The following is a 113,260-nucleotide window of genomic DNA, read 5'->3' on the forward strand; positions in this document are numbered from 1 at the left end:
GCACACACCATCACTCGAAACACACAGTTTCTCGTTCCGGGGCAACCGTTCCAGCCTAACCCGCACCCGACACCGACGCAAATCGGCGACCGGAAGGAGTATCGGCAACCGCCAGGCGCTCCCCGTACAACCTCGTTTTCCCTCGCTGACCAGTGAAGGTCGCGGCCGGGTCGGTGTCCGTGTCGCTCTGACCTGGAATAAGTTACGCGAGGGTGAACGGAGCGTCAAACGGCCTGGTGGGAAGGATTCGGGACGTCGTTTTCCCAGGTCATCAAGCGCGAACGACCGCGGCCACGGCCGGATGCTCGACTGTGATGCCGGGCACAGCGCTCATTGCCCGTCTCCTTCGTCCGAGACTCGACGGATGTCCCCGCCCAATCCGACCAGGTCCTCGACGAATCGGGGGTAGCCGCGATCGATGTGGTAGACGTCGTGCACTTCTGTCACCCCGTCCGCGACGAGCCCCGCAAGCACCAGGCCAGCGCCGGCACGGATGTCCGAGGACCACACCGGGGCGCTCGACAGCTCCTCCACTCCCCGGATGACGGCATGGTGCCCGTCGGTGCGTGCATCCGCACCCAGGCGGATCATCTCTTCCACGAACCGGAATCGCGCCTCGAAGACGTTCTCGGTGATCATCGACGTGCCGTCCGCGATCGCCGCGAGCCCGATCGCCATCGGCTGCAGGTCTGTCGGGAATCCTGGGTACGGGAGGGTCGCGAAGTTCACGGCCTGCGGACGACCGGTCTGCACCACGCGGAAACCATCGGCCTCGGTGGTGATCTGCGAACCGGCGGCGCGCAACTTGTCGAGCACGAGACTGAGGTGCTTCGGGTTCACGCCGCGGACGAGCACGTCCCCCCGCGTCATCGCTGCAGCGATACCCCAGGTGGCCGCGACGATCCGGTCGCCGATGACCCGGTGCGACGTGGGCTGCAAGCGGTCGACGCCGCGAATGGTCAGCGTCGTCGAGCCGGCGCCGGAGACCTTCGCGCCCATCCGGTTCAGCATGTTGCACAGGTCCACGATCTCCGGCTCGCGCGCCGCGTTATCGATGATCGTCTCTCCCCTGGCCAGTACGGCAGCCATGAGAATGTTCTCGGTCGCCCCCACCGAGGGGAACGCCAGGCGGATGTTGGCCCCGTACAGGTCGTCGGCCTCCGCGACGACGCAGCCGTGCTCGATCTCGCTGTGCGCACCCAGCAGGCGAAGTCCTGACTGGTGCATGTCGAGGGGGCGCGAACCGATCGCGTCTCCACCGGGAAGCGCCACGACTGCCTTGTGGCATCGCGCGACCAGCGGACCGAGGACACACACCGACGCTCGGAACTGCCGGACGGCCGCGAAGTCCGCGTGGTACTTCGGCTGCGCCGGTGTCGTAATCCTCGCGACATCCCCCTCGAGCGACACGTCGCAGCCCAGTCCGCGCAGTACATCGGCCATCAGCGGCACGTCGAGGATGTCGGGGCAGTTCTCGATGACGGTCGTGCCCTCGGCGAGCAGAGCCGCGGCCATCAGTTTCAGGACGCTGTTCTTCGCGCCGCCCACCGACACCTCACCGACGAGTCGGTTCCCACCAGCGACAAGAAAGCGTTCACTCACAGTCGAACAGCCTAGCCAGGACAACGCCGGACCTGCCGAGCGGTACCGTTGCCCCATGGCTGTTCACTTGACGCGGATTTACACCCGGACCGGCGACGACGGCACTACCGGTCTGAGCGATTTCTCCCGCGTGTCCAAGAACGATCCACGGCTCATCGCGTACGCCGACTGCGACGAAACGAACGCGAGCATCGGCGTCGCTCTCGCACTCGGCACCCCGCCCGAGGAGATCGTCGACGTGCTCCGCCAGGTCCAGAACGACCTGTTCGACGCCGGCGCGGATCTCTCGACGCCGGTCGTTCCGGACCCCAAGTACCCGCCGCTGCGCGTGACCGAGGCCTACATCGAACGCCTCGAAGGATGGTGCGACGAGTTCAACGAGCGCCTCGAACCGCTGCACTCGTTCATCCTGCCGGGCGGCACCCCGCTCGGGGCCCTGCTCCATTCGTCGCGCACGATCGCCCGACGCGCGGAACGCTCGGCCTGGGCGGCCGTCGAGGCCAGCCCCGACGACACCAACACCCTGCCGGCGAAGTACCTCAATCGCCTGTCGGACCTGCTGTTCATCGTCAGCCGCCTCGCCAATCCGGGCGGAGACGTCCTGTGGAAGCCCGGTGCGGGCCGGTCCTGACCCCCCGCGCAACGCAAAAGGGAGGCCGACAGGCCTCCCTTTTCTGTTCTCGCTCCGCGGTTCGTCAGGCGGGACGTCCCCGCAACGACCGTCCGTCCGGCCTCGACTCCACCCATGAAAGGAAGGCGGTCAAGGCGCCCCGGTCGAGGGCTATCTCGTACGTGTCGTCACCGTCGGAGATCTCGAGAATCACGATCTCGTCGGTCATGATGTCGTACTCGTTGCCGACGGGGCCGCGACGGGAACCGACCTCGATCCCCTGACGACTCAACCGGGAGTCCGGTCCGGGCCGCAGGCTCGACAGCTTGAAGAAGACCAGCGAACCTTCGCCGTACCGGACGACCCCGTGTCGCCAACCACTTCCACCGGGAGCCGGGGTCACTCGCAGAATCGCCGCCGTGCCACCCCGTCGCAGAACGGCGAGGCGATACACGAAAGCCGCGACGAAGGCCGCGAGCAGCACAACCAGAATGATGAGAACAACCATTCCGATCGTCACTACTCGTCGGCTCCGTCGCGGCTCGTCGTGGACTGACTACGCGCGCTCGACGGCGCGCAGCTGACCCTTGGCGATCGCGATCGCCTCGAGATCCTCGGTGGTCTCGGCCAGGACGGCCTTGGCCGCCTCGACGTCGACATCATGCGCCATGTCAGCGGACTCGGCCAGGATCGTCACCGTGGTGGCGGTCACCGAGAGGAAGCCACCGTGCACCGCGGCGACCACGCGCTCGCCGTCGACGGTCGTGATCGCAACCACGCCGCCTTCGACGAGCTGGCCGAGGACCGGCTCGTGCCCGGGCATGACACCGATCTCACCCTCGGTCGTCTGGGCGCTGACCAGCTTCGCCGATCCCGACCAGAGTCGCTGCTCGACGGCAACGAGTTCAACGGTCATCTCAGCCATGTCGGTCTACTTCCCGGCGATCTTCTTGGCAGCGGCCTCGACGTCGTCGAGTCCACCGCAGCTGTTGAACGCCTGCTCGGGCAGGTGATCGAACTCGCCCTTGCAGACGCGGTCGAACGCCTCGATGGTGTCGCGCAGCGGCACGACCGAACCGGGCTCACCGGTGAACTTCTCGGCGACGATGAAGTTCTGGCCGAGGAACTTCTGCAGACGGCGGGCGCGGCCGACGAGGACCTTGTCCTCTTCCTGCAGCTCGTCCATACCGAGGATGGCGATGATGTCCTGCAGCTCCTTGTACTTCTGCAGGATCCGCTTGACCTCGTTCGCGACGCGGAAGTGCTCGGCACCGACGATGCCGGGCTCCAGGATGCGCGAGGTCGACGTCAGCGGGTCCACGGCGGGGTAGATACCCATCTGCGAAATCGGACGCGAGAGCTCGGTGGTGGCATCGAGGTGCGCGAAGGTCGTGGCCGGCGCCGGGTCGGTGTAGTCGTCGGCGGGGACGTAGATCGCCTGCAGCGAGGTGATCGAACGGCCACGGGTCGAGGTGATGCGCTCCTGGAGCTCACCCATCTCGTCCGCCAGCGTGGGCTGGTAACCGACGGCCGAAGGCATACGACCCAGCAGGGTCGAAACCTCGGAACCGGCCTGCGTGAAGCGGAAGATGTTGTCGATGAACAGCAGCACGTCCTGGCCCTGGACATCGCGGAAGTACTCCGCCATGGTCAGCGCGGACAGGGCGACGCGCATACGCGTTCCCGGCGGCTCGTCCATCTGGCCGAAGACAAGGGCGGTGTCCTGGAGGACGCCCATCTCTTCCATCTCGAGGTGAAGGTCGGTGCCCTCACGGGTGCGCTCACCGACGCCGGCGAACACCGAGGTGCCGGAGAACTCACGCGCGATACGGGTGATCATCTCCTGGATCAGAACGGTCTTGCCGACACCGGCACCACCGAACAGACCGATCTTGCCGCCCTTGACGTACGGGGTCAGCAGGTCGATGACCTTGATGCCGGTCTCGAGGATCTCGGTCTTGCCCTCGAGCTGATCGAAGGCCGGGGGCTTGCGGTGGATGCCCCACTGCTCGCCGTCGCGACCCGTGCCCGGGGCGTCGAGGCAGTCACCGAGGGCGTTGAACACGTGGCCCTTGACGACGTCGCCGACGGGAACCGAGATCGGCTTGCCGGTGTCGTTGACAGCAGCGCCGCGGACCAGGCCGTCGGTGGGCTGCATCGAGATGGTGCGGACCAGGTTGTCGCCCAGGTGCTGCGCAACCTCGAGGGTCAGCGTCTTCGCCACCGACGGGAGGGTGACCTCCGAGTGCAGGGCGTTGAACAGGTCGGGAACATGGCCGCGCGGGAACTCAACGTCCACAACGGGACCGATGACCCGCACGACCCGGCCGGACGTGGTGTCCGCGCCGTTCGCGTTGGTTTGGGTTACTGCTGCGGTCATGTGCTAGTCACTTCCTGCGCTCGAGGCCAGCGCATTCGCGCCACCGACGATCTCGCTGATTTCCTGGGTGATCTGGGCCTGGCGAGCCTGGTTTGCCTGACGGCTCAGGGTGTTCACCAGTTCGTTCGCATTATCCGTCGCGGCCTTCATGGCGGTACGACGGGCGGCAGACTCCGAGGCGGCGGAGTCCAGCAGCGCCGAGTAGATACGCGTGCTCACGTACTTCGGCAGCAGGGCCGACAGCAACGTGCCGGCCTCGGGCTCGAAATTGTAGACCGCGCTCGGACCCGACTTGCCGTCGTGCTGGCCGTTGGACAGCATGTCCTCGCCCAGCTCGATGTGATCGTCCGTGTAATCGACCTCGAGCGGAGCCATCCGCCGGACTTCCGGCTTCTGGGTGAGCATCGAGACGAAGCGCGTGTAGACGATATGGAGTTCGTCGACGCCCTCGATCGTGCCCTCGCCGTTCGGCGCCTCGACCTCGGCACCGGAACCGGCCATGAACAGCTCGACCAGGTGACGGCTCGCCTTGGCGGCATCCGCGTAGCCGGGCTCCTGGGAGAAGCCCGTCCACGCACCACCGATCTTGCGGCCGCGGAACGTGTAGTAACCGAGGCCCTTGGAACCGAGCACGTAGATCACGGGCTCCTTGCCCTCGGAGCGCAGCAGCTGGAACAGCTCCTCCGCTTCCTTGAGGGCGTTGGAGTTGTAACCGCCGCACATACCGCGGTCACTGGTCACGACCAGGACGGCAGCACGCTTCGGGTTCGCCCGCTCGTTGAGCAGCGGGTGGTCGAGCGACGCCGAGGCGCTGGCCAGCTCGGAGAGCACCTTGGTGATCTCCTCCGCGTACGGCTTGGAAGCCGCGACACGGGCCTGCGCCTTGGTGATGCGCGAGGTGGCGATCAGTTCCTGCGCCTTGGTGATCTTCTTGGTCGAGTTGACCGACTTGATGCGAGAACGCAGTTCGCGGATGCTTGCCATCGATCGATCACTCTCCCTTCGGGTGACGCTGAGTCATGGGGACCACGCTCACTTGCTGACAGTGGTGCGCTTGACGGTGACCTTCTCCTGGCCGACCTCGGAGGCGTCGAGAGCCTCGGCCTCGGCCTCGTTGACGACACGGCTGCCGTCGGAGGCGAGGAAGCCTGCCTTGAACTTCTCGGTCGCAGCCGTCAGGGTCGCGATCGAGGCGTCGTCGAGAGCCTTGCCGCCCTTGATGGCCTCGTAGACGCTGCCCGCGTTGCGGTGCAGGTCGTCGAGAAGCTCGGCCTCGAAGCGGCGCACGTCGGCGACGGGCACCGAGTCGAACACACCCTCACCGGCGAGGTAGATCGAGATGATCTGGTCCTCGACCGCGATCGGCGAGTACTGGTCCTGCTTGAGCAGCTCGACCAGACGCTGGCCGCGCTCGAGCTGAGCCTTCGAAGCGGCATCGAGGTCCGAAGCGAAGGCCGAGAAGGCCTCGAGCTCACGGAACTGCGCGAGCTCCAGACGCAGCGAACCGGAGACCTTCTTCATGCCCTTGGTCTGCGCGGCGCCACCGACGCGGGAAACCGAGATACCGACGTTGATCGCGGGGCGGATGCCCTTGTTGAACAGGTCGGACTCGAGGAAGACCTGACCGTCGGTGATCGAGATGACGTTGGTCGGGATGTACGCCGAGACGTCGTTGGCCTTGGTCTCGATGATCGGCAGAGCCGTCAGCGAACCGCCACCGAGCTCGTCGGACAGCTTGGCCGAACGCTCCAGCAGACGCGAGTGCAGGTAGAAGACGTCACCCGGGTAGGCCTCACGTCCCGGCGGACGACGCAGCAGCAGCGAGATGGCGCGGTACGCCTCGGCCTGCTTGGTCAGGTCGTCGAACACGATGAGGACGTGCTTGCCCTGGTACATCCAGTGCTGGCCGATGGCCGAACCGGTGTACGGGGCGAGCCACTTGAAGCCGGCGGAGTCCGAAGCCGGGGCAGCGACGATGGTGGTGTACTCCATCGCGCCCTGCTCCTCGAGCGCCTGCTTGACGCCGGCGATGGTGGAGCCCTTCTGGCCGATGGCGACGTAGATGCAGCGGACCTGCTGCTTCGGGTCGCCGGTCGCCCAGTTCGCCTTCTGGTTCAGGATGGCGTCGACACAGACCGCGGTCTTACCGGTCTTGCGGTCGCCGATGACGAGCTGACGCTGTCCGCGGCCGATCGGGGTCATGGCGTCGATGGCCTTGATACCGGTCTGCAGCGGCTCCTCGACGGGCTGACGCTCGAGCACCGTGGCGGCCTGCAACTCGAGGGCGCGGGTCTCGGTGGTCTCGATGTCGCCGAGGCCGTCGATCGGCCGACCCAGCGGGTCGACGACGCGGCCCAGGTAGCCGTCGCCGACCGGCACCGACAGAACGTCGCCGGTCCGCTTGACTTCCTGGCCCTCTTCGATGTGCTCGTAGTCACCCAGGACGACGGCACCGATCTCGGTGGCGTCCAGGTTCAGTGCAACACCGAGCACGCCGCCCGGGAACTCCAGCAGCTCGTTGGCCATCGCCGACGGCAGGCCGGTGATGTGAGCGATGCCGTCGCTGGTGTCGGACACCACGCCGACCTCCTCGCGGGAGGCCTCCGGTGAGTAGCTCGCGGTGTAGTTCTCGATCGCGCTACGGATCTCGTCGGAGGAGATCGTCAGCTCCGCCATGTTTTTCCTGCTCTCGGTATCTGGTCTTCGAAAAGATCGGGAGTATGTGTTCGGTCGTCGGCTACTTGAAGGTCTTGCGCAGGGCAGCGAGGCGACCGGCCGCGCTCCCGTCGATGACCTCGTGGCCCACCCGGACGACCATGCCGCTGAGGAGTGCCGGATCGACCTCCACATGCACGGTGACGGGCTTGCCGTAGGTGCGGGTCAGCGTCGCCGCGAGCCGCTCGACCTGCTCGCTCGACAACGTCGAGGCGCTGCGAACATGCGCAACGGCCTTGTCTCGGAGCGCCGCGGCCAGGGCCGACAGCTCGTCGAACGCATCCGCCGGAGCGGTGCGCAGGCGACCCACAGCCTGGATGGCAAGAGCCTCCGTGATTGCGGTGACCTTGCCGTACAGCAGCTTCGACAGCAGCTCTCGCTTGGCGGCGACGGGCGTCGAACGATCCGAAAGGACCTGCTCCAGCTGCGGATTGCCGGCAACGATGCGGCCGAGACGGAAGAGCTCGTCCTCGACCGTGTCGCTCTGGCTCTGATCCGCTGCGGCACGGAGCAGGGACTCACGCCCGACCGTGACCAGCGAGTTCAGCAGATCCGCCGTGCTCGACCAGTCCTGGCCCGCGGCGGCCTCGAGGGCTGCCAGCGCCTCGGCGCCGACCTTCCCCGAGAACACCTGGCGGGCCAGGCCCTGTCGACCAGCGGCAGGCGTGGACGCGTCGGCCAGAGCACTCCGGAGAGTGCGCTGACCGTCGAGAACCTCGACCACCGAGAACAGCTCGGATCCGGCCTGCGCCGCGGCCGCAGTGGCCGCGCCGGGGGAAACGGAATCCAACGCCGCGGTGAGCGCAGCACGAGTCTGCGTCAGGGCTTCACGGCTCGCTGCGTACATGGTGCTCACTTTCCTGCTGCGGAATCGGCGCTGACTGCGTCCAGCTCGTTGAGGAAGCGATCGACCGTTCCGGCGCGCTTGACGTCGTCGGCGAGCGACTCTCCGATGACCTTCTCGGCCAGGTCGACCGCGGTCTTACCGAGGTCGGCCCGCAGCTCGGTCACGATCTGCTGCCGCTGAGCGACGAGCTGGCTGTGACCGGCGGCGACGATGCGGTCGCTCTCCTCCTGGGCCTGTGCCTTCATCTCGGAGATGATCTGCTGGCCCTGAGTACGTGCTTCCTCGCGGATCTGTGCGGCCTCGGTGCGAGCCTCGGCGAGCTGGGCGTGGTACTGCTCCAGCGCGGCCTTGGCCTCTGCCTGAGCCTCTTCGGCCCGCTTGATGCCGCCGTCGATCTGCTCGGTGCGCTCGGCGAGAACCTTCTGGAACATCGGAAGAACGAACTTCCAGAAGACGAACCCGACGACCACCAGGGCAACGATCGACCAAGTGATGTCATACGTCGCGGGCAGGAGGGGGTTGTGATCCTCCCCCTCGGCCGCGAGCAATGCGATGGTGGTTGACATGGTGTGTTCTTAGAAGATGAAGCCGGCGACGAGACCGATCAGCGCCAGGGCCTCGGTGAACGCGATACCGAGGAACATCGTGGTGCGAACCTGGCCGGCCATCTCGGGCTGACGGACCATGCCCTCGATCGCCTTACCGACGACGATACCCACGCCGATGCCGGGGCCGATGGCTGCGAGACCGTAGCCGACAGCGCCGAGACCCTTGAAGGTGGTCTCTTCCTGCGCGAGGACCTCGACTGCCTGAAGCGCAACGCTCATGTGGTGTTCCGTTCCCTTTCTGTTGCCCACCGCCGGTCGGCGAATGGGGCAGGTCTAACGATGTGAGTGGTCAGTGCGAGTCGGCGTGGAGCGCCAAATCGATGTACACGGCGGTGAGCAGCGCGAAGACGTACGCCTGCAGACCGATCACCAGGAGTTCGAAGAACGTCATGGCGACGCCGGCGATGATCGACGGCACGCCGAAGATCGCCTGGAACCCTCCGGAGGTGAAGAAGAAGTACTGCGTGGCGCTGAAGAACAGCACGAGCAGGATGTGTCCGGCCAGCATGTTGGCCATGAGTCGGACCATCAGCGTGAACGGCCGGAGCACGAAGGTCGAGAGGAACTCGATCGGAATCAGCAGGAAGTGCAGCGGAAGCGGCACACCCGGGACGACGACGCTCGACTTGACGTACTTGAAGAAGCCGTACTTCTTGATGCCCACGTAGTTGAAGGTGATGTAGGCCAGTGCCGCCAGCACGAGCGGCATGCCGATTCGTGCGTTCGGCGAGATGTTCAGGAAGGGCGTGACACTCGCGATGTTGCTTGCCAGCACGATGAAGAAGATGGTCGTGATGACCGGCAGGAAGCGCTTGCCCTGCTCCTTGCCCAAGATCTCTTCCGCGATGTTGATCCGCACGAAATCGAGCGCGTACTCGCCGACGTTCTGGACACCGCGCGGAACGATCTTCGGGCTCCGCATCGCGATGATGAAGAACACTGCCACCAGCGCCGACATCAACAGACGGATCAGCATCAGACGGTCGAGTTCGAAGATCGTGCCCTCGAACAGCACTGCGGGCGGGTAGAAATCATCGAGTGACGGCGGATGGTATTCACCCGCGGCCATGAAGGTGACGCTCAGCGGTCTCTCCCGTAGTCGGCCGCAGGCATCGCTGTCTGCGGTTCGATCGGACATTGACGATCTAACAAGTCGACCAGGTCGGCTCGCGTATTCGTCAGCAGCTGGAGACTCGGGCGAACCCGTCCTGGCGTCTGTCGGTGTCGGCGACTGTCGTCGACTCGGCAACTGGAGGGTGGTTCCGCCCAAATCTGAAATTCGGACAACTCCGACAGCCTCTGTCGCCTGCAAGCGTTACCGAGACGCCAGGTCATCTGGACTTTCCCGGCATCTGCGCACTTGCTTGGACCAGAGACTATCAAGACATCTACGACGTTGTGTAGACGGGGTACCCGAAAACTCTGGAACACGTTGCAGAAAACGCCTCGTCCATGCGTCAGGCAGCGCCCGATTCGTTGTCGGGTTCGTGCGGTGTCACGTACGGGACCTTGGTCTGGAGTACGCCGTAGGTCTCGGCGCCGAGAACGACGACGAGCGAGAGAACGATGACGATCACCATCGCCTGGCGGTTGTAGAAGTCCAGGGGATCGAGGATCGCGAGCACGGTGATGGCCAGGATCATCTTGAGAAGCCAGCTACCCAGCAGGACCGCGCCAGCAGTGACGGCCGGCAGTTTGGCGGTGAGGAGCACGACCAGGACGGTGCACAGGATGAAGCCACCGCCGACGGCAGCGCCGAGCAGAGCGCCCCACAGTCCGGCGACGCCGGCGAACAGGCTGGCGATGATCACGCCGCCGACGGCGAGCACGAGCAGTCCGAGCACGCCGTAGCGAAGGCCACGGCGGAGCGCCGCCGTGGGATCGGTCGAATAGGGCTCTGGGGTGGAAGTCACGGCTCCCAGGTTAGAGGAACGCTCGGGGTGGGCCGCTCCCCCTGCCCCGGCTACCGGCGACTGTCCTGCCGGAGCCCACGCCAGGACGGCACCGCGGTGACCACCAGGGCGAAGACCAGGCCGCCGGCGACGAGCAGCACCACGATCCGCCTGTCGATCAGCGACGATCCGACCGCCCCGAACGCCAGTACCGCCACCCACAAGTAGATGAGCAGGACCACGCGACGGTGCGAATGGCCGATCTGCAGGAGGCGATGATGCAGGTGCATCTTGTCGGGGCTGAACGGGCTGACCCCGGCCCGCGTGCGCCGGATGACCGCGAGGAGCAGGTCGAGGATCGGGATGAACATCACCGCGCCGACCAGCAACAGCGGCGAGAGCAGACCGAGGAGATCCCGAGAACCGTAGGCGGTGAAGCTGATCCGCCCGGATGCGCTGGTCGACACCGCGGCCAGGGTGAGCCCGATGAGCATCGACCCGGAGTCGCCCATGAAGATCCGGGCCGGCTGGAAATTGTGGGGAAGGAAACCGAGACATGCGCCGGCCAACGCCGCCGCGATCATCGCGGGTGGGTAGACCCCGACGTCGCCGCCCTGGTCGTGCAGGATTCCCACCGAGAACGCACAGATCGCCAGCGAGGCGATGAGCCCGAGACCGGCCGCGAGCCCGTCGAGCCCGTCGACGAAGTTCATCGCATTGATCATCACGACGGCGACCGCGACGGTGACCAGGCCCGCCTGGAGCTGATCGAGAATCACGGTGCTGCTCTCGCCGAACGGCAACGGGATCAGGTACCAGCTCACCCCCATGACCACGAGGATGCCCGCGGCGGTCACCTGCCCGACGAACTTGGTGAGCGCGTCGAGCCCCCACCGGTCGTCGATCACACCGACCAGCACGATCACGAACCCCGCCACCAGGACCGCGGCGATGTCCCGCGAGAACTCGAATCCTCGCGTCAGCGCGGGCAGTTGACCGGCGAAGAGCAACGCGACGAGCATGCCGGCGTACATGCCGATCCCGCCGAGTCGGGGCGTCGGTTCGACGTGGACGTCGCGGTCGCGCGGGATGGCGACGGCACCGAAGCGGATCGCGAGCCTCCGGACGAGGCCGGTTCCGAGGAATGTGACGACGGCGGCCGTCAGCATCACGAGCAGCAACTCGCGCAGCGGCACGCCCGCGCCGTTGCCGGCCTGGGCGAGCGCCAGCACCGCCGTATCTGCAGAACTCACCTCGACGACGCTACCGGCCGACGAGCCGGGAACCGGGATTGACCAGGACGAGTCCGCTCACCGTCAGGCTCCTCCCAGCAGGCTTTCCGGTGTCACCCCGAGTACCTCGGCGACGTCCGCGGTCGGCACCGCACCCTCGCGCAGGATCCGGATCTCGTCGCCGGTGAGGTCGACGATCGTGGACGCCACCGCGTGAGTCGCCGGGCCGCCGTCGAGGTAGACGCTCGCCGCTCCGCCCAACTGGTCACGCGCCTCGTCGACCGTGGTGGCCGGCGGGCGCCCCGAGATGTTGGCGCTCGACACCGCCATCGGTCCGACGTCGCGCAGCAACTCGAGCGCCACCGGGTGCAGCGGCATCCGGAGCATCACCGTGCCACGGCTGTCGCCGAGGTCCCATGCGAGCGAAGGCGCCTGCTGGACAACGATGCTCAGCCCGCCGGGCCAGAACGCCTTGATCAGCTCACGCGCCTGCGGACGAACGGAGTAGACCAGACCGTCGATGGTGTTCCAGGAACCGACCAGCACGGGCACCGGCATGTCCCGACCGCGTCCCTTGGCCCGGAGCAGGCTCGCGACGGCATCGCCGTCGAAGGCGTCGGCGCCGAGACCGTACACGGTGTCCGTCGGGAGGACGACCAGCCGGCCGGCCTTGAGGGAGTTCTTCGCGGCGGTCAGTCCGGCTTCACGATTGTCGGGTTGCTTGCAGTCGTAGACAGTGCTCACGCACCCATCCTTTCACTCACGCCGCGGGCGCCCTCACCGTGCCGCCTCGACGTCGGTCGCGACACGGTGCGCGACGACGAAACGAGGCCGGCCCGCGAGGTCGGGGTGCTCGACGACTCGGTCGAAGACGCGGCGGGCGCGGAACAACTCGGCCACCTGGTCACCGTTGGTGTCGTCGTGCTCGATACCCACGGCTCCCCCGATGCGCAGCCAGCGTGCGATGTTGTTGATCATCGGCTTGATCACCGAGAGCCCGTCGGCGCCGCCGAAGAGTGCGGTGTGCGGGTCGTGATCGGCCACCTCGGGATCGAGCACCGCACCTTCGGGAATGTAGGGCGGGTTCGACACGACGAGGTCCACCCCGCCCTCGAGGTCGGTGAGCAGCGCCCGATCGGTGACGTCGCCCTGCACGAGGTTGATCGGTGTGTCACCGGCGTCGCGCCTGCGGTCCGCGTTGCGGCGCGCCCAGGCGAGGGCCTGCGGCTGCAGTTCGACGGCGTGCACGACAGCGTCGGGGCGAGCGTGAGCGATCGCGAGGGCGAGGGCACCGGTGCCGGTGCACAGGTCCAGGACGACGGGCGCCCGCAGTCCGCTTGCCTCGAGGTGCGCGAGGGCCCACGCGAGGAGCAGTTCGGTCTCCGGTCTCGGAACGAACACGCCGGGGCCGACTTCGAGCGAAACGTTACCCATCGCGGTCGATCCGGTGATGTGCTGCAACGGAATTCGTTGCACTCGCCGAGCGACGAGCTCCCGATATTCCTCGATGACGGACAGGTCGACCAGCGGCACCAGCCCCAGCCGGGTCCGTTCGACACCGAGCACGTGCGCAGCGAGAAGTTCGGCGTCCACCCGCGCCGACGGCACGCCGGCGCGCTCCAACTCGGCGGCTGCCTCGATGATGGCCAGACGGATGGGTTGTCGACTCACGTGCTACAGCCTGCCACGTCGGTCACGGCCACAGCACGGATAGGTGCCGGACAGCTTGCGACCGGCCTCGTCCGGCCGTGGTGGCGATAGAATACGACCGGTCTGGTCATCGTCAGGCCGAGGTCGGACGAAGGAACGTCCCATGTTCTCCGCCACAGCGGCGCGCATCCTCGCCGCCGCAGCCTTCACAGTCACAGCGTCGATCGGACCGGGACTCGCCCACGCCGCTCCGTTCGACGTCCAGCCGGCGCCCGCGATCTGTCCCGGCGGGATGGGCGTTGCCGACGCCACTCCCCTTCCCGGCGGACGGCTCGCGATCAGCGTCGACGAACCTCCACCGGCGGGCGGAGGTCGGGTCGTGTGGGTCAACAACTCCACGGGCGCCAACGGCATCGCGACGCTCACCAACACCGGCAGCCGCGCCGAGTTCGTCGCGGCCACCGGTCCCGGTGTCGTCACGACCGTGTTGGACGGGGTCTACACCAACGGCGCGGGCCAGCCGTGTGTGCTCGCGCAGGGCGGCGTCGCCACCACTGTCGTGACCTGAAGCGGCAGCTGACTACTCGGCGGCGAGTCGCGCTTCGCGGTCCGCCTTGCCGAGGGCGTCGAGCAGTGCCTCCATGTCGCCGTCGAGCACGGCGTCGAGGTTGTGCGCCTTGAACCCGATGCGGTGGTCGGTGATGCGGTTCTCGGGAAAGTTGTAGGTGCGGATGCGCTCGGAGCGGTCGACGGTGCGGACCTGGCTCTGACGACCGGCCGACGCCTCCGCGTCCGCGGCCTCCTCCGCCGCCGCCTGCAGACGGGCGGCCAGCACCTGCATCGCGCGCGCCTTGTTCTGCAGCTGCGAGCGCTCGTTCTGGCAGGTCACGACGATGCCGGTGGGCAGATGCGTGATCCGGACCGCGGAGTCGGTGGTGTTGACGCCCTGACCGCCCTTGCCGGACGACCGGTAGACGTCGATGCGCAGATCGGTCTCGTCGATCTGCACCTCCTCGACCTCCTCGGGCTCGGGGTAGATGAGGACACCGGCAGCCGACGTGTGCACGCGTCCCTGCGATTCGGTGACGGGCACACGCTGCACGCGGTGGACACCGCCCTCGAACTTCAGCCGGGACCAGACGCCGTCGCGGACATCGCCCTTCGACTTGATCGAGATCGTGGCGTCCTTGTATCCACCGAGGTCCGAGACGGTGGCGTCGAGGATCTCCACACGCCATCCGGCCCGCTCGGCGTAACGGACGTACATGCGCGCGAGATCGGACGCGAACAGGGCCGACTCCTCCCCGCCCTCGCCGGACTTGAGCTCGAGGACGACGTCGTCGCCGTCGTGCGGGTCTCGCGGGGCCAGCAGGTCGGTGAGGGTCTTGTCGAGCTCGGTGACGGTCTCCTCGAGCGCCGGGATCTCCGCGGCGAACGCAGCATCGTCCGCGGCGAGTTCGCGGGCGGCGTCGAGGTCGTCCTGCGCCGACTTGAGCTTCGCGTACGTAGCCATGACCGGGGCGAGCTCGGCGAAGCGCTTGCCCGCCTTGCGCGCGGCCGACGGATCGTTGTGCAGCGCCGGGTCGGCGAGCTGCTGCTCGAGGCCCGCGTGCTCGGCCAGGATGTCGTCGATCGCCGACGGCTGAGTCGTCCCTGCCATTCTTGGCTCCCTGTTTCACGTTTTGCGCACTTGTCGTTGGTGTGGAGACCTCCGGACCGCGGCAAGTGCGCAAAACGCGGTTCGGGTCGGCACAAAAAAGCCGACGCCCGGCCTGCAGAAACGCAGGACGGGCGTCGGCGGGACAGCTACTGGTCGGCAGCGGCCTTCTTGCCGGCACGCTTTCCGTAGCGAGCCTCGAAGCGGGCAACGCGTCCGCCGGTGTCGAGGATCTTCTGCTTGCCGGTGTAGAACGGGTGGCACTGCGAGCAAACCTCGACGTTGATACGTCCGCTGGTCGCCGTGCTGTGGGTCTCGAACGTGTTGCCACAACCGCACACGACGGTGGTTGCAACGTATTCGGGGTGGATTCCTGCCTTCATGGTGTCCCTTTCGATGGCCGCCGGGTCGTCCTCGCCGTTCGAGGCCGTGAACCGGAACCGGACATGGTTGTCACGCGATCGCCCATTCTGCCAGAGGCGGACGCTTCCTCATAAACGCGCCCCCGCGCCGAATGATTCCCGCCGATACGACTCGTCCCCGTGACGCGTGGCGCACGGGGACGAGTCGATCAGGTCGCAGCTGCAGACGTCAGTCCGCGAGCGAGCCCGGGGCCGTCTTCGAGACCGTCATGAGGAACTCGACGTTGCTCTGGCTCTTCTTGAGCCGGTCGACGAGCAGGTCGATCGCCTGATGCGTGTCCAGACCGGACAGCACGCGCCGCAGCTTGTGCACGATGGCGAACTCGTCCGGGCTCATCAGGAGCTCGTCCTTACGAGTGCTCGACAGGTTGACGTCTACCGCCGGGAACACGCGCCGCTCGGCGATCTTGCGATCGAGCTTGAGCTCGGCGTTGCCGGTGCCCTTGAACTCCTCGAAGATCACGGTGTCGCCGGTGGACCCGGTCTCCACCAGGGCGGAGGCGATGATCGTCAGCGAGCCGCCGTTCTCGATGTTGCGCGCGGCACCCAGGAAGCGCTTGGGCGGGTACAGCGCGGTCGAGTCGACACCACCGGACAGGATGCGTCCGGACGCGGGCGACGAGTTGTTGTACGCACGGCCCAGTCGGGTGATCGAGTCGAGCAGCACCACGACGTCGCGGCCGGCCTCCACGAGACGCTTCGCACGCTCGATGGCCAACTCGGCAACCGACGTGTGATCGGCCGGCGGACGATCGAACGTCGAGGCGATGACCTCACCGTTCACCGACCGCTGCATGTCGGTGACCTCTTCCGGACGCTCGTCGACCAGGACGACCATCAGGTAGCACTCGGGGTTGTTCACCGAGATCGCGTTCGCGATGTCCTGCAGGACGGTGGTCTTACCGGCCTTCGGAGGCGACACGATCAGCGCACGCTGACCCTTGCCGATCGGCATGACCAGGTCGATCACGCGCGTCGTCAAGATGTTCGGCGTGGTCTCGAGGCGCAGGCGCTGGTTCGGGTACAGCGGGGTGAGCTTGTTGAACTCGGGACGCTTGCGCGCGGCCTCGACCTCGCCACCGTTGACCGTGTCCAGCCGCACCAGCGGATTGAACTTCTGACGCTGGTTGCTCTGCTCGCCCTCACGGGGAACCCGGACCGCACCGGTGATCGCGTCGCCGCGGCGCAGGCCGTTCTTGCGCACGAGGTTCATCGACACGTACACGTCGTTCGGGCCGGCCAGGTAGCCGGACGTGCGCACGAAGGCGTAGTTGTCCAGGACGTCGAGGATGCCGGCGACGGGCTGCAGGACGTCGTCCTCGCGGATCTCGGGCTCGCGGCCCTCCCGACCCTCGCCGCCCTCACCGCGGTCGCGCCCACGACGACGCTCGCGGAAACGACGGCCGCGACGTCCGCGACCGCCCTCTTCGTCGTCGGCGTCGCGGCGTTCGCCACGACCCTCGCCGCGCGGGCCGTTACCGCCCTGCGAACGCTCGCCGCGCTCGCCACCCTGCGAACGCTCGCCGCGCTCGCCGCCCTGCGAGCGGTCACCCCGCTCGCCGCGCTCACGCCGGCCACCGCGTTCTCCGCGGTCCTCGGCCGACTGCTCCTTCCCCTGCTCACGGCCCTGTTCGCGGCCCTGCTCGCGAGTCTCTTCCTTGCCCTCGGCCTGCTTGGCGGGCTTGGACTCGGCGGGCGCGGTCTCGGTGGGCGTTCCGGCGTCGTCGGCGCCCGATTCGGGAGCGCCGGCACGTCGGGAGGATCCCCGACGCTGGCGGCTACGCCGGCCGCCCTGCTCGGAGTCACCGGACTCCGACGTCTCACCCGCGGCGGGAGATGCCGGTGCCTCGGCTTCGGTGCGGGTCTCGGCGCGCTCCTTGCGCGGCGCCGGGGCCTCCGCGGGGGCGGCCGCAGCGGCAGCCGACGGGGCTGCGCCGCCGCCCTGACGCTCCTTGATCGCGGCGATCAGGTCGCCCTTGCGCATACCCGAGGTGCCCTTGATGCCGAGTTCGCCGGCGAGCGTACGCAGCTCGGCGAGCACCATTCCGGACAGGCCGGCACCGCGCCGGGCATCGGCGCGCTTGGTGGACGCAGCGACCGCGCCTTCGCGCGACCCCGCGTCGGAAGTCTGTGCAGAATTGCCCGCCCGGGCACCCGCGGACGCTGCCGGGGATTCTTGAACAGGCGTGGCAATCAGGTCCGTATCGGTCACGGAGGTCCTTTCCTTCCCTCGCTCGCGGTGCGCGAAGTCGAGGGTTCGTCCCGCAATTCAGTTGACTGACTGAACTCGGATGTGCCGTATCCGCTGGATGGAATTGCGGCCTTGTCCTCCATCACATCACCGGAGAAGGCGGGTGCTGTCGATCGATCAGCGCAGAGGTAATCGCGTGAGGATCATGCCAGGAATACCCCGTAGAAATGGAGTGATTGCCCTGGTGAAGCACCGGCGTCTGAAGCGCACGATGTACGGACACGCCCAGGATAGCGGCGAATGCCTTACTCGGCAAGAACCGAGCAGTAACCATCCTGGGCGCGTTCCGTCAGTTCACCTGGACGCCGTCCGCGACCTCCAGTTCGAGCACGCGCAGACCACTTTCCTCGGCCTCGCGACGGAGCGCATCGGGGAACGGCCGGACCGACAGCGCCAGCACCGTCGGTCCCGCACCCGACACCGTCGCCGCGATGCCCGCGTCGCGCAGTTTCGCGATCCACGTCGTCGTGAGCGGCAGCGCCGGGGCACGCTGCGCCTGGTGCAGCTTGTCCTCGGTCGCCGTCATCAGCAGATCCGGTCGCTGGGTGAGCGCGACCACCGCGAGTGCGCCGCGGCTGACGTTGAACGCAGCGTCCCGGTGCGGCACGGTCTCCGGCAGCAGGCCCCGGGTGAGCGCAGTCGACGATCGCTCCGACGGCACCAGCACCACGACGCGGACGTCCGGGTGCACCGGCAGCCGGACGGCGCTGTAGCTACGCTGCGCGGCGTCGTCGGCGCCCGCCTCGCTCCACGACACGACCGCGCCGCCGAGGACGCTTGCGGCCGCATTGTCGGGGTGCCCCTCGAACTCCGACGACAGCTGGACCAGCTGCGCGTCGGTCAGCGCCAGCTCCGGCGCCGACTTCAGTGCGAGACCGTTGGCCGCGGCCAGGCCACCGACGGCAGCGGACGCGGACGAGCCGAGTCCCCGCGAATGCGGAATGGCGTTACGGCACACCACATCCAGCCCGTCTGCCCACAGACCCGCGGCCTCGAGGCCCCGTTCGATCGCGCGGACCACGAGATGTGAGGGTCCCCACGGGACGTCGTCGGCGCCTTCTCCCTCGACCCGGATCGTCAGACCCGAATCCGTGGTGGTGACGGTGATCTCGTCGTACAGACCGAGAGCCAGACCCAGCGTGTCGAAACCCGGACCGAGGTTGGCGCTCGACGCGGGGACGCGAGCGGTGACGGTGAGTCCGGCGGGAAGGGTCTGTGTCATCGTCTGGTCCACTGCCGTGTCCGGAGCCGCGGTCACTATGCCAGCTCGAGCGCCGCGGCGACGGCGACCGGGTCGACCGGGATCGGCTGGACCGCCGGCATGCCCGCGAGGGCGGTGTCGGGATCCTTGAGGCCGTTGCCGGTCACGGTGCAGACGACCGTCTGACCGGCGTCCAGCCAACCTTCCTTGTGCGCGGCGAGGAGTCCGGCGACGCTCGCGGCCGACGCGGGCTCGACGAAGACGCCCTCGGTCGCGGCGATCAACCGGTACGCCTCGAGGATTGCCTCGTCGGTCGCGGCACGGAAGGCACCGTTCGACTCTTCCTTGGCGGCGACGGCACCGTTCCACGAGGCCGGTGCGCCGATGCGGATAGCGGTGGCGATGGTCTCCGGATCCTTGACCGGGGCGCCGTGCACGAGCGGCGCGGCACCGGCCGCCTGGACACCGAGCATGCGCGGGCGCACCGAGGTGATGCCGTCGGCGAAGTACTCGGAGTAGCCGCGCCAGTAGGCGGTGATGTTGCCGGCGTTACCGACGGGCAGCGCGTGGATGTCGGGCGCCTTGCCCAGGGCGTCGCAGATCTCGAACGCGGCGGTCTTCTGACCCTCGATGCGCACCGGGTTGACGGAGTTGACCAGACCGATGGTCGGGAACTCGGCGGTGGTCTTGCGGGCCAGCTCGAGGCAGTCGTCGAAGTTGCCCTGCACCTGGATGATGCGTGCGCCGTGCATGACGGCCTGGGCGAGCTTGCCCATCGCGATCTTGCCCTGCGGCACCAGCACCGCGCAGCCCATCTTCGCCTTGGCGGCGTATGCGGCGGCCGAGGCGGAGGTGTTGCCGGTGGAGGCACACAGCACGGCCTGCTGGCCGCGGGCGAGCGCGTCGGTAACGGCCATCGTCATACCGCGGTCCTTGAAGGACCCGGTGGGGTTGAGGCCCTCGACCTTGAGGTAGACATCGCAACCGGTCAGCTCCGACAGGTGCCCGGCGGGCAGCAGCGGCGTACCACCCTCGCGCAGCGTGACCGTCTTCCAGTTCGGTCCGATCGCGAGCCGGTCGCGGTAGGCCTCGATCAGTCCCGGCCACGGGGTGTGGACGGGGGTCGACTTGGTTTCGGCCTTGGAGTTGGCGCCGGTCATTCGGAGGTACCTTCCAGTCGGAGCACGCTGGTCACAGCGGTTACAGATTCGAGTTCGGCAAGGGCGGCAACCGTTTCCGACAGTGCCGCGTCGTTTGCGAGGTGGGTGACGACCACGAGGCGCGCACCGTCGCCGGCGCCCTCCTGCCGGACGGTGGAGATGCTGACGCCGCGATTGGCGAACTCGGCGGAGACCGCCGACAGCACGCCGGCACGATCGGCGACCTGCATGTTCACGTAGTAGCGGGTGGGGATGTCGCCCATCGGCGCGATCGGCAGCTGCGCGTACTTGGACTCGCGCGGGCCGCGGCCGCCGTGCACCTTGTTGCGCGCGGCCATCACCAGGTCGCCCATGACGGCGGACGCGGTGGGGGCCCCGCCGGCACCCTGGCCGTAGAACATCAGGCGGCCGGCGTTCGCCGATTCGACCACGACGGCGTTGTAGGCCCCGTTGACACCCGCGAGCGGGTGCTCGCGCGGGACGAGCGCCGGATAGACGCGCGCGGAGACGCGCTCGCCGCCGTTCGCGTCGACGATCCGCTCGCAGATCGACAGCAGCTTGATCGTGCAGTCGAGCGACCTGGCGGCGTCGAGATCGTCCGAGGTGATCTTCGAGATGCCCTCGCGGTACACGTCGCCCGCGGTGACGCGAGTGTGGAACGCGATCGACGCGAGGATCGCGGCCTTCGACGCCGCGTCGAAGCCCTCGACGTCGGCCGTCGGATCGGCCTCGGCGTAGCCCAGGCGACCGGCCTCGGCGAGGGTGTCGGCGTAGTCGGCGCCGGTCTCGTCCATCGCGGAGAGGATGAAGTTGGTGGTGCCGTTGACGATGCCGAGGACACGGTCGACGCGGTCCCCCGCGAGCGACTGCGTGAGCGGACGGATCACCGGGATCGCACCGGCAACTGCAGCCTCGAAGTACAGGTCCACGCTCTGCCGCTCGGCGGCCTCGGCGAGCTCACCGGTGTACTCGGCGAGCAGAGCCTTGTTCGCGGTCACGACGGACTTGCCCGCGTTGAGCGCGGCGAGCACCAGCTTGCGCGGCAACTCGATACCGCCGATCACCTCGACGACCACGTCGACGTCGTCGCGGGTGACCAGCGACTCGGCGTCGGTGGTGAGCAGTTCCTCCGGCAGGCCGCGATCGCCGTCGATGCGCCGGACCGCGACGCCGCGCAGCTCCAGACGAGCGCCGACTCGGGCTTCGAGGTCGGTCGAGTGCTCGCGGATGATCCGAGCCACCTCGCTGCCCACGGTCCCGAGGCCGAGAACAGCCACCCCGATGGCGCGCTGCGCCGATTCGCTGGTCACTCCGAAACCTCCAAGCTGAGCAGATCTTCCACAGTTTCCCTACGCAAGATTAGGCGTGAGGCGCCGTCCCGCACTGCCACCACCGCGGGGCGGGTGAGCAGGTTGTACCGGCTGGACATCGAATAGCAGTATGCGCCCGTGGCCGCGACGGCGAGCAAATCTCCCGGACCCAGATCGTCGGGCATCCAGGCGTCGCGGATCACGATGTCGCCACTCTCACAGTGTTTGCCCACGACACGCGCCACGACGGGGGCGCCGTCGCTGTCCCGTGAGACGAGGCGCGCGTCGTACTCGGCCTGGTACAGCGACGTGCGGATGTTGTCGCTCATGCCGCCGTCGACACTGACGTACCGCCGCGTCGCACCGGCGTCGAGGGTGACGTCCTTGATGGTGCCGACCTCGTACAGCGTGACGGTGCCGGGGCCGGCGATCGCGCGGCCCGGCTCGACCATGAGGGTCGGCACCGGCAGTCCCGCGGCCGCAGACTCGGTCGCGACGATGTGCGCGAGCTTGGCCGCGAGTTCGGCGACCGGCGGCGGATTGTCACTCGGCAGGTACGAGATGCCGAGACCGCCACCGAGGTCGACCATCGACAGCTGCGACGTCTTCTCGGCACCGAAGCGGTCGACGATCTCGCGCATCAGCCCGATGACGCGGTGCGCGGCCAGTTCGAACCCGTCGACCTCGAAGATCTGCGAGCCGATGTGGCTGTGCAGCCCGACCAGACGCAGGTTGCCGGTCTCGAAGACGCGGGCGACGGCCGCCATCGCCTTGCCGCCGGACAGCGAGAACCCGAACTTCTGGTCCTCGTGTGCGGTCGCGATGAACTCGTGCGTGTGCGCCTCGACACCGACGGTGATGCGGATCAGGACGTCCTGCACGACGCCGCGGCGGGCCGCGACCTCGTCGAGGCGCTCGATCTCGACCATCGAGTCGAGCACGATGTGCCCGACCCCGGCCGCTACGGCGGCGTCGAGTTCGGCGACGGACTTGTTGTTGCCGTGCATCGTGATCCGCTCGGCGGGGAAGCCGGCGTGCAGCGCGACGGCCAGTTCGCCGCCGGACGCAACGTCCATCGACAGGCCCTCGTCGCGCACCCAACGGGCGATCTCGGCGGACAGGAACGCCTTCGACGCATAGTGCACGCGCTCGGCACCGCCGAAGGCGCGCGCCATCTCGCGGCAGCGGGAGCGGAAGTCGTCCTCGTCGACGACGAACAGTGGCGTGCCGTACTTCTCGGCCAGGTCCGTCACCGGGACCCCGGCGATGCGGACGACGCCGTCGGCGCCACGCTCGGCGCTGCGGGGCCACACCTGCTCGGGAAGCGCGGTCATCTCGGACGCCGTCGCGGGGCGGGGCGGCAGCCCGGGGGCGTGCTGGATCTCGGCGTGCCGGGGGCCGGCGGGATGCGCGTTCACATGCGCTCCGGTGCGCTGACGCCGAGCAGCTCGAGACCGTTCGCCAGGACCTGACGCGATGCGGCGCACAACGCCAGTCGCGCTGTGGTCAGGTCGGTGGCCTCCTCGTCGCCCTGCGGGAGGATGCGGCAGGCGTCGTAGAAGCGGTGGTAGGTACCGGCCAGCTCCTCGAGGTAGCGCGCGATGCGGTGCGGTTCCCGCAGTTCGGCGGCCTTCGCCACCACCCGCGGGTACTCGGCGATGGTGCGGATGAGGTCTCCCTCGCGGTCGTGGGTGAGCAGTCCGAGGTTCGGGTTCTCCGTGCCCAGGCCCAGATCGGCGGCGTTGCGGGCGATCGAGCACAGCCGCGCGTGTGCGTACTGCACGTAGTACACCGGGTTCTCGTTGGTGGTGCTGGCCCACAACTCGAGATCGATGTCGATGCTCTGGTCCACCGAAGAGCGGACGAGCGAGTAGCGGGCGGCGTCCACGCCGATCGCCTCGACCAGATCGTCGAGCGTGATGACCGTGCCGGCACGCTTGCTCATCTTCACCGCGACGCCGCCGCGGACGAGATTGACCATCTGCCCGATCATGACCTCGACGGTGTCGGGGTCGTCGCCGAATGCGGCCGCCGCGGCCTTGAGCCGGCCGATGTAGCCGTGATGGTCGGCGCCGAGCATGTAGATGCACAGGTCGAAGCCGCGGGCACGCTTGTCCTGGAAGTAGGCGATGTCGCCGGCGATGTACGCGGCGTTGCCATCGGACTTGATGACAACACGGTCCTTGTCGTCACCGAAGTCGGTGCTCTTGAGCCACCAGGCGCCGTCCTCGTGGTACAGGTTGCCGGAGCCCTTGAGGGTCTCGACGGCCCGCTCCACCGCGCCGGACTCGAACAGCGAGTTCTCGTGGAAGTAGACGTCGAAGTCGACTCCGAACTCGTGCAGCGTGCGCTTGATGTGCTCGAACATCAGCTCGACGCCGATGGACCGGAAGGTCTCGTGCCGCTCGGCCTCGGGCAGGTCGAGCGCGCCGGGCACCTGCTTCTGCACGTCGGCCGCGATGTCGACGATGTAGGCGCCGGCATAGCCGTCCTCGGGCGCCGGTTCGCCCTGCGCGGCGGCGATGAGCGAGCGGGTGAAGCGGTCGATCTGGGCGCCGTGGTCGTTGAAGTAGTACTCGCGCGTCACGTCGCCGCCCTGCGTCGCCAGGATGCGCCCCAGCGCGTCGCCGACCGCGGCCCAACGGGTGCCACCGAGGTGAATGGGGCCGGTGGGGTTCGCGGAGACGAATTCGAGGTTGATCCGCTTGCCGGCGAGCGCGTCGCCCGCTCCGTAGGCGGCGCCGGACTCGAGTGCCTTGGCGACGATCGCGCCCTGCGCGTCGGCGGCCAGGCGGATGTTCAGGAAGCCGGGGCCTGCGACCTCCGCGGAATCGATGCCGTCGGACGCCGCCAGTGCCGCGGCGAGCCAGGTGGCGAGATCGCGCGGGTTCGCACCGGCCTTCTTGGCCACCTGCATCGCCACATTCGAGGCGTAATCACCGTGCTCGGGATTACGAGGACGCTCGACCGTCAGTGTCGCGGGCAGTACGGAAACGTCGAGTCCGTGCTCGGCGAGCACCTTCGCGGCGGTCCCTCGGAGCAGTTCGGCAAGGTCGGCTGGAGTCACAGGAGTCCATCTTATTGCCTGGACCAGCGGGCGGTTTACCCAGTATCACCCTGTCTCCAAGGTTCCCCTCAGGGTCGGAACGTACAGTGGTGAGGCCTGATGGGGACCGGGGAGGCTCCCTGCCCCTCGAGGACGCCCTGTATCCCATCACCGAAAGAGCACTCATCGATGCCCAGCGGTTCGGAAAATCGCGGTCCCGGCAGTAGCAAAACGGGGGCCAAGTCAGCCAAGGCGATCAAGGCAGCCAAGAAGAAGCAGGGCGGTGTGCCCGCAGCCAAGCGCGGTGGCGGCGCATCGCGTCAGGTTCCGTGGCTGACCATCGGCGCCGTCGTCGCCGTCGTCGCGCTGATCGGCGTTCTCGCCGTCAACATCTTCCCGAAGTACCAGGATCAGCAGGCCGTGGCGAAGTTCACGCCGTCGGAGTCCAACCAGGATCCGTCGTCGTCGATCGACGGCGTCGTCAAGGTCGACTACCCGGCCGGTGTGCACGTCGAATCGACCCAGCGGGTCGCCTACGACCAGACCCCGCCGTTCGGTGGACCGCACGATTCGGTATGGGCGACGTGCACCGGCACCGTCTACGCCGATCCGATCCGCACCGAGAACGCCGTGCACTCGCTCGAGCACGGCGCCGTCTGGATCACATACAACCCCGACACGATCGACGACGCGCAGCGCAAGCAGCTCGAGGAGCGCGCTAGCTCGCGTGACGGATACATGCTGATGTCGCCGTACCCGGGCCTGGACTCCCCCATCTCACTGCAGTCGTGGGGTCACCAGCTCAAGGTCGACAGTGCCGACGACGAGCGCATCGACCAGTTCATCAAGGCGCTGCGTCTGAACCGCTACGCCTACCCCGAGGTCGGCGCGAGCTGCTCGACGATTCCCGGCTCGTTCGACCCGGCCAACCCGCCGCCGTTCGACGCGAGCGCTCCCGGGCCGGACGCGGTGCCGATGGACGGTGGCGGCATCACGCCCGACGCCAGTGAGACCGGCGGCGCCGCCGGACTGCCTTCCGGCCTCCCCATGCCCACCGGGGCGGAGCAGGCGCCCGCTCCCGCGGCCGGCGGGAACGGCTGATCGACGCGATGACCGACATCGACAGCCCGGACCGGACCGCCACCGCGCCGAGCAACCGGAATCAGCGAACCGCGCTCGCCGTGGTGGGTTTGATCGGCGTCCTCGCGATCGGCTTCGCGCTGGGGTTCTTCGTGCGACTGCCCCTCGACGAGAAGGGCGCGCCCATCCCGTCGGAGACGTCCGTGGACGTCGGGTTCTCCCAGGACATGACGGTGCACCACAACCAGGCGATCGACATGTCGTCGATCGCGCTGACGAAGTCGACCGACCCCAAGGTCAAGAGCCTCGCGTTCGACATCCTGACCAGCCAGCAGAACCAGGTCGGTCAGATGCAGGGGTGGCTGGCGCTGTGGGACCGGGCTCCGCTGCCCACCGACGGCTACATGACGTGGATGACCGAAAACGGCGGGCACGGAGGACATTCGGGCCACGGGACCGCCGCGACCGGCGCTGCCGAGGAGCACGACAGCAGCAAGATGCCCGGCATGGCGAGCCCGGAGGAGATGGCCGCGCTCGGTCAGGCCACGGGTCCCGAACTCGACGTGATGTTCCTGCAGTTGATGCTGCGGCACCACCAGGGTGGGCTGCCGATGATGGAGTACGCGGAGCAGTACGCGGACGTTCCGGCCGTCCGGAATCTGGCGAAGAAGATGGTCTCGACGCAGCAGGGTGAGGCGACGCTCATCACCGGCATGCTGGCGGACCGGAACGCCTCTCCGCTTCCGATGAACTGACGAACCGTCTCGCCGAAACGCCACCGGGCGGCGCTCCCCCAGCGGGTGCGCCGCCCGGTCTGCTTTCACCGCCGACCGTCACCGGAAGAACGAGAAAAACACCGATCTACCAGCCGATGTGGACGATCGGCGACAATGCGCTACGCTAACTTCGCCCACTGGCACACCGGGTTTCCGGTGCGCCCCCGTAGCTCAGGGGATAGAGCGTTCGCCTCCGGAGCGAAAGGCCGCAGGTTCGAATCCTGCCGGGGGCACACGGAAGGCCCCACTCTTTCGAGAGTGGGGCCTTCGGCCGTTTCCAGGGGCGTCGGCTCGGCCGGTCCGGTGTCAGTGGACTCCCGAGCGGAGTCCGAGTCCCCACGCGCCCACGCCGCACACGACGACCACCGAGACCGCGGCCAGGACGACCGGTGTCGAGGTCGACAGCTGCGCTCCGGAACCCGGCAGGTAGTCCGCGTACCGTTCGGAGATCGTGCCGGCCGCTGCCACGACACCCGGGATCGCGATGCAGAACGGCAGCGAGAGACCGACCGTCGACGCGGGCGCCGACGTCGGCAGGCAGGACCCGACGACGTACCCCACCCCGGCAGGTAGCGCGATCGCGTAGACGAAGGCCGAGACGTCCGAGTGGTCGGGACCGAGCAGGCAAATCGCGGCCACCACCGCCAGGAGGCCGAAACCGACCGCCGGTACAGGCCACCGCAGTCCCACTGCGGCGCCGGCGACGATCAGCGCGGCGGGGACGACGATCGCCCACCAGTTGCCGCTCGTCCACGGTGTCCCCACCGCCGCTGCAGCGAGGATCGCCGCCCCGGCGAACACCAACTGCCCGTCACGCCCGGGCAGCTGCCACGCGAGCCACGCCACGAGCACCGTCACCAGTCCGACGTAGGGGTACCACCACTGCGGCAGTGCCGCCGACTCCGTCAGGATCCGCGCAGCGGCGAAGGCAGCGACGGGCAGCGCGGCGGCGATCGCCGCCCACCGGGTGTCGACCCGCGCGCCCCACGACGTTCTGCGGTCGAGCACGACCGTCAGGACGACGAGCGCCGCCGCGACGACGGGCCACAAGCCCACCACGCTCGAGCGCTCGACCGGTTGGGAGGTGAGCGGGGTGTAGGCGGTCCAGCCGAAGTCCGCCGTACCGCCCCCACTGACCTCGGCCACCGCCCCCGACAGCAGGAAGGCGCCGACGGCACCCACCGCGAGCGCGGCCTGCGCGCTCAGCTCGCGCGCGGCCAGGGGCGAGACCGCACCGAGAACCACCCCTGCGGCAACGGCATTCGAGTACAGGAGCACCGCAGGCTCGTCCGGGTAGCGGAACACGTCCGGCAACGCGAGGAGCAGCAGCCCGGCCACGACAGCCGCCGTCACCAAGGTCACCGATCGCCGCCGGACGAGCGCCACGGTGACCAGCACCGCCACGACGGCGGCGGCCGCGACGCCGGCACCGTTGGTGACGAGGGCTGCGGGCAGCGCACTCTCGGCCCAGAGGTAGTACTCGGGCACCGGGGACGACAGCACGCGACCGGCGAGCGCGCCGCACACCAGCGAGGCGAGCAAGGGCACGATCCGGGCGAGACGACTCATTCCTGTTCCTGCACCTTTCGCGAAGCTATCCGGCGTGTAGTTCGGCGACCACGTCGGCCATGCGGCGATCGTGGTCCGGGTTCTCGGGCAGCGCCAGCGTGACACTCTGCGCGACGCCGTGCAGGCGCTCGCGGACCGCGTCGGCGAGCGTGTCGTAGCGGGCTGTCGGCACGACGGTCGCGAGGACGTCGTCGGTCACGATGCCTCGCAGCCGATCCCAGTCGTCGCGGCGGACGAGGTCGGCCAGTTCGGCCTGCAGGTCGGGAAACCCGTGCCGCTCGAGCGCACCGCGGTAGGCGGGCGTCGAGTACAGGAACGCGAACAGTCGGCGGCGCCGCTCGCGTTCCGCGGCGACGTCGGCGTCGGTGGCACCGGTGATCACCTGCAGGCCCGCGACGATGTCGAAGCCGTCCAGCGTCCGGCCCGCCGTCGCCGCACCCTCGGTCAGTGCGGGCACACACTCGTCGGCGAGGTACCGCGGATCGGAGTTGGTCGGGTGCGTGACCAGACCGTCGGCGCACTCCCCCGCAACCCGCAGCATGCGCTGTCCCACACCGCCGAGATAGACCGGCGGTGTGGGCGTGTGCGTGTCGGGGCCCGGGTTGAAGTAGGGCTGCATCCGGAGGAACCGGTACCGCTCACCCTCGTATGCGACGAGTTCGCCCGTGCGAAACGTCTCGAACGCGGCGCGCACGACGCCGACGTACTCGCGCATCGCTGCGGCGGGAGCGGTCCACGGCATCGCATACCGCTCCTCGATATTCTGCCGGATCTGGCTACCGAGGCCGAGATGGAATCGCCCTCCCGACATCTTCGACAGGTCCCATGCGGTGTAGGCGGTGAGCAGCGGACTACGAACGAACGCGAGCGCCACCGACGTCCGCACGACGAGTCGTTCGGTGGCCTGCAGCGCCAACAGGGCGAGCAGAAAGGGGTCGTGCACCGTCTCCGACACGTGCAATCCGTCGTAGCCGGCCGCCTCGGCGCGGCGCGCGAAGTCGGCCACCCGCATCGGATCGAGAGCGGGATCGGTTCCGGTGTAGACCTTCATTCGTCCGTTCTACCCGGCGAATTGCCGGAATTCGCGACGGCGCGGTGAGGGCGCTCGGTGACAGGTGTGATTGCCGTTACCATCGCTTCTCGTGGTCGACAGCATGGTGGGGGCGGAACATGCATCCGCGAAGAGAGCAGTGCGTGAACCCGGACCTGCCCGTCAGGGATGGTGGGACGTCCGGCGTGCGCGCCTGATCGCGATCGTCGCCGGCGTCCTCGGCGTCCTGTCCGCGGTGGCGGTTCCGTTGCTGCCGGTGAACCAGGAGCAGTCGACGCTCTCGTGGCCGCAGGGCGGGTCGACGGGCAGCGTCGAGGCGCCTCTGGTGTCCTACGCGCCGTTCACCTTCGACGCCCGGATCCCCTGTGCGACCGCCGCGGGCCTCGACTCCGGCGGCGCGCTCGTGGCGACCATGCCCTCGGGCGCACCGGGTGCCGAACGCTACGGTCTCGTCGCGAAGACGACGGCGGCCACCGAGTCCGCGCCCGCCCGTCTCGAGGTGATCCTGCGCGACCGCTCGCTGATCTCGACGCCGCTCACGGAACTGCGGGGCAGCGAGTGCACGATCACCGTGTCGTCGACGTCCCAGCGGACGACGGCCGCGATCACCGGATCGGGGGCGGCAGACGCGACGAAGAACGTCGACGGTGACGTCCGCCCCCAGATGGTCGGCGTCTTCAGCGATCTCGACGGCAGCGCGCCGGCGGGACTGCAGGTGAGCGCCGAGCTCGACACCCGCTTCTCGACCACGCCGACGGCGACCAAGATGGTCGCGATGATCGTGGCGGTGCTCGCCACGCTGCTGGCGCTGGTGGCGCTGCATCGACTGGACCTCACCGACGGCCGCCGGGCCCGCCGGTTCCTGCCGGCACGGTGGTGGCGCGTCGGCTCGTTGGACGTGGTCGTCATCGGAACCCTCGTGCTGTGGCACTTCATCGGCGCCACCACCGCCGACGACGGCTATCAGTACACGATGGCGCGGTCGGCGCAGTCGTCCGGCTACATGTCGAACTACTTCCGCTACTTCGGTGTTCCGGAGACCCCGTTCGGAACCCCCTACTACTACATCTTCGGTCTGCTCGACGACATCTGGAGTGCCAGCCCGTGGGTGCGTCTGCCCGCGTTGCTCGCCGGCATCGTCACGTGGCTGGTGCTCAGCCGGGAGGTCGTACCCCGGTTGGGCGTGGCCGCTCGCACGGGCCGGATCGCCCTGTGGACGGGAGCGTTGGGCTTCCTCGCGGTGTGGCTGCCGTACAACAACGGCTTGCGTCCGGAACCGATCGTCGCGGCCGGTGTACTGCTGACGTGGTGCTCGGTGGAGCGGGCGATCGCGACACGGCGGCTGCTGCCGGCGGCGGTGGCGATCCTCGTCGCAGCGGCCACCCTCTCCGTCGGGCCGTCCGGGATCATCTGTTTCGCGGCACTGCTCGCCGGTCTGCGGCCCCTGCTGCGGATCGCGATCGCGCGGGCCCGAGACGTCGGATACGCGGCGCTGCTGCTGCCGATCCTGGCCTCCGGCACCGTCATTCTCGTTGCGATCTTCGCCGACCAGACGCTCGCAGTGGTCCCGGCGATGCAGGACGCCCATGTCGCCGGCGGGCCCAGCGAGAAGTGGTTCAGCGAGAATCTGCGGTATCAGTGGCTGCTCAACGACACGGCCGACGGATCGCTCTCGCGCCGATTCGGCATCTTCGTGATGTTCCTGGGGTTGGCGGTGACCGTGCTCGCGATGCTGCGCAAGGGCGGACGCATTCCCGGCACCTCCGCCGGCCCGTCCCGCCGCATCATCGGGGTCGTGCTCGGCGCCGTGGCGCTGATGATGTTCACCCCCACCAAGTGGACGCACCATCTCGGCGTGTTCGCCGGCCTGGCAGGCGCGCTCGCGGTGCTCACGGCGGTCGCCGTCGGGACGGCCGTACTGCGCTCACCCCGCAACCGGGCCCTGTTCGCGGCGGCCGTGCTGTTCCTCCTGGCGTTCACGTTCATCGGGACCAACAACTACTGGTACGTGTCGGCGTGGGGTGTGCCGTGGTGGGACAAGCCGCCGTCGCTCGCGGGCACCGGGGCGGCGACGGTACTCTTCGGCGGCGCGATCCTCATGGTCGGCGTCGCAACGTGGTGCCATGTGCGCGAATCCCGGGTTCCCGCAGCGGGTTCCCGTGCGCGCCGGGTGTGGGCGCTGCCACCGTTGACGATCGCCGCGGCCGTCATGGTGGCCTTCGAGGTGCTCTCGCTCGCAAAGGGCGCGGTGAGCCAGTATCCGGCGTACTCGGTCGGCCGGGCGAACTTCGACGCGCTGCGCGGCCAGAACTGCGGGCTCGCGAACGACGTACTGCTCGAGACCGATCCGAATGCATCCGTGCTGCAACCGCTCTCGGGCAACGTGGCAACCGCGCTCGCCGGCACCGAGTCCACCGGTTTCCGACCGAACGGTGTCGCGTCGGATCTGAGCGCCGACGGCGAGACGGCGGCGGCCGCCGGTACCGCCAACCTCGTCGACCCGGACGCCACCCCCACCTCCACCGACACCACCGCGGGGACCGCCGGCGGCGAGGGCGCCGTCGGTGTCAACGGCAGTACCGTCGCGCTCCCCTTCGGACTCGACCCGGCGTCGACGCCCGTCCTCGGCAGCTACCGCAGCGGCGAACAGACCACGGCGTCACTGGTCAGCGGGTGGTACGGCCTGCCTGCCGTCGGCGCCGACGGGACCCGCGGCGACATCGTCTCGGTCGCCGTCGCCGGCCGGATCCGGTCGACGGACCGGGACGGCATCGTCACGTACGGCCAGGACCTCGAACTCGAGTACGGCGTCCGCCGTCCCGACGGCTCGGTGGACGTCCTGGGCCGGGCGTTGCCGTACGACATCGGTCCCGCGCCGTCGTGGCGGAACGTACGGGTTCCCCTGGACCAGTTGCCCGCCGAGGCCGACGCGGTTCGCCTCGTCGCGTCCGACGAGGACCGGGACCCGGACCAGTGGCTCGCCGTGACGCCGCCGCGGGTGCCGCAGACACGCACCCTCCAGGATGTGATCGGCTCGGAGACCCCCGTGCTCGCCGACTGGGCGGTGGGACTCCAGTTCCCGTGTCAGCAGCCGTTCTCGCACGCGAACGGCGTCGCGGAGGTGCCGGGCTACCGGATCCTCCCCGATCGCCCCGGGGCGGTGTCGACCAACCGGTGGCAGGACCACTACGGTGGCGGTCCGCTCGGCTGGACCGACCAGCTACTGTCCGCCGAGACCATCCCGTCGTACCTGAATCACGACTGGCGCCGGGACTGGGGCCAGGTGGAACAGTTCACGCCACGCGACGAGTCCGCCGTCCCGGCCGAGTTGACGACCGAAACCGCGCGACGCTCGGGTCTCTGGAATCCGGGGCCGATGACCCTGCGCTTCTGACGCCGGTCGAATTTGCGGCGCCCCCTTGACACAGCGGAGCGGGCGAGAATACTTAAGTGTGTGCTTAAGTATTCCGCACCGCTCGACGGCGTCTTCCACGCGCTGTCGGATCCGAGTCGGCGCGGGATGGTCGAGCGGCTCGGCCGCGGACCCGCCTCGGTCAGCGAGCTCGCGGCCCCGCTCGACATGTCACTGCCCGCCGTCGTCCAGCATCTCCGGGTCCTGGAGGCGAGTGGACTGGTGCGATCCGAGAAGGTCGGCCGCACCCGGACCTGCCATCTGGTGCCGGATGCACTGGACGGGGCCGGGCAGTGGATTGCTCAGCGGCGCACGCTGACCGAGCGCCGCCTCGACCGACTCGGCGAGTTCCTCGCCGAGGCCGATGAAGCATCCGCACCCGAGGAGTCGTCATGAGCACCCGATCGGTCACCCACTCCACATTCGTCGTCGAACGCGTCTACGACGCCGACCCCGCCCGCGTGTTCCACGCGTTCGCGGACCCCGAGGCCAAGTCCCGCTGGTTCACTCACCCGGACGACTGGGTGTCGGACGCGGGCACCATGGACTTCCGCGTCGGCGGCCGCGAGACGGTCAGCGGCGGCCCGAAAGGTGGTCCCGTCCATTCGTTCTCGTCGATCTACCAGGACATCGTCCTTGACGAGCGGATCGTCTACACGTACGACATGCACATGGACGACATTCGCACGTCCGTGTCGCTGGCGACGATCGAGCTCTTTCCGTCGGGCGCCGGTACCCGCCTGGTGATGACCGAGCAGGGCGCCTTCCTCGACGGCTACGACGACGCCGGTTCCCGCGAGGAGGGCACGAAGCTGCTGCTGGACGCCCTGGGCGCGGCACTCGCATCGGAGCCTGCCGGCGCCTGACGTGCCTACGGGTGGGGCTCGATGATCGCCGTGATCGCCTCGATCTCGGCACTCGGGATGGAGAAATGCTCGGTGATCGCGACGGTCAGGAGGTCCCGACCGGTGTTCATGTCGAGCAGGAACCGAGCGACGACGTCGGTGCCCCACTCACGGAACTCGACGTCGCGGACGGCGCTGATCGGCCGATACTGCCCGCCGGTCTCGAGCATCGACCGGATCTCGTCACCGGACTCTCCTGTGCGCCGGCCGTTCTCGTAACGGTGGCAGTGCCTGGCGAGACGCACCTTGCTGGTGTCGTGGGTGACGAGAGAGTCGATGTACTCGCGGGCCATCGCGACCCGAGGACTGTCGGTCGGACCGCCGGTCTCCTCCGCAATGCCGGCGAGCAACGGCACCGCTAGGTCGCGTCGACAGATCAGCAGATCCGGTAGGTACGGATGAGGCTCGTTGTAGCGCAACGGAGTTCCGTCGATACGGGAGCAGTGCAGTCCCGCGGCGAGGGCGACGCCCACCGGTGCCGCCGAATCCCACTCCCACTGGCCGCCGGCATGCACGTACGCATCCGCGTCTCCCCGCAGGACGGCCATCGCCTTGGCGCCGGCCGAGCCCATCGGCTCGACCGTGCCGCCGACGCGTCGTGCGAGGGCGTCGACGAAGGCGGGCGGTCTGCTGTCGCTCACCAGGATCCGGGGATTGATCCGGTCGGACGGTACGGCCCGCGCGGTTCCGCTGACGTACACCTCGCCCCGCGCGGGCTGCGCCACTGCGGCCGCGGTGATGCCCGCCCCGCGCTCCCACAACGCGACGTGAACAGCCCAGTCGGATCGTCCGACCAGACCGTACTCGCGGGAACCGTCGAGCGGGTCGATGATCCAGACCCGCTCGTTGTCGAGGCGGGCAGCATCGTCTGCAGACTCCTCCGACAGCACCGAGTCGGACGGACGTTCGGCGGCCAGCCCGTCCAGCAGCAGGACGTTGGCAGCCTTGTCGCCCCGTCGGCCCAGCTCCTTCGCGGCAGCCTTGTCGAGCGGGGTCTCCCCCAAGTCCCGGACGCGCAGGTCCAGCAGGAGTTTGCCCGCCCGTTCGGCGAGGTCGGCTGCGAGTTCGACGTCGGTGCTCACAGGTTCAGATACTCCATGATCTTCGCGGCCTGTGCGACCGGGTCGCCGTCCTCGGGCCGCAGCACCAGTTCGGCGCGTTCGGGGGCTTCGTACGGGTCGTCGACGCCGGTGAATCCGGTGATCTCCCCCGCACGGGCCCTGGCGTACATCCCCTTGGGGTCGCGCGCCTCGCACTGTTCGATCGGGGTGTCGACGAACACCTCGACGAACGGCAGCCCGGCCTCCTCGTGCAGTCGGCGGACCCGGTCGCGATCCGCGGCGTAGGGGCTGATGAGCGAGGCCACAGCGACCATGCCGGCGTCGGCGAGCAGCTGCGCGACGGCCCCGACGCGCCGGACGTTCTCCGCCCGGTCCTCGGCGCTGAACCCGAGGTCGGCGTTGAGTCCGTGTCGCAGGTTGTCGCCGTCGAGCCGGTACGCGGGAATCCCGGCGGCGACGAGTCGCCGTTCGAGTTCCACCGCGACCGTGGACTTCCCGGACGCCGACAGACCCGTGAGCCACACCGTCGACCCGCGGGTCGCGCGCTCGTCGCGGGACACGGCGGCCGAGTGCCACACCACCTTCGATTCCTTGAGGGTCGGCCCGGTGATCATGCCCGCGGCGACGGTGTTGCCGGTCGTGTCGTCGACGAGGATGAAACTGCCGGTCACCCGGTTGCGTCGGTACGGGTCGAACAGCAGCGGCTGCTGCGTGCGCAGCTGCACGCGTCCGATCTCGTTGAGCGCGAGCGACCGTGCCGTTTCGTCCCGGTGCAGCGTGTTGACGTCGAGCCGGTAGTCGAGCCGCACCACCTGCGCCTTCGTCGCGCGGGTGGTGTGCAGGACGGTGTACCGCGCGTCGGGGCTCAGCGACGCCTGCTCGGTGAGCCAGCAGATCATCGCGTCGATCTCCTGGCCCACGAGCGGTCGATTGTTCGGCCTGCACAGGGTGTCGCCGCGGCTGACGTCGAGGTCGTCGGCCAGCTGTACGCACACCGCGGACGGTGCGAAGGCCTCCTTGACCTCCTCCCCGCCGGGCCCCCAGATCGCGGAGATCGTCGAGGTGAAGCCCGACGGCAGCGCGACCACCTCGTCGCCCGGCTTGAAGACGCCGCTGGCGACGGTGCCCGCATAGCCGCGGAAGTCGTGCAGGTCGGCGTCCGTCTGCCGCTGCGGCCGGATCACGTACTGGACGGGCAGGCGCGCATCGATGAGGTTGCGGTCGGACGCGATGTGCACGTCCTCGAGGTGGTGCAGCAGCGACGAGCCCTCGTACCACGGCATGTTCTCGGTGCGGGTGACGATGTTGTCGCCCTTGAGTGCCGACACCGGGATGAACGTCAGGTCGTGGACGTCGAGTTTGGTCGCGAACTGTCCGAACTCGTCCTTGATCTCTTCGAACCGCTCCTGCGACCAGTCCACGAGATCCATCTTGTTCACGCACAGCACCAGGTGCGGGATCCCCAGCAGCGTCGACAGGAACGCGTGCCGGCGGGTCTGCTCGAGCACCCCCTTGCGGGCGTCGACGAGGATCAGCGCGAGGTCCGCGGTCGACGCTCCGGTGACCATGTTGCGGGTGTACTGCTCGTGCCCGGGGGTGTCGGCGATGATGAATTTGCGCTGCGGCGTCGCGAAGTAGCGGTGTGCGACGTCGATGGTGATGCCCTGCTCGCGCTCGGCGCGCAATCCGTCGGTGAGCAGCGCCAGGTCGGTGTACTCGGTGCCGCGCTCGCGACTGCTGCGTTCGACCGCCTCGAGCTGGTCCTCGAAGATCGACTTCGAGTCGTACAGCAGGCGTCCGATCAGCGTGGACTTGCCGTCGTCGACACTGCCCGCGGTGGCGACGCGGAGGAGTTGCTGGGTGTGGGCCATCAGAAGTACCCCTCCTTCTTGCGGTCTTCCATGCCGGCCTCGGAGATCCGGTCGTCGGCGCGGGTGGCGCCGCGTTCGGTGATGCGGCTGGCCGCGACCTCGGTGACGACCTCGGCGGCGGTGGCGGCCGACGATTCGACGCAGCCGGTGCAGGTCGCGTCGCCGACGGTGCGGAAACGTACGAGCTCGTCGCGTGACTCCTCGCCGGGCAGCAGTGTCAGGAACCGGGTGTGCGCCAACAGCATTGCGTCCCGTTCGACGACCGGGCGGCGGTGCGCGTAGTAGATCGACGGCAGCTCGATCTCCTCCTCGAGTATGTACTGCCAGATGTCGAGTTCGGTCCAGTTCGACAGCGGGAACACCCGGATGTGCTCACCGCGCCGGTGCCGCCCGTTGTAGAGGTTCCACAGTTCGGGCCGCTGCGCCTTGGGATCCCACTGTCCGAACTCGTCGCGGAAGCTGAAGACACGCTCCTTGGCTCGGGCCTTCTCCTCGTCGCGGCGGGCGCCGCCGAACACGGCGTCGAACTTGTTCTCCCGGATGCCGCGCAGCAGTGAGTGCGTCTGCAGGCGGTTGCGGCTGGCCCGCGGCCCGGTCTCGTCGACCACCCGTCCGGCCGCGATGTCGTCCTCGACGCTCGCGACCACCAGGCGCAGGCCGAGCCGCTCGACGGTCCGGTCGCGGAACTCGATGACCTCGTCGAAGTTGTGGCCGGTGTCGACGTGCATCACCGGGAACGGCAGCGGCGCCGGCCAGAACGCCTTGGCGGCGACGTGCAGCATCACCACGGAGTCCTTGCCGCCGGAGAACAGCAGGACGGGCCGTTCGAAGGTCGCGGCGACCTCACGGAAGATGTGGACCGCCTCGGCCTCGAGCGCCTGCAGGTGCGACAGCTCGTAGGTGGACGGGGATGCCAGGGGTGTCACGCGCGGCTCCTCGACGAGTTCACTGGTACATATTTGTACCGGGTCGGTTCGAAAACTGACTTCGAGCCGAGAATAGAACCTGTTCCACCCGCGGTCAATGGCTCGCCTGCTGCGACCAGGTCAGGAGCAGCGCACGGGACGCCGTCCGCCGACCTCCGCCGTCACCGCGTCCGCCGCGGCGACGAGTGCCGCACCGCGCCGGGCGATCTCGGCTCCGGTGATCGGTCCGCCCACGTCGAGCGTGAGGACCAGCGACTGGTGCCCGTCGGCGTCGTACACGGGCGCCGCGATCAGACTCACCGGGTAGTCGATGTCGGGCTCGGTTTCGCTGTGCAGGTAGACGCGCTCGCCGAGACTCGACACCATCTCGCCGATGAGCTCGCGCAGCTCGGTCGGCAGGTCCCGGCCCGCGACGCCGGCCATGAGCGAGAACAGCTTGCGTCCGACGGGGGTCAAGCGTTCGACGAGGTATCCGACCTCACGGCAGTCGTCGACGACTCGCCCGAGCAGTTCCCGATCGAGGACCACCGGCAGTGCGGGATCGCGCCGCAGCCACGCCTCGAGGTCGTCGTCGCTGTCCCAGATCACGTACATGAGACCCACCGGCGGGGCGAACGGATACGCCTGACCGACGCGGGCAGCCGTACGTCCCAGCGCCATTCCGGCCGGCGTGACGGTCTCGAGGATCATCACCTGGTCGCCGACCACCGCCGACGCCGTGCACACCGCACCGAACTCGGCGGCAACCCCGTCGAGCTGCGCCCGCGCGATCGTCCCGACGGCGAAGCCGCGCTGCGCCGCGCGCCCGGCGGCGATCAGCGCCGGCCCGAGCCCGTACGTCTTGGAGACCGGGTCTCGGGTGAGGTAGCCGGCGACGACCAACTCGGAGAGGATTCCCAGGCACGTGGGCTTGCTGATGGAGAGCGCACGCGCCAGTTCGGACAAACCGAAGCGCTGTTCTTCGCGGGCGACCAGGAAGTCGAGGATCTGGACCACCCGCTCCGTCGGCGGGGACCGACGCCCACTGGACTCGGACTCGGCGATGCCTGAGGTCATTGACCACTCCTTGAAACACGTTCTATCGTCTGACTCATCGCACGTTCTACCACCCAGGTACATATTTGTACCACTGGATCGAAGGAGCAAGGTGTGCTGACGGATCCACTGGCCGAGGCCATCGCCGAGGCCGAGAAGCTGGTCGAGAACGCCCCCCACATCCGGTCCGAACAGGATCTGCTCGAGGGCATGCAGTACCTCGCCGGCGGAATCCTCGCGACCGTGCATGCGGCATGGGCCACCGAGAAGACCCATCCGAGCTTCATCCAGGGCACCGGCCCGTTCACGAAGATGGGGCTGGACAACCCCGACACTCTGTACTTCGGCGCCCGCATCAACGACGACGCCGAGTACATCGTCACCGGCACCCGCGGCACCACCGCGGACCTGAGCTTCCAGGTCCTCAGCGGCAACTACACCAACGCGAACGTCCCGGGCAGCGAGATCGCCTTCGACGACCGGGAACTGCACATCGAGGACGACGGCACGTTCGTCGCCACGTTCGGTCCCGGCCCCGCCGACGGCCGCCGCAACCACTTCACGCTGGCGCCGGGCTCGAGCCAGCTGGTGGTGCGCGAGGTCTACAGCGACTGGAGCCAGCAGCGCGGGACCATCCGCATCGAGCGCGCCGACCGGATCGGCGTCCCGGTGCCGCCGCTCACGCGCGAGGAGACGGAGAAGCGTTTCGCTCGCGCCGGTAAGGCGCTGGTCAGTCGCGTGAAGACGTGGCTGCAGTTCCCGCAGTGGTTCTACGACAACCTGCCGGTCAACACCATGACCGCGCCGCGGCTCACTCCGGGCGGACTGGCGACGCAGTACTCGTCGGTGGGCCATTACGACCTCGCGGACGACGAGGCGATGATCATCACCGTCCCGAAATCGGATGCCCCGTACCAGGGCTTCCAGCTGGGTAGCCTCTGGTACATCTCGCTCGACTACATCAGCCACCAGACGTCACTGAACAATGCTCAGGCACAGGTGGATCCGGACGGCATGATCCGGATGGTCCTCAGCGAGCGGAACCCGGGCGTGACCAACTGGCTGGAGGCTCTCGGTCACCCACGTGGTTACCTGCAGTTCCGGTGGCAGCGAACGTCCCGGGAGTTCACGGCCGAGGACGGACCGACCGTCGAGGTCGTCAAGTTCGACGAGGTCTCCGCGAAACTGCCTTTCCACGAACACAACAAGATCACGCCGGAGGATTTCGCCGCCCGCATCGCGGAGCGGCAGGCCGCCGTCGCCAACCGGATGCTGGGATAAGACATGACAAATCTGCTCCAGGACAAGGTAATCGTCATCTCGGGCGTCGGGCCGGCGCTCGGTCGCACGCTCGCGCTGCGCTGCGCCGAGGCCGGCGCCGATCTGGTGCTCGCCGCACGCACCCAGTCGCGTCTGGACGAGGTGGCCAAAGAGGTGACCGACCTGGGACGCCGCGCGGTGACCGTCTCGACCGACATCACCGACGACGCCTCGGCCGCCCACCTGCTGTCCGCCACCACCGACGCGTTCGGCCGGGTCGACGGCCTGATCAACAACGCGTTCTCCGTGCCGTCGATGAAGCCGTTCGGCAGCACCGACTTCCAGCACATCCGCGACGCGATCGAGCTGACCGTGCTCGGCGCGCTGCGCCTGACCCAGCTGTTCACGCCGGCCCTCGCCGAGTCCCAGGGCGCGGTCGTGAACGTGAACTCGATGGTGCTGCGGCACTCGCAGGAGCGCTACGGCAGCTACAAACTCGCCAAGTCGGCGCTGCTGGCGATGTCGCAGTCGCTGGCCACCGAACTCGGTCCGCAGGGCATCCGCGTCAACTCCGTCGCCCCCGGCTACATCTGGGGCGACACCTTGAAGAAGTACTTCGAGCACCAGGCCGAGAAGTTCGGCATCACCGTCGACCAGATCTACGAGCACACCGCGGCCAACAGCGACCTCAAGCGCCTGCCGACCACCGACGAGGTCGCGAACGCGGTGATCTTCCTGGCCTCACCGATGGCCAGCGCCATCACCGGCCAGTGTCTCGACGTCAACTGCGGCGAGTTCCACCACTAGAGCTCGGCCCCTGAAGGAGCATTATGACTGAACGCACTTCCGTCGGCACCGTCGAGGACCTGCACGCATCCGCTACCCGGATGACCGGACTCGACGACTTCGGTACCGACGACTACACCGAGGCGCTCGGAGTCCTGCTCGACTCGTACGCACGAGACGAGGACCTGACGCCGTTCGGCAGCAAGATCTCTCGCGTCTTCCTGCGCGGCGCACTCGTTGCCCGCCTGCTCAGCGAGGCCGCGTGGAAACAGTTCCCCGAGCACGCCGACGTGCCGATCGAACGACCGATCTTCGTCACCGGCCTGCCGCGCACCGGCACCACGGCGCTGCACCGCCTGCTCACCGTGGACCCGGGACACCAGGGGCTGGAGATGTGGCTGACGGAGATGCCGCAGCCACGCCCGCCGCGGGACACCTGGGAATCCAACCCGGTGTTCCAGGCGATCGAGCAGCAGTTCGGCCAGCATCACATCGACCACCCCGAGTTCATGGGTGTGCACTACATGTCGGCGGGCGAGGTCGAGGAGTGCTGGCAGCTGCTGCGTCAGACCTTCAAGTCGGTGTCGTACGAGTGCCTGGCGAACCTGCCGACCTATTCGACGTGGCTCGAGGGGCAGGACTGGACCAACGCGTACGCGCGGCACAAGAAAAACCTGCAGCTGATCGGGCTGCCGGATCAGGATCGGCGGTGGGTGCTGAAGAACCCGAGCCATCTGTTCGCGCTCGACGAACTGATGGCGGTCTATCCGGACGCCCTGGTGATCCAGACCCATCGCCCGCCGCGGACCATCGTGCCTTCGGTGTGCAGCCTGGCCGAGCAGGCCACCGAGGGCTGGTCGAACAAGTTCCGTGGCGAGGTGATCGGCCGCAGCCAGCTCGACCTGTGGGCCCGCGGGCTCGAGGACTTCACCGCCGCGCGCGGGAAGTACGACCCGGCCCAGTTCGTCGACGTCGACTACAACGACTTCGTCGGCGATCCACTCGGGACCGTCGAGAAGGTCTACTCGCACTTCTCGATCCCCATGACCGAGCAGGCGCGCCGGGCGATGGAGGACATGCATGCCGAGAGCCGCTCGGGCAGCCGGAAGCCGGCGCACAAGTACACGCTCGAGGAGTACGGACTGACAGCCGAGGAAGTCGACGAGCGGTTCGGCGACTACTCCGGCGGCTGAACCGAGAAAGAGTCTCACCCACCGAGACCGATGTGTGACCGACGCCACATTCAGGGCTAGTTTTCCTTTCAAGGGGACTGCAACGGCGCAGCCCCCTGTCAGAGAGGCCCGATCCGAATGTTCCTGCACGCAAGACGATTCGATTCCGAACAGGACCGCCTTCCGGACGGCATGCGCAGCTCGCCCGGAACCTCGACCGCAGTCGACCTCGCCGCCGCGGGATACACCGAACAGGAGTTCTTCCTGAGCGGTACCGCGACGGCGTATCGCGAGGACGGCAGGTGGGACTCGGACGGCCACTGGGCGGTCGCGGAGGCCGGCCAGGCGCCGTACCGAACCCGCCTGCTGGTGCGGGTGCCGTCGGACCGCAGCCGGTTCAACGGCACCGTCGTGGTCGAATGGCTCAACGTGAGTGGCAACGTCGATGTGGACGTCGACTTCGGCTACATGCACTCGGAGTTGCTGCAGGGCTACGCGTGGGTGGGGGTGTCCGCGCAGGCCGCCGGCGTCAACAGCACCGGCGGCAGCCCGCTGGGCCCGAACGTGGTGGGGCTCAAGGCGTGGGATCCGCAGCGGTACGGACCCCTGCACCACCCCGGCGACGCCTACTCCTACGACATCTTCTCGCAGGCCGGGGCCGCACTCCGGGCACCGCGCGGTGCGGACCCGCTCGCGGGGCTGGTGGTCGAGCGACTGCTTGCGGTCGGCCAGTCCCAGTCCGCGATGCGAATGCTGACCTACGCCAACGCCGTCCATCCTCTCGCCCGGGTGTTCGACGGCATGTTCGTGCACAGCCGCGCCGGTTTCGGTGCGCCGATCGGCGCCGGCACGGGCCTGCCGAAGCTCGACGGCCCGGACGGGCCACGGGTGGTGTCGCCGGCGCGCGTGCGCACGGATCTCGACGTGCCGGTCTTCCAGGTGGTCACCGAGACGGAGCTGTTCGAGCTCGGCGGCGGTCCCGGCCCGGGGTCGTTCGTCGCCGGCCGCCAGCCCGACAGCGAGCGGATCCGAACCTGGGAGATCGCGGGCACGGCACACTCCGACGCCCACGCCCTGCGAATCCTGTACCCGCAGTACACCGCCCAGTTCGGAACGATCAGGGATCTCGGAGCGCTGATTCCGCTGGTGAACGACGGTCCGCAGGCCGCGGTGGTGGCAGCAGCGCTGCGTTCGCTCAACACGTGGGTCGCGGACGGGACCGCTCCCCCGTCGGCGGATCCGATCGACACCACGGACACGGCCATCGTGCGTGACGAGTTCGGCAATGCCCGCGGCGGAGTGCGCACTCCTCACGTCGATGTGCCCGTCGCCTCGCTGACCGGCGAGACCGTCCACGTCCCGAACAACGGCGCGACCACCCCACTCGGAGCCGACGTCCTGGCCTCGCTGTATCCGGACCAGGACACCTACGTGACGAAGTTCGCGGAGGCCACCGAGCGCTCCGTCGCGCGGGGATTCCTGCGTTTCGAGGACGGCCGGGCGCTCGTGTCCGCCGCGCGCGGGAACCATGTCGGAGGCTGAGAATCGCGCACGCGGAGTTGCCCGCAACCGCCGTCCTGGACAAACGTCCAACGCCTTCTTCGTAAAGTGCACAAACCGACCACTCTCCTGCTAGCTTTACCGCCAGTGGCGTCGGGCCACATCCACCACCACCCCAGAGGACTGAAACATGGGTTCGTTCAGCACGATCAGCGCCGTCATCGACATCGTCAAGACCATCCTCCCCCTCATCGAGCAGCTCAGCTCGATGAGCTGACTCGACGCACTTCGACGGGCCGGATTCATCGAATCCGGCCCGTCGTGCGTCGACAGGGCTTCCGCCCGCCGGGAAGCGACTCGCGTCACAACGGCGCGATCCGCCATCGTCGGTGCATGACTGTCGACGAGACACCCCCACCACCTGCCCACGGCGGGGCGCCGACAGCCCAGCCCACCGGTGGGGCCAGGGCAGGACTGGGCACGATCGTGGCGCTCGGCACCATGACGGCGCTGGGCCCCTTCACGATCGACATGTACCTGCCCGCGCTCCCCGACATCGCGGCGGCACTCGACTCGACCGCGTCGGGGGCCCAACTCACGATCACCGGCACTCTTGTCGGACTGGCGCTCGGACAGCTGGTCATCGGGCCGCTCTCGGACAGTCTGGGCCGCAAGCGTCCTCTCGTCGCCGGCATCGCGCTGCACGTCGCCAGTTCGCTCGTCGCCGTGTTCGCCACGAGCATCGCGATGCTCGGCGCAGTACGCGTCCTCCAGGGCGTCGGAGCGGCCGCGGCCGCCGTCGTGACGATGGCGATGGTGCGGGACCTGTTCTCCGACAAGGCCGTCGCCGTCGTCATCTCACGCCTGATGCTGGTCCTCGGCGTCGCGCCGGTGATCGCGCCCAGCGTGGGCGGGGCGCTGCTGGTCGCCCTGGACTGGCGTGGGATCTTCGTGGTCCTCGCGCTCGTCGGGGTTTCCATCGCACTGGTCGCCGTCCTCGCGCTACCGGAAACCCTTCCGCGTGAGCGGCGTCGGCCGGGCGGACTGCTGCCGGTGGTGCGCACCTATCGGGGACTACTGCGCGACCGCACCTTCGTAGCGCTCACCTTCGCGTCGAGCATCGTGATGGCCGCCCTCTTCGCCTACGTCTCCGGCGCCCCGTTCGTGTACCAGGACCAGTTCGGCCTCGATCAGCAGCAGTTCGCGATCGTCTTCAGCACGGGCGCCTTCTCGATGATCGGTGCGACGCAGCTCAACGTGCGGTTGCTGCGCCGCTGGTCGCCCCAGCAGATCGTGCAGGCCTCGCTCACGGCCGCCGTCACGTTCGGCATCGTCGCCGTCGTGGTGGCCCACTTCCAGATCGGCGGCCTGCCCGGCTTCGTCGCCGCACTGTGGATCATGCTGGGCGCCGTGTGCTTCGTGCTCCCCAACGCCCCCGCTCTCGCGCTGACCCGCCACGGCGAGGCCGCGGGAACCGCAGCGGCCCTGCTCGGCTCGATGCAGTACGCCGTCGGCGCCGTGGCCGCTCCCCTGGTCGGGCTGTTGGGAAACACCGACACCGCCCTCGTGGCGAGCATGACCGCGTGCCTCGCCGTCGCCCTGGTCACCATGTTCGCGGCGGCGCGGACGTCATAGCGATCAGCGGCGGCGCAGCGAGAGGATGGCGCTGGACGCGGTCGCGGCGAGCGCGAAGACGACGGCTCCGATCGCGAATCCGGTGGTGCCGAATCCCAGTGCACCGAGGACCGCGGTACCGACGGCCGTGCCTACGTACATCGCGGAGTTGTTCCACGACACCGCGCCGGCGCGGCGTTCCGCGAGTTCCGTCGTCAGCAGTACCTGACCGGTGCTGAAGAACGCCGAGCCGGCTGCGAACGCGAGCATGAATCCCACGATGCTCGCCCAGCTCGTCGGCGCGAACACCGCGAGGGCCAGAGCCGCGGCGAGCAGCCCGCCCCAGCCGATGCAGAGCACCGACTCGGCTCGACCGGCGGCTCGCCACCGGTCGACCAGGGGGCCGGCGACGAGGGAACCCGAGAAGGATCCGATGCCGACCAGCGCACCGACGAATCCGAGAGTTTCGGTGCTGAGCCCGAAGCGGGTCGCGAAGAGCGCGCCCGCGAACGCGTACGTGCCCAGGCGGGCCGCCTGCGCGAAGAGGTTTCCGAACATGATCAACCGGAAGGTCCGGTTTCCCCACAACCGGAACGACGTCGCGAGGGCCGTGCGGGCGCCGTCCGGACGCACCACCGTGCGCTCGGGCTCCCGGAGGCGCACGGCGATGGAGACTCCGACACCGACGAGCACGAGGGCGACTCCGGCGAAAGCCCACCGCCAGTCGAGGCTCGCGGCGACGAGCGTGCCCAACGGCACCCCGACGATCTGACCGCCCGCGTACGCCGCGGCGCCACGCGAGATGGCCCGGCCGCGTTCCCGCGGCACCGCCGTCTCGGCCAGGAACGCCCAGATCGCGGGACCCATCAGGGCGCCGCCGACGCCGCCGACCATGCGCGCCCCCACCAGGAACGTCAGCGTGGGCGCGACCACGCAGAGCACCTCCCCGAGAACCATCACCGCGACCCCGGCGAGGATGACGCGTCGGCGCGCCACGTGCTCGGCGAGCGCACCGAGCAGAGGACTCGCCACCGCGTACGTGAGCCCGTAGGCCGTCACCACCAGCGCCGTCGCCGGAATACTGGTCCCGAGGTCGTCGGCGATGGTCGGGAGCAGCGGAGAGATGAGGAACAGCTCGCCGCCCATGAGGAAGAAGATCGCGTGCAGCAACGAGTGCTGCCCCCACGGGGTTCGGGTGGGCACTGCCGGCTCGACTCGGGGCGAGCCGGACTCGCTCGTATGCTGCGCCATGACGTCAGACGTTAGCCGCGGTCACGACCGGACCACGTATCGGGAACCGGTCACCGGAAGTACCGTGCCGGGTACGCGGGCCGGTCGGGCCTGCATGGGATGATCGGGGCATGCCGTCGCCGTCACCCCTGCCTCTGGACCCGATCGAGGAAGCGCACCGTCAGTGGACCGAGCACGGCTGGGGTGCCGTCGCCGACGGAATGGCCGCAGTGACGTCGGTGGTGCGCGCGCAGCAGATCATGATGGCGCGGGTCGACGAGGCCCTCAAGCCTTTCGGACTCACGTTCTCGCGGTACGAGTTGCTGACGCTGCTCACCTTCACCCGCAGCGGCGCGCTGCCGATGGCGAAGGCGAGCGCCCGCCTGCAGGTGCACCCGACCAGCGTCACCAACGCGGTCGATCGCCTCGAGAACGCGGGCCTGGTTCGCCGCGTCCCCCACCCCACCGACCGCCGGGCGACCCTGATCGAGATCACCGACGACGGGCGGGACATCTCACGACGAGCGACCGAGGCGCTCAACGAGAAGGTGTTCGCCGACCCCGGCCTTTCCCCCGACAAGCTGGACTCACTGGTGCGCATCCTCACCGAACTGCGTTCGAAAGCAGGCGATTTCGACACCGGCGCCCGGCCGGGCCGGTGGCACTGACGCCGTCGGTCGACCAGCCCGCGGCGCCCGACCCGATCGCCTGGGCGGCTAATGCAGGAGCTCGCCCGCGATCTGCTCGATCCTGACGACGCCCTCGAACAGGTCCTCGCCGATCGCCTCCCGCAGCCGGGCCTCGATATCTGCAGCCAGTTCGTCCGCCTCGTCGACCGTCTTCGCGCCGAGCGCGGTCAGACGCACCTCGACGAGCTTCTGATGCATGGGGGACGCGCGACGGCTGACGAGCCCTTTGCCCTCGAGCGTCGACAGCATCGTCGCCAGCGACTGCGGCGTCCCCAGTCCGGCACGCGCGAGCTGCGCGGCCGAACTCGGCTCCAGGTGCTTGACCGCAAGGAGCGTCGAGTACTGCGGCACAGTGATTCCGAGCGGACGAAGCGCAGCCGCTTTCGCGTCGATGATCATCCGTGCGATGTGCCGGATACGCGTGCCGATCCGGTCGTCGAGCACCTCGGACAGGCGATCGATGGCAGCGTCCTCCGTCAACTACTCCACTCCTCCGCGTCCACCTTCTCGGTCTCGACAGAGTACTGCGACTCCCCGCTGCGCCCACATCTGGACGCAAGAGTGAACGAATCATTAATCAAGAACGTACACATAGACATGACAGAATGTTGTTATGGTTCGTCCACCGGCACCGAGTCGGCGTCGCGGGGCAGCGACCGAGGGAGGGCGAACAGATGAACCGACGAGGGGTCCACGCCACGGACACGCGCGCAAACGGCACAGATCTCAGCTTCGAGGGAACGAAGCGGGAGGTCGTCACCGACGCAGGCGTGTTGCGCTACCACGAGGCGGGCGACGGACCGCCATTGCTGTTGCTGCACGGTTCCGGGATCGGCGTGAGCGGTTGGCGTAACTACAGAGGGAACCTGGCTGTGTTCGCCGAGCACTTCCACTGCTACGTGCTCGAGTTTCCCGGCTTCGGAATCAGCGATCCTGTCGAAGGACATCCCGTCCGCGCCGCAACCGAGTCGGTGCCGCGGTTCATGGACGCCCTCGGGATCGAATCCGCCGCGATCATCGGCAATTCGATGGGCGGAGTCGTCGGTGCGCAGGTGGCGATGCAGCATCCCGCGCGGGTCGAGAAGCTGATCACGATCGGCGGAGTGGGCCCCAACATCTTCAGCCAGGCTCCGAGTGAAGGCACCCGCCTGCTCCGGGACTTCGCCGACGACCCCAGTCGCGAGAAGCTGGTGCGGTGGCTCGACTGCATGGTCTACGACCCCGCGCTGGTCACGGACGAGCGCGTCGACGAGCGCTGGGAGGCGGCGATGGCTCCCTCCTCCCACGAGACGCTCGCCGCGATGTACGGCTCCGCAGCGGTCGCCGCCCAGCAGCGGGCACTCGAGGCGTCCGAGGCCCCGCCGTACTGGTCGATGATGCGGAAGATCCAGTGCCCCACGTTGTTCACATGGGGCCTCGACGACCGGCAGTGCCCGCCGGATATGCCCCTCGTTCCGCTACGGCTTGTGCCGCATGCCGAATTGCACGTCTTTCCCAACTGCGGGCACTGGGTGATGGTGGAGGCCGAAGAGGCGTTCGAGCGGGTGGCGCTCGAGTTCCTCCTCCGCTGAGAACTCCTCGGCCCCTGCCACGCTCGTGCGCGACAGGGGCCGAGAAGTGGCTCGGTAGCTCACTCAGTGGTGGCCGAAACTCGGATCCCGCTTCTCGGTGAACGCGGCCATGCCTTCCTTCTGATCCTGCGTAGCGAAGGCCGAGTGGAACACGCGTCGCTCGAACCGGACGCCCTCGGACAGCGTCGATTCGAACGCCCGGTTCACCGACTCCTTGACCATCATCGCGATCGGCAACGACATGTCCGCGATCTTCGACGCGGTCGCGATGGCCTCGTCGAGCAGGTCGATCGCCGGAACGATCCGGGAGACGAGACCGGCGCGCTCCGCCTCCTCGGCGTCGATCGTCCGGCCCGTGAGACACAGGTCCATCGCCTTGGCCTTGCCGATGGCGCGGGTGAGTCGCTGCGAGCCACCGATTCCGGGCAGCACACCGAGCTTGATCTCGGGCTGGCCGAACTTGGCCGAGTCGGCGGCGATCAGCACGTCGCACATCATCGCCAGCTCGCAGCCGCCGCCGAGCGCGTAACCGGCGACCGCGGCGACGATCGGCTTGCGGGCCGCGGCGATACGATCCCACGCCGAGAACCAGTCGTCGAGGTACATGTCCATGAACGACTTGGACTGCATCTCCTTGATGTCGGCGCCGGCCGCGAACGCCCGCTCCGACCCGGTGATCAGGATCGAGCCGATGCTCCGGTCCTTCTCGAAGTCCTCGACGGCCGAGACCATCTCCGACATCAGCTGCGCGTTGAGGGCGTTGAGCGCCTTCGGCCGGTCGAGGGTGATCATGCCGACGCGGCCGGTGCGCCCGACCTGAATCGTCTGGTAGTCCGTCATCGAGTCTCTCCGTTCGATCTGTCCCTGATGTCCCTGATGATGGCCGAGAAGTCCTCGCCGCCGTGCCCGGTCTCGTGGAAGCGCCGGTACAGCTCCGCGGCGCGCATACCGAGTTCGGCGTCGACGCCGTTGGCGCGCAGCGCGTTCGCGGCGAGCCCGAGGTCCTTGTCCATGAGGGCGGCCGCGAATCCCGGCTGGTAGTCGTTGTTGGCGGGGCTCGCCGGGACGGGTCCCGGCACCGGGCAGTTGGTGGTGAGCGCCCAGCACTGACCGGACGCGTTCGATGCGACGTCGAACAGCGCCTGGTTGCTCAGTCCGAGCTTCTCCCCCAGCACGAATGCTTCGCTGATCGCGATCATCGAGACGCCGAGGATCATGTTGTTGCAGATCTTCGCGGCCTGACCCACGCCGGGGCCGCCGCAGTGCACCACTTTGCGGCCCATGACCTCGAGCAGCGGCCGGGCGGCCTCGAAGTCCTCGTCGGCGCCGCCGACCATGAAGGCGAGCGTTCCGGCCGCCGCCCCCATCACTCCACCCGACACGGGCGCGTCGACGCTGCGATGCCCGGCCTGTTCGGCCAGTTCGTGGGCCGCTCGGGCGTCGGCGACGTCGATCGTCGAACTGTCGACGAACAGCGTGCCCTGCCGCGCGGCGGTGAGCAGACCGCCCTCGTACAGGTCGAGGACGTGCTTGCCGCTGGGCAGCATCGTGACGACGACGTCCGCGTCGGTGGCCGCCAGCGCGGCGGAGTCCACGACCGTGATGCCGTCGCGCCGGGCCTGCTCGAGCGCAGCCGGCACCAGATCGAAGCCCTTCACGACGTATCCGGCCTTCACGAGATTGGCCGCCATCGGGCCGCCCATGTGGCCGAGACCGACGAATCCGACGGTGATGTCGTTCGTGCTCATCGCGCTTCCTCCCCACTCACGAGCGCTGCGGCCAGTCCCAGTTCGGCCTCGCCGAGCGGCTCGAAGAATCGATCCACTAGTTCATCGGTGACCGCCTCGAGGGACGACGGCGACCATGCGGGGTTACGGTCCTTCTCTACCACCTGCGCGCGGATGCCCTCCACGAGATCGTGGGATTCCAGGCACGCCAACGACACCCGGTACTCCTCGTCGAGGACGGCCTCGAGCGTGTCGAGGGTGCGGGCGTGGCGCAGTGCCCGCAACGTCACCTTCGCCGCGGTCGGGGACTTCGCCAGGATCTGTTCGGCCGCGGCCCGCGCCTCGGGGACGTCGCTCGCCCGCAGGTTCGCGACGATCTCCTCGACCGTGTCGGCGGCGTACGCGGCGTCGATCCAGCCCCGCTGCGCTGCCAGCTCCGACGCGGGGGCGGGCTGCGCGAACCGGGCGAGTGCGTCCTCGACGGAGCCCCCGGCCACCGCCTGTTCGAACTCGCCGACCCGGTCCGACGGCACGAAGTGGTCGGCGAAACCGCACGCGATCGCGTCGCCGGCCGACATCCGTGCCGTCGTGAGCGCGACGTGGGTGCCGAGTTCGCCGGGCGCCCGCGACAGCAGGTACGTGCCGCCGACGTCGGGCACGAATCCGATGCCCACCTCGGGCATTCCGATCGTGGACCGCTCGGTGACGACCCGGACGTTGCCGTGCGCCGAGACGCCGACACCGCCGCCCATCACGATGCCGTCCATGATCGCGACGTACGGCTTGCGGTAGCGGGCGATCGCGGCGTTGAGGACGTACTCGTCCCGCCAGAAGTCCTTCGACCCACTCCCGCCGCCTCGGGCGTCGTGGTAGATCGACACGATGTCGCCGCCCGCGCACAGGCCGCGCTCCCCCGCTCCCGTGAGCAGCACGGCGTCGACGGCATCGTCGTCGGCCCACTCCAGCAGTGCCGCCGCCATCGACCGCACCATCGCGTGATTCAGCGCGTTGATCGCCTTCGGCCGATTGAGGGTGATCCGGCCGAGAGCGCCGACCCGTTCGACCAGAACCTCGGGTTCAACGATGTCGCTCATGCCGCGCCGACCGATCCGACCACCGCGCGGGCCACGACGACCCGCATGATCTCGTTGGTGCCCTCCAGGATCTGGTGCACCCGCAGATCTCGCACGATTTTCTCCAATCCGTATTCCGCCAGATAGCCGTAACCACCGTGCAGCTGCAGCGCCTCGTTCGCGACCGTGAAGCCGGTGTCCGTCGCGAACCGCTTCGCCATCGCGCACAGCTCCACCTTGTCGGCACTGTCCGCGTCGAGCGCGTCCGCGGCCCGCCACAGCAGGGTGCGGGCGGCCTCGAGTTCGATCCGCATGTCGGCGAGGCGGAACTGCAGCGCCTGAGACTCGACGAGCGCCGCCCCGAACGCCTTTCGTTCCGCGAGGTACGCGACAGCCTTGTCCAGCGCGGCCTGCGCGCCACCCACCGAGCAGGCGGCGATGTTCAGCCGACCCCCGTTGAGCCCCTTCATCGCGATGCGGAAACCCTCGCCCTCCCCGCCGAGCAGGTTCGCCGCCGGCACCCGCACCTGGTCCAGGATCACCTGCCGGGTGGGTTGGGCGTTCCAGCCCATCTTCTTCTCGTTGGCACCGAACGACAGCCCGGGCGTGTCCTTCGGGACGATGAACGCCGAGATGCCGCGGGCTCCCGCCGCGCCCGTGCGGGCCATGACGACGTAGACGTCGGACGTACCCGCGCCGGAGATGAACTGCTTGACGCCGGTGAGCAGATAGTCGTCGCCGTCCCGAACAGCCTTGGTGGACAGGGCTGCCGCGTCGGATCCCGCACCCGGCTCGGTGAGGCAGTAGCTGCCGAGCTGCTCCATCGACGCCAGACCGGGCACCCAGCGCCGTCGCTGCTCGTCGTCACCGAACTCGTCGATCATCCACGTGACCATGTTGTGGATCGAGATGTAGGCGGCGATCGACGGGCAACCCGTCGCGAGCTGCTCGAAGATTCGGACGCCGTCGAGCCGGGTGAGACCGGAGCCGTCGACGTCCTCGCGGATGTAGATGCCGCCCATGCCGAGTGCACCTGCCTTGCGCAGCACATCGACCGGGAAATGCTTGTTCTGGTCCCACTCGATGGCGCCCGGCGCCAGGTATTCCGCGGCGAAGTCGCGGGCGGTGTCGCTGATCGCACGCTCGTCGTCGGAAAGTCTGAACATTGCCTTCACTCCTGGTTCGTCGTCATCGTCGATGACGTGGTGGCCGCGGTCCTCAGAGGGATTTCGCAATGATCCCCTTCATGACCTCGTTGGCACCGGCATAGATCTTCTGCACCCGTGCGTCCTCGTACATGCGGGCCACGAGGTACTCGCGCATGTATCCGTAGCCGCCGTGCAGCTGCACGCAGCGGTCGACGACCTCGCACTGCTTGTCGGTGAGCCAGTACTTGGCCATCGCCGCCTCGGCCGCGTCGAGTTCGCCGCGCAGGTGCTCCTGGATGCAGTGATCGAGGAACACCTCGCACGTGCGCGCGATCGTCTGGCACTCGGCGAGTTCGAACGCCGTGTTCTGGAACTCGAACAGGCTGTGCCCGAACGCCTGCCGGGACTTGACGTACGCGACGGTCTCCTCGACCGCTCGGTTCATCGCCCCCGACGCCTGCGCCGCGATGATCAGACGTTCCTGGACGAGTTGGGCGATCAGCTGGCCGAAGCCCTGCCCCTCCTCGCCCAACAGGTTCGACACCGGCACCTTCACATCGACGAACGACAGCTCGGAGGTGTCCGCGGCGTGCTGGCCCACCTTGTCGAGCACCCGCCCCACCGTGAAGCCGGGGCAGTCCCGCAGGTCGACGATCAGCAGCGATACACCCCTGGCACCGGCCTTCGGGGGGGTCTTCACCGCCAGCACGATCATGTCGGCGGAAGAACCGTTGGTGATGAACGTCTTCGAGCCGTTGACGACATAGTGGTCGCCGTCGCGCACGGCCGTCGTCCGGATCGCCTTGAGATCGGATCCGGCGCCCGGTTCGGTCATTCCGATCGCCCCGAGGATCTCCCCGGACGCCATCCCAGGCAGCCAGGTCCGCTTCTGCTCCTCGGTGCCGTACTCGTTGACGTAATGCGCGACGATGCCGCTGTGCACCGACACCCCGAACGCCAGATCACCCGCGTAGCCCTGCGCCTCGAACACCGCGAGATCGTGCGCGAACGTGCCTCCGCCGCCGCCGTACTCCTCGGGAATCGAGCAGCAGAGCAGCCCCAGCTTGCCGGCGGTGCGCCACACGTCGCGGTCGATGTGGCGCTGGGCTTCCCACTTCTCGTTGTGGGCGACGACCTCGCGTTCGAAGAATCCGGCCGCGAGTTCGGAGAGCGCCCGGACCTCGTCGTCGTGCCAGCTCGGCACGTACCTCTTCACCGCGTCAGTCCATCGTCGGGATGACGAAGTGGTCCGCGTGCTCCTTGAACCCGGAGGGCCAGCGCTGCGTCACCGTCTTGGTCTTGGTGTAGAAGCGGATCGAGTCGGGGCCGTGCTGGTTGAGGTCGCCGAATCCGGAGCGCTTCCAGCCACCGAAGGTGTGGTACGCGATCGGCACCGGGATCGGGACGTTGACGCCGACCATGCCGACCTCGACGCGGGAGCAGAAGTCGCGGGCGGTGTCGCCGTCGCGGGTGAAGATCGCGACGCCGTTGCCGTACTCGTGCTCGGTCGGCAGGCGCAGAGCCTCCTCGTAGTCGTGTGCGCGGACCACCTGCAGCACGGGACCGAAGATCTCCTCCTTGTAGATCCGCATCTCGGGGGTGACGCGGTCGAACAGTGTTGCGCCGACGAAGAATCCGTTCTCGTGACCCTCGAGGGTGAAGCCGCGGCCGTCGATGACCAGCTCGGCACCCTCGTCGACGCCGATCTGCACGTAGCCGTCGACGCGGTCGAGAGCATCCTTGCTCACCACGGGTCCGAAATCGGCGGTCTCGTCGTCGGAGCGTCCGATCCGCAGCTTCGCGACCCGCTCGGAGAGCTTGGCGACGAGCGCATCCGCGGTCTCCTCGCCCACGGGAACCGCGACCGAGATCGCCATGCAGCGCTCACCGGCAGAGCCGTAGCCGGCGCCGACCAGAGCGTCGGCCACCTGGTCCAGGTCGGCGTCGGGCATCACGATCGCGTGGTTCTTCGCGCCACCGAAGCACTGGGCGCGCTTGCCGTGCGCGGCGGCGGTCTCGTAGATGTACTGGGCGATCGGGGTGGAGCCGACGAAGCCGACGGCCTTGATCCGAGGATCGGTGAGGAGGGTGTCGACGGCACCCTTGTCGCCGTTGACGACGTTGAACACACCCGGCGGCAGACCCGCTTCGAGGAACAGCTCGGCCAGGCGCAGCGGCACCGACGGGTCACGCTCGGACGGCTTGAGCACGAACGCATTTCCGCACGCCAGGGCGGGAGCGGCCTTCCACAGCGGGATCATGGCCGGGAAATTGAAGGGCGTGATGCCTGCCACGACACCGAGCGGCTGCCGCATCGAGAACACGTCGATGCCCGATCCGGCACCCTCGGTGTACTCGCCCTTGAGCAGGTGTGGGATGCCGGTGGCGAATTCGACGACCTCGAGGCCGCGCTGGATGTCGCCCTTGGCGTCCGGGATGGTCTTGCCGTGCTCGGACGAGAGCAGCCGGGCCAGCGGATCCATCTCCTCCTGGATCAGCTGCAGGAACCGCATCAGCACGCGGGCGCGGCGCTGCGGGTTCCACGACGCCCACTCCTTCTGGGCATCCGCCGCGTTCGCGATCGCCGCCTCGGTCTCGGACCGGTCGGCGAGCGGCACCCGCGCCTGCACCTGCCCGGTGTTGGGATCGAAGACGTCGGCGAATCTGCCCGATGTTCCCGGGATCCGCTTGCCGCCGATGAAGTGAGAGAGCTCTCGAACGCTCATTGCCCGAACCCGTCCTTTGCTGGTCGCCACAGAGCCACGAAGGAGACGTACGTCACCCTCGACATTCCTCGCTCATCCTATAGTTGGAAGTCCATGCAAGTCCAGGGTGCGATCCCGACAATTGCCCGAACCCCAGGTAGCAGCCCTGATCCTCGGACAGAATGACGATCCGAACGCCGGATCTCAGCGCATCCCGGACGGAGATCAGCAGATGGACTCCCTGAGCCGACCGACACTCGACGCGGTCGATCACCCGTTCTCCCGGCGGACGTTCCTCGGCGGCGCCGGCGCCCTGCTGGTCGCCGGCATGGCGGGAGCGGGCGCGCGTGCGGCGGCATCGCGTCCGGCGCCGACGGCCGGGCACGGCGCGCTGCCGCACCGGCCGAACATCGTCGTCGTCATCACCGATCAGGAACGGGCCCCGATGTTCTGGCCCGAGGGCTGGGCGGAGACGAACCTGCCGAACCGAAAGCGTCTCGCGGACACCGGGCTCACGTTCGACGGCTGCTGCTGCAATGCCGCAATGTGCTCGCCGAGTCGCAGCACGTTCTTCACCGGCCTGTACCCCGCACAGCACGGCGTGACCGCGACGCTCACCGAAGGTGGCACCGTCTCACCGACGGAACCGACCCTCCCGCTGGGCATTCAGAACATGGCCAAGCTCCTCGACTCGGCCGGCTACAACGTGCACTACCGAGGCAAGTGGCACATGAGCAAGGGCGAGGAGGGCGGCGATCCGTCGAGCGCGGACGTCGCGGCGTACGGCTTCCGGGGCTGGGTTCCACCGGAAGGCGGCCAGGACACCGACCCGGATCACTTCGGCGGTGGCTGCGCCGACCTCGACAGCCGGTACGCGTCGGAAGCCGTCGAGTTCCTGCGGGGACTCGACCCGAACGACGATCGCCCGTTCGCCCTCGTCGTCTCGTTCGTCAATCCGCACGACGTGCTCGCCTACCCCCAGACGTGGGACGCCATCAACGGCACCTGCGACAACTACGGTTCGGACGCGCCCGGAATCTTCGAGCAGGGCATCGACCTGCCGCCGACGTACGACGAGGCCTTGGCCCGGAACTTCAAGCCCACCGCGCAGATCCAGTCCCAGGTGCTTCTCGCCGCCGGGCTGGGTCCGTTGCCCGGGCAGGACGCCGCCCGCAACTATGTGAACTTCTACGCGTACATGCACAAGGTTGTCGACGAGCACACCGGGGCGGTACTCGATGCGCTCGAATCCCGCCCAGGGATGCGGGAGTCGACGGTGGTGATCCGGATCTCGGACCACGGCGAGATGGGCATGTCACACGGCGGCCTGCGGCAGAAGGTGTTCAACGCATACGAGGAGACCTTGCGGGTGCCACTGGTGGTCAGCAATCCCCTGCTGTTCCCGCAGCCCGTCCACACCGCAGCGCTGTCGTCGCTGATCGATGTCATGCCCACCCTCGCGAGCCTCGCGGACGTCCCGGACCGGGCCGCGTGGGATTTCCGCGGCGTCGACCTCATGCCGATCGTCGACGACGCCGCCGCCAACCCGGCCGCGCCGAGCGCCGAGGTACAGGACGTCCTGCACTTCACCTACGACGATGAGAACTGCGCGACACCGGACGGCCAGAACATCGTCACCCAGCCCAACCACATGCGCACCATCCGCGACCACCGGTGGAAGTACTCGGCATACTTCGACCCCGCCGGTGTCACACCGCCGCAGTTCGAGATGTACGACCTGCAGACCGACCCACTGGAACTGCACAACCGCGCGAATCCGTTGAACCTCGGCTACTTCGACCCGGTGCAGTCGATGCGAATGCACGCGAAGCTGTTCGAGGTGATGGAGCGGTGTGGGACGACGCCGGCACGCGGGCTCAGCGCGGTCCCGGTCGGCGGCTCGTAGGGGCCGCGATCGGTCACCGCGCTGAGCACACCAGCATCTCGGTGCCGCCGCTTTGGAAGTCGTAGGCGACCGAACGTATTTCGTGGGCGATGTCCCGGGCGTCGAGACGTCGACGCAGCTCGCCCAGGCCGGCGTATCGATCAGTCCGCCCACTCGGCACCAGCGGGAAGACCCGAACCTCGCGCGCCGAGACGCGGAGCAGTTCGGTGAGGGACCGATCGTGATCGTCGACATCCAGTCGGTCCGCGTACGTGAACAGTAGGTGCGACGACAGCACCAGGTCGAAGGAGCCGTCCGGAAACGGCAATGCGGGGAGTGCTCCGGGGACGTACATCTCGGGGTGTGCCTGCAGGTCCTCGGCAAACCGGTCCACCGACGCGAGCCGGTGTTCGAGGTGGTGCTCGGCGTCACGGAAGAAGCTCCCCGCGAACCGTTCCGGTCGCTGCGCGATGTAGCTGTTGCCGCGGATCGTCTCGGCGCGTGCAGTCGCGGCCAACGCCGAGGTGTCCGCGTATGCGATGTCGCAAGCGGTGACGTCGATCCCGCGGGCGCGGCCGGTCGCGGTGAACGACGACGCACCGGCGGGGCAGTCCAGAACGGCGCCCGTCAGGTCGTCGCAGCTCAGCGCGAACATCGCTACGTACTCGTCGAACGAACGCGACGAGATCAACATCGGCCCGATTCCGGCGCTCTCGGTGTCCGTGTGCGTCATGGCAACTCCTGGGTGAGTGCGGTTCGCACGTATCCTGCCCGAGCCGGCCGGTGGCACGGAACTCGGTCGCCAGCCGCCGTCAAATGCTGTTGCGCCTCGCCCGCCTGCGCAGCGCGATCGCGGTGACGCCCGCGATCAACGCGAGGACGCCCAACCCGATGAACACGGCGGGGAGGTGGCGCGACCCTGGAACGCCGAACTCGGCGCTTCCGGAGTCGGGGAACGTGATCTGCGTTGCGGCACTGCGCTCGACCAACCCACTCTCGAGGGTGACCGAAGCGTTCCAAGGGCCAGGCGGAATGTCCTTGTTCAGTGTCGCCGTGACAGCACCGGTAGTACCGGGCGCCAACGTGGTGATTCCCTCGACGGAGAACGGACCCGCGTTGAGCCCGCCGGGTCCGTCGCCGAGCGTCAGCCTGCCCTTCAGATCCAGTGCCCGCCCACCGGTATTGCGGACGTTGGCCTCGAGGACCGGCGTGCCGTCGTCGGACCGTGCGGCGGTCAGGGACTCGATGGCGAAATGTGCGACCGGCGATTGCGGCGACGGCGCCGAGCGGACCTCGGCCCACAGGACCGCGTACTGCTCCCCCGGAGGCGCGTCCTGCGGTACGGCGATGGTGGCGACGGCTCCGGCGGCGGAATGTGCGTCCACCCGCACTTGGGCGGGGGCGATCGAGGTCCAAGTCGTCAGGTCGTTGGCGACCTGACCGGCCGCCCCGGTGAACTGGCCGCGGTCGATCCCCGCCGCCGAAGGATAGAGCCGCACATCGGCGGCCTCGCCCGTGGTGTTCGTAACCTCGAATCGCCTGCTGATGGTCGTTCCCGGCGCGAGGTGATCGACGATGTACACCCTCGCACGCGGGTCGCTTCCGTTGTTCGACGGCGCCTCGAGCAGGCGCACACCGATGCCTTCGTTCTGTGTCGGCGACGACTGGGCCGCGGAGATCGCCGATCCGGACGCCAGCAGCGCGAACGCGCTGATCAGAGCCGCGACGGACGCGATCCGCCGGGCGACGAAACTGGTGCAGTGATGAGAGCTGCGCACTCTGAAAGATCCCCCCAGGGCGGTGATGGGAATCGGAGGGGGTGCGGGACGCCGCACCCACACCGATCTCCGGGTCAGGCGACGGACGTCGAAACCGTTCCGGTGTAGACACCGGCGAGAGCGTCCGACGGCAGTCCGACGGTCAACGTGGGGTTCCAGCTGGCGGTGTTGTTGCCCCGCGCGGCAGTACCCGCGATCACGGTCTTGGCGGAATCGAGTCCGGCGACGGCCGACGGGGTCGTCGTCACGGTTCCCGTGCGCTCGACGGTGCCGGGGTTGTACTGCACCTGAGTCGCGGCAATCGTGGTATCACCACTCTCCGCAGCCAACGCGAACTCCGACGAGGACACGGTGACTGTCCAACCCGCGTTGTTACCGCGACTGTCGGTGACCGTGACCTCCCCCAACAGTCCGAGGACGTCCGATGCACCGGTCTGCGCGGTGTTGAGCGCGGCAGAGGCCTGAGGAGCGATGCTCAGCCCTCCGGCCACGAGTTCGAAGGTTGTGGTGGTGTCCTCCGCACTCGCGTTGGCCGGAGCGACCAACGCGGCAGCGACCGCGATCCCCGCCACCCCGAAACTTGCCAGTTGTTTCCGCATGATCACTCCTTCGTGAGGTGCGCCCCGGCAGCACACGGATGAAACGGACCCTAACACCGAAAGTCTCGACCGGTCGATTGGTTGAATGTGAAAACACCTGTCCTGGAAGGTCTTTCAACTCCAGGTGTCGACCAGAAGAGATCAGGTCGGATCGCACACATCTTGCGAGAGCTGGCCTGCACGGAGGAAATCGGTGACGAGCCAGCCACACGACGACCCCACCGTCGACCCGTGCACACCATCCTCGATTGTCAGGAGCCGGCCGCCCATCGCGGCTTGCGCATCGAGCGCCCACACATATGGGGTGACCGACTCGTCCCGGTGTCCGATGATCAGCAGATCCGTGCCGGTGTTCGCCACGGCCGTCAGCTCGGCAGCGAGCGGCCAACCGCTGCACAGACTTACACCGGGCACGTCCGAGTCGGCCGGGAACTCGATGCGCCGCTGGGGATTTCGATTCAGCGCCGCATTGATCGTCCGGTGTTCGGCGAGCTGGACAGTGCTGTCGCCCACGGGTCGAGGCTGTTGCAGATGTAGGCGGTTCCGGCCGTCGGACCGAACGCGCGCGCGAGGAACTCGGTGGTTGCCGGGTCGAGCGGGGCGTCGTTGTCGTCGGGAGCCGGGGCGTCACCGGGCGGCACATCGGGTTCGTCGGGGGTGACCCCACCATCGTCCCCGGCACCGAGGGCGGCCGCGTCGGGCACCATCTCCGGTGGAACGTCCGGGTCGGCCGCCGCGAGCACGCGCAGCGCGTCGCCCGCCGAGGTGCCGGTGTAGTCCATGCTGTCGAGGACAACCCGGTGCAGGTGCTCGGGGAAACTCGACTGCAGTTCGGCGCCGAGGACGGTGCCCCACGAGACGCCGAGGAAGTCGATCGTGTCCAGGCCCAGCGCGCCCCGAACCGCGTCGACGTCGCGGGCAGCGTTCGCGGTGGTCAGTGAACCGAAGAACTCCGGGTCGGCCTCGACGCAGTCTCTGTTGGCGGCTGCGATGTTGTCGGCGTATCCGGCGAGGCTCTCGTCGTCGCGGGTGTCCGGCTCGTCGGGTTGAGCGCATTCGATGCGCGACGAGTAGCCGATACCGCGCAGATCGATCCCGCCGCCATGCTGCGGCCCTCGACACCGGGGCCCCCGGGGTTGACGAACAGCGTGGGCGCGGCCGGATCGGTTCCCACGACACGGCTGAGCGCGAGTTCGATCGTCCGGCCTTCAGGGTCGTCGTAGTCCAGCGGGACGTCCACCGACGCGCACTGCAGGCGATCGACCACGCCCTCGTCCACGCCGAGATCGGTGACGTACGCGGCCAGGTCTGCGCAGGGTTGCCACGCAACGGTGTCGGCGGCCACGGCTCCGCCACACCCGGTCAGCGCGCCGGCGCCGAGCACCGCCATACCCGTCCACACCGCCGTCCGACGCATTCTCACCAATCCCTCGCCTGTATTGCCGCGGTTCCACGGTGGAGGGCTCGCGAAAGTGCGCTGGTCGGCCGCCTACCGGCGCGCTGCCAGGTACTCGGACGTGGCCGCGTCGGCGGGAAAGAACGTCTCGATGGCGAGCTCGGACACCGCGACGTCGAGCGGCGTCCCGAAGACCGTCGTCGTACTGACGAACGACAGATCGTGATCGCCCGCGCGCACCCGGAGCGGCACGACGAGCGACGGCCCCGGCTCGGTCGCGTCGACGCCGCCCGGGTACCCGGTGAGCTCGACGCGCAGCCGGCGCAGTTCGTCGTCGCCCGTCGCGTCGATCTGCCGGTCCAGCCGGTGCAACACGTGCGCGCGCCATTGGGCAAGGTTCGTGATCCGCGGCGCCATCCCGTCCGGGTGCAAGCTCAAGCGCAGCACGTTGACGGGCGGCTCCGACAGAGTGACACGCGATCCCAGTCGGGCGTAGGGGTGAAGCTACAGGGTCGTCGATCCCAGGATCATGCCGAGTGGCGCGAGGATCGCAGCCGCCGCAATTGCCAGCGGATTCCCAGCGAGCATGCCGTCGCGGAGCCAACTCCCGATCTGAGCTGCAAAATCGTTCGAACCCATTGTCTGCGCGCCTTCCCTCGATCTCACGTGTTCTTCTGTCCCAGGTTCATCGCCGGGCATGGCAACTGTGTTACGGCCAGCCCACCGCCACACGAACTTGATCGTCGAACTCTCGAAGGTCTGCTCGGCCGCTGGGCCGCCGCCGAACGCCACCGGGTCGAAGCAGCAACTACGACCGGTGATGAGCGGTTGACTGCAGCGGAACGCACCGAGCTCGCCGGTCTCCGCAAGCAGATGCTCGAGCAGGACAAGGACATCGCGTTCTTGAAAGAACGCCTCGGCATACCTGGACGCCAATCAAGGGAAGGTAGAGCGGGCTGCCTGAAGAGCTACGAATCTGGCGCAATGCAGAGGCCCACCGATGATGTTCTGGTCCGCCAACAGCATGAACGGGTGGCGCTACGCGCTCATGATCATCGCGATGATCGCGTTCTGGGTGTTGATCGTCCTCGCGGTGATTAGTCATTCGAGTACTCGCCCGGACACACAGCCGCCCCATCCTCACGCCGATACTCCTGAGCAGCTCCTCGCACAGTGCCTGGCCCGCGGCGAGATCGGCGACGACCGATACCACACACCTCGAGTGGCCGCCTGGTAGTACCGTCCCTGCGAGGCGTGCATTCACTCTAGGTACTTCGCTCTGGTCTCAGCGAGGGTCCGTCATTGCGGAGACGGCGCCATCTCCGGACCGTAGGCGCACCGGGATGCCGGCGCGATCTTGCGGCACCTCGATGGTGCTCGGGCCCGTGGCCGACACGGCGTCCACCGCGTAACCGCCCGGGCCCGTGACCAGCGTGACGTCACCGTAGCGGGAGTTCAGGTCGACGGGTGCACGGGTGTCGGTCACCGTTAGATCGCCGAATTGCGAACTCCCTCGGACGACGGTCCCGTACGGGACGGCGATCTCGTACAGGGCGACGCAGGTGGGGCGGCCGACGGCGAATCTGTCGGGGCAACTCGCGCTGATCGTCAGACCGGACCCGTTGGTGTCGATGCGTTCATCGGGCTTGTCGCCGTCGGTGAACTCGAAGGAGCGCCGGATCTCGATGTCGTCGCGGTCGGAGCCGATCACCTGAGCGCTCAGGGCCGCGGTGGTCACACCGAACTGTTTGGCACCCGCATCATCGAAATCGAGTGTGACGGCCGTGGCGCCGCTGTAGCTGTCGTCCCGCTGTTCGTGACTCGTGGAATCGGCAGTGCAGCCGGCGAGCGCCACGGACGAGAGTGCCAGTGCCGCAACGCTGACGGGGAGGCGGAACTTCCGGGGTGCGGTTTCAACGACGGGCATGGCGAATCTCCTGAACGAGTGCGGTGGCGGCGATCAGCGCGGCGCCGACGCCGAAGGACAACAGTGGGGACGGGCCGGCGAGCGACTCATCGGTGCGGAGCGCGCCCATGACGTCGACCGCAGCGACCCCGTTGAGCACGGCGTACCAGATCACCAGGTAGACAGCCTGAAACACGCGTGCGCTCCGGCCGATCGACCCGATCAGCAGCGCAAGGGCAGGAATCACCGTCGCGCCCGCAACCCACGCGGCGACGCCGGTCGCGTCCGCTGCAAGCAGCATTTTCACGAGCGGACCGACACCCGCGATGACCGCGATGAGCACGCCTGCACCCCACTCGGCGACGAGTCTGATCCGAGGCGAGACACCGCACTGCACAAGGGGAGCGACGCCCTGTTCATAGGTGAGTGTCCCGAGACGTGACCACACCAGCACTGGCAACAACCATGCGAAGAGCAGTACGGTGCCGACGCGATCAGGGGGAACGGCGAGGGCCGCGATCGTCACGATCGCGAGCGTGAGCCACCACCACCGCGACACGCTTCCCAGATGAATGCGCACCTCGCCGAGCAGCAACCCCGGGAACGACTGTCCACGTTCGGCCGACGACAGTGCTCGCGGGCCCTGTGAGAACGCCGGTGCAACGGGAGGCTCGGTTGCAGGTACGGCAGACGGATGCGAGAGAGTGCGTTGTCGCCGTGAGGGGTCGAACCGGCCGAACCAGAGGGAGGGAAGGATGGCGACGAGCGTGGAGGCGGCAATCAATCCTGCACTCGCGGCGACGAGCGTCGTGTCGATGTCCATACCGGACCACGTGAACTGCCCGAGTGCGCCCGGTTCCGCTGTGAGCCCGATCGAGATCTCGTCATCCATGCCGGGGTGCTGCGCCGCCAGGTCTGCCTGGAACCCTGCGGTAACCGATCCGTAGACCAGTGGAATCCCGGCGAGGAACATCGACGGATACACAAAGAACCACAGTATGTTTCCCGCACCACCTCGCAAGAGCGGGACGGTTTCGAAGACGACGGCGGCTGCCGCGGCCACGGTCAGGACAGGAAGACAGAACAGCACGATCGGAAGCCAGAGTGCCGTCATGTCGAGGCTAGTGGATTCCCCGCGGAGAAGCTGCATCACGGGTGCGATCAGAGCGAGTGCGGCTGCCATCGCCGCGAGCACCGCCACGTTGCTCAGGTACTTGCCCAGCAGATACATCGGCATGCGCAACGGGGAGGCGGAAAGCACTTCGCCTACGCCGGTGGAGATGTCGCGCGCGATGCTGCTGCGGACGACGTAGAAGCCGAACAGCGGCAACCACAGGCTGCCGATCATGGCGAGCAACATGCCGATGTACGCGCTGTCGTACAGTCCCCGGAACGATCCGACCTTGACCATTGCGTAGGTTGCAGAGACCGGCGGGACGGCAACATAGCCGAGTGCGACAGCGCCGAGCACCGTCACCAGGAACGCGGGACGCCGCGAACGATCCCGGACGTCGGCCATCGCGACGGCAGCGACAGCGCCTGTCATCGGATGACCCCGGCGGGCGCCATCGGGCTGTGGACCGCGTTGACGTACGCGTCTTCGAGATCGGGTTCGACAGGACGAGCCCCCGGCATCGGAGGTATTTCGGCGACGGCACGGACACGCACGCCCTGTGCTGTTCGGACCGTGCGGGTTATCGTCGCTCGGTGCCGAATCTCGGGCACGGCATCGACCGGGACCGTCGCTTCCCACACCCGACCGTCCGCGAAACGGAGAAGTTCCTCGGGCGTGCCACGCCGACGTAATTCGCCGGCCGCGAGGATCACGATGTCGTCGGCGATCGCTTCGATGTCCGACACGATATGGGTGGAGAGGATGACGATCCGGTCGTTCGCCAGGTCCCCGAGCAGGTTGCGGAACCGCATGCGTTCCTCGGGGTCCAGTCCGACCGTCGGTTCGTCAACGACGAGAAGTTCGGGGTCGCCCAGGAGTGCCTGCGCGATACCGACACGCTGGCGCATTCCGCCGGAGAACGTACCCACCGGCCGCGATCCGGTCTCCGTCAGGTTGACGAGTTCGAGCAGCTCGTCGACCCGCGCCTTGGCCGACCGCGAAGTCAGACCTTTCACTGCGGCGAGATACCGGAGGAACTCTCCGGCACTGAGATTCGGGTAGACGCCGAAATCCTGCGGGAGGTAACCGAGGACGCGTCGGAGCGGCTCCGGCCGAGCGACGATGTCGGTACCGTTCCACATGACCGTACCGGTGGTCGGGCGGGTGATCGTGGAGAGAATGCGCATCAGCGACGACTTACCGGCTCCGTTGGGGCCGAGGAGGCCGAGAACCCCGGGCCCGATCCGCAGGCTGACGTCGGCGACGGCCTGTTTACCCCGATAGGTTTTGGTGACGTGGTTCAGCTCCAGTTGCATGACTTCAGCTGACCATTCGACCGGTGGTGCGGTCACTGGGTCCACGCGCCGATCGAAGGTAGTGCCAGCACCACCTTTCGGCTGCACTCCACCTCGTCCTGAGGCAGCGACCGCGTCGATAGGCTCACTCGGTGTCCTCCAACGAACCGACCACGGTACTCACCGCGATCACACGGCGGCGCTTCCTACTGACCGGGTGGCCGTGGCGGTCGCTGGGTCACGTGCTGACCACCGTCCCGGTGGTGTGCGTGGTCGCGTTGCCATTCGCAGCGTTCTGCGTCCCGTGGCTCGTGCTCGCCGTATGGTCCGGCGCCGGCATGTATCCACAACCACTCGGCAGAGTGCTGTTCCTCGGTGTCCTCGGCGCAGTGCTGGTGTTCGGGCTCGGCCCGTTGGTGGCGATACCGCTCGCAGCCCTGGAACGAACGCGCCTGCGCCTGGTGAGCCGCGACCGGGCGCTCTCGGCCCACCGTTGCCCTCCGGCAGCGGGCCTGTGGGCGTGGGTGCGCACCCGCTACACCGAAGCCGCGACGTGGCGGGAACTCGGCTACACGTTCCTGCTGCTCACTCTGGTGCCCGCCTTGTGGCTCTCGGGTGCGGTGATCGTCGGACTCATCGTGGTGATGGTGGTGAGCCCTCTGCTGGTGCGTGACGGCGACGAGGCAGTGGCGCTTGGTTTCAGTCAGATCACGTCGGTCGACCAGGCCGTTCCGTACGCGATCGCGGGTCTGCTCCTGCTGCCGGCGATTCCGTACGTGAGTGCTCTCATCGCGGGCCTGCACGGGGCGCTCAGCCGGTCGCTGTTGTGCGGTGACGACCCGGACGCCCTTCGCGCACGACTGGTGGAGGTGTCCCGGTCCCGGGCCCGCCTGGTCGATTCTTTCGAGGCGGAACGCCGCAGGATCGAGCGGGACCTGCACGACGGCGCACAGTCGCTGCTCGTCAACCTCACTTTGCAGTTGGGTATGGCTAAACTCGACCTCCCGCCGGATTCCGCGGCCGCGAAAAGCGTGTCGCAGGCGCATGATCAGGCCAAGGAACTGATGGCGGAACTGCGGCAACTCATTCGGGGAATCCACCCCCGGGTCCTCACCGACCGTGGCCTGCCAGACGCGTTGCGTGCACTGACCGAAGACTTCGTGGCCCCGGTCGGTGTCACCGCGGACCTCCCGTCCCGCCCCGCCCCGGATGTCGAGGTCGCGGCGTACTTCGTGGTGGTCGAGGCGCTCAACAACGTTTCCAAACATGCGGATGCGACGGTCGTCGACGTGGCTGTCCGACGCGCCGGGGACGTCCTGGTCGTCGAGGTCGTGGACGACGGCTGCGGCGGCGCGGATCCGGAGCGGGGGAGCGGTCTGACGGGCCTGGCCGACCGGGTCGCGGCGGTCGACGGGAGAATGCTGCTGTCCAGCCCGCCTGGCGGGCCCACCGTTGTCCGTGTGGAGTTGCCGTGGATCGAGAACTGACTGCCGTGCGAGTGGTCCTCGCCGAGGACGGTGCACTGCTGCGCGAAAGCCTCGCCGCGATGCTCGAACGATTCGGGTTCGAGGTTGTGGCCGCGGTCCCCGATGCCGTGGAATTGGAATCGGCTGTCGCGGAAAACCGTCCGGATCTGGTCGTGACCGATGTGCGGATGCCGCCCGGATTCACCGACGAGGGGTTGCGCGCAGCGGTGGCGCTGCGACGAACCTATCCCGGGCTTGCCGTGGTCGCGCTGAGCCAGTATGTCGAATTGAGTTACGCCGACGAACTCATGGGGGCGGAAGGGGGCCGGGTGGGGTATCTGCTGAAGGATCGCATCGTCGATGTAGAGGACTTCGTCTCCACTCTGCGTCAGGTGGTTGCCGGCGGCACTGTGATCGACCCGATGGTCATACAGCAGTTGTTCCGTCGACGGCGGGATCCGTTGGCGCAGTTGTCGCCGCGCGAACGCGAGGTCCTCGCCTCGATCGCGGAGGGGCATTCGAATGCGGCGATCGCCGCACAGTTGTTCATCACCGAATCGGCGGTGGGCAAGCATGTCGGCAACATCTTCAACAAACTGGTGCTGCCGCCGACCGACGACACGAATCGTCGGGTGCTGGCCGTGCTCGCGTATCTACGCCGCCACGAGCTCGGCTGAGACAGATCCGACGCCCGAATCATCCGATGTGTTGATGCCCCGGACTTCTGTTTGACGACAGTGGCCACCGCCGCAGCCAAGGGGCGCAGCTTGCGGCACAGATCCCCGTGGCCCGCTTCGAGACCATTCCTGGCGCGGGCTACCTGTGATGTCCGGGGACGTTGGTCAGCCTGGTGACTGGTGACTGGCCGCCGATGGCAGAGTGGGCTCGGTGATGCTTGTAGAAGTGCAGCCGGATCGGTGGTGCGTGTCAGCGCCCGCGTGCCGTCGGCGGTCAGCGCGCCGATGATCAGGGCATCCGGCAAGCCGTAGGCCTCGATCGTCGCCTACCCGGGGAAGTCGGCTAGCGCAGTGCGCTGGCCGGGCCGGCGCACCCGCATCCCAACCTCGACTACACCGCGCAGAGACTGGACGAGCGCGGTGATACCGAGGATGGAGTAGGTGTTCAGCGGCGCCCGAGCGAAGGTGACGCCGCCGGCTCCGCCGCCGCGGCCTACACCGCCAATGGGAACAGCAGTGCAGGTCCACGACGGACACCTGATCGATTCCGATATCGGCCTGCTCGAGGGCTTCCCGTCCGGCCGCGCCGATCGCGGGGACGTACGCCAGGTCGCTGCGTTCGGATACGAACCACTCCTCGTCGGCGTGCGCGCCGGCGTGCACGGGAAACCACTTGTCCCCCTGCCGCACAGCCCCCTTCTGCGCGGCGGCGCTGCACCGGACACTGCCCCTGCAGCGCAACGGTTTCTGTCCGCTTTCGGTTGGAACTCCCCGCATCTCCGCCCGCCCGTTGCCGGCGTCGAGGTGATTTGCTGAGCGAGGCGGGACGAGTCCTCGGACGAGGGCGTCCCCCGATCGGTCGGTTCTGCGTAAATTCGGCGTATCCGACCCGCCGGACCGCGCAGCACTGCTCAGCGCGGCGACGCTACGTGAGATCCCGTCGAAGCGGCGACGTCACTGCTACCACCGAGGCAGCCGCCGCGTAGCCGAGGAGCACGAGCGCGCCCACGAGCGGCGAGAGCAATGCGGGCACTCCCAGCGAAGATTCCTGGGCGACGGTATCGGCGAGGAACGTGAAGTCCATCAGTGAAGCAGTCGCGCCTCCAGGAAGGAACGGATAGAAGGCACCCAGTCCCGGGACGATCATGAGCGCAGGCTCAACAAGATAGAAATACCCGAGCACGACTCCCACGGCCACGAGCTGGTTGCGTGCCAGAGCACCGATACCCATGCCGAGCACCGTGTAGATTGCGGCGGCCACAGCCAGGCGGGCAAGAAGTGTCACCAGGTCGCCGGCGGAGGCGCCGAGGGTAATTCCGCGCATGGTGACGACGGACCACAAGGCGATTGCCGACGACAACGACATCAGCAGTCCATAAGCGAGCCCAAATACGCTGTAGACAGCCAGTTTTGCGCCGAGCACCCTGCCGCGACGAGGCACCGCAAGGAACGTCGAGCCGATGGTCTTGTGGCGGTACTCGCTCGTGACGGCTACCGTGCCGAACAGTGCGGGCACGAACAGGAGCAGCCCAGCGAGGCCGATAGCGATTCCCACACCTTCCGAGGTGTCGAGAGCGGGCATCGGAGGCGATGCGTTCTCCGGGCCCACCAAGCCCAGCAGCCCTGTGAGTCCGGCGCCGCTCGCGACGGCCGCAATCAGTGCCCACATGGCGAGGCGGGTGGAGAACAGTCGCGTGAGTTCACCGCGGACGGCATGCTTCATATCGCACTCTCCCGGGCGATGAGTCTGAGGTAGGCCTCTTCCAATGTGTCGCCTCGCGTCGTGAGTTCGAGCAGGGCGCCCGTCCAGACAATCTGTCCGTGGTCGATGAGCACCACGTCGTCGATACTGTTCTGCAGTTCACCGAGGGCGTGGCTGGAGATCAGGACGGTACCGCCGGAGACAGCGAAATCCCGAAGGAAGTTGCGTAGCCACACAATTCCCGACGGGTCGAGGCCGTTGGACGGTTCGTCGAGAACGAGCACGTCCGGGTCGCCCAGCAGGGCGGTAGCGACGGAGAGGCGCTGTCGCATGCCCGTGGAGTAACCGCCTACGCGCCGGTCGGCGAACCGGTCCAGTTCGACCGTTTCGATCACCTCGTCGACCCGATCCGACGGGTGACCGCCGAGGGCGCAAAAGGTACGGAGGTGATTGCGGGCGGTGGTAGCAGGATGCGCCGCCGCGATGTCCAGTACAGCGCCCACGGTTCGCGTGGGGGACGGAAGGTCGCCGTAGGCGATGCCGGCGAACAGCGCAGTTCCGCGGTCCGGACAGGTCAGTCCGAGCAGCATCCTCAAAGTCGTGGACTTGCCGGCGCCGTTCGGTCCGAGAAAACCCGTCACCTGACCCGGTTGGGCCGTGAAGGTAACGCCGCCGACTGCCTCTACTCGACCGAATCTCTTTGCGAGGCTGTTGACTTGGATGGAGACGCCCTTCATCGCACACCGGCCAGTCGGAGGGCATCGGCGATCTCGTATGCGTCCGGGCTGCTGAGAAGCAGTTCGCCGAACTTCTCATCGGCGTAGCGCCCACGAAGTCCGACACGCAGTGTCGGGTGGCCACGCTTCATCGAGACCAGCCGAGTGGTGCCGCGGGGGTGCAAGAAGGTGCCGACCTTCAGGTAGCCGGAGACTGTCAGGCCGGATCTGATGCCGAGAATTTCCGAGGTCCATCCCGGCAACACCTCGACGGTCGAGATCGAGTTCAGCGGTACAGCCATGGCGGAATGGCGGACCAGCAGGGCTTCCCACCGAGAAAAGGTCAGATGCAGGGCTGCTTCGTCGTAGATCAGTTGCGCCATAGCGTCAAGTCTCCCGTCGACGGTAAGCTCGTATCGATGTTGAGAACATTATCAGAGTGATAATAATCGCGAAAGGTCCCGATGGCGAGCAAGTCGACAATCGCCGACGTCGTACTGCATCCGGTTCGGTTGCGGATTGTGCAGCAGCTCGGAGGTCGCCAGCTGACGACCGGGGAACTCCGGGCGGCACTGCCGAGCGTCACCCAGGCCACGCTCTACCGGCACGTGGCGGCACTGATCGACGCGGAGATCGTCACCGTCGTCGACGAGCGCCGCGTGCGCGGGACCATTGAACGAACACTCGCGCTCGGGGAACGCATGGCACACGTCGGGCACGACGATCTCAATGCGATGAGCGACGCAGAACTCCGAAACGCCTTCCTGACCTTCCTGAGCGCACTCGGCGAGAGTTTCGACACGTTCATCGAGAACGAGGATCGAAACCTGCGGAATTACTTGGGTTTCGGCACCACACCGCTCTACGTCACCACCGACGACCTCGTGCAGATCCAGACACGGCTCGCCGAGCTACTCGCGCCGTACCAAACCGACTCCGGCGGGGACCGCACTCGCATCGCCTTGACCACCGCGGTGATTCCCAGTCCCCCAACGATCACCGGCGAGGACGATTGAATCAGCCCGCAACAGTTCGTCAGGGTGCGTCCGGATACTCATCCGGTGTTTCATCTTGTTTTGCAGGTCGTTTCGATACTTTGGTGCTGGTCGGTGTGCCCATTGGCTGTGTGCGCCTCCCGTAGCAGATTCCCACGACATCTGTACGGGGACAGGTGAGACGTCCGCTTCGTCACCAACGCCGAACCCATCGAGGTCCTCGGCGAGAACAGCGTCACCGGGCTGGTAGTCCGCGACACCGTCACCGGCGAGCAGTCGACGCTGGACGTCACCGGGAATGTTCGTCGCGATCGGCCACGACCCGCGCAGCGAGCTCGTCATCGGACGGAACGGGATCACACCGAACGTAACGATCAGACCCGGCGAAGGGGAAGGCGCCCCGCCGGGAACCGGGAACTGGGAGCATCGGAGGAAGGCAGTCGAAGGGAATTCCATGACCGTCCCCACTGACATCAGGATCGACCCGAGTCTCGTCGACCTGTACAAGGACCTGCACCGCCATCCCGAACTCGGTTTCCAGGAACATCGCACCGCCGGGATCGTGGCGGAGCATCTGCGGAAGGCGGGCTTCGAGGTCACCACGGGGGTGGGACGGACCGGGGTGGTCGGTGTCCTGAACAACGGCGCGGGCCCGACCGCGCTGCTCCGCGCGGACATGGATGCTCTACCCGTCCGCGAGGAGACCGGGCTCGACTATGCCAGCACCGCGACGGCCACCGACGCCGACGGCTCCACCGTGCCGGTCGCCCACGCGTGCGGCCACGACCTGCACACCACCTGCCTGCTGGGCGCGGCGCGGGTACTCGCCGACGACCGGTCCGGCTGGGCGGGCACCCTGATGCTCGTGTTCCAGCCGGCCGAGGAACTCGGCGCCGGCGCGCAGGCGATGGTGGACGACGGTCTGTTCGACCGTTTCCCGAAGCCCGACGTCGTTCTCGGCCAGCACGTATCGCCCCTACCGGCCGGCAAGATCGGGGCACACCCCGGACCGTCGTACGCGGCATCGGACTCGCTGCGGGTGCGGCTCGTCGGCAGGGGTGCGCACGGGTCGATGCCGGAGACGTCCGTCGACCCGGTCGTGATGGCGGCGGCGACGGTGCTGCGCCTGCAGACCGTCATCTCCCGCGAGATCCCGGGAACCGCGACCGCGGTCCTCACCGTCGGCTCCATCCATGCCGGCGACGCCGCGAACGTCATCCCCGGCGAGGCCGAGCTCCAGCTCAACATCCGCAGCTACGACACGCGGGTGCGTCAGAGCATTCTCGACGGCGTCGACCGCATCGTGCGCGGCGAGGCTCGAACTGCCGGGGCGCCGGAGGAACCGTCGATCACCGAGATCGAACGGTTCCCGATCGTCACCAACGACCCCGACACGCTCCGCAGGACGCTGGACGCCCTCGGCGTGTGGCTGGGACGGGAGAACATTCTCGATCCCGGCGCGGGCGCGGGCAGCGAGGACGTCGGCATCCTCGCGACCAGTTCCGGCGCCCCGCTGTCGTACTGGCTGCTGGGCGGCGCGGACCCGTCCCTGTTCACCACGGGCGACATGACCGATCCGGCCCTGCTGAAGGTGCCGTCCAACCACTCGCCGCACTACGCGCCGGTGATCGAACCGACGCTGCCCATCGGCGTGGCGGCCCTCGTCACAGCCGCCCGCGCCTGGCTGCCGCCGACGTCCTGAGCGGGCCGCCCTTCCGGCTATCGCCGCCTGCGGAATCCGCTGCCGAGCGCTCGATAGCACTCGTCGAGATCGCGCAGTGCCGCGACCACTTCCGTCTCGCCCTCCGCGCCGTCGCGAAGCACCTTGCGCAGCAACATCGCATCCAGATCGTCCGGCGCGGCCGCGAACTCGATCTCGGGCAACTGCGTGTACCGTGCACCGTCGCCGAAGTGGTCGTCGGTGCCGGTGCGGCCGGTGTCGTCGTCCTCACCGCCGACGGCCCGCATCAGCGTGTCGAGATCGAGACCTCGCACCGTCAGCATCGTCAGCGGCTCGCGGTCGACGCGCTCGGCGAGCAGGTACGCGACCGCGGCCACGTGTTTGCACGGCCAGCCGGGATCGGGACACGTGCAGTCGAAGTCGAGTTCGCGTCCGCCGTCGGGCAGCAGCATCGGGGCCAGTTCCTGCGGAACCGCACCGGAGGCCAGCGCGGCGAGGGTGCCCGGGGTCGCTCGAATCGTCTCGACCAGTTCGGCGGTGTGCTCGTCGTCGAGCGTCCGCAGCGTCACCACCGCGGTGAACGGCGCGAGCTGGCTGCCCTGCACCTCGCCGGTGACGCGCCCGGCCGCGATGTCGAGCGCGACCACCTGACCGCCGCGGGCGTACGTGCGGCCGCGGCTGAGCCGGCCGGTGTCGCCCACCTTCTCGAGCGATTCGATCAGCGCCCGCCCCCACCAACCGCGCGCGAACGCACCTCTCTTGGAGGCCGATTCGACACCACCGACGACGGGGCGACGCTTACCGAAGGCGCTGAAGTCGGGACGGCCGCGCTGCGCACTCATTCCCCCACCGCCTCGTCGCCGAGGATCAGCAGGTCGTGCAACTGGTCGGCACTCATCTCGGTGATCCACTTCTCGCCGGTGCCGATCGCCAGATCCGCGAGTTCCTGCTTGTTCGAGATCATCGCGTCGATCCGTTCCTCGAGGGTGCCGACGCACACCAACTTGCGGACCTGCACGTCGCGGCGTTGTCCGATCCGGAAGGCTCGGTCGGTGGCCTGGTTCTCCACCGCGGGATTCCACCACCGGTCCAGGTGCACCACGTGATTGGCGGCGGTCAGGTTGAGCCCGGTGCCACCGGCCTTGAGGGAGAGCAGCATGACCGGCGGCCCGTCGTCGCCCTGGAACCGCTCCACCATCCGGTCGCGGCGCGCCTTGGGGACCCCGCCGTGCAGGAACGGCACATCGGTCCCGAACCGCTCCTCGAGGTACGGCACCACCAGGTCACCGAACTCCCGGAACTGGGTGAACAACAGGGCCCGCTCACCGTCCGCGGTGACCGAATCGAGGATGTCCTCGACCAGCGCCAGCTTGCCGGACCGGTGCCGGCCGCGCCGCAGCACCCCGGACCCGTCGCCGAGGAAGTGCGCAGGATGGTTGCACACCTGCTTGAGGCGCGTGAGCGCCGAGAGCACCGCGCCCTTGCGCTGCATTCCCTCGGTGTCCTTGATCTTCTTGAGCATGTCGTCGACGACGGCCCGGTACAGCGCTGCCTGCTCGACGGTGAGATTCGCCCGGACCGTCATCTCCTGCTTCTCCGGCAGGTCCGAGATGACGGCGGGGTCGGTCTTGACGCGACGCAGGATGAACGGCGACGTCACCGCACGTAGCCGGGTGACCGCCGCCTCGTCCTGTTCCCGCTCGATCGGGACGGCGAAGCGGGCCCGGAAAGCCTGTGGGCTGCCCAGCATTCCACTGTTGACGAAGTCGAGGATGGACCGCAACTCGTCGAGGCGGTTCTCCACCGGTGTGCCGGTGAGGGCAATGCGGTGTTCGGCCGGGATGGCCCGGGCAGCGCGGGCCTGCGCGGTCGCGGAGTTCTTGATGTGCTGCGCCTCGTCGAGCACCACGCGGCGCCACGATTGCTCCCCCAGACCGGCCACGTCGCGAGCGAGCAGCGAGTACGTCGTGATGAACAGGTCGCTGGAGCGGACCGCCGCGGCCAGGTCCTCGCCGCGGCGGCGGTCGGCGCCGTGGTGGACGTGCACGCGCAGGTCGGGCACGAATCGCGCGGCCTCACGCTGCCAGTTGCCGACCACCGACATCGGGCACACCAGCAGGGTGGGATTGTCGGAGCGTTCGTGCGCGAGGAGCGCCAACAGTTGCAGCGTCTTGCCCAGGCCCATGTCGTCGGCGAGGACCGCGCCGAGTCCCGTCTCGCTCATGAACGCCAGCCAGTCCAGCCCGCGCTGCTGGTAGTGCCGCAACTCGGCGTTCAGCCCGGCGGGCTTGGGCACCTGCACCGGCTCGAGCGTGCCGTCGAGCAGCGTGCCCACCCACCCGGTGGCATGCAGTTCCTCGACCGGGACCGGTGGCCGTTCCGCCTCGGTGAGCTGCCCGAGCAGACCACCGAGCGTCCCGTCCTCCCCCGAATTGCGCTGCGTCACATACCGGGCCGCCTGCGCCAGCACGGTGGCGTCGGCCTGCACCCATTGCCCCCGCAGCCGGACCAGATCGCTCTGGGTCTCGGCGAGCCGGGTCAGCTCGTCGGGAGTCAGGACCATGTCGCCGAGCGCGAGTTCCCAGTCGTAGCCGACGATCTCGTTCATGCCCACGGCCCGGTCCTCCGCGGCGGCCGGTACCGGCGGCGACGACACCTTCACGCGCAGCGACGGCGAGGCCGCCGCCCACGCGCGCGGCAACAGCAGCGGGATACCGGCGTGTTCGAGTGCCCGGGCCCCGTGCAGCACCAGGTCGGTCACGACCGCGGTGGGCAGGAGCAGATCGAGGCTGTCGGGGTCGGTGGGCAGGTCCCGCAGCCGTGGATACGCCGTCACCGCGGCGGCGAGTTTGCGCACCGCGATCTCGAGCAGCCGGGACTCCGTCCGGTGTAACCGCACCGGCGCGGGCGCCTCGCCCTCCGCGCGCAGGCACACCTGCAGACGCCACAAGGCGTCGTCGGCGAGGTCCGACTCGTCGCCCTCCGCCGGCTCCGGCTCGAGCAGCCGCAACACCAGTTCCGGCTCGTCGACCGTGAGGCTCTCGCGCCACGCGTCGAGCCCGGTCGCCATCTTGTGGTTGCCGCCGTCGTACGGCTCACCGCGCAGCAGCGCCCGCAGCAGCGGGTGCTGGGCGTCCCGGTCCCCCAACAGCTCGCGGACGACGGCGTCGGTGAGTTCACCGACGAAGTCGTCGAGGATCTCGCGCGGGGTGCCCTCGAACCGCTGCACCGGCGGCATCGCGGACGCCAGTTCGGCCAGCCACGCGTGCTGGCGCTCGCCGCCGAGAAGCCGCCAGCGCGGCCACCAGTGCCCCTCGGTCCGGTACAGCTCGGGCACGACGCGACCGGCCCGCGCCCACCGTTCGACGCCGCGGGCAACGTGCGCCAGGTAGCGCAGGTCCCCCGAGACACCGGACGCGTCGTCCTGCACCGCGAGCAGGACGTCGGCGGCCTCGGCCGGCGCCAGCGCGAGGACCGGGACCCGCTGCTGCTCGACCCCGACGGCCGCCGGCACGTGCACGGTGTGGTGCCGCCGGAAGCGCCGGCGCAGCACCCGCGCGAGGGGCTCGGGTAAATCGGGCAGCTCGGAGTCCGGGCCCCGCCACAGCAGGAGGCCCGTGCCCGGCGACCAGAGCCCGTGCAGCATGTCGTCCATCCAACCAGCCGCAGCCGACATCCCTGGATTCCCGCCCGCCACCCGGCCCATACTGGGCGCAGAGGGAAGGTCGGCGCCGATGACGATCATGCTTCAGGTCTTCGAACAGGTGTACTCGCCGAGTACGCCCTGGCAGCAGCGCAAGGTCGCTTTCGTCGACGCCGATCACATCGTCGCGATGCGCCTCGACGGTCAGTCCGGCGTCTGGCTCGACGTCACCAAACAGGGCGAATCACACCGCCTGGCCACCACCCGCACGCCGGAGGAGGCGGTCGGCTTCCTGCTCAGCGTGTTCGGCAAGATCGCCGAATGCCGGCAGAACGGCGGCTCGTGGCTCATCGGGCACGACGGCGTCGACGCCGGATCGCTGCACGCCGCGAAGTTCCCGCACTCCTGAACCGGCCGCGCGCACCTGCCCTGTCGGAACCGTCCGGCACACTCGCTGCGACAGTGAGCGGTCCGGGGAGGGGCAGCGGTGGGGCGAGGTCGAATTCTGCTCGGGGCCGGCGCCGTCGCGCTGGCCTGCGTGTCGGCGGCGTGCACCGCGGTGCCCGGTGGGGTCGCACCCGCGCCGGGCAGTCCGTCCCGTGCCGCGGTCGAGGACCTCCTCGCCCGGGTCGAGGTGGTCGGGTCCCGGCCCGATGTCGCGGGCTACGAGCGCGGATGCCAGAGCGGGCAGGCCTGTGTGTTCGGTCCGGCCTGGTCGGACGATCACACCGGTCCCGGCGGCCACGACGGCTGCGACACCCGCAACGACGTCCTGGCGGCCGATCTCACCGACGTCGAGTTCCGCGGCGGTACCCGCGATTGCGTCGTCGTCGCGGGCACGCTGGCCGATCCCTACTCGGGGCGGAAGCTCGCGTTCACCAAGCAGGACGCGAACGCTGTGCAGATCGACCACGTGTATCCGCTCGCGGCGGCGTGGGACATGGGCGCCGCGCGGTGGCCGATCGAGCGGCGCCGCGACTTCGCGAACGACGTCACCTACAACCTGCTCGCCGTCAGTGGTCCGGAGAACCAGGCCAAACGGGACGCCACGCCGTCGGGCTGGTTGCCGTCGGATCCGGCCTACCACTGCTTCTACGTCGGCAAGTATCTCGGTGTTGCCGTGCGCTACGGCCTGCCGATCACCGCCGCCGACCGCGACGCGATCGCCGCTGTCGCCGCCGACTGCGGATGACGAGTCGCCGACGCGATGCCCCGCCGCCGGTTAGCGTGGACGGGTGAGCCGAACGATCACCGGAGATGTCAGCAAGGACACCCGCCTGTGCATGTCGCTGTCGGGCAGGCCGAGCAACATCGGCACCCGCTTCCACAACTATCTGTACGACGAGCTCGGCCTCGACTTCGTCTACAAGGCCTTCACCACCACCGATCTCCCGGCCGCGATCGCCGGGATCCGCGCGCTCGGCATCCGCGGATGCGGGGTGTCGATGCCGTTCAAGGAGGCGTGCATCGAGCATGTCGACGTGGTGCACCCGTCGGCGTCGGCGATCGACTCGGTGAACACGATCGTCAACGAGGACGGCGAACTGCACGCCTACAACACCGACTACCAGGCCGTCGCCGACCTGCTGCACCGCGCCGAGCTGCGATCGGAGCTCACGGTCGCCGTCGCCGGTAGCGGCGGCATGGCCAAGGCCGTGGTGGCCGCGCTGCGCGATACCGGGTTCCGCACCGTCACGGTCGTCGCACGCAACGCCGAGACCGGACCGGCCCTGGCCCGCACGTACGGCTTCGAGTGGCTTCCCGAGCTCGGGGCCGCCCATCCGCAGTTGCTCGTCAACGCCACCCCGGTCGGGATGGCCGGCGGCGCCGAATCCGACGCACTGCCGTTTCCGGAGGACGCGGTCCACGCCGCGGAGGCGGTCTTCGACGTCGTCGCGATGCCCGCCGAGACTCCGATGGTCCGGCTCGCGACGGCGGCCGGCAAGACCGTGATCACCGGCGCGGAAGTGATCGCGCTGCAGGCGGCGGAGCAGTTCACGCTGTACACCGGGGTGCGCCCGACCGATGAGCAGATCCGCCGCGCGTCGGAGTTCTCGAGGGCCCCCTCGAAGGCCTAGGAGTTCCCGATGGCCGGCCTGCCGCCGCACGACCCGGACGAACCGCAGAGCACGCGCCTCGCCCGCAACTTCAGCGAGCTGCTGCAGGAGTTGCGCGTGCAACAGGCCGGGGTGCAGATCCTGTTCGCGTTCCTGCTGGCGATCGTGTTCACCGAGGTCTACCAGGAACAGTCCGACTACGTCCGCACCCTGCATCTGGCCACGGTGCTGTGCGCCGCCATGTCGTCGGCACTGCTGATCGCCCCGGCGGTGTGGCATCGGATCCTGTTCCGGCACCGTCGGCGCGAGGACATCCTGCGTCAGGCCAACCGCTGCGCGCTGGCCGGCTCGGTCTTCCTGGCCGCGACCATGGTCGGCACCGTGCTGATCGTCGCGGAGGTCGCGGTCGGTGGCTGGGTCGCCAAGCTCATCGGTGCGTGCACCGCACTGGTCTTCGGCACCCTGTGGTTCGCCGTGCCCGCCCTGTTGCGGCGTGACGACGAGCTGCGCTGACCGAATCGCAGGCGCTATCGTCGGTTTCATGGCAGCCCCCGACGAGCCCGAACCGCGGGCCGAGGCGTTTCCGGCACTGTGGCCGGTGCCGACGCGGTGGGCCGACGACGACCACTACGGGCACGTCGACGCCGTCTCCTACTACTCGTATTTCGATACCGCGATCAACGGATGGCTGATGGCGAGTACCGGCCTCGACGTCCGACGGCTACCCGCGATCGGGATCGTGACGGAGGCCTCGTGCCGGTTCGTGCGTGAGCTGTCGTTCCCCGATCAGTTGCACGTGGGCCTGTCCGTCGAGCGCATCGAGGTCTCCGACATCGTGTACGCCTTGGCGGTCTTCCGGGAGGACGCGGAGGGATTCCTGGAACTGTCCGCCACCGGACGATTCGTGCACGTCTACGTCGATCCCGACACCCGGCAGCCTGCGCCGATTCCACCCGAAATTCGCAGCGCCGCAATGTTGCTGATGTTCGAGGTGGACTGACGCCCGGTCAGTTCAACCCCACCGCGTCCGCCGTCGCGACCGCGCGCCTGACCACGTCGTCGATGAGTTCCGCTGTGGGGCCGCCCCGTTCGGTCCGGTTGCGCGGATCGTCGAGAGTCCGGCGCAACACACCCTCCGCGATGATCGCGAGCTTCCACAGCGCGAGCACATGCCAGAAGCCGACAGCCGAGACGTCGCGTTTGGTCTCGTGCACGTACACCTCGACCAGTTCGTCGCGGGTCGGGAAGCCGTCGAGCGTCGACGCCATGAACGGCCCCCGCACACCGTCACCGCGCTCCGGCCAGTACGCCAGCAGCCCTCCGAGGTCGGCGAGCGGGTCGCCCAGCGTGCACAGTTCCCAATCGAGGATCGCCACGACCCGGCCCTCTTCGGGGGACGTGATGACGTTGCTCAGGTGGAAATCGCCGTGCACCAGAGTGGTCTCGGTCTGCTCGGGGACGTTGCGGGCGAGGCGCGCCGCCAGGTCCTCGATCGCGGGCAGATCGTGGGTCCTGGACTGTTCCCACTGGGCCGACCACCGCTTGAGCTGCCGCTCGGCGTAGGGCTTGTGACTGGCCAGGCCCTCGAGACCCGCGCTCTCGAGATCCACCCGGTGAATGCTCGCGAGCGCCTTCGGCAGCGAGAGCCCGATGGCGCGTCGGCGCTCGGGGTCGAGGCGCTCGGCTACCGATTCGTCGTCGATCACGATCCCGTCGACGTAGCTCATCAGCACCAGAGGCACATCGGTAATCGCCGGATCATCGGTCAAACCAAGCATTTTCGGCACGGGGACACCGGTTCCCTGCAGCGCGGCCAGTATGCGGTACTCGCGGCCGACGTCGTGCGCGGACGCCAGCAACTGCCCGAGCGGCGGCCGTCGCAGCACCCAGTGGCCGCCCCCCGAATCGCGCACTGCGAAGGTGAGATTCGACTGCCCGCTACCGATGCGCTCGAACGACAGCGGCGCGAGTGCGCCCACACCGAGGCCGGTGATCCAGCTCGCGACGGCGTCCTCGTCGAGGCCGACAACACTCATTGCGCACCACTCCCCTCCGGTGTCCCGCACTCTGTATCCGCTGTTCGGATCGATCGATTCGTCATCCCGGTCATTTCCGTCGAATCCCGCACCCCCGGTCGACGCCCGTCCGACGATGCTAGTCGCCGGGCTGCCCCCGCGCGGGTGTTTGCGATCCACGACCGTGCGCGGCGCGCGCGAGCAGCGGCGCCGTGCGTGGCCCGACCAGTTCGCGCATCACGAGCGCCATGTTGGTGCGCTCCACGCCGGGAATCTTGAGGATCTGCCCGGCCAACCGGTAGAGGTCGTCGGCGTCGGTCGCCACCACCTTGACCGACAGGTCGGTCAGCCCCGTCATGCCGTAGACCTCGACCACCTCGGGGATGTCGGCGAGCGCGTCCACCACCGCGTCGAGCTGGTGTTGGTCGACCCGCGTCGACACGAATGCCGCCAGTGGGTAGCCCAGCGCCCGGGGATCGACGAGCTGGTCGAAACCACCGAGCGCCCCCGACCCCTCCCAGCGGGACAGCCGCGCCTGCACGGTGTTCCGCGACAGCCCGAGCCGTTGCGCGAGTTCCACGCCCGTGGCCCGGGGGTTGCGCGACAGCTCGAGCAGCAGACGGGCGTCGGTGGCGTCGAGAGTGGTCATCTTTCGCAGTGTGCCACCGTTTCGCCCCCCGAAACCGTGCATCGTGCTGAATCGTTGCGACTTCGCTTGCGCAGATCGCCGAACGGTGGATGCTGTGAGGTAGAGCACACCCATCCGGACATCCGCTCACGAGGCGGACCCGGATCGATGCGACGAGGTGACCGACGATGGCCGACAGAATCGCCTTCCCGGTGCAGCTGGTCCAACCCGACGGACAGCGCGTGCACCGGCCCGACTACGCCGCGCTGGTATCCGACGTCGAGCCCGAGCAGCTGCGCGCCCTGTACGAGGACCTCGTAGTGTCGCGGCGGATCGACACCGAGGCCACCGCGTTGCAGCGGCAGGGCCAACTGGGCATCTGGGCGCCGCTGCTCGGCCAGGAGGCCGCCCAGGTGGGGTCGGCACGCGCGCTGGAGCGCGACGACTACATCTTCACGAGCTACCGCGAGCACGCCGTCGCGTACTGCCGGGGCGTCGACCCGGAATTGATGACCCGGATGTGGCGGGGGTGCGCGCACTCCGGCTGGGATCCGGCGACGGTGAACATGACCAATCCCGCGATCGTGGTCGGCGCGCAGGGTCTGCACGCGACCGGGTACGCGCTGGGGGCGCACCTGGACGGCGCCGAGATCGCCACCGTCGTGTACTTCGGGGACGGCGCGACCAGTCAGGGCGATCTGTCCGAGGCACTGGGCTTCGCGGCGAGCCTCGCGGCCCCGGTGGTGTTCTTCTGCCAGAACAACCAGTGGGCCATCAGCGAACCCGTCCATTTGCAGAGCCCCACCCCGATCGCGGCGCGCGCCGCCGGATACGGCATGCCCGCGGTCCAGGTCGACGGCAACGACGTGCTCGCGGTGCTGTCGGTCACCCGCGAGGCAGCCCGCCGCGCGCGGGACGGCGGCGGACCGTCGTTCGTCGAGGCCGTCACGTACCGGATGGGTCCGCACACCACGTCCGACGACCCGACCCGCTACCGCACCGCCGCGGAGTCGGAGCTGTGGCGGGCCCGTGACCCGATCGACCGGATGCGGCGCCTCCTCGAGCGCGAGGGCCTGTTCGACGCCGAGTTCGACGCCCGAGTGCAGGGACGGGCGGACGACGTCGCCGCCCGGCTGCGGGCCGGCGCGCTGGAGGCGCCCGATCCCGGACCGGACGAGTTGTTCGAGCACGTGTACGCCGCCGAGCATCCGCTGATCGACGAGGAGCGCGCCGCCTACCGGGCCTACCTCGACACCCTGACCACCGGCGAGGAGGCAGCGTCATGACCGTCACCACGAGCGCGACACCGAGGACCACGCTGACGCTGGGCGCCGCACTCAACGCCGGGCTGCGCCGGGCACTCGAGGACGACCCCAAGGTGGTGCTGATGGGCGAGGACATCGGCAAGCTCGGCGGCGTCTTCCGCATCACCGACGCACTGCAGAAGGACTTCGGCCCGGCGCGCGTCATGGACACCCCACTCGCCGAATCCGGGATCGTGGGAACGGCTTTCGGGTTGGCGCTGCGCGGATACCGGCCCGTCTGCGAGATCCAGTTCGACGGCTTCGTCTACCCGGCGTTCGACCAGATCGTCTCGCAGGTCGCCAAGATCCACTACCGCACCCGCGGACACGTGAAGGCGCCGTTGACGATTCGCATCCCGTACGGCGGCGGGATCGGTGCCGTCGAGCATCATTCGGAGTCCCCCGAGGCGTACTTCGCGCACACGGCGGGGCTTCGCGTCGTCTGCCCCGCCACCCCGGCCGACGCGTTCGCGATGATCCGGCAGTCGATCGCGCTCGACGACCCCGTCATGTTCCTCGAACCCAAACGGCGCTACTGGGACCGCGGCGCCGTGGACCTCGACGACCCGCCGGATCTGCCGCTGCACCGCGCGCGGATCGCCCGGCCCGGCACCGATGTCACGGTCGTCGCGTACGGCTCGATGGTGCCGACCGCGTTGCAGGCCGCCGCGATCGCCGCCGACGAGGGCACCTCGCTCGAGGTGGTCGATCTGCGCTCGCTGACGCCGATCGACTTCGAGGCCGTCGAGGAGTCGGTGCAGCGGACCGGGCGGCTCGTCGTCGTGCACGAGGCTCCCGTCTTCGTGGGCCTCGGCGCGGAGATCGCCGCGCGGGTGTCCGAGCGGTGCTTCTACCGGCTCGAGGCGCCGGTGCGGCGGGTCGGCGGCTTCGACATCCCGTACCCGCCGGCGAAGCTCGAGCATCACCACGTGCCCGACGCCGACCGCATCCTCGCCACCGTCGACGAGGTGCTCGCATGAGCCGCCTCGAGGAGTTCCGGCTGCCCGACCTCGGCGAGGGCCTCACCGAGGCGGAACTGGTGTCGTGGGCCGTCGCGGTCGGAGACACCGTCGCACTCAACGCGACCATCGGGGAGGTCGAGACAGCGAAGGCATCGGTGGAACTTCCGTCGCCGTTCGCCGGGGTGGTGCGAGAGTTGCTCGTGCAGCCCGGGACCACGGTGCCGGTCGGGACACCCATCATCCGCGTCGAGACGGCCGGCGACGAGGACGAGGTTCCCCCGGCTCCCCGCCGGGACGCGGTGCTGGTCGGCTACGGACCGTCGGCGCCCACCGTCAGCAGACGCCGACGTCCGCAGCCGCACGTGTCCCGGCCACCGGCAGTTCGGTCGGGCGCCGTCCACGCCCGCCGCGACGCCCAGGACGCCCGCGAGACGCGGACGCCGATCCGCGGGGTGCGACGCGAGACGGCGGCGGCCATGGTCGCCAGCGCCGCCGCCGCACCGCACGTCACCGAGTTCCTCACCGTCGACGTCACCGAGTCGGTGCGGCTGCTCGAGCGACTGCGCACAGCGGCCGCGTTCGACGGCCTGCACGTGACCCCGCTGACGCTGGTCGCCAAGGCCCTGCTGCTGACGCTGCGGGCGCATCCGTCGCTGAACTCGGCGTGGGACGAGGCCGCGCAGGAGATCGTCACCAAGCACTACGTGAACCTCGGCATCGCGACCGCCACCGAGCGAGGCCTGATGGTGCCGAACGTCAAGGACGCGGACCGGCTGCCCCTGTCCGAGCTGTGCCAGGCGATCCGCGCACTCACCGACACTGCGCGGGCCGGACGGGCGACGCCGTCCGACCTCACCGGCGGAACGATCACGATCACCAACGTCGGCGTCTACGGCATCGACACCGGCACCCCGATCCTCAACCCGGGTGAGGCCGCGATCCTCGCGCTCGGCGCGATCACGAGGCGGCCGTGGGTGGTGGGCGACGACATCGTCGCGCGGGACGTCACGACACTCGGCCTCACCGTCGATCACCGCCTCGTCGACGGCGAACAGGCGTCGCGGTTCCTCGTGGACCTCGGGGCGACGCTCCACGACCCGGTCACCTGCCTCCTCGCCCTGCTCTGAACTCGCTCCCCTCACCCGCCCCTCGCTCGCTCCTCACCCGCTCCGCTCGCGAGCTGAAGGGTCCCTTCAGCAGCTGTCAGCGCACGAAGGGTCCCTTCAGCTGCGCGCGGGATTCGGTACAAAGGGGAACGTGGACACCCCGACCCCGCGCCCGCGCCACCTGACCGCCGCCCGCGCCGCGATCTTCGGGGTGTTCGGCATCAACGGCTTCCTGCTCGCGATGTGGGTGGTCCACATTCCCGCGATCGAGGACCGGACGAACATCGCCCACTCGACGCTCGGGTCGCTGCTTCTGCTGCTCGCGCTCGGCGCGATCGCCGGGATGCAGTTGGCGGGGCCGCTCGCCGACCGATACGGCAGCCGACTGCTGGTCGTACTGAGCGGGATCCTGCTGTCGATCGCGGTGATCGGACCGGGGCTCGCGTCCACGGCGTGGCAGCTGGGTCTGGCGCTGGTGGTGTTCGGGTTCGGCAACGGCGCCCTGGACGTGTCGATGAACTCGCAGGCCGTCCTCACCGAACGCGAGTACGGCCGCCCGATCATGTCCGCGTTCCACGGCATGTTCTCGATCGGGGGCGTCGTCGGATCGCTCATCGGCGCGGTCACCATCGGGGCCGGCTGGTCACCGGCCGTCACGCTGGCCGCGTCGTCGGTGCTGGGTTTCGCCGCTGTGGCGCTGTGCACCGCCCGGTTGCTTCCGCCGTCGGCGCATCCGCAGCCCGAACCTCACGGGCAACGCCGGCGCGGGCGGTACTCGCCACGGGTGCTCGCGCTGGGCGCGGTGGCGTTCGCGTTGATGCTCGCAGAGGGCGTCGCCAACGACTGGTCCACCCTGCAGGTCAAGGAGCACCTGGACGTCCCGGCGTCGGTGGCCGCGCTTACGTTCGGCGCGTTCTCGCTGACGATGACGGTGGGGCGGTTCACCGCGGACCGGGTCAGCTCGGCGCTCGGTCCGGTCGCCGTGGTCCGGTACGGGACGCTGATCGCGGCGGCCGGGATGGCAACGGTCGTGGTGTCGCCGTGGCTGCCGACGACGCTGCTCGGCTGGGCCCTGTTCGGGCTCGGGTTGTCGGGGTGCGTGCCGCAGATCTTCACCGCGGCCGGAAACCTCGGGGCCGGGGCTGCGGGGGCGAACATGTCCCGCGTCGTGGGCATGGGGTACATCGGCTTCCTCGCCGGGCCGGCGACCATCGGCTGGCTCACCCACCTGGTGCCGCTCACGGTCGCGATGGTGGTGCCGCTGGTGTGCGTCCTGGTCGCGGCCCGCTTCGCCGGCATCGTGGACCGGCCCGCGACCCGCGCCGTCGCGGTCGGCTGAAACGGCGGAAGGGTCCCTTCACCCGCTGGGAGCGAGTGAAGGGACCCTTCAGCTGACGGGCGGAGGGGGACGCGTCCGCCAGTTGCCGTCTTCGTCTTCCGTGATGCGCCGAGGCCTACAGGGCCTTGAGCTCCTCGGTGACCTCGGAAACCATCTTCTTGGCGTCACCGAACAGCATCGAGGTGCCGTCTGCGGTGAACAGCGGGTTGTCGATGCCGGCGTAGCCCGACGACATCGAGCGCTTGAGCACGATGACCGACTTGGACTGGTCGACGTTGAGGATCGGCATGCCGTAGATCGGCGAGCTCGAGTCGTTGCGTGCGGCCGGGTTGGTGACGTCGTTGGCGCCGATGACGACGGTGACATCGGTGCGCGCGAACTCGCCGTTGATGTCGTCCATCTCCTTCATCGCGTCGTACGCGACGTCGGCCTCGGCGAGCAGGACGTTCATGTGACCGGGCATGCGGCCGGCGACCGGGTGGATCGCGTACTTGACCTCGACGCCACGCTCCTCGAGCAGGGCCGCCATCTCCTTGACCGCGTGCTGGGCCTGCGCGACGGCGAGACCGTAGCCGGGGACGACGATGACCTGGTTGGCGTACGCCATCTGGATCGCCGCATCCGACGCGGACGTGGCCTTGACGGTGCCGCCGGATGCCGCGCCGCCGGGGCCGCCGGCGTCACCGCCACCGAACGAGCCGAAGATGATCGCGGGGATCGAGCGGTTCATGGCCTTGGCCATGAGGTTGGTGAGGATCGAGCCGGACGCGCCGACGATCATGCCGGCGACGATCATCGCCTGGTTGTTGAGCGCGAGACCCGCGGCCGCGGCCGACAGACCGGTGAGCGCGTTGAGCAGCGAGATGACGACGGGCATGTCGGCGCCGCCGATCGGCAGGACGACGAACAGACCCATGACGCCGGCGGCGACGAGCAGGCCGACGATCCACAGCGCGGACGTCGGATCGTTGGCCGGGTCGGCCTGGATGCCGATGTAGATCGCGATGCCGACCGAGACGACCGCGAGGATCATGTTCGCCAGCTGGAACGCCTTCGCCGAGGCGACGACCTTCTTCTCGAAGTTCTTGTTGAACAGCTCCTGCAGCTTCGCGAACGCGACCAGCGAGCCCCAGAACGAGACCGAACCGATGATGGCGGCGAACAGCGAGCCGACGATGAACGGCACCGACGGCACCGTCTCGACGGTGGTGAAGCCGTCGGAGTTGAGGAACTCGGCCCACGCGATGAGCGCAACCGTGCCACCGCCGACGCCGTTGAACAGCGCGACGAGCTGCGGCATCGCCGTCATCTTCGTGCGCAGTGCCGGCGGGACGCCGAGGACGATACCGACGAGCAGACCACCGATGATCAGGCCCCAGTGGTCGGTGTCGCGGATGTCGATGAGGACCGCGACGACCGCGATCAGCATGCCGACGGCAGCGATGTAGTTGCCGCGCACCGCGGTCTTCGGGCCTGTCAGGCCCGACAGACCGTAGATGAACATCGCGAACGCGACGATGTACAGGATGGAGACGAGGTAGCTCATCAGGCGTCAGCCCCCTTCTTCACGGCAGGCGCGTCCTTCTTCGGCTTGAACATCGCGAGCATGCGGTCGGTGACGACGAAGCCGCCGACGACGTTCAGGGTGCCGAACACCAGCGCGACGAAGAGGATGATCTTGATCGACCACGGGGCGTCGGACGGCAGGTGGCCGAGAACGACCAGCGCGCCGAGCACGACGATGCCGTGGATGGCGTTGGTGCCCGACATCAGCGGCGTGTGCAGCGTGTTCGGCACCTTCGAGATGACAGCGAAGCCCACGAACCCGGCCAGGACCAGGATCGCGATGTTCGCCAGAAGTTCGGTGTACATCTAGGGGGTCTCCTTCGATCCGGTCACGCACGCACCGGCGAGGATCTCGTCCGAGAAGTCGGGTGCCAGCGCACCGTTCTCGTCGAGCATCAGCTCGATCAGGGCCGCAACGTTCTTCGAGTACAGCTCCGAGGCATGCTCGGGCATCGTCGCCGGGAGGTTCAGCGGCGAGCAGATCGTGACACCGTGCTTGACGGCCGTCCGGCCGGGCTCGGTGAGCTCGCAGTTGCCACCGGTCTCGCCGGCGAGGTCGACGATGACGCTGCCGGGCTTCATGCCCTCGACGGCAGCGGCGGTCACCAGGCGCGGCGCGGGGCGGCCCGGCACCAGCGCGGTGGTGATGACGACGTCGAAGCCCTTGATGGCATCCTCGAGCGCCTGCTGCTGCTGTGCCCGCTCGGCGTCGGTCAGCTCACGGGCGTAGCCGCCTTCGCCGGCGGCGTCGATGCCGAGGTCGAGCCACTGTGCACCGACCGAGCGGACCTGGTCGGCCACCTCGGGACGCACGTCGTAACCTGTGGTGCGGCCGCCGAGACGCTTGGCCGTGGCCAGCGCCTGCAGACCCGCGACACCCACGCCGAGGACCAGGACGGTCGCGGGCTTCACGGTGCCGGCCGCGGTGGTCAGCATCGGGAAGAAGCGGGTGGACTCGGACGCCGCGACGAGGACGGCCTTGTAGCCGGCGACGTTCGCCTGCGACGACAGCGCGTCCATCACCTGGGCGCGGGAGATGCGCGGGATCGCCTCGACGGCGAACGCGCTCACACCGGCCGCGGACAGCGCACCGATCTGGTTCTCGGCGTTGCGCGGGGCGAGGAAGCCGATCAGCGTCTGCCCGGAGCGGAGCTTGCCGACCTCTTCGTCCGACGGCGGTGCGACCTTGACGACGACGTCGGAGGTCCACGCGTCACCGATGGTGGCGCCGGCCTCCTTGTACAGCTCGTCGGGAATCAGGGCACCCAGTCCGGCACCGGGCTCGACGACGACGTCGACTCCCTTGGCGGCCAGTGACGCCACAACCTTGGGCACCAGTGCCACCCGTCGTTCGCCGTCGCTCGTCTCCCGAACGACACCGACCGATGGGCGCACCTGTGCCGCGCTCTTCGATGTATCCAATGTTTCGACTTCCTGCGGTAGATGGTGTGCCTGCCGCGACGGGCGGCAACTATCGAGCGATCGACGGACGATGACCCGACCGATGCAAGTGGTCCACGATGGTAAGCAGAACTACCGTGAGCAAGGGGCACGCGCAAGTCGGCCGGAGTGTCTGAATCGAGTCCGAACAGAGGTATACCACTGTAAGAGACACTTTTTGTGATACAGCTCACCATTTCACACGGACGTAACGTCGCGTCCGGGTAGGCCCAAGAAACGGAGGTTCGGAGATGCCCACTCGGGCCGTCGACATCGAACGCGTGTACGACCATCCGGCCGCGGAACCGAGTTTCCGAGTCTTCGTCGACCGGCTGTGGCCGCGCGGGTTGCGCAAGGATTCGTTCCATTACGACGACTGGGCGAAGGACCTCGCGCCGTCGACCGATCTGCGGCGGTGGTACAGCCACGACATAGCAGAGTTCGGCGAGTTTCGCTCCCGCTATCTCACGGAGCTGGAATCCGCGGAGGGACGCAGCGCCGTCGAGCGCGTGCTGACCCTCGCGGGGGACCGTCCCCTCGTTCTGCTCACCGCCACCAAGGACCTCGACCACAGTCACGCCGCCGTCCTGCAGGAGCACTTCCGGGAGCTGTGACCCCGCGCCGATCCCTACGCCGGGACGTACCGCGCGCGCAGGGTGTGCTTGACGAGTTTCCCGGTGGGGGTGCGCGGTAGGTCATCGACGAAGTCGATCGATCGGGGCGCCTTGTAGTGCGCGACGCGCTCGCGGACGTAGTCGAGCAGTTCGCGTTCGATGTCTGCGTTCCCGGTCACACCGTCCACCAGTTGGACGACCGCCTTGACCTCCTCCCCCATCTCGTCGTGTGGCACGCCGATGACCGCGACGTCGTACACCTTCGGATGCAGGGTGAGGACGTTCTCGGATTCCTGCGGATAGATGTTGACCCCGCCGGAGATGATGGTGAACGCCGCGCGGTCGGTGAGATACAGGAAGCGGTCGTCGTCGAGGTAGCCGATGTCGCCGCTCGTGGTCCACGTCGGATGGTCGGGGTGCTGCGCGGACGCCGTCTTGACGGGATCGTTGTGGTACTCGAACGGGACCTGGTCGCGCTCCCAGTACACAGTGCCGATCTCCCCCGTCGGCAGTTCGTGCCCCGCCTCGTCGCAGATGTGCACGATGCCGAGGACCCCGTCGCGGCCCACCGACCCGGGACGCGCCAACGCCTGGGCGCTGTCGATGAAGGTCGCGCCGGCCCCCTCGGTCGACGCGTAGTACTCGTGGATCACCGGGCCCCACCAGTCGATCATCGCGCGCTTGACCTCGACCGGGCACGGGGCCGCGGCGTGGATCGCGACACGCATGCTGGACACGTCGTAGCGGTCGCGAATCTCGCTGGGCAGCTTGAGCATCCGCACGAACATCGTGGGCACCCACTGGCTGTGCGTGACACGGTGCCGCTCGATCAGCGCGAGCGCCTCGGCTGCGTCGAACCGGTCCATCACGATCACGGTCCCGCCGACGGAGTTGATCGTGCCGCAGAAGCGCAGTGGCGCAGCGTGATACAGCGGTGCCGGGCACAGGTAGACGGTGTCGGCGTCGAAGCCGTACATCGGCGCGAACACCGCGGTGTAGGGGTCGACGGTCTCGTGTACCTGCCCCTCGGGCAGCTGCGGTTTGATCCCTTTGGGCCGGCCGGTGGTGCCCGACGAATACAGCATGTCCTGCCCGCGCGGCTGGGATTCCAGCGGTTCGTCCGACTGCTGCGCGAGCACCGCTTCGTAGTCGTCGTAGCCGTCGACCGCTCCCCCGAACACCAATCGGCAGCGCACCTTCGGGAGCTCGGTCGGATCTGCCGGGAGGGCCGCGGCCGCGTCCACCGAGACGACCAGTGCCGACGCCTCGCAGTCGTCGACGACGTACGCCGCCTCGGCCGGGGTGAGATGCCAGTTGACGGCGGTGATGTAAAGCCCGGATCGCAGCGCCGCCCAGTACACCTCGAGCACCCGCAGGTCGTTGCCTGCGACCACCGCGAGGTGATCGCCCGGCCGCATCCCGATCGCGCGCAGGTACCTGGCCAGCCGCAGTGACCGCTCGTCGAGCTGCCGGTAGGTGAGCTGCTCGCCCGTGGCGGGGCGGATGACCGCCGGCTTGTCGGGCGTGCCGGCGACGAAGGTTCCCGGAAACACGGCGGCTCCTCATGTGAACGGTGATTCGCACGATCGGTCTGCGTCGATGGTCCACCTTCGGCTGCATCTCCGGAGCGGTTTCGCCCGAATCGTTCGAAAAGCCGACCCGGTCCGACGTTTGCGTGTCGAGTCGTCGCCTCGGCCGTCGATCGGTCCTAGAGTGGCAGGGTGGCCACGGACAGGGGTACCGACGCCGAGCCGATCACCTCGGTCGACTTCCATTTCGACCCGATGTGCCCGTTCGCGTTCCACGCGTCGCGCTGGATCCGGCACGTACGCGCCGAGACCGGCATCGACATCGCGTGGCGCTTCTTCAGCCTCGAGGAGATCAACCGCCGCGACGACCAGAAGCACCCGTGGGAGCGCGAGTGGTCGTACGGGTGGTCTCTGATGCGGGTCGGTGCGCTGCTGCGCCGCGAGAGCATGGATCTGCTGGACCGGTGGTACTTCGCGACCGGTCACCTGCTGCACGTCGACGGCGGCAAACCGCACGACCCGACGGTAGCCCGCGGCCTGCTCGAACGCCTGGGCCTCGATCCGGCGCTACTCGACGCCGCTCTCGCCGATCCCACCACGCACGACGACGTCCGCGCGGATCACGACCGGGTGGTGGCGGCGGGTGGATTCGGGGTGCCGACGCTGTTCGTCCTGGGCACCGCGTTCTTCGGCCCGGTGCTGATCGATCCGCCCTCGGGCGAGGCCGCGGTGCGGCTCTGGAACACCGTCACCGAGCTGCTCGAATTCCCGCACGTCTACGAGATCCAGCGGATCAAGGGCGCGTCGGACGCCGCGGACATCGGACGCGCGCTGGAGCCGTACGTGCGGGGCCGCGACTGGCAGAGTGTCGATCGAGGTGGGGTCGTCGACCTCCCCGCGGCGGAAACGGAGAGTGACAGATGAGCGAGTTCCCCCAGGGCATCCTGGTCGACGCACTGTCCGAGCAGTGGGCGGTGCTCGACGACGTGCTTTCCACCGTGCAGGGCGACGCCTGGCTGACCCCGACCGCGCTGCCCGGGTGGACGGTGCGCGACGTCGTCTCGCACATCATCGGGACGGAGTCGATGCTGTCCGGCCTCGAACCGCCGTCGACGGCGATCGACGTGCACGGACTGGCCCACGTGCGCAACGAGATCGGCGCGCTCAACGAACGCTGGGTGGAGGGGCTGCGCGCCCACACCGGGCCGCAGATCCTCGCGATGTTCCGGGAGATCACCTCCAGCCGGCTGGAGGTGCTCGGCGACATGACGCAGGACGATTTCGACGCGGCCGCCGTCACCCCGGCCGGACCGGCCACGTACGGCCGCTTCATGCGAATCCGGCTGTTCGACTGCTGGATTCACGAGCACGACATCCGCGATGCGCTGGGCGGTCCCGCCGGGGACGAGGGCGGCTCGCGCGGCAACCTGGCGTTCCAGGAGATCGCCGGTGCACTCGGCTTCGTCGTCGGCAAGCTGGGCCACGCCCCGGAGGGCGCCCGGGTGACGTTCGAGCTGTCCGGACCGCTGGCCCGCACGCTGCACGTGGAGGTCGACGGACGCGCCGCGGTGGTGCCGGAGCTGTCCGGGCCGGCGACGTCGGGGATCGCGATGGATTCGCGCCTGTTCACGCGGTTGGCGACCGGTCGCACGACAGCGGCCGAGCACGTACCGGAGTTCGAACTGGGCGGCGACACCGAGGTGGGTCGCCGGATCGTCGACCACCTGGCCTTCACGATCTGACCCGTGCGCCTGTTCCTGTCGTCGTATCGTTTCGGCGCCCACGTGGACCGGTTCGTCGAGCTCGTGGGCGGGCCGGGACCGATCGCGGTGATCGCGAACGCCGCGGACGCGTGGCCGGCCCGGGCGCGGGAGTCGGCTCTGGTGAGCGACGTCGTCCCGCTCCGCAGGCTCGGGTTCACCCCGACCGAGGTGGATCTGCGCCACTACGTCGGCGCCCCGGAGCGGCTGGCGGACACGCTGTCGGGATTCGGGGCGGTGTGGGTGCGCGGCGGCAACACGTTCGTGCTGCGCGCACAGTTGGCGCGCAGCGGCGGCGACGCGGTACTCGCCGCCCTGGTCCGCGACGGACGGCTGGCCTATGCGGGGTACAGCGCCGGGGCGTGCATCATGTCGCCGTCACTGGTCGGGATCGACAGTGCCGACGATCCGGGTGAGGTGGCGCCCGTGTGCGGCGTCGAACCACGGTGGGACGGGCTGGGTTTCGTCGACTTCTCGATCGTGCCGCACTGCGCGGCCGCCGCCGACGGGTCCGTGGATACGGCGAACCCCGGCAGCGAGGCGGCCCGAATGGTCGAGGCCTGCCGTGCTGCCGGGGTTCGGTATCGAATGTTGACCGACGATCAGGCGATCGTCGTGGACGCCGGCGCCACCGCGGCACTGTAGCCACCGACGGCAACCAGCTCGCGACGCTCGGCGGGCGACTCGATGCGGTCCAGAGCGGCCCACGTCATCTCGCACCGCTTGACGGTCATCTCGTCGGCCTCGGAGAGCAGGGTGTCGAGGAGCGACTTGGGATCGTGACGCCAACCGGCATCGACGCGCGCAACCTGCGCGTTGGTGAACAGACCCGATCCCGCGACGGCACCGACCCAGTCGCGGACGTCACCGCGGTGGATGCGCTCGAGCGAGTCCAGGTCGACACCGCCGTCCATGAATTCGTACGCGAACATGGCCGCGATGTAGTTCTCGATGCAGTTCGACGAAGCGCTCACGACTCCGCGCCCCTTTCTCCCCGACGGCCCGATCTCGCACAGTCGGACATCACGATCCGGGCGACGAGAATGTAGATGTTGTGTCATCGCGTAACGCTTCGATAGCGCCGGGCGATTGAGATCGACGCTAACGTGACGAATGACCGAGGCGTTACGGTTTGATCATCACGATTAGGTAACGAAACCTGCCGTTCACCTGCAGTTACATTCGCACGAAACTCGACACAAAGAATTCGGGCGGGGTCCGGTCGTAGCACCCCGAAAAGGCGCTTTGTCCTGGTAGTCTGCGCAGCCCTAGGACGGCACCGCCGGCGGCGTGAGGGCCGCCGACGATGCCGCCGGAAATGGATGCGTCAGCGCGCCGAGTGCGGCGCCCCGATTCCCGGATCGATCTGCACGGGCCCGTCGGCGGACGGCGCGACCGGGAAATCGAATATCGCGGTCGGCAGATAGACCGTGGCGCACGAATTCGGGATGTCGACCACGCCCGACAACCGGCCCTCGATGGGCGCGGCACCGAGGAGCAGATACGCCTGTTCCGGGCTGTAGCCGAACTTCGTGAGGTAGTCGATCGCGTGCAGGCACGCCCGCTGGTACGCCAGCTGCGAGTCCAGGTAGCGCTGTTCGCCGTCGAGGGTCACCGACGTCCCCGAGAAGGCGAGCCACTCGGAGTACTGCGGGTCGGTGTTGCCGGGCATGAAGATCGCGTTCTCCGAGACGCCGTACGTCTCCATGCCGCCCTTGATGATGTCGACACGCAGATCGATGAAGCCGCCCATCTCGATGGCGCCGCAGAACGTGATCTCGCCGTCGCCCTGCGAGAAGTGCAGGTCACCCACCGACAGGTTCGCGCCGTCGACGAACACCGGATAGAAGACGCGGCTGCCCTTGGTGAGGTTCTTGATGTCCTGGTTGCCGCCGTTCTCGCGGGGCGGCGCGGTGCGGGCGGCCTCGGCCGCGACACGGTCGAAGTCGGCGCCCGAGAGGGAGCCGAGGATCGCGTCCCGCGGTTCCGGGGGCAGCGCGAGCGGCGGCACCCGGTCGGGGTCGGTCGCGATCAGCGCGGCCTCGCGGGTGTTCCACTTGCCCAGCAGCGCGTGGGACGGGGCGGTGCCCATCAGGCCGGGGTGCACGATGCCGGTGAACTTCACGTGCGGCACGTGCCGCGACGTCGCCGTCTGCCCGGCGAAGTCCCACACCGCCTTGTACGCGTCGGGGAACTGGTCGGTGAGGAACCCGCCGCCGTTGTCGCGCGGGAAGATGCCGGTGTAGCCCCAGCCCTGGCCGGCGAGCGGCCCCGAATCCTCCTGCGGAATGGGTCCGAGATCGAGGATGTCGACGACCAGCAGGTCACCGGGCTTCGCACCCTCCACCGCGAACGGCCCCGACAGGGTGTGGACGGTGGTGAGCGGCGCGTTCAGGATGTCGTCGGCCGAGTCGTCGTTGTGGATCGCGCCGTCGAACCATTCGCGGCAGTGCACCCGGAACGAGTCGCCCGGTTTCACGGTCACGGCCGCCGGAATGTCGGGGTGCCACCGGTTGTGGCCGATCTTCTCCTGCTCGGTGAACTTCTTGTTCGAATCCAGCGGAAACAGCAATTCGGGCATCGAGCCTCCTAGCGCGGACGGGCGGATTTCTCAGGGGCGGGGCAACTTTCGGTGGAGCGGATTGGTGGTGACCTTCTGCGGGGTGCGCCGAGCGCCCGGAGCCGGCCCGGAGACCACGGTCGGCTCGCTCGCGGAGCGGGCGGTCGCGTCGAGCAACCGCATCGACGCCGACCCGCCCCGGCCGAGCCGGGTGGCGGTGATCTGCCGGCGCCCGTCCGACGCGCAGTGCGGGCAGTCGGAGCTGTCGGGGACGTCCGCCATCGGGAAGTGCCGGTCGAACGGACCGCACTGGGCGCACCGGAATTGGTAGAGAGGAATGACCGCGTCCTTTCGCCGGGGCAAGGATCGAAGTGCCCCGAACGTTAACGGACCGGCGGCACTCCCGCGCGGGATCCGAGTTGTCCCAGGTGTCCGGACCCGGAAGCGTCCAATCCGGGGACGCTGCCGCGCGAACGGGTCCACACTTGAGACGACGTCGAATCGAACCGAGGACTGATCGCCGAGGAGCGCGTATGACCGAGGGACAACCGTTCGTTCCACCGAGCGCGGTGGATGTCGATCTGTCCGCGGTCGCGTGGGGTCAGAGCCGCACCATGTCGGACTTCGAGACCGGCATGTGGCGGATGGAGGAGGTGCGTCCCGAACTGCGGACGCCCATCGTCGCGGTCGACATCCTCGACAAGGCGCCCGACTGGGACCGGTTGGTACGCGCGCACGAGTGGGCGTCGCACATCGTTCCCCGGATCCGGATGCGGGCCGTGGAACCGGCTCTGGGGCTGGGCAACCCGGTGTGGTCGGTCGATCCCGAGTTCGACCTCGACTACCACCTGCGCCGGATCCGGCTGCCGGGCGACAGGGGCGACCTCGATCATGCGCTGCGCGTCTGCCGGCACCTGGCGACCGAGCCGTTCGACAAGGCCCGTCCGCCGTGGATCGCGATGCTCATCGAGGGACTCGACGACGGGCGCGCGGTGTACGTCGTCAAGACGCACCACAGCATCACCGACGGCATGGGCGGCATCCAGATGATGGCGCTGCTGCACAGCCGCCGTCCGGAGCCCACGCCGGACAAACCCGATCGCGATCCCGCGCCGCCCGAGCACCTGTCCGATCTCGGGGCGCTCGGCCGCGACGTGGTCTCCGGGATCCGGAAGGCCCCGAGCCGGGTTGCCGGGTTGGTGTCGGGGTCCCTGCGTGCCGCGGTCACCGCCGTCACGCGCCCGTTCGACGCGGCCGGCGAGGTGCTCGACTACGCCGGGTCGCTGCGCCGGGTCGTGCAACCGCCACCGGCGACCGGCTCGCCACTGCTGCGCGAGCGCGGGCTCGGACGCTGGTTCGGGGTGCTCGAGGTGGGCCTGCACGAGCTGCGGATCGCGGCGCACGCGGCCGGCGGCTCGGTCAACGACGCGTACATCGCGGCGCTGCTCGGCGGCTTCCGCCGCTATCACGAGGAGATGGGCGCGGAGGTCGGCAAGGTTCCGATGGGGATGCCGATCAACATGCGGGCGGCGTCGGATCCGTCGGGCGGGAACCGGATCGCCGCGGTGCGGTTCGCCGGGCCCGCCACCGAGCCCGACGCGGCGAAGCGGATCCGGAAGGTGCGCGCCATCGTGCTGGCGCTGCGGGAGGAACCCGCGCTCGACATCGTCGAGGCCGCCTCACCGCTACTGGTGCGGCTGCCCACCCGGCTGCTCGCCGAGTGGTACCTGTCGCAGTCGTCGGGCCTGGACCTGCAGGCGTCGAACGTCGCGGGGGTGCCCGTCCCGGTGTACCTGGCGGGCGCGCGGATCGAGCGGATGTTCCCGTTCGGGCCGGCGCCGGGCTGCGCGGTGATGGCGACGATGGTCTCGCACGTCGGGACGTGCTGCATCGGCGTCAACATCGACACCGCGTCGGTCACCGAACCCGCGCTGTTCATGCGCTGCCTGCAGGAGAGCCTCGACGAGGTGGTGGCGCTGGGCGGCGCCGCCGAGGACGCGGAGGAGGGAGCGCAGCGATGACCGAAGCCGACCGCCATCCGCGGATCTATCTCACCGAGGAGATGACCGACACCGAGGACCGGGTGTTGCGGACGTGGCTGGGCCGGCGGGAGGCCGAGTCCGGCGAGCCGACCGTCACCATGGCCACCACCGGCCAGGCGATGTCGGCGCTGGTGCTGCGCGACGACGATCCCGTCCTGACGCCGGTGCGCGTGGTGTGGATGCCCGACACCGCGAACGGTCATCGCGGGCAACGCCTCCGCGAGGTGCTCTCGGCCCGGGATCCGCTGCACATCGCGCCCAACGCGCAACGCCGGGTGCTGCGCTCCGATCCCGCGCGGTGCAAGGTGATCGAAGGCGATCCGGCGTCGCTGACCGAGATGCGGGAGCGGCTCGCGGAGCGGGGCGGCGGGTCGCTGCCCGACTTCATCCGGCGTCAGGCCGCGCTCGCGCTCGAGCGGGCCGAACGGCACCTGCTCGGCACGCAGTACAAGGTGTCGCGGTTCGTGGTCGAGGAGATCACCGACACCGGGCGCTTCACCGCGGGCGTGAAGAAGCTTGCCGCGCAACTCAATCTCACCGTCGTCGACGTCGAACGTCGGGCCCGCGCGGATCTCGACGAGATGGTGGCTGCCCAGAGCCGACGGGCCATCGCAGTGTGGGATCAGTTGGGCCGCTACTTCTCCCGCGCCTACCGCCTGGACGTCGACACCACGCGGTTCGAGGAGCTGCGGGAACTCAACCGCGAACACTCGCTGGTGTTCCTGCCGAGCCACCGTTCCTACCTCGACCCGCTGGTGCTGCGGCCGGCGCTGCTCGCGAACGACCTGCCGCTCAACCACGTGATGGGCGGGCTCAACGTGAGCTTCTGGCCGATCGGCCCGATCAGCAAGCGCAGCGGCACGGTGTTCATCCGCCGCAAGTTCGACGGCGACGAGATTTACAAGTGGACGCTGCGCGAGTACATGCGGTTCCTGATGAACAAGCGGTTCAACCTCGAGTGGTACATCGAGGGCGGACGCTCCCGCACCGGCAAGCTGCGGCCGCCCCGGTACGGGCTGCTGACGTATCTGGCGAAGGCCTTCCAGTCGTCCGACGCGTCCGACGTCTACCTCGTCCCCGTCTCGCTGGTGTACGACCAGTTGTACGAGGTGAGCGCGATGGCGGCGGAGGCGCACGGCGCGGCGAAGCGGAAGGAGAGCTTCCGTTGGATGGTCGGCTACGTCCGTGCGCAGGGCCAGCGCCGCGGCGTCGCACACGTCACGGTGGGACGTCCACTGTCGCTGCGGGATTCGCTGGCGCAGGAGGACGACTTCCGGTTGGCGATCCAGAAGACCGGCATCGAGGTGAGCCACCGGATCAACGAGGTCACCCCGGTGACCGCGTCGTCGCTGGTGATGCTGGCGTTCCTCGGCATCGAGGACCGGGCACTGACCGTGCCCGAGCTCGGCTTCATCCTCGGCCCGCTGGTCGACTACATCATCGCCCGGAAGCTGCCGACGGCCGGCGACGTCGACCTCACCAACCCGCAGGTGATCCGCCGGGCGCTGTTCACCCACCTCGATTCCGGGGTGCTCGAGCGGTACGACGAGGGCAACGAGCGCGTCTACTACCTCGGCAAGGATCAGGGGCTGGTGGCAGCCTTCTACCGCAACAACACCATTCACTTCCTGCTGGTGCGGGCGATCGCCGAGATGGTGCTGTGCGCGGCGGTGGACGAGAAGTTCGCCGATCCACTCACCGACGGCTGGGCCGAGGCCAAACGGATCCGCGACCTGCTCAAGTACGAGTTCTTCTTCAGCGACAAGACGACGTTCCGAGAGGAGCTGCGGTCGGAACTGAGCCTCATCGATCCGGCGTGGGAGAGCGACCTGAGCAACCCGGAGCACGTCGCGCACATCCTCGACGAGGTGCGTCCGTATCTCGCGCACCGGGTGCTGCAGCCGTTCCTGGAGGCGTACGAGGTGGTGGCCGATCACCTACTGGATGCGCCGGTGGCGAAGAACTTCGACGAGAAGACCTTCCTCGCCGAGTGTCTCGCGCTGGCACAGCAGCGTCGGCTCCGGCAGCAGATCGCGAGCAGCGAGTCGGTCTCCTCGGAACTGTTCGCCACCGCTCTGCAGTTGGCCCGCAACCGCCGACTGATCGAGAACGACGACCTGTCGGTGGAGACGGGGCGCCGCGCGTTCGCCGACGAGATCCGCACCCTCGTGCGCCGAGTGCGCGAGATCCGTGCCCGCGCCCACGCCAAGCTGGACGAGGTGAAGGGCGCCGACTCGGCGGCCGAATTCGTCGAGGGAACGGGGTCGGATCGATGAACCGTCTCGAGGACATCTACTCGGCGATCGCCGCCGCCCCGCAGGGGCCGAAGACGCTGGCTGCGTTCGATCTGGACGGCACCCTCATCACCGGCTACACCGCGAGCGTCGTGTACCGGGACCGGTTGCGCCGCTTCGATATCAGCGTCGCCGAACTGCTCCGCACCACCGGCGCCGCCTTCGACACCCAGTTCCGCGGCGCCGACGTGGGCCGGCTCATGGAGATCGCGGTCACCGGGCTGGCCGGGCGACGCGAGGACGAGCTGCGGGAGTGGAGTCAGCGGCTGTTCCGGCAGGACATCGCCGCGATGATCTTCCCCGATGTCCGACGCCTGCTCGACGCCCACCGCCGGGCCGGCCACCGGATCGTGCTGGCGACGTCGGCGACGGTGTATCAGGCGCAGGACGTCGCATACGACCTGGGGATCGACGAGATCCTGTGCAGCCGGCCGGAGGTGGTGGACGGCATGCTGACCGGCAAGCTCACCGGTCCGGCGCTGTGGGGTCCGGAGAAGGCGAAGGCGGTGCGAGCGTTCGCAGAGGAGGCGGGGGCGCCGCTGTCGGAGGCGTTCGCGTATTCCAATGGCGCCGAGGATGTTCCGATGCTCGATTCGGTGGGGCGCCCGGTGGCGTTGAATCCGGATCGCAAGCTGGCGGGCATCGCACGGGCGGAGGGCTGGCTGTCGGTAAACCTGCCGAGGCCGGAGCGGGGTGCGACGCCGGTGGCGACGGCCCGGACAGGTCTGGCGTTGAGTGCGCTGATGGCGACGACGGCGCTCGGGGCGACGGCCGGGGTGCTGTCCGGGAATCGGCGGACGGCGGCGAATCTGGTGGGGACGTACGGCCCGGATCTGGCGCTGCGGCTGTGCGGCGTCGACGTGCACATCACCGGCGAGGACAACGCGTGGAATGCCCGGCCGGCGGTGTTCATGTTCAACCATCAGAGTTCGCTGGACATGTTGTTGATCGGCAAGGTGATCCAGCGGGACGCGACGGGCGTGGCGAAGAAGGAGGCGTCGCACGATCCGCGGTTCGCGGCGGTGGGGATGCTGCTCGACGTCGCGTATGTGGACCGGACAGACAGTGCGCAGGCGCGGGAGGCGCTGAAGCCGGCGGTCGACAAGCTGCGCGGTGGCACGTCGATCGCGATCGCGCCGGAGGGCACCCGCTCCCCCACACCCCGGTTGGGCCGGTTCAAGAAGGGCGGCTTCCATCTGGCGATGCAGGCGGGGGTGCCGATCGTGCCGATCGTCATCCACAACGCCGGGGATCTGATGTGGCGCAACTCGTTCGTCGCGCACGCCGGTGAGGTGTACGTCGACGTCTTGGAGCCGATCAGCACCGAGGGTTGGACGGTCGAGGACCTCGACAAGCACGTCGCCGAGGTCCGGGAGCGCTTCGACGACGTGCTGCGGGCGGGGCCGGTGAAGGCGTAGGTACAGTGCCTGCATGACCCGAAACGCCCGGTTTGTTCCTGTGGTTCTAGTTCTGGCTGCGGCGCTGAGCGCCTGCGGCTCCGACGATGCCGAGACCGCCGCCTCGGAGGCTACGTTCGGCACGGTGGCCGGTGACGCGGTCGCGGGTGACGGCGCTGACATGGGTGCGGACGTGTTGGCACGGTTCTCGAGCTGTGGGGACGTCGCGCCGACGGTTGCGCAGTACATTGCGGGGCTGGAGGAGAGCCCGTCGAACGCGGCCGACGAGTACGGCGTGATCTGCAACTGGGAGACCCCGGAGGGCGCCACTTCGCTGAGCGAGATCCGCTCTGTCGAGGTGCTAATCGAGCCGGGGACCGGTGAGGTTCCGGCGGTGAGTGACCTCGAGGCCGGCAAGCTCTCCGTCCTTCCGGATGCCGCAATCGAGAAGGCGGGCGGTGTCGCCTACACCCTGCCGATGACGACGGCTGTCGCCGGCGTGATCGTCACGACGGTCGAGACGCCCGCGGTCAAGGTGACGATCACCGGCGGCCAGTGGGACGACATGCCGTCCCTGGACGCCCCGGCCGCCGTCGCGGCGGCCAAGCAGCTGATCGGCGTCTAGAGCTGGCGCGAGCCCCGGCCGCCTCAGCTCCCGATGACGGGTGGGGCGGCCAGGGGCAGGTTGCCGATGAGTTCGCTGCCGTTGTCGACGTTGACGAGGTAGCCGGGCGTCTTGTGTTCGGCGTCGTCTTCGCCGCGCCCGCGGGCACCGGCGCCGGGCATCATGCCGCCGCCGACTGCACCATTTCGTGCTGCGGTGCCGGCGGCAGTTGTTCCCGTTGCTCCGCCGGCGGTGGCGCTCGGCGACGATCCTGCGGCGCCGCCTCCGGTTCCTGATCCACCGGACCCCATTCCGCCGGAGCCGTATCCGCCTGTGAGGATGCCGCCTCCGTAGCCGCCGGCGCCGCCTCCTGCTCCTGCGCCGATGCCCGACCCTGTGTTCGATCCCAAACTGCCTGTGCCCGAGTAGGTTCCGGAGCCTCCGCCCATCCCGGGGATTCCGTAGCCGGACTGTCCCGCGCGGGTGCCGTCGAGCCCTGTGGCGGCCGCGGGTGCGGTCCAGGCGGCGGCCGGGGTTATCGTGGCATCGGCCGGGGCGGTGAACTGGTCGTTGGAGGTGGGCTGGGCGCCCGGAGCGATGGGGTTGAACGCGTCGGGTGTTGAACCCGTTCCGGGTGTTGCGCCAGGTATGGGGCTGCCAGGAGTCTGCACTGGCGGGGTGGGCGATCCCGAGTTCGGTCCCCCGGTGTAGGGCGTGGGCGAGCCCGGCGTGCCGATGCCGGGTGCACCACCACCACCACTCGAGGGCGATGCCCCTTGGTTCTCGGCGATGACACGGGGAGGTTCTGGGAGTCTCGGCACGTTGGTGTCGGCCTGCTGCATGACCGGGGTGTAGACGGTCCGCATGATTTGGATGGCTTCCTGGTGTGCCTCGTCTTGGTCGTGGAACAGGCGTTTGAAGAGGCCGGCGGTGGGCATTCCTGCGTCGAAGGCGACCTCGAGGAGAGAGCGTTTGGAGACGGGCGGCACGGTGGCCTTGACTTGGTCGACGCCGGTGGCCGCTTCGGTGATCTTGGTGCCGATGAGGGTGCCGGCTTCGGCGAGTTTCCCGGATTCGGTGGCGTATCTTCCTGTTGCGGCGGTCGCGGAATCCTTCGCTACGCCTTCCCATTTGCCGTCGGTTTCGGTGGTGATGAAATCGCGGAAGTCGTTGAGCGCCTGTTCGAGTGACTGCCCGATCTTGGTCCAGCCCTCCGCGCTGGCGCGCAGAGCGCCGCCGTTCATTCCGTCGACGGCGGCTTTGATGTCCTCGTGGGACATGGCTTCGAAAGCTTCGGGTGAGCCGAGGGCCGGGTCGTCGAACCTGCCGCTGAATCGGCCGTAGAGCCCGGCCTGCTGCAGGTAGATTTCGTCCCGTTCGGCGTTGCCGGCGGCTTGTTCGTCTCGCACGCGGCTGCGTTCGTTGAGGTCGTAGCCGGTGACGAGGTCGAGCACCTTGTTCGCCGGATGCTTGCCGAATTCGACAATGTCCTTGCTGATGCCTTCGATCCAGCCACCGAAGTCCGGCAGTCCCATCCTTCTCCCCCTCGTCTCATGCCTCGGTCGACGACACCTCCCGAAGCGGATCCGAGGCCGCGCCATCCCCTCAGTGGCGCGGCCCCGGAAGTCTTAGTTGATCTGCGATTCGACAGCGCTCGCGGCGGCGGCATTCGCTTCCTCCGCTGCGGCGTAGCGGTTTTCGATCTTCAGGAACACGTCCCTAATGTCGCCAACCACACGGAGGTGATCGGCGATCGCTCGATCAAGCGAGTAGTCGCCTCCTCTTGCCTTTCGCTCAAACTTCGATGCCAACGTCACTCCAGATGGCAGCGAACCTAGTCCATCGATTTTGGCGAGTCCGCGCGTACCATCGAGAACTCTTGTCAACTGGTCAATAAGATCGTCACACGCCCGGGCACAGTTCGATGCGGTACCACGTTCGAGTTCGAGATCACCTTGCTCGGCCGCCGCGATCAGCCCGGACCAGCTGTTCGTCTCATTCAAAGCAACCCCCAACCAGAATCGTTGTCACTCATTTCGGAACGTACTGACTGACGGCCCGAGCTGCTCCGATGGCAACTTCGCACGGCTCGCTGGGGTTGCTCGGTGGCGTAAGAACGTGGAATCCGACTGACACCAACACAGCGCCACCTGCCGCGTCCATCGCGACATCACATGATTCACGATTCGTGTCCGTGCTTTCCCGGTACGAAAACGACTCCCGGCCATCAAGTTCTACTGGGACGACCTCTTCGTTACGGTCGTTCGTGCGCACCTCATCCAAAGTGCGGGTCGTCGCGAATACCGACAATGAGTACTCCGAGCCACGCCACCCACACACGTTCCAGCCAGGCTGCTTTACACCGAGGATGTCGCGTTCCTCAGTCGTGGGATCGACGCTGAGAGCCCCGACGACCTCGTCAGGAATGTCATCACACGGACTGAATACCGGTTCCCCCGCTGCCGTCCCCTCAGCGTCCGCATCCCCCGACACAGTTCCCGACCCGCACCCCGCCAGTAGCAGACCCGCACCGATCAGCCCGATCGCAGCAGTCACCCGCATCCGGACCTCCTCCCCTCGTTCCAGACCGCTTCACCTTAAACAGACGCAGGTTCGGTCCCATCGGTTCCCCTCGATCTCGAGAATCACCAACGGTACGAAGCGCCCGATCAGGCGAGCGCCGGCAGCGGCCCCATCGGCAGGTGGATCCACCCCTCGCGACCAGCAACTTCGGCGTCGACGCCGTTCGGCAGCCGCGTCCTTCCCACCGCCGCTGCCCGCGCGATCACCGCCGCCACCACCGCGTCGAATGCGTCGTCGGACGCTTCACACGCTCCACGGAAGTCGGCGAGATCCAGATACGGCGTCGCTTCATCGAGGCTCGCGACCAACTGCGCGAGCTTCTCTCGATTCGCCGACCCCTTGTACCCGCGGAACGGCAGCCCCCACTGCTGCAGCGCGGCCGCCGGATAGACCTCGATCACCGGGCCGTCGACGCGATCCACGCCGACCCCGGCCACCTCGAGCCACGCCAGCAGCCCAGCGCACCGCAATGCCACGTGCGCGATCAGGTCGGCCGACACGCTGAGCGGCACGATGCCAGTCACCACGTGCACCACACGGTCCGTCCGCCGTCGAACCAGCGGCAGCCGCCCGGCACGATTGCTCAGTTCGAGCTCGCGGCGTGGTTCCCGATTGTGATGCGCGAGAACGAAGTCGACGAACGCGTCCGGCCACCCGAACGGCGCGTCGATTCCGGATCTGTCGGCACCCCGGACCGCTTCGACAAGGTCGTCGTTCGTCGCTCCGAGCTTCAGGCCGACGACCCGAGCGGAGCGATCACCCCAATCTATGGTCGCAACAGCAGTTTTCGCGGGTTCGGCCGCAAGGTCGATACCGACAGTCCTCATGCCGCGAGGCTATCGGCTCTCAGCGCATCACCGGCAGCACAGCTCCGGTCGAGCGCCCCGACGCCGCCTCGATGAACGCCAACGGGTCCGCCACCGCGGCGAGCACGTCCCGCGCCCGTTCGAGCGCCATCGGCTCCGGCTCGTCACCGCCGACCGCGTCGATCACGTCGAGCCAATGAACCGTCGCCTCCAGGATCGCCATGTCGAGGAAGGCGCCGAGCGAGACCGACTCCAGGATGGGGTGCGCGATGACGCTGTCGCGGCTCAGGCCGGTGAGCCGCTCGAACGCGTCGGGCAGCTCGGTCTCGAAGCGCTCGACGATAGTCCCGCGATCGACGTCGGCGGCCATCTGCCGGACCATCTCGGCGAGCTGCGCGTGCAGCGGCTCGGTGGCGGCTGGGTCGGCGTTGAAGACGCGAAGCATCTCCGAGGCGCTCGTGACCTTCGCGGCGCCGTCGGCGGCGGGCGCGGCGAGCATCGCGATCAGGACGTCGGGGGTGACGTGCACGTAGACGTCCCGGACGGTCCAGCCCGTCAGCCGGGTCTCCGTCGTCCACTGCTCGTCGGACAGTTCCGCGGCCCGCTTCGACCACATCCGCCACAGTCGGATCAACAGATCCCGATCCTGCTCGAACTCCGCCACCACAACCCCCTCGTCGACGTACGGTCGCTCCGACGGTATCGCCCGGCCGTTACCTTCGGTCGCGAATCCGGCATGCGGGGGCATGATGGACGCATGACGACGGTGGATCCGGCTGTTCTCGATCAACTCATCGGCGCGCTGCCCGACGGCGCCGTGCTGACCGACCCGGACATGACCGCCGGTTACCGCCAGGACTGGGCCGCCGACCCGAACGCCGGCACCCCGATCGCGGTGGTCCGCGTGACCTGCACCGAGGACGTGCAGGCGGTGATGCGGTGGGCGTCCGAGCATCGGATCGCGGTGGTGCCGCGCGGCGCGGGCTCCGGGCTGTCCGGCGGGTCGAGCGCTGTGGACGGCGGGATCGTGCTGAGCACCGAGCGGATGCGGGAGATCACCGTCGATCCCGTCACCCGGGTCGCCGTCACCCAGCCCGGCCTGCTCAACGCCGAGGTGAAGCAGGCCGCCGCCGAGCACGGGCTCTGGTACCCGCCGGACCCGTCGTCGTACGAGATTTGCTCGATCGGCGGCAACGCGGCCACCAACGCCGGCGGGCTGTGCTGCGTCAAGTACGGGGTGACCACCGACTACGTGCTCGGCATGCAGGTCGTGCTAGCCGACGGCACCGCCGTCCGGCTGGGCGGCCCGCTACTCAAGGATGTGGCCGGCCTGTCGCTGACCAAGCTGTTCGTCGGCAGCGAGGGCACCCTCGGCATCATCACCGAGCTGACGCTGCGGCTGATCCCCGCGCAGCCGCCGGCGTCGACGGTGGTCGCGTCGTTCCCGTCCGTCGAGTCGGCGGCCGACGCCGTCCTCGCGATCACCCGGGAAATGCGTCCGGCGATGCTCGAGTTCATGGACCACGCGAGCATCAACGCGGTCGAGGACGCGGTCCGGATGGGCCTGGACCGCAACGCCCGCGCGCTGCTGCTCGCCCAGTCCGACGCGCCCGGCGCCGCCGGGGCGCAGGAGATCGCGACGATCGTCGCGGCGTGTGAGAAGCACGGAGCAACGGAGGTGTTCGCGACCGACGACGCCGCCGAGGGCGACGCCTTCACCGCCGCTAGGCGATCCGTCTTCCCTGCCGTGCAGGCGATGGGCAGCCTGCTGCTCGAGGACGTCGGCGTGCCGATGCAACAGCTGCCCGCGCTCATCACCGGGGTCGAGGCGATCGCCGAGGACTGCGACGTCCTCATCTGCACTGTCGCGCACGCCGGCGACGGCAACACCCACCCGTTGATCGTCTTCGACCCCACCGACCCCGACATGACCGACCGGGCCCGCACCGCCTTCGCCCGCGTCATGGAGCTGGCAATCGCCCTGGGCGGCACCATCTCCGGCGAACACGGCGTCGGGCGACTCAAGCGGGACTGGCTGCCCGGCCAGCTCGGCGAGGATGTCATGGAACTGAACCGGCGGGTCAAGACCGCGCTCGATCCGCTCGGGATCCTCAACCCGGGCGCCGTGCTGTCCTGACCCAGGGCCCTACAGCGGGGCCCCGAACGACGAGCGCTGCGCCAGAGCGAGGTCGACGACCCGCTCCGCGAGACTCACCCGCTCGGACAACGGCCCGGTGAGCAACACCCACGACCGCCCGGTCGCCGTCAACGCGTCCTCGAACCACCGCGTCATCTCGGCCCGGATGTGCTCGCCGTCGCGGATGCCGTCCTGCACGAACGGGACGCCGACGTCATCGGTGAGCAGGTAGATCGCCGGCCGGTCGACGACGCCTTCCCAGGCGCGACCGCTGTCGGTTCCGAGGTAACGCCGCTCCCAGACGGTGGTGGCGAAGGCGTCGGTGTCGCAGATCAGCACCGGCGAGCCGGCCCGGGCAGCGCTCTCCTCCATCCGTGTCTGTTCCCTCGCGATGTCCGCGAAGTCGTCACCGGTCCATTCCAGTTCCTCCACCGCGGCGTCGGGACGCAGCGCCCGCAGTCGATCCAGCTTGTCCAGGGTCACTCGCCGCCCGTACTCGGGCACCCAGCCGGTCCGCGCCCATACGCCGCCGCGGTCCCGGTAGCGCTGTGCCAGTGCGCGACTGACGGTCGTGGTCCCGGTCGATTCTGAGCCGAGCACGACGACGCGAGTTGCCAGACCGGCACGCGCAGGCTCGTCGAGCACGTCCCAGTTACCGGCGAGATCGGCGCGGCACGCGGTCCCCGATACGGGGTGCGCGATCCGGTCGGGGTCGACGCACACGTGGGTGGCCCCGAACCACCGCGCCAGCTCGTCGCCGTACTTCTCGCTCGAGACCACGGCGTCGATCGGTGTCGTATCGACCTGCCGGGCGGCCGCGCGCATGCACGCGACCTGCGCCGCCCACACCGTGGTCGATTCGAGGTCCATCGGCGCGTCACAGGCGATCCCGGTGACCCGCACCGTCGCGTCTCCGGCGTGGGTCTGTCGCATCCAGGACACCCGGTCTGCGAGCGGAATCGACTCCGCCGCCGAGGCCATCACCACGACCGTCACGCGGTCCGCGATCCGCGCGGCCGATTGGACCAGGTGGTGGTGTCCGCGGTGCGGCGGATAGAACTTGCCGATCACCAGGGCGTGCCGGTACAGCGCGGTCATCACGCCACCGCCAACGCGGGATCGGTTGCCCGACTGCGTCGCCACGCGAGCAGGCCGCGGATGCACAGCAGCAGGAACCCGGCGTAGAGCAGCGCCGTCAGCGTCAGGCCCTTGTGCAGGTACAGCGGGATGTAGATCAGGTCGGCGGCGATCCACAGCAGCCACGACTCCCACCGCTTGGTCGCCTGCCCCCACGTCGCCAGCAGCGACAGGATCGTGGTGACCGCATCCCAGAACGGGACCGTCGACGACGTCGCGGTGTCGAGGAACAGTGTCAGCGCGCCGGTTCCGGCGATACCCGCACCGGCCAGCCACATCCATTCGGTCCCGGTGGTGCCCGTGACCGGCAGGGTGTCCCCCGCGCGCCCCTGCACCCAGTTGCGCCAGCCCCACACGGCGAGCGCGATGTAGACGATCTGCAGCGCCGAGTCCGCGAAAAGCCCTGCGGTAGCGAACAGCAGGATCCACACCACATTGTTCGCGATCCCGATCGGCCAGTTCCACACCGACTGACGGCCCACCAACCACACACACCAGGCCCCGGTCACGAAGCCCAGCACCTCCGCCCAGCTCGTCGGCGCACCGAATGCGGTGAACGCCGTCGAGTTCAGGAAATCGATCATTGCCCCTCCTTGACTCATCGCGGCAAACATTAGCGCATATCTGCGCTAATTCGACAATGGGGTGCGTGGGTCTATCCGGGATCTCACAATGCGATCGGCTACCTGATGCCCTACCGACTCGGTCGCGTTACCCGCCGGCTCGAACGGATCAAGTCGGATGTTGCCCGGGGATCGACCGGCTTTCGGACAGCGCCAGCAGGAGGATCTAACGGAGCTGATCGAACCCGACGATGTCGACGGCAAGAGCGCCTCGAATCTGCGGCTGGAACTGCAACCACCGCGAGCGGTTCGTTGATTCGCGACCACGATTGAGCCACGTCGTGTCGAGGTGAGTGGGCACACCAAATTGGCAATCTCGTGGCGCGGAGACGCGCCCTGTTCGGCCGCATCAGGACTGGTTACGGGCAGGATTTCACTGTCGGGCGGGTCGAGCGCCGTCGACGGCGGGATCGTGCTGATCACTGAACGGATGCGGGAGATCACCGTCGACCCCGTCACCCGGGTCGCCGTCACCCAACCCGGACTGCTCAACGCTGAGGTCAAGAAGGCCGCCGCACGAAGCGTGAACAAGCGCACTAGACGCGGCCCCATCACGACGCGACTCATATACAGTGCGGGCCGTTTCATGAACGGTCGTATATGGAACATGGAGGGCGGATTCCGGTGACCAGAGGCGGTGAATGTTCCGAAACTCGTGTCCATAAACGATGTTTCAGAATGAGCACTGTCGGCGGGTTATGGAACACTGCTGCCTCGTGAGCGCATTTTGGGCTACGCGCGGGTCTCGACCGCCGACCAGACCCTCGATCTGCAGAGCGACGCCCTGAGCCTCGCGGGGTGTTCTCGGATCTGGACCGAGACCGCCAGTGGTGCCACCACCGCGCGGCCGCAACTCGACGATCTCTTCTCACATCTGCGAGAGGGGGACTCGCTCGTGGTGTGGCGGCTCGACCGGCTCGGCCGGTCCCTGCCCCACCTACTGCAGGTAGTCACCGATCTCGAGGAACGCGGCATCGGGTTCCGATCGGTGACCGAATCCATCGACACCACCACCGCTGGCGGCAAACTCATCTTCTCGATCTTCGGCGCGCTCGCCGAGTTCGAGCGCAACCTCATCAAGGAGCGGACCCCCGCGGGTCTCGCCGCCGCCCGGGCCCGCGGCCGCGTCGGCGGCCGCCCACCGAAGATGACACCGAAGAAGATCAAGCAGGCGAAGCTGATGCGCGACAACGGGATGAGTCAGCTCGAGATCGCCGAGATCCTCGACGTGGGCCGCACCACACTGTACCGACACCTGAAGTGAACGCGACTGCATCGTGAACGCCGGTGGCCACCCGCCCCAAGTCGGCGGGCGGCGCCTTTGGTGCGCGGCGACCCCTACAGGATCACAACGCCCCGACTCACGATCCGAAGACCTGAGGGATCCGGTCGACTGCCGTGACGCGGGTTCGGTGACACCGAGCCGAAGTCGGCGCCATTTCCGATGCCGCAGGAAGCAGTGTCAGTGAACTCGAACCGTCCCGTGACGGTTGACGTTCCGGACAGGACACCAGCCGGGGGGACGAGCGTCAGGCTGGCGGGCAGCTCACCACCGGGGACAGCACGCCTCACCGACGCACGGCCAGAGACCTTCCTTCAAGCAGGAAAACTTATCGATTCGAAAGTTTTTCTGAACGAAGATTTCAATCAAGCAAGATTCAATTTGATCCGAGGGAAGTTCGCTAATTCTTTTAGCCCAGATTCGGGTGGAATATTCCTCAGGAAAATATGGAATTAACTTGCCCACCACGTAGAGAAACCGCAGGTCATCGCAGGTGCCGGGGGATCGATCGGCGGCCCGCATGGGCGCTTCCAAAAAAAATGGCGCCACCGCTGGACAACAGCGAAGGGCGCGCGCTAACGTGATGATCCGACGGGGCAATCAGGCCTAGGAAACCGGGCCCCATCGAATCCATCATCATTCAATTTCCGAAAGGCTCAATCATGAACTCTGAACCTTTGCCGTACAAACTCATTGTCGATGCTGGCAATGTGCTGCTCGGCTGCTCCAGCGTACTAGCGTGGGGAGACAGCGGCAACTCCGTCGAGATCGACTTCGGCCGGTACTCCGACCAGCTTGCGGGGAAGTCAAACCGGTCCATCGAGTTCGTCGACATCGCGGTGCATTGGGGAGTCTGCCATCCGAATCGTCATCCCGCCCGCTACGCCTCCGAGATGACGCGAATCCAGCGGTGGGAGCGCGATTCTCGGGTGAAGGTCCACACGCGGCGCAGCAGATTCGACGAGAGCACCGGCAAGTACCAGGAGAAGTGCGTCGACACCGCGATCACGCTGGATGTGTGCACGTCACAGGCTTCGGGAAAGTACGCCGGCATCGTGCTCGCCAGCGCTGACCGTGACCTGTTGCCGGCGGTCGAGCACGCCTACGAGGAATACGCGAAGGGTGAAAGCCGGACACGACTGGAGCTGGCTCGCTGGCAGAACCAGCCCAGTCGCCTGTGGTTGCCGGGGAAGAAGCTGTGGTGCCACTACCTCGACGAGAGCGACTTGGCGCGGTGCTCGACCCGCCGCAACAACCGGAGCGTGGCGTGAGCATCCTGCGCCAGGGCACGACCGTGGAGCCGCAATCGCTGCTCGAGCGGATCGCCGACTCCCTGCAGCCCGGCGGACCCCTGCGGGGTCTCACCGGGGCCGCCGAAGCGCTCGAGCTGATCGTCGAAACCGCCCGTGGCACGGTCCTTGCCGACCTCGAACGGCTCGTCGCCCTCGAAATCGCCGCACCGCGAGGCGGCATGTGGATCAGCGACGGGCCGTGGCCGACAAGCGACGGCTTCTACCTGGCCGCGACCGCAGCCAGGTTCGAACAGCTCCTCGACTCCGTCCAGGCTCTGGCCACGCTGCATCGAGCCGGGATGCACCGGGCCGGGTGGGCCGTGCTCGAACAGGCCGGCAAGACCCTGATGAGGCTGTGGATGTTCACCGAGACAACGGTGCTCGATCAGCCTTGGGACGAAGCCCGCCGCTCGGGACAGGCCTGGGGCCAGTTCACCGAGGCACTGCACCACCTCGATGGGGTCACCGGGTTCGAGCCGCATCCGTTCGATGCCCCCTACACCGACGAGGCCAGCGAAGATGCCAAAGACAGCCTGCACGAGGCGATGGCCGGGGCATCCGATCATGCCGAGCAGGTGGTGAACGCGATCCGTCTCGGCGCAGCCCTCGCGCTGGTCCACCTTCCTGCGCATCTGCAGATCGGGCCCGAAGCGGTGACCGCGATGCCTACCGCCCGCACCGGGCTCCCCTGCACCGAGATGCTCGCCGCGCAAATTCAACTCGCCGTCGAACTCATCCGTTCCGCAGCGGCATCCACGCAGTGCGCCCTCGACATCAGTCTCAGGGATCGGAACGCATGACCCGGTGGTGGGCTCGCTCGCTCAGAGCAGGCCCACTACCGGCGGCGCGGTCATCTGCACGGACCGCCGCAGCGCCCTTCTCGCCCACTCCGACCAGAAAGACTTCACAAGCCATCATGAACGAGTCCGCCACTCTCCTTCGCACCGTCCTGTGCATCGGCATCCTCACCGCCCTGACCGCCGGATGCTCGTCCAATCAAGGCAACGACGCCGCCAGCCTCGGCGGTGCCACCGCGGTGACTACCACCAGCAGCACGCCCACCTCTACCGGCGCACCACGCAATGCGCAGGGCCGCATCGAAAAGCAGTTCGGCGAGAGTGCTGGGCTCACCGACCAGGGCACCAGCCAGCCGGCGATCACGTTCGTACTCGACAACCCCCGAGTGCGACCAGATTGCACAGGCTTCTGGCAGTTCACTCCGAACGGGGTGTACCTGATGATGGACATCCAGGTCGAGACCGCAGCCAACTACACCACCGCGCGCACTGGCACCGCCGGCTACAGCGTCCCGCGGACCATCGACCGCAACCTCAGCGCCTGGAGTTGGAAAGCCATCGGCCCCGACGGCAACGTCGTCTCCGACCTCGTCTCCACCGCCGCCCTGAACTGCGACGAGAACAACACCGACGTCTTCAAAGATCCGTTCTCACCCGCCTCCACCTACCAAGGGACCTACGTCTTCGACATCCCGGCCGGCAGCACCAGCATCTTCCTCGACTTCCCCGGCAAGGACATCGGCTGGGAATGGAAGATCTCCACAAGCCTCACATCCACAGACACCACCGGAGCCCCCGACGGCTTCTGACAGACACCGCTCACATCCAGCCGAAAGTTGCTTCCGCAGCCACGTTCGACACAAGATTTCGGAATGAACTTCTGAGACGGCGTCAGCAGCATGACCTGCTCCAGCGTCCGCAGGCACGGGGCTGTCTCAATACCAAGGAAATGTGACGAGGGATGAAGCCAGACTCGGTTCGGATCTACGAACCCCCAACGAGATCGCTGCCGACGAAGACACCCGTGTACGCATGGATTTCTGAGACGGCAGTATGCGCCCATAAGATCGAACGACTCTGGAAGAGCCACGCCAGCGAGGTCGACAACTGCGTCCGCTGGCGGTGGCACGGAGACATCCATGCAAACCTCGGGCATGTCCGAGGCAGCGTTGGAGGGTTGCTTCAGTGAGGTACGTGGCAGAAGGAGTGACTGGGTGAAGCTCAACCTCAAGGCGGTCGAGGAGCGAGTCGCCCCCCTGGGCGGACGCGAATCCTACGACCGCGAGTTCATCTTCGAACTATTGCTCGCCTACGGCCGCTCGAAGGGCAACGTCACCCGGCTCCGCAACGGTTCGCTGAACGTGGCCGACGACCCGGCCTGCGAGGTGGCGCAGAAGAACGTCGTCTACTTCCACGAGACAACCGGTGACCCTCTCGCGGTGATCGAGGACCTGAGAACCTCGCCGACGGTAGTGCGCTACAACACCCGATTCGTGATCGTCACCGACTACAACGAGCTGCTCGCCGTCGACACCAAGACCAGCGAGAACCTGATGATCCCGATCCGGGACATCGACAAGCACTTCACCTTCTTCCTGCCCTGGGCGGGCATGGAGAAGGCCCAGTATGTCGCCGAAGCTCACGCGGATGTCAAAGCGGCCGAGCGGATGGGCAAGCTCTTCGACGAGTTGCTGGCTGCCAACCCCGACTTACTCGATACATCGAACGGCCGGCATGCCCTCAATGTTTTCTTCACCCGACTGCTGTTCTGCTTCTTTGCCGAAGACAC

The 113,260-nt window shown here is 68.2% G+C and carries 111 protein-coding genes, 1 tRNA gene and 4 pseudogenes (1 of these 116 cut by a window edge); 47 read left to right on the forward strand and 69 right to left on the reverse strand.

Going from position 1 to position 113,260, the window contains the following annotated elements; all coding sequences use genetic code 11:
• Positions 1–330 precede the first annotated feature (330 nt).
• Entirely contained in the window at positions 331–1,602 is a 1,272-nt protein-coding gene (gene murA, locus A6I89_RS18285; RefSeq protein ID WP_005513994.1) for a UDP-N-acetylglucosamine 1-carboxyvinyltransferase, read from the reverse strand.
• Positions 1,603–1,657: 55 nt separating this feature from the next.
• Here murA and A6I89_RS18290 point away from each other — a divergent pair, with 55 nt between their 5' ends.
• On the forward strand, positions 1,658–2,233 hold the full coding sequence (locus A6I89_RS18290) for a cob(I)yrinic acid a,c-diamide adenosyltransferase (protein WP_005513995.1): 576 nt from the start codon (positions 1,658–1,660) through the stop codon (positions 2,231–2,233).
• Positions 2,234–2,297: 64 nt separating this feature from the next.
• On the opposite strand, the gene A6I89_RS18295 is transcribed toward A6I89_RS18290, so the two are convergent.
• From A6I89_RS18295 to prmC, 13 genes are all read right to left on the reverse strand, one after another.
• Positions 2,298–2,720 carry a DUF2550 domain-containing protein gene (locus tag A6I89_RS18295; protein WP_037085394.1) on the reverse strand — a complete coding sequence of 141 codons (423 nt, stop codon included), beginning with the start codon at positions 2,718–2,720 and terminating at the stop codon, positions 2,298–2,300.
• Positions 2,721–2,768: 48 nt separating this feature from the next.
• Positions 2,769–3,137, reverse strand: a complete 369-nt coding sequence (locus A6I89_RS18300; protein ID WP_005513998.1) for a F0F1 ATP synthase subunit epsilon — start codon at positions 3,135–3,137, stop codon at positions 2,769–2,771.
• 6 nt (positions 3,138–3,143) lie between these two features.
• Positions 3,144–4,592, reverse strand: a complete 1,449-nt coding sequence (gene atpD, locus A6I89_RS18305; protein WP_005513999.1) for a F0F1 ATP synthase subunit beta — start codon at positions 4,590–4,592, stop codon at positions 3,144–3,146.
• A 3-nt stretch (positions 4,593–4,595) separates the two neighbouring features.
• A complete protein-coding gene (locus tag A6I89_RS18310) occupies positions 4,596–5,576 on the reverse strand; it encodes a F0F1 ATP synthase subunit gamma (protein WP_005514001.1) in 981 nt (326 codons plus the stop codon).
• 48 nt (positions 5,577–5,624) lie between these two features.
• A complete protein-coding gene (gene atpA, locus A6I89_RS18315; protein WP_005514002.1) occupies positions 5,625–7,268 on the reverse strand; it encodes a F0F1 ATP synthase subunit alpha in 1,644 nt (547 codons plus the stop codon).
• Between the two features lie 61 nt (positions 7,269–7,329).
• Positions 7,330–8,154, reverse strand: a complete 825-nt coding sequence (locus tag A6I89_RS18320) for a F0F1 ATP synthase subunit delta (RefSeq protein WP_013415634.1) — start codon at positions 8,152–8,154, stop codon at positions 7,330–7,332.
• A 5-nt stretch (positions 8,155–8,159) separates the two neighbouring features.
• The gene (locus tag A6I89_RS18325) at positions 8,160–8,720 is read right to left on the reverse strand and encodes a F0F1 ATP synthase subunit B (protein ID WP_005514004.1); all 561 of its coding nucleotides are present in this window, start codon (positions 8,718–8,720) and stop codon (positions 8,160–8,162) included.
• Positions 8,721–8,729: 9 nt separating this feature from the next.
• Positions 8,730–8,981, reverse strand: coding sequence for an ATP synthase F0 subunit C (locus tag A6I89_RS18330; protein ID WP_005514006.1), 252 nt, complete (start codon positions 8,979–8,981; stop codon positions 8,730–8,732).
• Between the two features lie 70 nt (positions 8,982–9,051).
• A complete protein-coding gene (gene atpB / locus A6I89_RS18335) occupies positions 9,052–9,831 on the reverse strand; it encodes a F0F1 ATP synthase subunit A (protein ID WP_044990771.1) in 780 nt (259 codons plus the stop codon).
• A gap of 388 nt (positions 9,832–10,219) precedes the next feature.
• Positions 10,220–10,684, reverse strand: coding sequence for a Cg1360 family ATP-synthase-associated protein (locus A6I89_RS18340; protein ID WP_172504572.1), 465 nt, complete (start codon positions 10,682–10,684; stop codon positions 10,220–10,222).
• 41 nt (positions 10,685–10,725) lie between these two features.
• Entirely contained in the window at positions 10,726–11,907 is a 1,182-nt protein-coding gene (locus A6I89_RS18345) for a glycosyltransferase family 4 protein (RefSeq protein WP_013415633.1), read from the reverse strand.
• A 63-nt stretch (positions 11,908–11,970) separates the two neighbouring features.
• Complete coding sequence (locus A6I89_RS18350; protein ID WP_005514011.1) at positions 11,971–12,630, reverse strand: L-threonylcarbamoyladenylate synthase; 660 nt, start codon at positions 12,628–12,630, stop codon at positions 11,971–11,973.
• Positions 12,631–12,663: 33 nt separating this feature from the next.
• The gene (gene prmC, locus A6I89_RS18355; RefSeq protein WP_022595184.1) at positions 12,664–13,557 is read right to left on the reverse strand and encodes a peptide chain release factor N(5)-glutamine methyltransferase; all 894 of its coding nucleotides are present in this window, start codon (positions 13,555–13,557) and stop codon (positions 12,664–12,666) included.
• 142 nt (positions 13,558–13,699) lie between these two features.
• Between prmC and A6I89_RS18360 the strand changes: the two genes are divergently transcribed.
• Positions 13,700–14,104, forward strand: a complete 405-nt coding sequence (locus A6I89_RS18360) for a hypothetical protein (protein WP_022595182.1) — start codon at positions 13,700–13,702, stop codon at positions 14,102–14,104.
• Between the two features lie 12 nt (positions 14,105–14,116).
• Here the strand turns inward: A6I89_RS18360 and prfA are convergent, their stop codons facing one another.
• The 8 genes from prfA to argS form a co-directional block, all read right to left on the reverse strand.
• Positions 14,117–15,196 carry a peptide chain release factor 1 gene (gene prfA, locus A6I89_RS18365; protein ID WP_005514014.1) on the reverse strand — a complete coding sequence of 360 codons (1,080 nt, stop codon included), beginning with the start codon at positions 15,194–15,196 and terminating at the stop codon, positions 14,117–14,119.
• A 146-nt stretch (positions 15,197–15,342) separates the two neighbouring features.
• Positions 15,343–15,576, reverse strand: a complete 234-nt coding sequence (rpmE, locus tag A6I89_RS18370) for a 50S ribosomal protein L31 (protein ID WP_005514015.1) — start codon at positions 15,574–15,576, stop codon at positions 15,343–15,345.
• A 208-nt stretch (positions 15,577–15,784) separates the two neighbouring features.
• Positions 15,785–17,827, reverse strand: a complete 2,043-nt coding sequence (gene rho, locus A6I89_RS18375; RefSeq protein ID WP_022595179.1) for a transcription termination factor Rho — start codon at positions 17,825–17,827, stop codon at positions 15,785–15,787.
• 328 nt (positions 17,828–18,155) lie between these two features.
• Positions 18,156–19,088 carry a homoserine kinase gene (gene thrB / locus A6I89_RS18380; RefSeq protein ID WP_013415630.1) on the reverse strand — a complete coding sequence of 311 codons (933 nt, stop codon included), beginning with the start codon at positions 19,086–19,088 and terminating at the stop codon, positions 18,156–18,158.
• A gap of 35 nt (positions 19,089–19,123) precedes the next feature.
• Complete coding sequence (gene thrC, locus A6I89_RS18385; RefSeq protein WP_005514018.1) at positions 19,124–20,227, reverse strand: threonine synthase; 1,104 nt, start codon at positions 20,225–20,227, stop codon at positions 19,124–19,126.
• Positions 20,224–21,537: a homoserine dehydrogenase gene (locus A6I89_RS18390; RefSeq protein ID WP_022595176.1), complete on the reverse strand. Its 1,314-nt coding sequence runs from the start codon at positions 21,535–21,537 to the stop codon at positions 20,224–20,226. The genes thrC and A6I89_RS18390 overlap by 4 nt, the downstream gene beginning before the upstream one ends.
• Positions 21,534–22,955, reverse strand: coding sequence for a diaminopimelate decarboxylase (lysA, locus tag A6I89_RS18395; RefSeq protein WP_022595174.1), 1,422 nt, complete (start codon positions 22,953–22,955; stop codon positions 21,534–21,536). The genes A6I89_RS18390 and lysA overlap by 4 nt, the downstream gene beginning before the upstream one ends.
• Positions 22,952–24,604: an arginine--tRNA ligase gene (gene argS, locus A6I89_RS18400; RefSeq protein ID WP_005514021.1), complete on the reverse strand. Its 1,653-nt coding sequence runs from the start codon at positions 24,602–24,604 to the stop codon at positions 22,952–22,954. The genes lysA and argS overlap by 4 nt, the downstream gene beginning before the upstream one ends.
• Before the next feature lie 168 nt (positions 24,605–24,772).
• Here argS and A6I89_RS18405 point away from each other — a divergent pair, with 168 nt between their 5' ends.
• The 3 genes from A6I89_RS18405 to A6I89_RS18415 all read left to right on the forward strand — a co-directional run bounded on the left by A6I89_RS18405 (position 24,773) and on the right by A6I89_RS18415 (position 26,672).
• Positions 24,773–25,684 (forward strand): DUF3105 domain-containing protein, encoded by a 912-nt coding sequence (locus A6I89_RS18405; protein WP_005514022.1) that lies wholly within the window; start codon positions 24,773–24,775, stop codon positions 25,682–25,684.
• 8 nt (positions 25,685–25,692) lie between these two features.
• Positions 25,693–26,418 carry a DUF305 domain-containing protein gene (locus A6I89_RS18410; RefSeq protein WP_013415626.1) on the forward strand — a complete coding sequence of 242 codons (726 nt, stop codon included), beginning with the start codon at positions 25,693–25,695 and terminating at the stop codon, positions 26,416–26,418.
• Positions 26,419–26,599: 181 nt separating this feature from the next.
• Positions 26,600–26,672, forward strand: a tRNA-Arg gene (locus tag A6I89_RS18415).
• A gap of 73 nt (positions 26,673–26,745) precedes the next feature.
• Here the strand turns inward: A6I89_RS18415 and A6I89_RS18420 are convergent.
• Together A6I89_RS18420 and A6I89_RS18425 are read right to left on the reverse strand one after the other, a co-directional pair.
• Positions 26,746–28,008, reverse strand: a complete 1,263-nt coding sequence (locus tag A6I89_RS18420; protein ID WP_022595172.1) for a hypothetical protein — start codon at positions 28,006–28,008, stop codon at positions 26,746–26,748.
• 25 nt (positions 28,009–28,033) lie between these two features.
• Positions 28,034–29,059 (reverse strand): TIGR03617 family F420-dependent LLM class oxidoreductase, encoded by a 1,026-nt coding sequence (locus A6I89_RS18425; protein ID WP_022595170.1) that lies wholly within the window; start codon positions 29,057–29,059, stop codon positions 28,034–28,036.
• Positions 29,060–29,162: 103 nt separating this feature from the next.
• Here A6I89_RS18425 and A6I89_RS18430 point away from each other — a divergent pair, with 103 nt between their 5' ends.
• The 3 genes from A6I89_RS18430 to A6I89_RS18440 are packed head-to-tail and all read left to right on the forward strand — an operon-like array spanning position 29,163 to position 33,337.
• Positions 29,163–32,453 (forward strand): arabinosyltransferase domain-containing protein, encoded by a 3,291-nt coding sequence (locus tag A6I89_RS18430; RefSeq protein WP_390893149.1) that lies wholly within the window; start codon positions 29,163–29,165, stop codon positions 32,451–32,453.
• A gap of 60 nt (positions 32,454–32,513) precedes the next feature.
• The gene (locus tag A6I89_RS18435) at positions 32,514–32,867 is read left to right on the forward strand and encodes an ArsR/SmtB family transcription factor (protein ID WP_013415622.1); all 354 of its coding nucleotides are present in this window, start codon (positions 32,514–32,516) and stop codon (positions 32,865–32,867) included.
• The gene (locus A6I89_RS18440) at positions 32,864–33,337 is read left to right on the forward strand and encodes an SRPBCC family protein (protein ID WP_022595166.1); all 474 of its coding nucleotides are present in this window, start codon (positions 32,864–32,866) and stop codon (positions 33,335–33,337) included. The genes A6I89_RS18435 and A6I89_RS18440 overlap by 4 nt, the downstream gene beginning before the upstream one ends.
• A 5-nt stretch (positions 33,338–33,342) precedes the next feature.
• On the opposite strand, the gene A6I89_RS18445 is transcribed toward A6I89_RS18440, so the two are convergent.
• From A6I89_RS18445 to A6I89_RS18460, 4 genes are all read right to left on the reverse strand, one after another.
• Positions 33,343–34,458, reverse strand: a complete 1,116-nt coding sequence (locus A6I89_RS18445) for a 3'(2'),5'-bisphosphate nucleotidase CysQ (RefSeq protein ID WP_005514039.1) — start codon at positions 34,456–34,458, stop codon at positions 33,343–33,345.
• Positions 34,455–36,308, reverse strand: coding sequence for an adenylyl-sulfate kinase (gene cysC / locus A6I89_RS18450; protein ID WP_005514040.1), 1,854 nt, complete (start codon positions 36,306–36,308; stop codon positions 34,455–34,457). The genes A6I89_RS18445 and cysC overlap by 4 nt, the downstream gene beginning before the upstream one ends.
• On the reverse strand, positions 36,308–37,234 hold the full coding sequence (gene cysD / locus A6I89_RS18455; RefSeq protein WP_022595163.1) for a sulfate adenylyltransferase subunit CysD: 927 nt from the start codon (positions 37,232–37,234) through the stop codon (positions 36,308–36,310). The genes cysC and cysD overlap by 1 nt, the downstream gene beginning before the upstream one ends.
• A gap of 120 nt (positions 37,235–37,354) precedes the next feature.
• Positions 37,355–38,290 carry an IclR family transcriptional regulator gene (locus A6I89_RS18460; RefSeq protein WP_022595162.1) on the reverse strand — a complete coding sequence of 312 codons (936 nt, stop codon included), beginning with the start codon at positions 38,288–38,290 and terminating at the stop codon, positions 37,355–37,357.
• Positions 38,291–38,383: 93 nt separating this feature from the next.
• Here A6I89_RS18460 and A6I89_RS18465 point away from each other — a divergent pair, with 93 nt between their 5' ends.
• From A6I89_RS18465 to A6I89_RS18485, 5 genes are all read left to right on the forward strand, one after another.
• Positions 38,384–39,550 (forward strand): hypothetical protein, encoded by a 1,167-nt coding sequence (locus A6I89_RS18465; RefSeq protein ID WP_022595160.1) that lies wholly within the window; start codon positions 38,384–38,386, stop codon positions 39,548–39,550.
• 3 nt (positions 39,551–39,553) lie between these two features.
• Entirely contained in the window at positions 39,554–40,336 is a 783-nt protein-coding gene (locus tag A6I89_RS18470; protein WP_005514044.1) for an SDR family oxidoreductase, read from the forward strand.
• A 23-nt stretch (positions 40,337–40,359) separates the two neighbouring features.
• Positions 40,360–41,508 (forward strand): sulfotransferase family protein, encoded by a 1,149-nt coding sequence (locus A6I89_RS18475; protein WP_005514045.1) that lies wholly within the window; start codon positions 40,360–40,362, stop codon positions 41,506–41,508.
• Between the two features lie 117 nt (positions 41,509–41,625).
• Positions 41,626–43,029: an alpha/beta hydrolase domain-containing protein gene (locus A6I89_RS18480; RefSeq protein ID WP_022595157.1), complete on the forward strand. Its 1,404-nt coding sequence runs from the start codon at positions 41,626–41,628 to the stop codon at positions 43,027–43,029.
• A 351-nt stretch (positions 43,030–43,380) separates the two neighbouring features.
• Positions 43,381–44,622: a multidrug effflux MFS transporter gene (locus A6I89_RS18485; protein WP_044990767.1), complete on the forward strand. Its 1,242-nt coding sequence runs from the start codon at positions 43,381–43,383 to the stop codon at positions 44,620–44,622.
• Between the two features lie 3 nt (positions 44,623–44,625).
• Here the strand turns inward: A6I89_RS18485 and A6I89_RS18490 are convergent, their stop codons facing one another.
• Positions 44,626–45,852 (reverse strand): MFS transporter, encoded by a 1,227-nt coding sequence (locus A6I89_RS18490; protein WP_044990766.1) that lies wholly within the window; start codon positions 45,850–45,852, stop codon positions 44,626–44,628.
• A gap of 110 nt (positions 45,853–45,962) precedes the next feature.
• Between A6I89_RS18490 and A6I89_RS18495 the strand changes: the two genes are divergently transcribed.
• Positions 45,963–46,499 carry a MarR family winged helix-turn-helix transcriptional regulator gene (locus A6I89_RS18495; RefSeq protein WP_022595151.1) on the forward strand — a complete coding sequence of 179 codons (537 nt, stop codon included), beginning with the start codon at positions 45,963–45,965 and terminating at the stop codon, positions 46,497–46,499.
• 48 nt (positions 46,500–46,547) lie between these two features.
• Here the strand turns inward: A6I89_RS18495 and A6I89_RS18500 are convergent, their stop codons facing one another.
• Positions 46,548–47,000: a MarR family winged helix-turn-helix transcriptional regulator gene (locus A6I89_RS18500; RefSeq protein ID WP_013415613.1), complete on the reverse strand. Its 453-nt coding sequence runs from the start codon at positions 46,998–47,000 to the stop codon at positions 46,548–46,550.
• 194 nt (positions 47,001–47,194) lie between these two features.
• Here A6I89_RS18500 and A6I89_RS18505 point away from each other — a divergent pair, with 194 nt between their 5' ends.
• Positions 47,195–48,091: an alpha/beta fold hydrolase gene (locus tag A6I89_RS18505; protein ID WP_013415612.1), complete on the forward strand. Its 897-nt coding sequence runs from the start codon at positions 47,195–47,197 to the stop codon at positions 48,089–48,091.
• A 63-nt stretch (positions 48,092–48,154) separates the two neighbouring features.
• Here A6I89_RS18505 and A6I89_RS18510 read toward each other — a convergent pair whose 3' ends face one another.
• From A6I89_RS18510 to A6I89_RS18535, 6 genes are read right to left on the reverse strand one after another with little or no spacing between them, the layout of a single operon-like run.
• Positions 48,155–48,931, reverse strand: a complete 777-nt coding sequence (locus A6I89_RS18510; protein ID WP_013415611.1) for an enoyl-CoA hydratase — start codon at positions 48,929–48,931, stop codon at positions 48,155–48,157.
• Positions 48,928–49,839, reverse strand: a complete 912-nt coding sequence (gene mmsB / locus A6I89_RS18515) for a 3-hydroxyisobutyrate dehydrogenase (RefSeq protein WP_022595149.1) — start codon at positions 49,837–49,839, stop codon at positions 48,928–48,930. Before mmsB ends, A6I89_RS18510 begins: the two co-directional genes overlap by 4 nt.
• Positions 49,836–50,912, reverse strand: coding sequence for an enoyl-CoA hydratase/isomerase family protein (locus A6I89_RS18520; RefSeq protein WP_022595147.1), 1,077 nt, complete (start codon positions 50,910–50,912; stop codon positions 49,836–49,838). The genes mmsB and A6I89_RS18520 overlap by 4 nt, the downstream gene beginning before the upstream one ends.
• A complete protein-coding gene (locus A6I89_RS18525) occupies positions 50,909–52,057 on the reverse strand; it encodes an acyl-CoA dehydrogenase family protein (RefSeq protein ID WP_022595145.1) in 1,149 nt (382 codons plus the stop codon). The genes A6I89_RS18520 and A6I89_RS18525 overlap by 4 nt, the downstream gene beginning before the upstream one ends.
• Before the next feature lie 52 nt (positions 52,058–52,109).
• On the reverse strand, positions 52,110–53,255 hold the full coding sequence (locus tag A6I89_RS18530; RefSeq protein WP_022595143.1) for an acyl-CoA dehydrogenase family protein: 1,146 nt from the start codon (positions 53,253–53,255) through the stop codon (positions 52,110–52,112).
• 4 nt (positions 53,256–53,259) lie between these two features.
• On the reverse strand, positions 53,260–54,765 hold the full coding sequence (locus A6I89_RS18535; RefSeq protein WP_022595140.1) for a CoA-acylating methylmalonate-semialdehyde dehydrogenase: 1,506 nt from the start codon (positions 54,763–54,765) through the stop codon (positions 53,260–53,262).
• Between the two features lie 211 nt (positions 54,766–54,976).
• Between A6I89_RS18535 and A6I89_RS18540 the strand changes: the two genes are divergently transcribed.
• Positions 54,977–56,650 carry a sulfatase family protein gene (locus A6I89_RS18540; RefSeq protein WP_022595138.1) on the forward strand — a complete coding sequence of 558 codons (1,674 nt, stop codon included), beginning with the start codon at positions 54,977–54,979 and terminating at the stop codon, positions 56,648–56,650.
• 13 nt (positions 56,651–56,663) lie between these two features.
• Here the strand turns inward: A6I89_RS18540 and A6I89_RS18545 are convergent, their stop codons facing one another.
• The 7 genes and pseudogenes from A6I89_RS18545 to A6I89_RS18575 all read right to left on the reverse strand — a co-directional run bounded on the left by A6I89_RS18545 (position 56,664) and on the right by A6I89_RS18575 (position 61,338).
• Positions 56,664–57,362, reverse strand: a complete 699-nt coding sequence (locus tag A6I89_RS18545) for a methyltransferase domain-containing protein (protein WP_022595136.1) — start codon at positions 57,360–57,362, stop codon at positions 56,664–56,666.
• A 79-nt stretch (positions 57,363–57,441) separates the two neighbouring features.
• Entirely contained in the window at positions 57,442–58,407 is a 966-nt protein-coding gene (locus tag A6I89_RS18550) for a COG1361 family protein (RefSeq protein ID WP_022595134.1), read from the reverse strand.
• A gap of 74 nt (positions 58,408–58,481) precedes the next feature.
• Positions 58,482–59,006, reverse strand: a complete 525-nt coding sequence (locus tag A6I89_RS18555; RefSeq protein ID WP_044990807.1) for a WxL domain-containing protein — start codon at positions 59,004–59,006, stop codon at positions 58,482–58,484.
• A gap of 141 nt (positions 59,007–59,147) precedes the next feature.
• Positions 59,148–59,519 carry an alpha/beta hydrolase gene (locus A6I89_RS18560; RefSeq protein WP_022595130.1) on the reverse strand — a complete coding sequence of 124 codons (372 nt, stop codon included), beginning with the start codon at positions 59,517–59,519 and terminating at the stop codon, positions 59,148–59,150.
• Positions 59,465–60,100, reverse strand: coding sequence for an alpha/beta fold hydrolase (locus A6I89_RS18565; RefSeq protein WP_080668394.1), 636 nt, complete (start codon positions 60,098–60,100; stop codon positions 59,465–59,467). Before A6I89_RS18565 ends, A6I89_RS18560 begins: the two co-directional genes overlap by 55 nt.
• 395 nt (positions 60,101–60,495) lie before the next feature.
• Positions 60,496–60,870 (reverse strand): annotated as a pseudogene (locus tag A6I89_RS18570) (MmyB family transcriptional regulator); the annotation flags it as partial.
• A 36-nt stretch (positions 60,871–60,906) separates the two neighbouring features.
• On the reverse strand, positions 60,907–61,338 hold the full coding sequence (locus A6I89_RS18575; protein ID WP_022595123.1) for a hypothetical protein: 432 nt from the start codon (positions 61,336–61,338) through the stop codon (positions 60,907–60,909).
• Positions 61,339–61,402: 64 nt separating this feature from the next.
• On the opposite strand from A6I89_RS18575, the gene A6I89_RS18580 reads away from it, so the two are divergent.
• Positions 61,403–61,639: a hypothetical protein gene (locus A6I89_RS18580; protein ID WP_022595121.1), complete on the forward strand. Its 237-nt coding sequence runs from the start codon at positions 61,403–61,405 to the stop codon at positions 61,637–61,639.
• Between the two features lie 48 nt (positions 61,640–61,687).
• Here A6I89_RS18580 and A6I89_RS18585 read toward each other — a convergent pair whose 3' ends face one another.
• The 3 genes from A6I89_RS18585 to A6I89_RS18595 are packed head-to-tail and all read right to left on the reverse strand — an operon-like array spanning position 61,688 to position 64,738.
• Complete coding sequence (locus A6I89_RS18585; RefSeq protein ID WP_022595120.1) at positions 61,688–62,329, reverse strand: hypothetical protein; 642 nt, start codon at positions 62,327–62,329, stop codon at positions 61,688–61,690.
• Positions 62,316–63,854 (reverse strand): hypothetical protein, encoded by a 1,539-nt coding sequence (locus tag A6I89_RS18590; protein WP_022595118.1) that lies wholly within the window; start codon positions 63,852–63,854, stop codon positions 62,316–62,318. Before A6I89_RS18590 ends, A6I89_RS18585 begins: the two co-directional genes overlap by 14 nt.
• Positions 63,851–64,738 carry an ABC transporter ATP-binding protein gene (locus A6I89_RS18595; RefSeq protein ID WP_022595116.1) on the reverse strand — a complete coding sequence of 296 codons (888 nt, stop codon included), beginning with the start codon at positions 64,736–64,738 and terminating at the stop codon, positions 63,851–63,853. The genes A6I89_RS18590 and A6I89_RS18595 overlap by 4 nt, the downstream gene beginning before the upstream one ends.
• A gap of 131 nt (positions 64,739–64,869) precedes the next feature.
• Here A6I89_RS18595 and A6I89_RS18600 point away from each other — a divergent pair, with 131 nt between their 5' ends.
• On the forward strand, positions 64,870–66,204 hold the full coding sequence (locus tag A6I89_RS18600; protein ID WP_022595114.1) for a sensor histidine kinase: 1,335 nt from the start codon (positions 64,870–64,872) through the stop codon (positions 66,202–66,204).
• Positions 66,189–66,860, forward strand: a complete 672-nt coding sequence (locus tag A6I89_RS18605) for a response regulator transcription factor (protein ID WP_255221283.1) — start codon at positions 66,189–66,191, stop codon at positions 66,858–66,860. The genes A6I89_RS18600 and A6I89_RS18605 overlap by 16 nt, the downstream gene beginning before the upstream one ends.
• Positions 66,861–66,999: 139 nt before the next feature.
• Here the strand turns inward: A6I89_RS18605 and A6I89_RS25115 are convergent.
• Positions 67,000–67,107, reverse strand: a pseudogene (locus tag A6I89_RS25115) (IS481 family transposase); the annotation flags it as partial.
• 269 nt (positions 67,108–67,376) lie between these two features.
• Between A6I89_RS25115 and A6I89_RS18610 the strand changes: the two are divergent.
• Positions 67,377–67,676, forward strand: a complete 300-nt coding sequence (locus A6I89_RS18610; protein ID WP_022595110.1) for a hypothetical protein — start codon at positions 67,377–67,379, stop codon at positions 67,674–67,676.
• A 109-nt stretch (positions 67,677–67,785) separates the two neighbouring features.
• On the opposite strand, the gene A6I89_RS18615 is transcribed toward A6I89_RS18610, so the two are convergent.
• The 3 genes from A6I89_RS18615 to A6I89_RS18625 are packed head-to-tail and all read right to left on the reverse strand — an operon-like array spanning position 67,786 to position 69,661.
• Positions 67,786–68,583 carry an ABC transporter permease gene (locus A6I89_RS18615; RefSeq protein WP_022595108.1) on the reverse strand — a complete coding sequence of 266 codons (798 nt, stop codon included), beginning with the start codon at positions 68,581–68,583 and terminating at the stop codon, positions 67,786–67,788.
• Positions 68,580–69,299, reverse strand: a complete 720-nt coding sequence (locus A6I89_RS18620; protein WP_044990761.1) for an ABC transporter ATP-binding protein — start codon at positions 69,297–69,299, stop codon at positions 68,580–68,582. Before A6I89_RS18620 ends, A6I89_RS18615 begins: the two co-directional genes overlap by 4 nt.
• Complete coding sequence (locus A6I89_RS18625; RefSeq protein WP_022595104.1) at positions 69,296–69,661, reverse strand: hypothetical protein; 366 nt, start codon at positions 69,659–69,661, stop codon at positions 69,296–69,298. Before A6I89_RS18625 ends, A6I89_RS18620 begins: the two co-directional genes overlap by 4 nt.
• An 81-nt stretch (positions 69,662–69,742) precedes the next feature.
• Between A6I89_RS18625 and A6I89_RS18630 the strand changes: the two genes are divergently transcribed.
• From A6I89_RS18630 to A6I89_RS18635, 3 genes and pseudogenes are all read left to right on the forward strand, one after another.
• Positions 69,743–70,294 (forward strand): helix-turn-helix domain-containing protein, encoded by a 552-nt coding sequence (locus A6I89_RS18630; protein WP_022595103.1) that lies wholly within the window; start codon positions 69,743–69,745, stop codon positions 70,292–70,294.
• A 162-nt stretch (positions 70,295–70,456) separates the two neighbouring features.
• A pseudogene (locus A6I89_RS24425) lies at positions 70,457–70,622 on the forward strand (thioredoxin-disulfide reductase); the annotation flags it as partial.
• A gap of 105 nt (positions 70,623–70,727) precedes the next feature.
• Entirely contained in the window at positions 70,728–71,975 is a 1,248-nt protein-coding gene (locus A6I89_RS18635; protein WP_044990803.1) for an amidohydrolase, read from the forward strand.
• Between the two features lie 17 nt (positions 71,976–71,992).
• Here A6I89_RS18635 and A6I89_RS18640 read toward each other — a convergent pair whose 3' ends face one another.
• Together A6I89_RS18640 and A6I89_RS18645 are read right to left on the reverse strand one after the other, a co-directional pair.
• Positions 71,993–72,796: an SWIM zinc finger family protein gene (locus A6I89_RS18640; RefSeq protein ID WP_022595099.1), complete on the reverse strand. Its 804-nt coding sequence runs from the start codon at positions 72,794–72,796 to the stop codon at positions 71,993–71,995.
• Positions 72,793–75,630, reverse strand: a complete 2,838-nt coding sequence (locus A6I89_RS18645; RefSeq protein WP_044990801.1) for a DEAD/DEAH box helicase — start codon at positions 75,628–75,630, stop codon at positions 72,793–72,795. The genes A6I89_RS18640 and A6I89_RS18645 overlap by 4 nt, the downstream gene beginning before the upstream one ends.
• 58 nt (positions 75,631–75,688) lie before the next feature.
• Here A6I89_RS18645 and A6I89_RS18650 point away from each other — a divergent pair, with 58 nt between their 5' ends.
• The 5 genes from A6I89_RS18650 to A6I89_RS18670 all read left to right on the forward strand — a co-directional run bounded on the left by A6I89_RS18650 (position 75,689) and on the right by A6I89_RS18670 (position 78,654).
• Entirely contained in the window at positions 75,689–76,006 is a 318-nt protein-coding gene (locus A6I89_RS18650) for a hypothetical protein (RefSeq protein ID WP_005514083.1), read from the forward strand.
• Positions 76,007–76,084: 78 nt separating this feature from the next.
• The gene (locus tag A6I89_RS18655) at positions 76,085–76,789 is read left to right on the forward strand and encodes an HNH endonuclease family protein (RefSeq protein WP_022595095.1); all 705 of its coding nucleotides are present in this window, start codon (positions 76,085–76,087) and stop codon (positions 76,787–76,789) included.
• 43 nt (positions 76,790–76,832) lie between these two features.
• A complete protein-coding gene (locus A6I89_RS18660; protein ID WP_022595092.1) occupies positions 76,833–77,675 on the forward strand; it encodes a shikimate 5-dehydrogenase in 843 nt (280 codons plus the stop codon).
• A gap of 9 nt (positions 77,676–77,684) precedes the next feature.
• Positions 77,685–78,167 carry a DUF6328 family protein gene (locus A6I89_RS18665; protein ID WP_005514086.1) on the forward strand — a complete coding sequence of 161 codons (483 nt, stop codon included), beginning with the start codon at positions 77,685–77,687 and terminating at the stop codon, positions 78,165–78,167.
• Between the two features lie 28 nt (positions 78,168–78,195).
• Positions 78,196–78,654, forward strand: a complete 459-nt coding sequence (locus A6I89_RS18670; protein ID WP_005514089.1) for an acyl-CoA thioesterase — start codon at positions 78,196–78,198, stop codon at positions 78,652–78,654.
• 7 nt (positions 78,655–78,661) lie between these two features.
• Here the strand turns inward: A6I89_RS18670 and A6I89_RS18675 are convergent, their stop codons facing one another.
• Complete coding sequence (locus A6I89_RS18675; RefSeq protein WP_005514090.1) at positions 78,662–79,690, reverse strand: phosphotransferase family protein; 1,029 nt, start codon at positions 79,688–79,690, stop codon at positions 78,662–78,664.
• A gap of 118 nt (positions 79,691–79,808) precedes the next feature.
• Entirely contained in the window at positions 79,809–80,318 is a 510-nt protein-coding gene (locus A6I89_RS18680; RefSeq protein WP_044990797.1) for an Lrp/AsnC family transcriptional regulator, read from the reverse strand.
• 167 nt (positions 80,319–80,485) lie between these two features.
• Here A6I89_RS18680 and pdhA point away from each other — a divergent pair, with 167 nt between their 5' ends.
• The 4 genes from pdhA to A6I89_RS18700 all read left to right on the forward strand — a co-directional run bounded on the left by pdhA (position 80,486) and on the right by A6I89_RS18700 (position 85,008).
• Positions 80,486–81,583 carry a pyruvate dehydrogenase (acetyl-transferring) E1 component subunit alpha gene (pdhA, locus tag A6I89_RS18685; RefSeq protein WP_022595090.1) on the forward strand — a complete coding sequence of 366 codons (1,098 nt, stop codon included), beginning with the start codon at positions 80,486–80,488 and terminating at the stop codon, positions 81,581–81,583.
• A complete protein-coding gene (locus tag A6I89_RS18690) occupies positions 81,580–82,581 on the forward strand; it encodes an alpha-ketoacid dehydrogenase subunit beta (protein ID WP_022595088.1) in 1,002 nt (333 codons plus the stop codon). The genes pdhA and A6I89_RS18690 overlap by 4 nt, the downstream gene beginning before the upstream one ends.
• Complete coding sequence (locus A6I89_RS18695; RefSeq protein ID WP_022595086.1) at positions 82,578–83,690, forward strand: dihydrolipoamide acetyltransferase family protein; 1,113 nt, start codon at positions 82,578–82,580, stop codon at positions 83,688–83,690. Before A6I89_RS18690 ends, A6I89_RS18695 begins: the two co-directional genes overlap by 4 nt.
• A gap of 130 nt (positions 83,691–83,820) precedes the next feature.
• Entirely contained in the window at positions 83,821–85,008 is a 1,188-nt protein-coding gene (locus A6I89_RS18700; RefSeq protein WP_022595084.1) for an MFS transporter, read from the forward strand.
• Between the two features lie 115 nt (positions 85,009–85,123).
• Here A6I89_RS18700 and A6I89_RS18705 read toward each other — a convergent pair whose 3' ends face one another.
• The 3 genes from A6I89_RS18705 to A6I89_RS18715 are packed head-to-tail and all read right to left on the reverse strand — an operon-like array spanning position 85,124 to position 87,996.
• A complete protein-coding gene (locus tag A6I89_RS18705; RefSeq protein WP_005514100.1) occupies positions 85,124–86,554 on the reverse strand; it encodes an NAD(P)(+) transhydrogenase (Re/Si-specific) subunit beta in 1,431 nt (476 codons plus the stop codon).
• A complete protein-coding gene (locus A6I89_RS18710; protein ID WP_005514102.1) occupies positions 86,554–86,880 on the reverse strand; it encodes an NAD(P) transhydrogenase subunit alpha part 2 in 327 nt (108 codons plus the stop codon). Before A6I89_RS18710 ends, A6I89_RS18705 begins: the two co-directional genes overlap by 1 nt.
• Positions 86,881–87,996, reverse strand: coding sequence for a Re/Si-specific NAD(P)(+) transhydrogenase subunit alpha (locus A6I89_RS18715; protein WP_037084388.1), 1,116 nt, complete (start codon positions 87,994–87,996; stop codon positions 86,881–86,883).
• Positions 87,997–88,265: 269 nt separating this feature from the next.
• On the opposite strand from A6I89_RS18715, the gene A6I89_RS18720 reads away from it, so the two are divergent.
• A complete protein-coding gene (locus A6I89_RS18720) occupies positions 88,266–88,628 on the forward strand; it encodes a DUF488 domain-containing protein (protein ID WP_005514105.1) in 363 nt (120 codons plus the stop codon).
• Positions 88,629–88,642: 14 nt separating this feature from the next.
• On the opposite strand, the gene A6I89_RS18725 is transcribed toward A6I89_RS18720, so the two are convergent.
• Complete coding sequence (locus A6I89_RS18725) at positions 88,643–90,181, reverse strand: AMP-binding protein (protein WP_022595083.1); 1,539 nt, start codon at positions 90,179–90,181, stop codon at positions 88,643–88,645.
• 201 nt (positions 90,182–90,382) lie between these two features.
• On the opposite strand from A6I89_RS18725, the gene A6I89_RS18730 reads away from it, so the two are divergent.
• The 3 genes from A6I89_RS18730 to A6I89_RS18740 are packed head-to-tail and all read left to right on the forward strand — an operon-like array spanning position 90,383 to position 92,562.
• Positions 90,383–91,081, forward strand: a complete 699-nt coding sequence (locus A6I89_RS18730) for a mycothiol-dependent nitroreductase Rv2466c family protein (protein WP_232244930.1) — start codon at positions 90,383–90,385, stop codon at positions 91,079–91,081.
• Complete coding sequence (locus A6I89_RS18735) at positions 91,078–91,899, forward strand: maleylpyruvate isomerase family mycothiol-dependent enzyme (RefSeq protein WP_022595080.1); 822 nt, start codon at positions 91,078–91,080, stop codon at positions 91,897–91,899. The genes A6I89_RS18730 and A6I89_RS18735 overlap by 4 nt, the downstream gene beginning before the upstream one ends.
• A 3-nt stretch (positions 91,900–91,902) precedes the next feature.
• Entirely contained in the window at positions 91,903–92,562 is a 660-nt protein-coding gene (locus A6I89_RS18740; protein ID WP_013415586.1) for a Type 1 glutamine amidotransferase-like domain-containing protein, read from the forward strand.
• On the opposite strand, the gene A6I89_RS24430 is transcribed toward A6I89_RS18740, so the two are convergent.
• From A6I89_RS24430 to A6I89_RS18755, 3 genes are all read right to left on the reverse strand, one after another.
• A complete protein-coding gene (locus A6I89_RS24430; protein ID WP_005514112.1) occupies positions 92,520–92,891 on the reverse strand; it encodes a hypothetical protein in 372 nt (123 codons plus the stop codon). The genes A6I89_RS18740 and A6I89_RS24430 overlap by 43 nt on opposite strands.
• 353 nt (positions 92,892–93,244) lie before the next feature.
• A complete protein-coding gene (gene fmdA / locus A6I89_RS18750; protein ID WP_022595078.1) occupies positions 93,245–94,498 on the reverse strand; it encodes a formamidase in 1,254 nt (417 codons plus the stop codon).
• Positions 94,499–94,528: 30 nt separating this feature from the next.
• On the reverse strand, positions 94,529–94,840 hold the full coding sequence (locus A6I89_RS18755; protein ID WP_022595076.1) for an FmdB family zinc ribbon protein: 312 nt from the start codon (positions 94,838–94,840) through the stop codon (positions 94,529–94,531).
• Between the two features lie 170 nt (positions 94,841–95,010).
• On the opposite strand from A6I89_RS18755, the gene A6I89_RS18760 reads away from it, so the two are divergent.
• Genes A6I89_RS18760 through A6I89_RS18775 form a run of 4 tightly spaced genes read left to right on the forward strand, consistent with a single transcriptional unit; the run spans position 95,011 to position 100,835 of the window.
• Positions 95,011–96,498: a wax ester/triacylglycerol synthase domain-containing protein gene (locus A6I89_RS18760; protein ID WP_022595074.1), complete on the forward strand. Its 1,488-nt coding sequence runs from the start codon at positions 95,011–95,013 to the stop codon at positions 96,496–96,498.
• Positions 96,495–98,795, forward strand: coding sequence for a glycerol-3-phosphate 1-O-acyltransferase (locus tag A6I89_RS18765; protein WP_022595072.1), 2,301 nt, complete (start codon positions 96,495–96,497; stop codon positions 98,793–98,795). Before A6I89_RS18760 ends, A6I89_RS18765 begins: the two co-directional genes overlap by 4 nt.
• Complete coding sequence (locus A6I89_RS18770; protein ID WP_022595070.1) at positions 98,792–100,231, forward strand: HAD-IB family hydrolase; 1,440 nt, start codon at positions 98,792–98,794, stop codon at positions 100,229–100,231. Before A6I89_RS18765 ends, A6I89_RS18770 begins: the two co-directional genes overlap by 4 nt.
• 13 nt (positions 100,232–100,244) lie before the next feature.
• Positions 100,245–100,835 (forward strand): hypothetical protein, encoded by a 591-nt coding sequence (locus A6I89_RS18775; RefSeq protein WP_044990759.1) that lies wholly within the window; start codon positions 100,245–100,247, stop codon positions 100,833–100,835.
• 23 nt (positions 100,836–100,858) lie between these two features.
• Here A6I89_RS18775 and A6I89_RS24715 read toward each other — a convergent pair whose 3' ends face one another.
• The 5 genes from A6I89_RS24715 to A6I89_RS18800 form a co-directional block, all read right to left on the reverse strand.
• Positions 100,859–102,349, reverse strand: coding sequence for a WXG100 family type VII secretion target (locus A6I89_RS24715; protein WP_022595067.1), 1,491 nt, complete (start codon positions 102,347–102,349; stop codon positions 100,859–100,861).
• Positions 102,350–102,442: 93 nt separating this feature from the next.
• A complete protein-coding gene (locus A6I89_RS18785) occupies positions 102,443–102,817 on the reverse strand; it encodes a hypothetical protein (RefSeq protein WP_087576492.1) in 375 nt (124 codons plus the stop codon).
• 28 nt (positions 102,818–102,845) lie between these two features.
• Positions 102,846–103,376 carry a DUF3558 domain-containing protein gene (locus tag A6I89_RS18790; protein ID WP_022595064.1) on the reverse strand — a complete coding sequence of 177 codons (531 nt, stop codon included), beginning with the start codon at positions 103,374–103,376 and terminating at the stop codon, positions 102,846–102,848.
• 107 nt (positions 103,377–103,483) lie between these two features.
• Positions 103,484–104,224 carry a DUF429 domain-containing protein gene (locus A6I89_RS18795; RefSeq protein ID WP_022595062.1) on the reverse strand — a complete coding sequence of 247 codons (741 nt, stop codon included), beginning with the start codon at positions 104,222–104,224 and terminating at the stop codon, positions 103,484–103,486.
• A gap of 19 nt (positions 104,225–104,243) precedes the next feature.
• On the reverse strand, positions 104,244–104,867 hold the full coding sequence (locus A6I89_RS18800; RefSeq protein WP_232244708.1) for a maleylpyruvate isomerase N-terminal domain-containing protein: 624 nt from the start codon (positions 104,865–104,867) through the stop codon (positions 104,244–104,246).
• A 93-nt stretch (positions 104,868–104,960) separates the two neighbouring features.
• Between A6I89_RS18800 and A6I89_RS18805 the strand changes: the two genes are divergently transcribed.
• The gene (locus A6I89_RS18805) at positions 104,961–106,340 is read left to right on the forward strand and encodes an FAD-binding oxidoreductase (protein ID WP_022595058.1); all 1,380 of its coding nucleotides are present in this window, start codon (positions 104,961–104,963) and stop codon (positions 106,338–106,340) included.
• A 9-nt stretch (positions 106,341–106,349) separates the two neighbouring features.
• On the opposite strand, the gene A6I89_RS18810 is transcribed toward A6I89_RS18805, so the two are convergent.
• A complete protein-coding gene (locus A6I89_RS18810; protein WP_022595057.1) occupies positions 106,350–107,438 on the reverse strand; it encodes an AAA family ATPase in 1,089 nt (362 codons plus the stop codon).
• Positions 107,438–108,061: a nicotinamide riboside transporter PnuC gene (gene pnuC / locus A6I89_RS18815; RefSeq protein ID WP_022595056.1), complete on the reverse strand. Its 624-nt coding sequence runs from the start codon at positions 108,059–108,061 to the stop codon at positions 107,438–107,440. Before pnuC ends, A6I89_RS18810 begins: the two co-directional genes overlap by 1 nt.
• A 415-nt stretch (positions 108,062–108,476) precedes the next feature.
• On the opposite strand from pnuC, the pseudogene A6I89_RS24440 reads away from it, so the two are divergent.
• Both A6I89_RS24440 and A6I89_RS18825 read left to right on the forward strand, forming a co-directional pair.
• Positions 108,477–108,617 (forward strand): annotated as a pseudogene (locus tag A6I89_RS24440) (FAD-binding oxidoreductase); the annotation flags it as partial.
• Positions 108,618–108,824: 207 nt separating this feature from the next.
• Complete coding sequence (locus A6I89_RS18825; protein ID WP_044990755.1) at positions 108,825–109,364, forward strand: recombinase family protein; 540 nt, start codon at positions 108,825–108,827, stop codon at positions 109,362–109,364.
• A 74-nt stretch (positions 109,365–109,438) separates the two neighbouring features.
• On the opposite strand, the gene A6I89_RS25120 is transcribed toward A6I89_RS18825, so the two are convergent.
• A complete protein-coding gene (locus A6I89_RS25120; RefSeq protein WP_369689590.1) occupies positions 109,439–109,672 on the reverse strand; it encodes a hypothetical protein in 234 nt (77 codons plus the stop codon).
• 372 nt (positions 109,673–110,044) lie between these two features.
• On the opposite strand from A6I89_RS25120, the gene A6I89_RS18830 reads away from it, so the two are divergent.
• From A6I89_RS18830 to A6I89_RS18845, 4 genes are all read left to right on the forward strand, one after another.
• Complete coding sequence (locus tag A6I89_RS18830; RefSeq protein WP_080668390.1) at positions 110,045–110,653, forward strand: PIN domain-containing protein; 609 nt, start codon at positions 110,045–110,047, stop codon at positions 110,651–110,653.
• Positions 110,617–111,474 (forward strand): hypothetical protein, encoded by an 858-nt coding sequence (locus A6I89_RS18835; RefSeq protein WP_022595052.1) that lies wholly within the window; start codon positions 110,617–110,619, stop codon positions 111,472–111,474. Before A6I89_RS18830 ends, A6I89_RS18835 begins: the two co-directional genes overlap by 37 nt.
• A 116-nt stretch (positions 111,475–111,590) precedes the next feature.
• Positions 111,591–112,280: a hypothetical protein gene (locus tag A6I89_RS18840; RefSeq protein ID WP_022595051.1), complete on the forward strand. Its 690-nt coding sequence runs from the start codon at positions 111,591–111,593 to the stop codon at positions 112,278–112,280.
• 405 nt (positions 112,281–112,685) lie between these two features.
• Positions 112,686–113,260, forward strand: the 5' end (the start) of a protein-coding gene (locus A6I89_RS18845; protein WP_022595050.1) for a DNA methyltransferase. 2,128 nt of this gene lie beyond the right edge of the window; only the first 575 of its 2,703 coding nucleotides appear in the window; the start codon lies at positions 112,686–112,688; the stop codon falls past the right edge of the window.

It is taken from the genome of Prescottella equi (assembly GCF_002094305.1).
Taxonomy (GTDB): Bacteria; Actinomycetota; Actinomycetes; order Mycobacteriales; family Mycobacteriaceae; genus Prescottella; species Prescottella equi.

Bases quoted from the DNA above. Each gene is read 5' to 3' on its own strand.
- A6I89_RS18290 (WP_005513995.1), top strand. From the start codon at position 1,658: ATGGCTGTTCACTTGACGCGGATTTACACCCGGACCGGCGACGACGGC.
- A6I89_RS18295 (WP_037085394.1), bottom strand. From the start codon at position 2,720: ATGGTTGTTCTCATCATTCTGGTTGTGCTGCTCGCGGCCTTCGTCGCG.
- A6I89_RS18300 (WP_005513998.1), bottom strand. From the start codon at position 3,137: ATGGCTGAGATGACCGTTGAACTCGTTGCCGTCGAGCAGCGACTCTGG.
- atpD (WP_005513999.1), bottom strand. From the start codon at position 4,592: ATGACCGCAGCAGTAACCCAAACCAACGCGAACGGCGCGGACACCACG.
- A6I89_RS18310 (WP_005514001.1), bottom strand. From the start codon at position 5,576: ATGGCAAGCATCCGCGAACTGCGTTCTCGCATCAAGTCGGTCAACTCG.
- atpA (WP_005514002.1), bottom strand. From the start codon at position 7,268: ATGGCGGAGCTGACGATCTCCTCCGACGAGATCCGTAGCGCGATCGAG.
- A6I89_RS18320 (WP_013415634.1), bottom strand. From the start codon at position 8,154: ATGTACGCAGCGAGCCGTGAAGCCCTGACGCAGACTCGTGCTGCGCTC.
- A6I89_RS18325 (WP_005514004.1), bottom strand. From the start codon at position 8,720: ATGTCAACCACCATCGCATTGCTCGCGGCCGAGGGGGAGGATCACAAC.
- A6I89_RS18330 (WP_005514006.1), bottom strand. From the start codon at position 8,981: ATGAGCGTTGCGCTTCAGGCAGTCGAGGTCCTCGCGCAGGAAGAGACC.
- atpB (WP_044990771.1), bottom strand. From the start codon at position 9,831: ATGGCCGCGGGTGAATACCATCCGCCGTCACTCGATGATTTCTACCCG.
- A6I89_RS18360 (WP_022595182.1), top strand. From the start codon at position 13,700: ATGTTCTCCGCCACAGCGGCGCGCATCCTCGCCGCCGCAGCCTTCACA.
- prfA (WP_005514014.1), bottom strand. From the start codon at position 15,196: ATGGCAGGGACGACTCAGCCGTCGGCGATCGACGACATCCTGGCCGAG.
- rpmE (WP_005514015.1), bottom strand. From the start codon at position 15,576: ATGAAGGCAGGAATCCACCCCGAATACGTTGCAACCACCGTCGTGTGC.
- thrB (WP_013415630.1), bottom strand. From the start codon at position 19,088: ATGACACAGACCCTTCCCGCCGGACTCACCGTCACCGCTCGCGTCCCC.
- thrC (WP_005514018.1), bottom strand. From the start codon at position 20,227: ATGACCGGCGCCAACTCCAAGGCCGAAACCAAGTCGACCCCCGTCCAC.
- A6I89_RS18405 (WP_005514022.1), top strand. From the start codon at position 24,773: ATGCCCAGCGGTTCGGAAAATCGCGGTCCCGGCAGTAGCAAAACGGGG.
- A6I89_RS18410 (WP_013415626.1), top strand. From the start codon at position 25,693: ATGACCGACATCGACAGCCCGGACCGGACCGCCACCGCGCCGAGCAAC.
- A6I89_RS18420 (WP_022595172.1), bottom strand. From the start codon at position 28,008: ATGAGTCGTCTCGCCCGGATCGTGCCCTTGCTCGCCTCGCTGGTGTGC.
- A6I89_RS18425 (WP_022595170.1), bottom strand. From the start codon at position 29,059: ATGAAGGTCTACACCGGAACCGATCCCGCTCTCGATCCGATGCGGGTG.
- A6I89_RS18430 (WP_390893149.1), top strand. From the start codon at position 29,163: ATGGTGGGGGCGGAACATGCATCCGCGAAGAGAGCAGTGCGTGAACCC.
- A6I89_RS18440 (WP_022595166.1), top strand. From the start codon at position 32,864: ATGAGCACCCGATCGGTCACCCACTCCACATTCGTCGTCGAACGCGTC.
- cysC (WP_005514040.1), bottom strand. From the start codon at position 36,308: ATGGCCCACACCCAGCAACTCCTCCGCGTCGCCACCGCGGGCAGTGTC.
- A6I89_RS18460 (WP_022595162.1), bottom strand. From the start codon at position 38,290: ATGACCTCAGGCATCGCCGAGTCCGAGTCCAGTGGGCGTCGGTCCCCG.
- A6I89_RS18470 (WP_005514044.1), top strand. From the start codon at position 39,554: ATGACAAATCTGCTCCAGGACAAGGTAATCGTCATCTCGGGCGTCGGG.
- A6I89_RS18475 (WP_005514045.1), top strand. From the start codon at position 40,360: ATGACTGAACGCACTTCCGTCGGCACCGTCGAGGACCTGCACGCATCC.
- A6I89_RS18480 (WP_022595157.1), top strand. From the start codon at position 41,626: ATGTTCCTGCACGCAAGACGATTCGATTCCGAACAGGACCGCCTTCCG.
- A6I89_RS18485 (WP_044990767.1), top strand. From the start codon at position 43,381: ATGACTGTCGACGAGACACCCCCACCACCTGCCCACGGCGGGGCGCCG.
- A6I89_RS18490 (WP_044990766.1), bottom strand. From the start codon at position 45,852: ATGGCGCAGCATACGAGCGAGTCCGGCTCGCCCCGAGTCGAGCCGGCA.
- A6I89_RS18495 (WP_022595151.1), top strand. From the start codon at position 45,963: ATGCCGTCGCCGTCACCCCTGCCTCTGGACCCGATCGAGGAAGCGCAC.
- A6I89_RS18505 (WP_013415612.1), top strand. From the start codon at position 47,195: ATGAACCGACGAGGGGTCCACGCCACGGACACGCGCGCAAACGGCACA.
- A6I89_RS18510 (WP_013415611.1), bottom strand. From the start codon at position 48,931: ATGACGGACTACCAGACGATTCAGGTCGGGCGCACCGGCCGCGTCGGC.
- mmsB (WP_022595149.1), bottom strand. From the start codon at position 49,839: ATGAGCACGAACGACATCACCGTCGGATTCGTCGGTCTCGGCCACATG.
- A6I89_RS18520 (WP_022595147.1), bottom strand. From the start codon at position 50,912: ATGAGCGACATCGTTGAACCCGAGGTTCTGGTCGAACGGGTCGGCGCT.
- A6I89_RS18525 (WP_022595145.1), bottom strand. From the start codon at position 52,057: ATGTTCAGACTTTCCGACGACGAGCGTGCGATCAGCGACACCGCCCGC.
- A6I89_RS18535 (WP_022595140.1), bottom strand. From the start codon at position 54,765: ATGAGCGTTCGAGAGCTCTCTCACTTCATCGGCGGCAAGCGGATCCCG.
- A6I89_RS18540 (WP_022595138.1), top strand. From the start codon at position 54,977: ATGGACTCCCTGAGCCGACCGACACTCGACGCGGTCGATCACCCGTTC.
- A6I89_RS18545 (WP_022595136.1), bottom strand. From the start codon at position 57,362: ATGACGCACACGGACACCGAGAGCGCCGGAATCGGGCCGATGTTGATC.
- A6I89_RS18555 (WP_044990807.1), bottom strand. From the start codon at position 59,006: ATGCGGAAACAACTGGCAAGTTTCGGGGTGGCGGGGATCGCGGTCGCT.
- A6I89_RS18580 (WP_022595121.1), top strand. From the start codon at position 61,403: ATGATGTTCTGGTCCGCCAACAGCATGAACGGGTGGCGCTACGCGCTC.
- A6I89_RS18585 (WP_022595120.1), bottom strand. From the start codon at position 62,329: ATGCCCGTCGTTGAAACCGCACCCCGGAAGTTCCGCCTCCCCGTCAGC.
- A6I89_RS18590 (WP_022595118.1), bottom strand. From the start codon at position 63,854: ATGACAGGCGCTGTCGCTGCCGTCGCGATGGCCGACGTCCGGGATCGT.
- A6I89_RS18595 (WP_022595116.1), bottom strand. From the start codon at position 64,738: ATGCAACTGGAGCTGAACCACGTCACCAAAACCTATCGGGGTAAACAG.
- A6I89_RS18615 (WP_022595108.1), bottom strand. From the start codon at position 68,583: ATGAAGCATGCCGTCCGCGGTGAACTCACGCGACTGTTCTCCACCCGC.
- A6I89_RS18620 (WP_044990761.1), bottom strand. From the start codon at position 69,299: ATGAAGGGCGTCTCCATCCAAGTCAACAGCCTCGCAAAGAGATTCGGT.
- A6I89_RS18625 (WP_022595104.1), bottom strand. From the start codon at position 69,661: ATGGCGCAACTGATCTACGACGAAGCAGCCCTGCATCTGACCTTTTCT.
- A6I89_RS18630 (WP_022595103.1), top strand. From the start codon at position 69,743: ATGGCGAGCAAGTCGACAATCGCCGACGTCGTACTGCATCCGGTTCGG.
- A6I89_RS18635 (WP_044990803.1), top strand. From the start codon at position 70,728: ATGACCGTCCCCACTGACATCAGGATCGACCCGAGTCTCGTCGACCTG.
- A6I89_RS18640 (WP_022595099.1), bottom strand. From the start codon at position 72,796: ATGAGTGCGCAGCGCGGCCGTCCCGACTTCAGCGCCTTCGGTAAGCGT.
- A6I89_RS18645 (WP_044990801.1), bottom strand. From the start codon at position 75,630: ATGTCGGCTGCGGCTGGTTGGATGGACGACATGCTGCACGGGCTCTGG.
- A6I89_RS18650 (WP_005514083.1), top strand. From the start codon at position 75,689: ATGACGATCATGCTTCAGGTCTTCGAACAGGTGTACTCGCCGAGTACG.
- A6I89_RS18665 (WP_005514086.1), top strand. From the start codon at position 77,685: ATGGCCGGCCTGCCGCCGCACGACCCGGACGAACCGCAGAGCACGCGC.
- A6I89_RS18670 (WP_005514089.1), top strand. From the start codon at position 78,196: ATGGCAGCCCCCGACGAGCCCGAACCGCGGGCCGAGGCGTTTCCGGCA.
- A6I89_RS18675 (WP_005514090.1), bottom strand. From the start codon at position 79,690: ATGAGTGTTGTCGGCCTCGACGAGGACGCCGTCGCGAGCTGGATCACC.
- A6I89_RS18680 (WP_044990797.1), bottom strand. From the start codon at position 80,318: ATGACCACTCTCGACGCCACCGACGCCCGTCTGCTGCTCGAGCTGTCG.
- pdhA (WP_022595090.1), top strand. From the start codon at position 80,486: ATGGCCGACAGAATCGCCTTCCCGGTGCAGCTGGTCCAACCCGACGGA.
- A6I89_RS18690 (WP_022595088.1), top strand. From the start codon at position 81,580: ATGACCGTCACCACGAGCGCGACACCGAGGACCACGCTGACGCTGGGC.
- A6I89_RS18695 (WP_022595086.1), top strand. From the start codon at position 82,578: ATGAGCCGCCTCGAGGAGTTCCGGCTGCCCGACCTCGGCGAGGGCCTC.
- A6I89_RS18705 (WP_005514100.1), bottom strand. From the start codon at position 86,554: ATGAGCTACCTCGTCTCCATCCTGTACATCGTCGCGTTCGCGATGTTC.
- A6I89_RS18710 (WP_005514102.1), bottom strand. From the start codon at position 86,880: ATGTACACCGAACTTCTGGCGAACATCGCGATCCTGGTCCTGGCCGGG.
- A6I89_RS18720 (WP_005514105.1), top strand. From the start codon at position 88,266: ATGCCCACTCGGGCCGTCGACATCGAACGCGTGTACGACCATCCGGCC.
- A6I89_RS18735 (WP_022595080.1), top strand. From the start codon at position 91,078: ATGAGCGAGTTCCCCCAGGGCATCCTGGTCGACGCACTGTCCGAGCAG.
- fmdA (WP_022595078.1), bottom strand. From the start codon at position 94,498: ATGCCCGAATTGCTGTTTCCGCTGGATTCGAACAAGAAGTTCACCGAG.
- A6I89_RS18760 (WP_022595074.1), top strand. From the start codon at position 95,011: ATGACCGAGGGACAACCGTTCGTTCCACCGAGCGCGGTGGATGTCGAT.
- A6I89_RS18765 (WP_022595072.1), top strand. From the start codon at position 96,495: ATGACCGAAGCCGACCGCCATCCGCGGATCTATCTCACCGAGGAGATG.
- A6I89_RS18770 (WP_022595070.1), top strand. From the start codon at position 98,792: ATGAACCGTCTCGAGGACATCTACTCGGCGATCGCCGCCGCCCCGCAG.
- A6I89_RS18775 (WP_044990759.1), top strand. From the start codon at position 100,245: ATGACCCGAAACGCCCGGTTTGTTCCTGTGGTTCTAGTTCTGGCTGCG.
- A6I89_RS24715 (WP_022595067.1), bottom strand. From the start codon at position 102,349: ATGGGACTGCCGGACTTCGGTGGCTGGATCGAAGGCATCAGCAAGGAC.
- A6I89_RS18790 (WP_022595064.1), bottom strand. From the start codon at position 103,376: ATGCGGGTGACTGCTGCGATCGGGCTGATCGGTGCGGGTCTGCTACTG.
- A6I89_RS18795 (WP_022595062.1), bottom strand. From the start codon at position 104,224: ATGAGGACTGTCGGTATCGACCTTGCGGCCGAACCCGCGAAAACTGCT.
- A6I89_RS18805 (WP_022595058.1), top strand. From the start codon at position 104,961: ATGACGACGGTGGATCCGGCTGTTCTCGATCAACTCATCGGCGCGCTG.
- A6I89_RS18810 (WP_022595057.1), bottom strand. From the start codon at position 107,438: ATGACCGCGCTGTACCGGCACGCCCTGGTGATCGGCAAGTTCTATCCG.
- pnuC (WP_022595056.1), bottom strand. From the start codon at position 108,061: ATGATCGATTTCCTGAACTCGACGGCGTTCACCGCATTCGGTGCGCCG.
- A6I89_RS18830 (WP_080668390.1), top strand. From the start codon at position 110,045: ATGAACTCTGAACCTTTGCCGTACAAACTCATTGTCGATGCTGGCAAT.
- A6I89_RS18840 (WP_022595051.1), top strand. From the start codon at position 111,591: ATGAACGAGTCCGCCACTCTCCTTCGCACCGTCCTGTGCATCGGCATC.